Origin of the sequence: Dongia sp. (assembly GCF_041906375.1) — a bacterium.
Classification (GTDB): Bacteria; Pseudomonadota; Alphaproteobacteria; order Dongiales; family Dongiaceae; genus Dongia.
Genome location: NZ_JAYRJJ010000003.1, coordinates 284,898 through 398,830 on the forward strand (window position 1 = coordinate 284,898; position 113,933 = coordinate 398,830).

General features: G+C 62.9%; 105 protein-coding genes and 1 riboswitch (2 of these 106 cut by a window edge). Of the genes, 48 read left to right on the forward strand and 57 right to left on the reverse strand.

The window, feature by feature from the left end; all coding sequences use genetic code 11:
• On the forward strand, positions 1-367 hold the 3' end of the coding sequence (locus ACE3OA_RS12790; protein WP_374311207.1) for a cobalt-precorrin-6A reductase. It extends 380 nt beyond the left edge of the window; only the last 367 of its 747 coding nucleotides appear in the window; its start codon lies beyond the left edge, outside the window; the stop codon is at positions 365-367.
• Here the strand turns inward: ACE3OA_RS12790 and cobJ are convergent.
• Genes cobJ through cobG form a run of 4 tightly spaced genes read right to left on the reverse strand, consistent with a single transcriptional unit; the run spans position 364 to position 4,761 of the window.
• Positions 364-2,070, reverse strand: a complete 1,707-nt coding sequence (gene cobJ, locus ACE3OA_RS12795) for a precorrin-3B C(17)-methyltransferase (protein WP_374311209.1) — start codon at positions 2,068-2,070, stop codon at positions 364-366. The two genes, ACE3OA_RS12790 and cobJ, sit on opposite strands and share 4 nt — an antisense overlap.
• Positions 2,070-2,819 (reverse strand): precorrin-2 C(20)-methyltransferase, encoded by a 750-nt coding sequence (locus tag ACE3OA_RS12800; RefSeq protein WP_374311211.1) that lies wholly within the window; start codon positions 2,817-2,819, stop codon positions 2,070-2,072. Before ACE3OA_RS12800 ends, cobJ begins: the two co-directional genes overlap by 1 nt.
• A complete protein-coding gene (locus ACE3OA_RS12805) occupies positions 2,816-3,442 on the reverse strand; it encodes a precorrin-8X methylmutase (protein ID WP_374311213.1) in 627 nt (208 codons plus the stop codon). Before ACE3OA_RS12805 ends, ACE3OA_RS12800 begins: the two co-directional genes overlap by 4 nt.
• Positions 3,439-4,761, reverse strand: a complete 1,323-nt coding sequence (gene cobG, locus ACE3OA_RS12810) for a precorrin-3B synthase (RefSeq protein ID WP_374311215.1) — start codon at positions 4,759-4,761, stop codon at positions 3,439-3,441. The genes ACE3OA_RS12805 and cobG overlap by 4 nt, the downstream gene beginning before the upstream one ends.
• 89 nt (positions 4,762-4,850) lie before the next feature.
• Positions 4,851-5,055, reverse strand: a riboswitch (cobalamin riboswitch).
• 127 nt (positions 5,056-5,182) lie between these two features.
• On the opposite strand from cobG, the gene cbiE reads away from it, so the two are divergent.
• The 4 genes from cbiE to ACE3OA_RS12830 all read left to right on the forward strand — a co-directional run bounded on the left by cbiE (position 5,183) and on the right by ACE3OA_RS12830 (position 9,702).
• Positions 5,183-6,394: a precorrin-6y C5,15-methyltransferase (decarboxylating) subunit CbiE gene (gene cbiE / locus ACE3OA_RS12815; RefSeq protein ID WP_374311217.1), complete on the forward strand. Its 1,212-nt coding sequence runs from the start codon at positions 5,183-5,185 to the stop codon at positions 6,392-6,394.
• Between the two features lie 138 nt (positions 6,395-6,532).
• Positions 6,533-7,471 (forward strand): methylenetetrahydrofolate reductase [NAD(P)H], encoded by a 939-nt coding sequence (gene metF / locus ACE3OA_RS12820; protein WP_374311219.1) that lies wholly within the window; start codon positions 6,533-6,535, stop codon positions 7,469-7,471.
• A gap of 75 nt (positions 7,472-7,546) precedes the next feature.
• Positions 7,547-9,187, forward strand: a complete 1,641-nt coding sequence (locus ACE3OA_RS12825) for an amidohydrolase (RefSeq protein WP_374311221.1) — start codon at positions 7,547-7,549, stop codon at positions 9,185-9,187.
• 167 nt (positions 9,188-9,354) lie between these two features.
• The gene (locus ACE3OA_RS12830; protein ID WP_374311223.1) at positions 9,355-9,702 is read left to right on the forward strand and encodes a PilZ domain-containing protein; all 348 of its coding nucleotides are present in this window, start codon (positions 9,355-9,357) and stop codon (positions 9,700-9,702) included.
• 17 nt (positions 9,703-9,719) lie between these two features.
• On the opposite strand, the gene ACE3OA_RS12835 is transcribed toward ACE3OA_RS12830, so the two are convergent.
• The 3 genes from ACE3OA_RS12835 to ACE3OA_RS12845 all read right to left on the reverse strand — a co-directional run bounded on the left by ACE3OA_RS12835 (position 9,720) and on the right by ACE3OA_RS12845 (position 12,685).
• Positions 9,720-10,019, reverse strand: coding sequence for a PilZ domain-containing protein (locus ACE3OA_RS12835; RefSeq protein WP_374311225.1), 300 nt, complete (start codon positions 10,017-10,019; stop codon positions 9,720-9,722).
• A 231-nt stretch (positions 10,020-10,250) separates the two neighbouring features.
• Positions 10,251-11,381 (reverse strand): NAD(P)/FAD-dependent oxidoreductase, encoded by a 1,131-nt coding sequence (locus tag ACE3OA_RS12840; protein ID WP_374311227.1) that lies wholly within the window; start codon positions 11,379-11,381, stop codon positions 10,251-10,253.
• The gene (locus tag ACE3OA_RS12845) at positions 11,378-12,685 is read right to left on the reverse strand and encodes an MATE family efflux transporter (protein ID WP_374311229.1); all 1,308 of its coding nucleotides are present in this window, start codon (positions 12,683-12,685) and stop codon (positions 11,378-11,380) included. Before ACE3OA_RS12845 ends, ACE3OA_RS12840 begins: the two co-directional genes overlap by 4 nt.
• Before the next feature lie 321 nt (positions 12,686-13,006).
• Between ACE3OA_RS12845 and ACE3OA_RS12850 the strand changes: the two genes are divergently transcribed.
• The 4 genes from ACE3OA_RS12850 (at position 13,007) to ACE3OA_RS12865 (ending at position 16,258) form a co-directional block, all read left to right on the forward strand.
• Positions 13,007-13,822 (forward strand): class I SAM-dependent methyltransferase, encoded by an 816-nt coding sequence (locus ACE3OA_RS12850; protein ID WP_374311231.1) that lies wholly within the window; start codon positions 13,007-13,009, stop codon positions 13,820-13,822.
• 123 nt (positions 13,823-13,945) lie between these two features.
• Positions 13,946-14,071, forward strand: a complete 126-nt coding sequence (gene ykgO / locus ACE3OA_RS12855) for a type B 50S ribosomal protein L36 (protein ID WP_133612612.1) — start codon at positions 13,946-13,948, stop codon at positions 14,069-14,071.
• 188 nt (positions 14,072-14,259) lie between these two features.
• A complete protein-coding gene (locus tag ACE3OA_RS12860) occupies positions 14,260-15,789 on the forward strand; it encodes a hypothetical protein (protein WP_374311233.1) in 1,530 nt (509 codons plus the stop codon).
• A gap of 13 nt (positions 15,790-15,802) precedes the next feature.
• Positions 15,803-16,258, forward strand: a complete 456-nt coding sequence (locus ACE3OA_RS12865; protein WP_374311235.1) for a hypothetical protein — start codon at positions 15,803-15,805, stop codon at positions 16,256-16,258.
• A gap of 86 nt (positions 16,259-16,344) precedes the next feature.
• On the opposite strand, the gene ACE3OA_RS12870 is transcribed toward ACE3OA_RS12865, so the two are convergent.
• Positions 16,345-17,562, reverse strand: a complete 1,218-nt coding sequence (locus tag ACE3OA_RS12870; RefSeq protein ID WP_374311238.1) for a YcaO-like family protein — start codon at positions 17,560-17,562, stop codon at positions 16,345-16,347.
• Positions 17,563-17,685: 123 nt separating this feature from the next.
• On the opposite strand from ACE3OA_RS12870, the gene ACE3OA_RS12875 reads away from it, so the two are divergent.
• From ACE3OA_RS12875 to glcF, 4 genes are read left to right on the forward strand one after another with little or no spacing between them, the layout of a single operon-like run.
• Positions 17,686-20,145: an adenylate/guanylate cyclase domain-containing protein gene (locus ACE3OA_RS12875; protein WP_374311240.1), complete on the forward strand. Its 2,460-nt coding sequence runs from the start codon at positions 17,686-17,688 to the stop codon at positions 20,143-20,145.
• A gap of 60 nt (positions 20,146-20,205) precedes the next feature.
• Entirely contained in the window at positions 20,206-21,693 is a 1,488-nt protein-coding gene (locus tag ACE3OA_RS12880) for an FAD-linked oxidase C-terminal domain-containing protein (protein ID WP_374311242.1), read from the forward strand.
• Positions 21,693-22,847, forward strand: a complete 1,155-nt coding sequence (locus ACE3OA_RS12885) for an FAD-binding protein (protein WP_374311244.1) — start codon at positions 21,693-21,695, stop codon at positions 22,845-22,847. Before ACE3OA_RS12880 ends, ACE3OA_RS12885 begins: the two co-directional genes overlap by 1 nt.
• A 1-nt stretch (position 22,848) precedes the next feature.
• A complete protein-coding gene (gene glcF, locus ACE3OA_RS12890; RefSeq protein WP_374311246.1) occupies positions 22,849-24,150 on the forward strand; it encodes a glycolate oxidase subunit GlcF in 1,302 nt (433 codons plus the stop codon).
• 114 nt (positions 24,151-24,264) lie between these two features.
• Here the strand turns inward: glcF and ACE3OA_RS12895 are convergent, their stop codons facing one another.
• Positions 24,265-25,413: a helix-turn-helix transcriptional regulator gene (locus ACE3OA_RS12895; RefSeq protein ID WP_374311248.1), complete on the reverse strand. Its 1,149-nt coding sequence runs from the start codon at positions 25,411-25,413 to the stop codon at positions 24,265-24,267.
• 286 nt (positions 25,414-25,699) lie between these two features.
• On the opposite strand from ACE3OA_RS12895, the gene ACE3OA_RS12900 reads away from it, so the two are divergent.
• Positions 25,700-26,269 (forward strand): helix-turn-helix domain-containing protein, encoded by a 570-nt coding sequence (locus ACE3OA_RS12900; RefSeq protein ID WP_374311250.1) that lies wholly within the window; start codon positions 25,700-25,702, stop codon positions 26,267-26,269.
• Positions 26,270-26,279: 10 nt separating this feature from the next.
• Positions 26,280-26,810, forward strand: a complete 531-nt coding sequence (locus ACE3OA_RS12905) for a GNAT family N-acetyltransferase (RefSeq protein ID WP_374311252.1) — start codon at positions 26,280-26,282, stop codon at positions 26,808-26,810.
• 85 nt (positions 26,811-26,895) lie between these two features.
• On the opposite strand, the gene ACE3OA_RS12910 is transcribed toward ACE3OA_RS12905, so the two are convergent.
• Positions 26,896-27,978 (reverse strand): M14 family metallopeptidase, encoded by a 1,083-nt coding sequence (locus ACE3OA_RS12910; RefSeq protein WP_374311254.1) that lies wholly within the window; start codon positions 27,976-27,978, stop codon positions 26,896-26,898.
• Between the two features lie 95 nt (positions 27,979-28,073).
• Here ACE3OA_RS12910 and ACE3OA_RS12915 point away from each other — a divergent pair, with 95 nt between their 5' ends.
• The 4 genes from ACE3OA_RS12915 (at position 28,074) to ACE3OA_RS12930 (ending at position 32,669) form a co-directional block, all read left to right on the forward strand.
• Complete coding sequence (locus tag ACE3OA_RS12915; RefSeq protein ID WP_374311256.1) at positions 28,074-28,790, forward strand: hypothetical protein; 717 nt, start codon at positions 28,074-28,076, stop codon at positions 28,788-28,790.
• A 65-nt stretch (positions 28,791-28,855) separates the two neighbouring features.
• Positions 28,856-29,422: a tetratricopeptide repeat protein gene (locus ACE3OA_RS12920; protein ID WP_374311258.1), complete on the forward strand. Its 567-nt coding sequence runs from the start codon at positions 28,856-28,858 to the stop codon at positions 29,420-29,422.
• Positions 29,406-30,137 (forward strand): hypothetical protein, encoded by a 732-nt coding sequence (locus tag ACE3OA_RS12925; protein WP_374311260.1) that lies wholly within the window; start codon positions 29,406-29,408, stop codon positions 30,135-30,137. The genes ACE3OA_RS12920 and ACE3OA_RS12925 overlap by 17 nt, the downstream gene beginning before the upstream one ends.
• 171 nt (positions 30,138-30,308) lie before the next feature.
• Positions 30,309-32,669: a DUF1989 domain-containing protein gene (locus tag ACE3OA_RS12930; protein WP_374311261.1), complete on the forward strand. Its 2,361-nt coding sequence runs from the start codon at positions 30,309-30,311 to the stop codon at positions 32,667-32,669.
• Here ACE3OA_RS12930 and ACE3OA_RS12935 read toward each other — a convergent pair.
• From ACE3OA_RS12935 to ACE3OA_RS12950, 4 genes are all read right to left on the reverse strand, one after another.
• Complete coding sequence (locus ACE3OA_RS12935) at positions 32,666-33,430, reverse strand: methyl-accepting chemotaxis protein (protein ID WP_374311263.1); 765 nt, start codon at positions 33,428-33,430, stop codon at positions 32,666-32,668. The two genes, ACE3OA_RS12930 and ACE3OA_RS12935, sit on opposite strands and share 4 nt — an antisense overlap.
• Positions 33,431-33,576: 146 nt before the next feature.
• Positions 33,577-34,920 (reverse strand): NAD(P)-binding domain-containing protein, encoded by a 1,344-nt coding sequence (locus tag ACE3OA_RS12940; RefSeq protein WP_374311265.1) that lies wholly within the window; start codon positions 34,918-34,920, stop codon positions 33,577-33,579.
• Between the two features lie 191 nt (positions 34,921-35,111).
• Entirely contained in the window at positions 35,112-35,942 is an 831-nt protein-coding gene (locus ACE3OA_RS12945; RefSeq protein WP_374311267.1) for a phytanoyl-CoA dioxygenase family protein, read from the reverse strand.
• Between the two features lie 68 nt (positions 35,943-36,010).
• Entirely contained in the window at positions 36,011-37,702 is a 1,692-nt protein-coding gene (locus ACE3OA_RS12950) for an APC family permease (protein ID WP_374311269.1), read from the reverse strand.
• Between the two features lie 475 nt (positions 37,703-38,177).
• Here ACE3OA_RS12950 and ACE3OA_RS12955 point away from each other — a divergent pair, with 475 nt between their 5' ends.
• Positions 38,178-38,780: a hypothetical protein gene (locus ACE3OA_RS12955; RefSeq protein WP_374311271.1), complete on the forward strand. Its 603-nt coding sequence runs from the start codon at positions 38,178-38,180 to the stop codon at positions 38,778-38,780.
• 224 nt (positions 38,781-39,004) lie between these two features.
• On the opposite strand, the gene ACE3OA_RS12960 is transcribed toward ACE3OA_RS12955, so the two are convergent.
• The 5 genes from ACE3OA_RS12960 to ACE3OA_RS12980 are packed head-to-tail and all read right to left on the reverse strand — an operon-like array spanning position 39,005 to position 44,175.
• Entirely contained in the window at positions 39,005-39,409 is a 405-nt protein-coding gene (locus ACE3OA_RS12960; protein WP_374311272.1) for a hypothetical protein, read from the reverse strand.
• A gap of 11 nt (positions 39,410-39,420) precedes the next feature.
• Positions 39,421-40,803, reverse strand: a complete 1,383-nt coding sequence (locus tag ACE3OA_RS12965) for an FMN-binding glutamate synthase family protein (RefSeq protein ID WP_374311274.1) — start codon at positions 40,801-40,803, stop codon at positions 39,421-39,423.
• 50 nt (positions 40,804-40,853) lie between these two features.
• Complete coding sequence (locus tag ACE3OA_RS12970; protein ID WP_374311276.1) at positions 40,854-41,690, reverse strand: GXGXG motif-containing protein; 837 nt, start codon at positions 41,688-41,690, stop codon at positions 40,854-40,856.
• Positions 41,691-41,721: 31 nt separating this feature from the next.
• A complete protein-coding gene (locus ACE3OA_RS12975; protein ID WP_374311277.1) occupies positions 41,722-42,657 on the reverse strand; it encodes a glutamine amidotransferase in 936 nt (311 codons plus the stop codon).
• 51 nt (positions 42,658-42,708) lie between these two features.
• On the reverse strand, positions 42,709-44,175 hold the full coding sequence (locus tag ACE3OA_RS12980) for a glutamine synthetase family protein (protein ID WP_374311279.1): 1,467 nt from the start codon (positions 44,173-44,175) through the stop codon (positions 42,709-42,711).
• A gap of 324 nt (positions 44,176-44,499) precedes the next feature.
• On the opposite strand from ACE3OA_RS12980, the gene ACE3OA_RS12985 reads away from it, so the two are divergent.
• Entirely contained in the window at positions 44,500-45,258 is a 759-nt protein-coding gene (locus ACE3OA_RS12985; protein ID WP_374311281.1) for a FadR/GntR family transcriptional regulator, read from the forward strand.
• 116 nt (positions 45,259-45,374) lie between these two features.
• On the opposite strand, the gene ACE3OA_RS12990 is transcribed toward ACE3OA_RS12985, so the two are convergent.
• Positions 45,375-46,715 (reverse strand): NAD(P)/FAD-dependent oxidoreductase, encoded by a 1,341-nt coding sequence (locus tag ACE3OA_RS12990; protein ID WP_374311283.1) that lies wholly within the window; start codon positions 46,713-46,715, stop codon positions 45,375-45,377.
• A gap of 151 nt (positions 46,716-46,866) precedes the next feature.
• On the opposite strand from ACE3OA_RS12990, the gene ACE3OA_RS12995 reads away from it, so the two are divergent.
• Both ACE3OA_RS12995 and ACE3OA_RS13000 read left to right on the forward strand, forming a co-directional pair.
• The gene (locus ACE3OA_RS12995) at positions 46,867-47,451 is read left to right on the forward strand and encodes a DUF4405 domain-containing protein (protein ID WP_374311285.1); all 585 of its coding nucleotides are present in this window, start codon (positions 46,867-46,869) and stop codon (positions 47,449-47,451) included.
• A gap of 59 nt (positions 47,452-47,510) precedes the next feature.
• Positions 47,511-47,903 carry a hypothetical protein gene (locus tag ACE3OA_RS13000; RefSeq protein ID WP_374311286.1) on the forward strand — a complete coding sequence of 131 codons (393 nt, stop codon included), beginning with the start codon at positions 47,511-47,513 and terminating at the stop codon, positions 47,901-47,903.
• On the opposite strand, the gene ACE3OA_RS13005 is transcribed toward ACE3OA_RS13000, so the two are convergent.
• The 5 genes from ACE3OA_RS13005 to ACE3OA_RS13025 form a co-directional block, all read right to left on the reverse strand.
• Positions 47,847-49,439, reverse strand: coding sequence for an alkaline phosphatase (locus ACE3OA_RS13005; protein WP_374311288.1), 1,593 nt, complete (start codon positions 49,437-49,439; stop codon positions 47,847-47,849). The two genes, ACE3OA_RS13000 and ACE3OA_RS13005, sit on opposite strands and share 57 nt — an antisense overlap.
• A gap of 126 nt (positions 49,440-49,565) precedes the next feature.
• On the reverse strand, positions 49,566-52,838 hold the full coding sequence (locus tag ACE3OA_RS13010; RefSeq protein WP_374311290.1) for an EAL domain-containing protein: 3,273 nt from the start codon (positions 52,836-52,838) through the stop codon (positions 49,566-49,568).
• A 106-nt stretch (positions 52,839-52,944) separates the two neighbouring features.
• Entirely contained in the window at positions 52,945-53,910 is a 966-nt protein-coding gene (locus ACE3OA_RS13015; protein WP_374311292.1) for a GlxA family transcriptional regulator, read from the reverse strand.
• 10 nt (positions 53,911-53,920) lie between these two features.
• On the reverse strand, positions 53,921-54,448 hold the full coding sequence (locus ACE3OA_RS13020) for a glycine cleavage system protein R (RefSeq protein WP_374311293.1): 528 nt from the start codon (positions 54,446-54,448) through the stop codon (positions 53,921-53,923).
• Between the two features lie 17 nt (positions 54,449-54,465).
• Positions 54,466-55,641: an NAD(P)/FAD-dependent oxidoreductase gene (locus tag ACE3OA_RS13025; protein WP_374311295.1), complete on the reverse strand. Its 1,176-nt coding sequence runs from the start codon at positions 55,639-55,641 to the stop codon at positions 54,466-54,468.
• Positions 55,642-55,884: 243 nt separating this feature from the next.
• Here ACE3OA_RS13025 and ACE3OA_RS13030 point away from each other — a divergent pair, with 243 nt between their 5' ends.
• Positions 55,885-56,382 carry a GreA/GreB family elongation factor gene (locus ACE3OA_RS13030; protein ID WP_374311297.1) on the forward strand — a complete coding sequence of 166 codons (498 nt, stop codon included), beginning with the start codon at positions 55,885-55,887 and terminating at the stop codon, positions 56,380-56,382.
• A 136-nt stretch (positions 56,383-56,518) separates the two neighbouring features.
• The gene (locus ACE3OA_RS13035; protein ID WP_374311299.1) at positions 56,519-57,646 is read left to right on the forward strand and encodes an acyltransferase family protein; all 1,128 of its coding nucleotides are present in this window, start codon (positions 56,519-56,521) and stop codon (positions 57,644-57,646) included.
• Between the two features lie 147 nt (positions 57,647-57,793).
• On the opposite strand, the gene ACE3OA_RS13040 is transcribed toward ACE3OA_RS13035, so the two are convergent.
• On the reverse strand, positions 57,794-58,198 hold the full coding sequence (locus ACE3OA_RS13040; RefSeq protein ID WP_374311301.1) for a cold-shock protein: 405 nt from the start codon (positions 58,196-58,198) through the stop codon (positions 57,794-57,796).
• Between the two features lie 180 nt (positions 58,199-58,378).
• Entirely contained in the window at positions 58,379-59,332 is a 954-nt protein-coding gene (locus ACE3OA_RS13045) for a fatty acid desaturase (RefSeq protein WP_374311304.1), read from the reverse strand.
• Positions 59,333-59,413: 81 nt separating this feature from the next.
• Here ACE3OA_RS13045 and ACE3OA_RS13050 point away from each other — a divergent pair, with 81 nt between their 5' ends.
• From ACE3OA_RS13050 to ACE3OA_RS13060, 3 genes are all read left to right on the forward strand, one after another.
• Complete coding sequence (locus ACE3OA_RS13050) at positions 59,414-59,800, forward strand: hypothetical protein (RefSeq protein WP_374311306.1); 387 nt, start codon at positions 59,414-59,416, stop codon at positions 59,798-59,800.
• A 53-nt stretch (positions 59,801-59,853) separates the two neighbouring features.
• Positions 59,854-60,687: an alpha/beta hydrolase gene (locus ACE3OA_RS13055; RefSeq protein ID WP_374311308.1), complete on the forward strand. Its 834-nt coding sequence runs from the start codon at positions 59,854-59,856 to the stop codon at positions 60,685-60,687.
• Between the two features lie 204 nt (positions 60,688-60,891).
• Complete coding sequence (locus tag ACE3OA_RS13060) at positions 60,892-63,282, forward strand: adenosylcobalamin-dependent ribonucleoside-diphosphate reductase (RefSeq protein WP_374311310.1); 2,391 nt, start codon at positions 60,892-60,894, stop codon at positions 63,280-63,282.
• 242 nt (positions 63,283-63,524) lie between these two features.
• Here the strand turns inward: ACE3OA_RS13060 and ACE3OA_RS13065 are convergent, their stop codons facing one another.
• Both ACE3OA_RS13065 and ACE3OA_RS13070 read right to left on the reverse strand, forming a co-directional pair.
• The gene (locus ACE3OA_RS13065; protein WP_374311312.1) at positions 63,525-64,562 is read right to left on the reverse strand and encodes a serine hydrolase domain-containing protein; all 1,038 of its coding nucleotides are present in this window, start codon (positions 64,560-64,562) and stop codon (positions 63,525-63,527) included.
• 5 nt (positions 64,563-64,567) lie between these two features.
• Entirely contained in the window at positions 64,568-65,401 is an 834-nt protein-coding gene (locus tag ACE3OA_RS13070) for a GyrI-like domain-containing protein (protein WP_374311314.1), read from the reverse strand.
• A 154-nt stretch (positions 65,402-65,555) separates the two neighbouring features.
• Between ACE3OA_RS13070 and ACE3OA_RS13075 the strand changes: the two genes are divergently transcribed.
• Positions 65,556-66,032: a DUF1203 domain-containing protein gene (locus tag ACE3OA_RS13075; protein WP_374311316.1), complete on the forward strand. Its 477-nt coding sequence runs from the start codon at positions 65,556-65,558 to the stop codon at positions 66,030-66,032.
• Positions 66,033-66,157: 125 nt separating this feature from the next.
• On the opposite strand, the gene ACE3OA_RS13080 is transcribed toward ACE3OA_RS13075, so the two are convergent.
• Positions 66,158-67,036 carry a C13 family peptidase gene (locus tag ACE3OA_RS13080; RefSeq protein WP_374311318.1) on the reverse strand — a complete coding sequence of 293 codons (879 nt, stop codon included), beginning with the start codon at positions 67,034-67,036 and terminating at the stop codon, positions 66,158-66,160.
• Positions 67,037-67,064: 28 nt separating this feature from the next.
• Positions 67,065-68,561: a PLP-dependent aminotransferase family protein gene (locus ACE3OA_RS13085; RefSeq protein WP_374311320.1), complete on the reverse strand. Its 1,497-nt coding sequence runs from the start codon at positions 68,559-68,561 to the stop codon at positions 67,065-67,067.
• A 112-nt stretch (positions 68,562-68,673) separates the two neighbouring features.
• Between ACE3OA_RS13085 and ACE3OA_RS13090 the strand changes: the two genes are divergently transcribed.
• Positions 68,674-69,372 carry a pyridoxamine 5'-phosphate oxidase family protein gene (locus ACE3OA_RS13090; RefSeq protein ID WP_374311322.1) on the forward strand — a complete coding sequence of 233 codons (699 nt, stop codon included), beginning with the start codon at positions 68,674-68,676 and terminating at the stop codon, positions 69,370-69,372.
• Positions 69,373-69,474: 102 nt separating this feature from the next.
• Here ACE3OA_RS13090 and ACE3OA_RS13095 read toward each other — a convergent pair whose 3' ends face one another.
• The 3 genes from ACE3OA_RS13095 to xseA all read right to left on the reverse strand — a co-directional run bounded on the left by ACE3OA_RS13095 (position 69,475) and on the right by xseA (position 73,057).
• Complete coding sequence (locus tag ACE3OA_RS13095) at positions 69,475-70,674, reverse strand: hypothetical protein (RefSeq protein WP_374311324.1); 1,200 nt, start codon at positions 70,672-70,674, stop codon at positions 69,475-69,477.
• 74 nt (positions 70,675-70,748) lie between these two features.
• Positions 70,749-71,558: a M23 family metallopeptidase gene (locus ACE3OA_RS13100; RefSeq protein WP_374311326.1), complete on the reverse strand. Its 810-nt coding sequence runs from the start codon at positions 71,556-71,558 to the stop codon at positions 70,749-70,751.
• Entirely contained in the window at positions 71,555-73,057 is a 1,503-nt protein-coding gene (gene xseA / locus ACE3OA_RS13105; RefSeq protein ID WP_374311328.1) for an exodeoxyribonuclease VII large subunit, read from the reverse strand. The genes ACE3OA_RS13100 and xseA overlap by 4 nt, the downstream gene beginning before the upstream one ends.
• Positions 73,058-73,117: 60 nt before the next feature.
• On the opposite strand from xseA, the gene purD reads away from it, so the two are divergent.
• Together purD and ACE3OA_RS13115 are read left to right on the forward strand one after the other, a co-directional pair.
• Positions 73,118-74,395, forward strand: a complete 1,278-nt coding sequence (gene purD / locus ACE3OA_RS13110) for a phosphoribosylamine--glycine ligase (RefSeq protein WP_374311330.1) — start codon at positions 73,118-73,120, stop codon at positions 74,393-74,395.
• 9 nt (positions 74,396-74,404) lie between these two features.
• A complete protein-coding gene (locus ACE3OA_RS13115; RefSeq protein WP_374311332.1) occupies positions 74,405-75,013 on the forward strand; it encodes a glutathione S-transferase N-terminal domain-containing protein in 609 nt (202 codons plus the stop codon).
• Positions 75,014-75,172: 159 nt separating this feature from the next.
• On the opposite strand, the gene ACE3OA_RS13120 is transcribed toward ACE3OA_RS13115, so the two are convergent.
• The 11 genes from ACE3OA_RS13120 to ACE3OA_RS13170 form a co-directional block, all read right to left on the reverse strand.
• Positions 75,173-76,096, reverse strand: coding sequence for a DMT family transporter (locus ACE3OA_RS13120; RefSeq protein WP_374311334.1), 924 nt, complete (start codon positions 76,094-76,096; stop codon positions 75,173-75,175).
• Positions 76,097-76,251: 155 nt separating this feature from the next.
• Positions 76,252-76,743: a hypothetical protein gene (locus tag ACE3OA_RS13125; protein WP_374311336.1), complete on the reverse strand. Its 492-nt coding sequence runs from the start codon at positions 76,741-76,743 to the stop codon at positions 76,252-76,254.
• Between the two features lie 107 nt (positions 76,744-76,850).
• Positions 76,851-77,573, reverse strand: a complete 723-nt coding sequence (phbB, locus tag ACE3OA_RS13130) for an acetoacetyl-CoA reductase (protein ID WP_374311338.1) — start codon at positions 77,571-77,573, stop codon at positions 76,851-76,853.
• Positions 77,574-77,714: 141 nt separating this feature from the next.
• Positions 77,715-78,899: an acetyl-CoA C-acetyltransferase gene (locus ACE3OA_RS13135; RefSeq protein ID WP_374311340.1), complete on the reverse strand. Its 1,185-nt coding sequence runs from the start codon at positions 78,897-78,899 to the stop codon at positions 77,715-77,717.
• Positions 78,900-79,155: 256 nt separating this feature from the next.
• Positions 79,156-79,620, reverse strand: coding sequence for a hypothetical protein (locus ACE3OA_RS13140; RefSeq protein ID WP_374311342.1), 465 nt, complete (start codon positions 79,618-79,620; stop codon positions 79,156-79,158).
• A gap of 922 nt (positions 79,621-80,542) precedes the next feature.
• A complete protein-coding gene (locus ACE3OA_RS13145; RefSeq protein WP_374311344.1) occupies positions 80,543-81,400 on the reverse strand; it encodes a DNA adenine methylase in 858 nt (285 codons plus the stop codon).
• The gene (locus tag ACE3OA_RS13150) at positions 81,397-82,842 is read right to left on the reverse strand and encodes a ParB N-terminal domain-containing protein (protein WP_374311346.1); all 1,446 of its coding nucleotides are present in this window, start codon (positions 82,840-82,842) and stop codon (positions 81,397-81,399) included. Before ACE3OA_RS13150 ends, ACE3OA_RS13145 begins: the two co-directional genes overlap by 4 nt.
• 123 nt (positions 82,843-82,965) lie before the next feature.
• Entirely contained in the window at positions 82,966-83,994 is a 1,029-nt protein-coding gene (locus tag ACE3OA_RS13155) for an aldo/keto reductase (protein WP_374311348.1), read from the reverse strand.
• Positions 83,995-84,091: 97 nt separating this feature from the next.
• Complete coding sequence (locus tag ACE3OA_RS13160; RefSeq protein ID WP_374311350.1) at positions 84,092-85,351, reverse strand: pentapeptide repeat-containing protein; 1,260 nt, start codon at positions 85,349-85,351, stop codon at positions 84,092-84,094.
• 6 nt (positions 85,352-85,357) lie between these two features.
• On the reverse strand, positions 85,358-85,681 hold the full coding sequence (locus ACE3OA_RS13165) for a hypothetical protein (RefSeq protein WP_374311352.1): 324 nt from the start codon (positions 85,679-85,681) through the stop codon (positions 85,358-85,360).
• A 147-nt stretch (positions 85,682-85,828) separates the two neighbouring features.
• Positions 85,829-86,644 (reverse strand): undecaprenyl-diphosphate phosphatase, encoded by an 816-nt coding sequence (locus ACE3OA_RS13170; RefSeq protein ID WP_374311354.1) that lies wholly within the window; start codon positions 86,642-86,644, stop codon positions 85,829-85,831.
• 179 nt (positions 86,645-86,823) lie between these two features.
• On the opposite strand from ACE3OA_RS13170, the gene ACE3OA_RS13175 reads away from it, so the two are divergent.
• Positions 86,824-87,150 (forward strand): hypothetical protein, encoded by a 327-nt coding sequence (locus ACE3OA_RS13175; protein ID WP_374311356.1) that lies wholly within the window; start codon positions 86,824-86,826, stop codon positions 87,148-87,150.
• A 65-nt stretch (positions 87,151-87,215) separates the two neighbouring features.
• Here ACE3OA_RS13175 and ACE3OA_RS13180 read toward each other — a convergent pair whose 3' ends face one another.
• Both ACE3OA_RS13180 and ACE3OA_RS13185 read right to left on the reverse strand, forming a co-directional pair.
• Positions 87,216-88,292, reverse strand: coding sequence for an alpha/beta fold hydrolase (locus ACE3OA_RS13180; protein WP_374311358.1), 1,077 nt, complete (start codon positions 88,290-88,292; stop codon positions 87,216-87,218).
• Positions 88,246-88,866 (reverse strand): hypothetical protein, encoded by a 621-nt coding sequence (locus ACE3OA_RS13185; RefSeq protein ID WP_374311360.1) that lies wholly within the window; start codon positions 88,864-88,866, stop codon positions 88,246-88,248. Before ACE3OA_RS13185 ends, ACE3OA_RS13180 begins: the two co-directional genes overlap by 47 nt.
• Before the next feature lie 228 nt (positions 88,867-89,094).
• Between ACE3OA_RS13185 and phaR the strand changes: the two genes are divergently transcribed.
• The 5 genes from phaR (at position 89,095) to ACE3OA_RS13210 (ending at position 93,492) form a co-directional block, all read left to right on the forward strand.
• The gene (gene phaR, locus ACE3OA_RS13190) at positions 89,095-89,745 is read left to right on the forward strand and encodes a polyhydroxyalkanoate synthesis repressor PhaR (protein ID WP_374311362.1); all 651 of its coding nucleotides are present in this window, start codon (positions 89,095-89,097) and stop codon (positions 89,743-89,745) included.
• 135 nt (positions 89,746-89,880) lie between these two features.
• Positions 89,881-90,684, forward strand: a complete 804-nt coding sequence (locus tag ACE3OA_RS13195) for an alpha/beta fold hydrolase (protein WP_374311364.1) — start codon at positions 89,881-89,883, stop codon at positions 90,682-90,684.
• Positions 90,677-91,603: a DMT family transporter gene (locus ACE3OA_RS13200; protein WP_374311366.1), complete on the forward strand. Its 927-nt coding sequence runs from the start codon at positions 90,677-90,679 to the stop codon at positions 91,601-91,603. The genes ACE3OA_RS13195 and ACE3OA_RS13200 overlap by 8 nt, the downstream gene beginning before the upstream one ends.
• Positions 91,600-92,181, forward strand: a complete 582-nt coding sequence (locus ACE3OA_RS13205) for a gamma-glutamylcyclotransferase (RefSeq protein ID WP_374311368.1) — start codon at positions 91,600-91,602, stop codon at positions 92,179-92,181. The genes ACE3OA_RS13200 and ACE3OA_RS13205 overlap by 4 nt, the downstream gene beginning before the upstream one ends.
• A gap of 30 nt (positions 92,182-92,211) precedes the next feature.
• On the forward strand, positions 92,212-93,492 hold the full coding sequence (locus ACE3OA_RS13210) for an NAD(P)/FAD-dependent oxidoreductase (RefSeq protein WP_374311370.1): 1,281 nt from the start codon (positions 92,212-92,214) through the stop codon (positions 93,490-93,492).
• Here the strand turns inward: ACE3OA_RS13210 and ACE3OA_RS13215 are convergent.
• Positions 93,476-93,763, reverse strand: coding sequence for a TfoX/Sxy family DNA transformation protein (locus ACE3OA_RS13215; RefSeq protein WP_374311372.1), 288 nt, complete (start codon positions 93,761-93,763; stop codon positions 93,476-93,478). The two genes, ACE3OA_RS13210 and ACE3OA_RS13215, sit on opposite strands and share 17 nt — an antisense overlap.
• 120 nt (positions 93,764-93,883) lie before the next feature.
• Here ACE3OA_RS13215 and ACE3OA_RS13220 point away from each other — a divergent pair, with 120 nt between their 5' ends.
• The 7 genes from ACE3OA_RS13220 to ACE3OA_RS13250 all read left to right on the forward strand — a co-directional run bounded on the left by ACE3OA_RS13220 (position 93,884) and on the right by ACE3OA_RS13250 (position 100,501).
• Positions 93,884-95,212: a DUF2325 domain-containing protein gene (locus tag ACE3OA_RS13220; protein ID WP_374311374.1), complete on the forward strand. Its 1,329-nt coding sequence runs from the start codon at positions 93,884-93,886 to the stop codon at positions 95,210-95,212.
• Positions 95,213-95,258: 46 nt separating this feature from the next.
• Positions 95,259-96,689 (forward strand): aldehyde dehydrogenase family protein, encoded by a 1,431-nt coding sequence (locus tag ACE3OA_RS13225; protein WP_374311376.1) that lies wholly within the window; start codon positions 95,259-95,261, stop codon positions 96,687-96,689.
• 116 nt (positions 96,690-96,805) lie between these two features.
• A complete protein-coding gene (locus ACE3OA_RS13230) occupies positions 96,806-98,236 on the forward strand; it encodes an aldehyde dehydrogenase family protein (protein ID WP_374311378.1) in 1,431 nt (476 codons plus the stop codon).
• A gap of 3 nt (positions 98,237-98,239) precedes the next feature.
• Complete coding sequence (locus tag ACE3OA_RS13235; protein ID WP_374311380.1) at positions 98,240-98,872, forward strand: FMN-binding negative transcriptional regulator; 633 nt, start codon at positions 98,240-98,242, stop codon at positions 98,870-98,872.
• Positions 98,873-98,933: 61 nt separating this feature from the next.
• Positions 98,934-99,878 carry a 2-dehydropantoate 2-reductase gene (locus ACE3OA_RS13240; protein ID WP_374311382.1) on the forward strand — a complete coding sequence of 315 codons (945 nt, stop codon included), beginning with the start codon at positions 98,934-98,936 and terminating at the stop codon, positions 99,876-99,878.
• A gap of 74 nt (positions 99,879-99,952) precedes the next feature.
• Positions 99,953-100,159: a hypothetical protein gene (locus tag ACE3OA_RS13245; RefSeq protein WP_374311384.1), complete on the forward strand. Its 207-nt coding sequence runs from the start codon at positions 99,953-99,955 to the stop codon at positions 100,157-100,159.
• A gap of 51 nt (positions 100,160-100,210) precedes the next feature.
• Positions 100,211-100,501 (forward strand): hypothetical protein, encoded by a 291-nt coding sequence (locus tag ACE3OA_RS13250; RefSeq protein ID WP_374311386.1) that lies wholly within the window; start codon positions 100,211-100,213, stop codon positions 100,499-100,501.
• Positions 100,502-100,634: 133 nt separating this feature from the next.
• Here ACE3OA_RS13250 and ACE3OA_RS13255 read toward each other — a convergent pair whose 3' ends face one another.
• The 4 genes from ACE3OA_RS13255 to ACE3OA_RS13270 form a co-directional block, all read right to left on the reverse strand.
• On the reverse strand, positions 100,635-101,816 hold the full coding sequence (locus tag ACE3OA_RS13255) for an iron-containing alcohol dehydrogenase (protein ID WP_374311388.1): 1,182 nt from the start codon (positions 101,814-101,816) through the stop codon (positions 100,635-100,637).
• 142 nt (positions 101,817-101,958) lie between these two features.
• Positions 101,959-102,177, reverse strand: coding sequence for a DUF6434 domain-containing protein (locus ACE3OA_RS13260; RefSeq protein WP_374311390.1), 219 nt, complete (start codon positions 102,175-102,177; stop codon positions 101,959-101,961).
• Complete coding sequence (locus tag ACE3OA_RS13265) at positions 102,174-103,061, reverse strand: DMT family transporter (RefSeq protein ID WP_374311392.1); 888 nt, start codon at positions 103,059-103,061, stop codon at positions 102,174-102,176. The genes ACE3OA_RS13260 and ACE3OA_RS13265 overlap by 4 nt, the downstream gene beginning before the upstream one ends.
• A gap of 248 nt (positions 103,062-103,309) precedes the next feature.
• A complete protein-coding gene (locus ACE3OA_RS13270) occupies positions 103,310-104,302 on the reverse strand; it encodes a hypothetical protein (protein WP_374311394.1) in 993 nt (330 codons plus the stop codon).
• Positions 104,303-104,403: 101 nt separating this feature from the next.
• On the opposite strand from ACE3OA_RS13270, the gene ACE3OA_RS13275 reads away from it, so the two are divergent.
• Positions 104,404-104,784, forward strand: a complete 381-nt coding sequence (locus ACE3OA_RS13275) for a GFA family protein (RefSeq protein WP_374311396.1) — start codon at positions 104,404-104,406, stop codon at positions 104,782-104,784.
• Here the strand turns inward: ACE3OA_RS13275 and ACE3OA_RS13280 are convergent.
• Positions 104,698-105,669, reverse strand: a complete 972-nt coding sequence (locus ACE3OA_RS13280; protein ID WP_374311398.1) for a LysR family transcriptional regulator — start codon at positions 105,667-105,669, stop codon at positions 104,698-104,700. The two genes, ACE3OA_RS13275 and ACE3OA_RS13280, sit on opposite strands and share 87 nt — an antisense overlap.
• A 125-nt stretch (positions 105,670-105,794) precedes the next feature.
• Between ACE3OA_RS13280 and ACE3OA_RS13285 the strand changes: the two genes are divergently transcribed.
• The gene (locus tag ACE3OA_RS13285) at positions 105,795-106,436 is read left to right on the forward strand and encodes an FMN-dependent NADH-azoreductase (protein ID WP_374311400.1); all 642 of its coding nucleotides are present in this window, start codon (positions 105,795-105,797) and stop codon (positions 106,434-106,436) included.
• 82 nt (positions 106,437-106,518) lie between these two features.
• On the opposite strand, the gene ACE3OA_RS13290 is transcribed toward ACE3OA_RS13285, so the two are convergent.
• The 3 genes from ACE3OA_RS13290 to ccrA all read right to left on the reverse strand — a co-directional run bounded on the left by ACE3OA_RS13290 (position 106,519) and on the right by ccrA (position 111,653).
• The gene (locus tag ACE3OA_RS13290; RefSeq protein WP_374311402.1) at positions 106,519-108,561 is read right to left on the reverse strand and encodes an FAD-dependent oxidoreductase; all 2,043 of its coding nucleotides are present in this window, start codon (positions 108,559-108,561) and stop codon (positions 106,519-106,521) included.
• 98 nt (positions 108,562-108,659) lie between these two features.
• Positions 108,660-110,327 (reverse strand): acyl-CoA dehydrogenase family protein, encoded by a 1,668-nt coding sequence (locus tag ACE3OA_RS13295; RefSeq protein ID WP_374311404.1) that lies wholly within the window; start codon positions 110,325-110,327, stop codon positions 108,660-108,662.
• Positions 110,328-111,653 (reverse strand): crotonyl-CoA carboxylase/reductase, encoded by a 1,326-nt coding sequence (ccrA, locus tag ACE3OA_RS13300; protein WP_374311406.1) that lies wholly within the window; start codon positions 111,651-111,653, stop codon positions 110,328-110,330.
• 395 nt (positions 111,654-112,048) lie between these two features.
• Here ccrA and ACE3OA_RS13305 point away from each other — a divergent pair, with 395 nt between their 5' ends.
• The gene (locus tag ACE3OA_RS13305; RefSeq protein ID WP_374311408.1) at positions 112,049-113,530 is read left to right on the forward strand and encodes a trimethylamine methyltransferase family protein; all 1,482 of its coding nucleotides are present in this window, start codon (positions 112,049-112,051) and stop codon (positions 113,528-113,530) included.
• Positions 113,531-113,540: 10 nt separating this feature from the next.
• On the opposite strand, the gene ACE3OA_RS13310 is transcribed toward ACE3OA_RS13305, so the two are convergent.
• On the reverse strand, positions 113,541-113,933 hold the final stretch of the coding sequence (locus ACE3OA_RS13310; protein WP_374311410.1) for a M48 family metallopeptidase. The gene runs 687 nt beyond the window's last position; 393 of the gene's 1,080 nt are visible here — the last part of the coding sequence; its start codon lies beyond the right edge, outside the window — the gene reads right to left on this strand; it ends in the stop codon at positions 113,541-113,543.

Below are 113,933 nucleotides of genomic sequence, written 5' to 3' on the forward strand. Positions count from 1 at the left end.
GCGTCGCTCGGCCCGGCGCGTCTTCCTGGCGCTTGGCCGGCAGGAACTGGCACCCTTTGCGCAGCTCGCCGATATCGCCTTCGTCATCCGCTCGGTCGAGCCGCCGGATGCGGGCATGAAATTCGCCCAGGCCGAACTTGTGCTGGCGCGCGGTCCCTTCAAACTGGAGGAGGAACGCGACCTGCTGCAAGCGCATCGGATCGATCATCTCGTCTGTAAAAATAGCGGCGGCAGTGCGACCGATGCCAAGCTGCAGGCCGCGCGCGAGCTCAGCATCACGGTTGTCATGCAGCGTCGCCCGCCGCGTCCCGATACACTGCGAGTGGCGAATATCGCTGCCGCTCTCGATTGGGTGCGGGGGCTCTAATCGCCTTTCGGCGTCGGCTTCTCGCCATACCAGCGCGGCGTATAGACCCACGCGCTGCCATCCGGCCGCTTGATGGTGCGGGTCATCGACGAGCCGACAATCACCACGGTGCGCATGTCGACCATCTCCGGCGTCAATTCGCCGAGCGTCACATTGGTGACGCGTTCCGCTGGCCTGCCGACATCGCGTCCCAAAACCACCGGCGTCTCCGGCAAGCGGTAGCGGCGCAGCAGATCGAGCGCCTCGCCCAATTGCCAGGGGCGTGCTTTGGAAATCGGATTATAGAAAGCCATGGCAAAATCGCCCTCGGCGGCATGCGCGAGGCGGTCGAGAATGACCGGCCAAGGCTTCAGATTGTCGGACAGAGAGATGATGCAGAAATCATGACCCAGCGGCGCGCCGATACGCGATGCGGCGGCCATGGCAGCGGATACGCCCGGCAGCATCACCAGTTCGACCCCGTGCCATTCCGGCTTGTCGCTGTCATCGAGTGCTTCCAGCACGGCGGCCGCCATGGCAAAGACCCCGGGATCGCCGGATGAGACCACGACCACCGACCGGCCGCTGGCGGCCAGTTCGAAGGCGTGGCGCGCGCGCAGCAATTCCTCGCGATTGTCGGTCGCGTGCGCAATCTGTTCGGGCCGTAAGGGACCGGCCATTTTCACATAGGTTTCGTAGCCGAGGATGTCCTCGGCCTGGTCGATCTCGCGGCGCACGGCCGGCACCATCATCGCCGCCTCACCCGGCCCAAGTCCGACGACGGCGAGGCGCCCGCGCTTGCGCCCAACCTCGATCACATCCTCGGGCACCGCCGCCACGGCGATGGCCAGCTGCTCAATGGTGAGCGACAGGATCGGCTCCGGCACAGCGGCCAGCGCCAATTGCTCTGCCGTATCCATTGCTGCAAAGCGTAGCGGGACACCAAGCTCGGCCGCGGCGGCGGCGATACCCGCCTCGGCGAAGTCCCGTTCACGCGCCAGCAGCAGGGTCAGCGAATGCACCGAAAGCTGGGCTTGTGCCAGCGCCGCCCGGATCTTGTCGGCAAGGCCGGCCTCGGCGCGACCGATGCCGACGACGATCGAGCGGGGATGGAATAACAGCTCATCGGCGGCCGGTGCCACCTCCTGATGCGTCACGCGCGCGGTGAGCATGCCTGCGGGATCGATCGGCAGCTTTGCATCGGCAAACCACGGCGCCTCGCCCTCGACCCGCATCTTGGCGCCGGCCAGCAGATTGGAAATGAACGTCTTGCCGTCGCCCGGATTGCGCAGGATATAGCCCGCCGGTGGATTGATCAGGCAGGTGCCGAAGCGGATTTCGCCGGTGGTCGTGATGGCGGGGCTGGTCCCCAGCGCCGCGCCGATTTCGCGCGCCAGCACATTGACGCCGCTCAGGCCGCCGAGCAGCGGCACGACGGCGCTGCCATCCTCGGCCACCGCAAGAACCGGCGGCTCGGCGCGCTTGTTCTGCAGCAAGGGCGCCAGCGAGCGAATGACGATGCCGGCGGCGCACAAAGCCACGATCGGCCGGTCGGCCTCATAGAGGCCGCGCAAGGTCTCGCCGAATTCATCGAAGGCAATGTCGGCATCGCTCACCCGGCTCGCAAGGCCATAGACCTCCGCCTCCGGCAGAGCCGCCTGGATGCGACGCGCGGTCGGCAGCGAAGCAGCTCCCAGTATGACGATGGCGGCCTTGCCGGGCATCAGGACTGCCACTTCTTGCCGGGCACGATGACGATCGAGAAATAAGGCGCACTCTTCGGATCGACCTCCAGCAGTGGGACGATCTTCTGGTTCTGCATCGTGGCGCGCTCGACATAAAGCGCGCGGTCGGCAAGACCTAGTTCCGTAACCACCTTGCGCACCTTCTCGAAATTGGTGCCGAGCTTCATGATCGCCGCCGCGTCCATGTCGGCAAGCCGGCGCTTCAGCTCCTCTTCCGGCAGCACACCGGAGAGGATGCCGAGGCTCTGGTTGCGATAGACGAGCGGGGCGCCCAGCACCGAGGCAGCCGCTAGCACCGAGCAGACACCTGGCACCACTTCGGTCTCGAAGCGCGTGGCCAGCCGGTCATGGAGATACATGAACGAGCCATAGAAGAACGGATCGCCTTCACAAATCACCGCGACGTCGCGCCCGGCCGAGAGGTGTGCCGCCACTTCTTCAGCCGACTGGTCGTAGAAATCGCTGACCAATGTTTCATAGCTGAGATGCGCCGGCAGTTTCTCTGTCGTCACCGGATAGATCAGCGGCAGCATTGTCTGACCCGGCTTCACATAGGATTCGATGATGGTGAACGCGTTGCCCTTCTTTCCCTTCGCTGCCAGATAGGCGATGACGGGCGATTGGCTCAACAGGCGCACGGCCTTCACTGTCATCAGTTCAGGATCGCCCGGACCGACGCCAAGGCCGAACAGACGTCCCGCTCCATTTGCGTTGGTGTGGGACATCATTCTTTCTCCGTGGCAAGGGCATTGACGGCGGCAGCCGCCATGGCGCTGCCGCCGCGACGGCCGCGCACGATGACGAAAGGCACGCCGCGGCTGTCTTCGGCAAGCATGTCCTTCGATTCCGCGGCACCGACGAAGCCCACGGGGAAGCCCAGGATCAGTGCCGGTTTCGGCGCGCCCTCGTCGAGCATTTCGAGGAGACGGAACAACACCGTCGGCGCATTGCCGATGGCAACGACGCTGCCCGCCATCTTGTCGCGCCACAATTCGAGCGCCGCGGCCGAACGGGTGTTGCCGATATCCTGCGCCATCTGCGGCACGCGCGGATCGTAGAGTGTGCAGATGACCTCGTTCCGGGCCGGCAGGCGTGCCCGCGTCACGCCTTCGGCCACCATGCGGCAATCGGCAAGGATCGGAGCACCCGCGGTCAAGGCCTTGCGCCCGGCGTCACCGGCGCCGGCCGAGAAACGCAGATCCTGGATGACGTCGACCATGCCGGACGCATGCGCCACGCGCACGGCGAGCTTTTCAAGATCGGCCGGAATGCCGCGCAGATCCGCTTCGGCACGGATGATGGAAAAGGACTGGCGATAGATTTCCTGGCCATCGCGCTCGTAATTGATCATGCCGTGGGCTTTCTTTGCATCAGCAGCTGGGCTGCCTGTTCGATAGTGAGATCATGGCCGATCCGCTCGCCAAATCCCGCCATTCCCCCGTCGCCTCCCGTCGCCTTATCGGCCACGAAAAGGTCGTAATGGCCGGGATTGAGGCCCAGCAGGGTGAAGGGGGCCGGACGCGGGGCCGCACAGGATTTGGCGCAGCCGGTCAGATGGATGCCGAAGATGAGGGTACCCCAGCCGTCGATGGCATTTGCCAGCGCCAGCGCATCGGCCTTGGTGTCGGTATGGCCCGATTTGCAGCCAGCGCTGCCGGCGCAGGTGATTGTGGCGGCCAGGGTCCGGTCGGGCCGTGTGACGAAGCCCAATTCCTCCAGCCGCTCCTGTGCTTCGGGCAGCGCGCTTTCGTCGATGTTGGGCAGCAGCACGCTCTGCCACGGGGTCATGCGGATCTCGCCGCCGGCGACATGCGCGGCAAGATCGGCGAGGCCCCGCATCATCGCCGGTCCGATGCGCCCCAGCGGTGGCACACCGCCCAGGGCGAAACGTCCGCCAATCTGTCGCCTAGCGCCGAGATGGCCGAGCGCCATCGGCTCCTCGCGCCGCCAATCGCCGATGGCGTGGACCTTGCAGGGCAGGGCGGCCGCCATTTCCGCCGGCCGCCGGTCGACCAGCAGATGGCGCATGCGCGTGATCTTGTCGCCCTTGGCGTTGCGCGTGCCGATCATGGCGATGAACTGGTCGAGCAGGGCGAACAGCGCGGCCTCGACATCGGCCGCAGCGACGGCACCGGCCGGCGTCTCGCCGGGGACCCCGGAGAATCCGAAGGCAAAGCTGTTGCCATTGATGGCCGAGAACCAGATATCGTTGGGGTGCTGGATCATGGCGACACTCTCGCCGCCATCGATCTCGATCGAGAATTTGGGCGACAGGGTATGATAGCGGGGTTCCGCTTCGAGGCGCGCCAGCACGCGGTCGGCAAGATCGCTGACGTCGAAGAGCGCCTCCGGATCGAGACCGCAAAGCGGGCTCACCATCACGTTGCGCACGTCGTCGGCGCCGCTGCTCTTGGGGGCCAGGCCCGCTTCGACGAGGGCGGCGATCAGTGCCTCCTCCTCGCCGGCATGAACGCCGCGGATCTGCACATTGGCGCGGTTGGTGGCTTCGATTTCCGGATGGCCGTGGCGCGCCGCAAGACCCGCAAGGGCGCGCGCCTGACCCGCCGACAGCCGCCCGCGCGGCAGCTTGATGCGGCAGATGCCGCCATCGAGCGACGGCACGATGCGGAACAGGCCCGGACAGGCAAAGCGGCGATCGCTCGAATTCAAGATGGCACCGGCAATAACCGTTGCGACGAATGGGCAAGGAGATCCAACTCCCCGCCACGGCATCGATACGCCCCGACCGATGCATCCAGCCGCAACCCCATATCACCGGCAGGTCTCCTGGCTTCGCGGGTCCTCGCCCGTCGCCGCCTTCCCGGACCAAGGGTCCAGTGGCCGATTGCGAAAGGCTCGCCGCGCACAGTTGCGGGGGCAGCCATGGCTGGCAGGGGGCGGACCCGCTTGCCTCCATGTTCCCTCTTAGGCCCCCAAAGGGGCACCGGTGATGGGCCCCGTTCTATAGGAGCAGGAACGGGCGCGAAAGCGGATTCTCCGGCGCTTTGTGGTCGCACCCGCGCTTGCCGCCGGCCCCACCATGCCGTATTGGAAACGGCGAACCGGCCCTTATTCCAAAGAGATAGACAGCATGGCAGCCTGGCTCACCGTGGTCGGCATCGGCGAAAACGGCTTGGATGGACTGGGCGCCTCGGCGCGGGCGGCGCTCAGCGGGGCGCGCATCGTCTTCGGCGGCAAGCGGCACCTCGCCTTGCTGCCGGCGGATCACAAGGCCGAGCGGCGTGCCTGGCCGACGCCGTTTGCCGAAGCCTTCGACCAGGTTCTGGCGCTCCGGGGTCAGCCTGTCGTCATCCTCGCCAGCGGCGATCCGATGTTCTACGGCATGGGCGCCAGCCTCAGCCGACAGTTGGGGCCCGACGAGATGCGCGTGTTGCCGGCGCCTTCGTCGGTGTCGCTCGCGGCGGCCCGCATGGGCTGGGCGCTGCAGGAGGTGGAGGTCATCACCATCCATGGCCGCCCGCTGGCATTGCTCAATCGCGCGCTCCACGACAAGGCGCGCCTGCTCGTCCTCAGCGAGGATGGATTCTCCGCTGCCCATGTCGCCGGATTGCTGACCCAGCGCGGCTTCGGTCCTAGCCGTATCACCGTGTTCGAGCATCTGGGTGGTGCAAAAGAACGCCGCCGCGACGGCATTGCGTCGCGCTGGCAAGAGGGCGAGACGGCGGCGCTCAACCTGCTCGCCGTCGATTGCGTCGCCGGACCTGAGGCCAGGCCGCTGTCGATCCTCGCAGGCCTTCCCGATGATGCCTTCCAGAATGACGGCCAGCTCACCAAGCGTGACGTCCGCGCCGTGACCCTGGCGCGCCTGGCGCCTTGCCCCGGCGAATTGCTGTGGGATGTCGGCGCCGGCTGCGGCTCCATCGGCATCGAATGGATGCGCGCGCATCCCACCTGCCGTGCCATCGCGATCGAGGCGAATGCGGGCCGCCAGCAGCTCATCCGCGCCAATGCCGACGCGCTGGGTGTCCCCGGGCTTGACCTCGTGGCCGGTGCGGCGCCCGCGGCCCTCGGCAAGCTGCCGCAACCGGATGCGATCTTCATCGGCGGTGGTGTGACCGAACCCGGCCTGTTGGAGACCTGCTGGGCTGTCCTCAAGCCTGGCGGCCGCCTCGTCGCCAATGCGGTGACGGTGCAGAGCGAGGTTTTGCTCATCGCCTGGCAGGAGAAATTCGGCGGCGACCTCACGCGCATCGCCGTCTCGCAGGCCAAGCCGCTGGGCGATTTCGACGCCTGGCGCGCGGCCCTGCCCGTGACCATCTTCGCGGTCCATAAGCCTAACTGATTGTAATAAATGATTTAAGTTCGAAGAATGATACATTTGTTCAAGTAACATAAAGATATACTTATATCTCGTTTCTGTTATTCTCCTTGCCCAGTCACCCAACAGACCCGGTGGCCCACGCAAGAGGGAGGCGGCAGGATGAATATGATCGAGGGCCAGATGCCGGTTTATCCCAGCGGCCCTGTCGACCGTACCGATCGTCCGGGCCGCGCCCGCGATCTTGCCGTGAGCTTCGAATTCTTTCCCCCGCGCCAGGCCGATCTGCTGCCGGGTTTCTGGGGGGCTGCTGCGGATCTTGCGGCACTGGCGCCGCGCTTCATCTCGGTCACATATGGTGCCGGCGGCTCCACCCGCGACCAGACACGCGAACTCGTGGTCGAGATTCAGAATCGCTGCGGCGTGCCGGCCGCGGCCCATCTCACCTGCGTCGACGCGACCCGTGACGAGATCGACGCCATCGCGGATTCCTATTGGCAGGCCGGCATCCATCGCCTCGTCGCCCTGCGCGGCGATCCGAAGGCGGGGATCGCTGCCGGCTATCATCCGACCGAAGGCGGCTATCCTTACGCCGACGCGTTGGTGGCGGGGCTGGCGCGCCAGCATCCCTTCGATATCAGCGTTGCCGCCTACCCGGAGGTGCATCCGCAGGCACCGAGCGCCCAGGCTGACCTCGATCACCTGAAACGCAAGGTGGATGCCGGCGCTACCCGCGCCATCACGCAATTCTTCTTCGATGTCGATTGCTACAAGCGCTTCATCGACCGCGCCACGCGCGCTGGCATCAATGTGCCGATCGTGCCCGGCATTCTCCCCATCCGGAATCTCGCCAGGACCGCCACGATGGCGGCGGCTTGCGGCGCGCGGATTCCGGATGCAGTCAGGGCTCGCTTCGATGGAGTCGATCATGATCCGCAAGGACGGCAGCAGGCCGCACTCGAAATAGCCATCGCCCAGTGCCAGGCGTTGTTGCGCGCGGGCGTAAAGCACTTCCACTTCTACACGCTCAACCAGGCCGAACTGGTGCGCGACATCTGCGCCGAAATTGGCCTGGTATCGCCCTTGCTCGGTGCGCGCTGAAGCGGCATTGCCTTTGGGCGCCTAACCTGATTTCATCCCTGCTTCTTGTGCATATGTATAACAGGCAGGCTGGCAATGGCTTCCAACGCGCCCGATCTCATCCTCACCCATGGCGATATCCGCACGATGGACCCGCTGCAGCCGCGCGCCCAGGCCGTTGCCGTGCAGGCCGGCCGCGTCGTTGCCATCGGCAGCAATGACGCGATCACGGCACTCGCCAACGGACGCACGAAGAAGATTCACGCCGGCGGCAAACTCGTGCTGCCCGGCTTCCAGGACACGCATATCCACCTGCAGGACAGCGGCACGGGCTTTTCCAGCAGCGTCAATCTGGAAGGGGCGCGCAACATTGCGCAGTTGCAGCAGCTCATCCGCGACTATGCCAAGACGACCAATGATCTCTGGGTGCGTGGCGTCGGCTGGTATTCAGGCATCTTCGGCGCACACAATCTCGACCGCCATGTGCTCGATGCCGCCGTGCCTGACCGGCCCGTCTATATCTATGCGTCCGACGGCCACAATGCGGCGATGAATACCAAGGCGTGCGAACTCACGGGTCTCGATGCCAGCGTGGCCGATCCCCATGGCGGCTCCTTCGTGCGCGACGACAAGGGCGTGCCCACTGGCCTCATCTATGAAGACGCCATCGACTGGGTGCGCGCGCGCATGCCCAAGAAGGAACTCGACGCTTATACCAAGGGCGTCCGCTACGGCCAGAAGCTCTGCAACAAGCACGGCATCACCGGCGTGCTCGACGCCATGGTGGCCGAGCGGCATATGAAGGTCTATCGGGGCCTCGAAGAGGCGGGCGAGCTCAGCGTGCGGCTGCGTGCCACGGCCAAGGTCTATCCGGAAGAATCGGTGAAGGATGCGCTGGGCCGCCTGGAAGCGCTGCGCCGTGAATACCGATCGGAAAACATCGCCGTGCATTCGGCCAAGTTCTTCCTCGACGGCGTTCTCGAAAACCGCACGGCGGCGATGATCGAGGATTATTCCGACGCGACCGGCGGCAATGCGCCGATCATGTTCGACGAGGATCATTTGCGCGACCTGTTCATCGCCTTCGATGCCGCGCGCTTCCAGCTCCATATCCATGTCATCGGCGACCGCGCCACGCGCGTGGCGCTCGACCGCATCGAGGCGGCGCGCGAGATCAACGGGGCCTGGCCCAGCCTGCATCAGCTGGCCCATGTGCAGGTGATCCATCCCGACGACATTCCGCGCCTGCGGGCGCTCGGTGTCGTTACCAACATGCAGCCGCTCTGGGCGCGCTGCGAACCCTCGGTGACCGACATGGCGCTGCCCTTCATCGGGGCGGAACGCGGTCGCTGGATGTATCCTTGGCGCACGATCGTCGAAACCGGCGCGCCCTATGCGGTCAGCAGCGATTGGGGTGTATCGACCTTGAACCCGTTCCCGATCATGCAGACGGCGGTGACGCGCCAGCCGGCCCATGTGGCCAAGGATTTCCCTGTCTTCGAGGCACAGGAACGCCTGAACGTGGAGCAGGTCGTGCGCGGCTATACCACGCTTGCCGCCGCGGCCGCATGGCGCGGGGACGAGACCGGCTCGCTGACGCCGGGGAAATATGCCGACCTGATCGTCCTCGATCGCGACATCTTCGCCGTCGACCCATATGCGATCGGCGAGACGCAGGTCGATCTCACTTTGCTGGGCGGGCGCGAAGTGCATCGCGCGGAAGGCTTTGCCGGTTAACCCTGCGGTAATGATGCGGCGCGAAAAAAGGTAGAGCGTCCCATTCCAGGACGAAAGGCTTCCTTCCGTCGCAGCGGAGCGGGTCGATATCGTTTGCGGTCCGTCGGCGCGCTCCGTATCTTTTTTCTAGCGACGCTGCATCCTGCGGCGCGAGAAAGACGGGCATCATGGCGGACGACAGCAGCCAAGACCACCGACGCCATCCGCGATTCCAGTTCAATGGGACGGCGATGGTGGTGTTCGACGATGCTAATCGGCGCCGCACGCTCGCCATTACCAATTACAAGAATATCTCGCAGGGCGGCGCCTGCATCCTGACGCCGGATATCAAAGGCTTCGCCGCCGGCGACCGCATGTATCTGATGCCTGAGCGATATCGCCGCAAGCGCGAGGCCGTGGTCGTCAACCTCGGCACCGGCAGACTGCACCTTGAGATTCCGCATTCGCAGGCGCTGAGCGAATTCGAAGTGGCCGAAATCCTCGAAAAGCTCAATCAGCTCGAGCGCAAGGACTAGCCGCGCCCACGACGCTCTCAGCGAACGATGCTGGAAATAATTATCGCACCAGGAAATGCCATTGCGATATGCGATGGGCTGACGCGCACGACGGTGGCGATGGTGGGGCCGACCTTGGGTAGGTCGAGCGAGACTTTATCGCCCACGGCGACCGGACCGCTGGTCTCGATCAACGCACCGCCTTCGGAAATATCCACCAGCCGGCAGGTGACCCGCGCGCCCTTGATCAGGACGTCGGTCGGCAGATTGACGACAAAGCGTTGGGCGCGGCGGCGATCGCCATGCTCGTCAGTGTCTTTCTGCAAATCGCTCATCATCTTGTTCCAATCCCCTTCGCTCCGGCCCCGCCGATCATGCTGGGAGCTGGCCCCCAAAAGCAGGCCGGCCATCCCCCCGGACAGCCGGCTGCCGCGTCAATCGACGGCGCAATTTGCCATGATAACCCAATAGCGCCAAGTCTCTGAGGGGCATTGAAGCGCAAATATGGTGAAGATTTGGTGTATTTCTGCGTGGCCTGGCCAAGTTTCGCGAAACTGGGCCAAGTTTCCTCAAAGGCGGCAGCGTTCCGGGGCGAGGCTGCCCGGCGTGAGCCCGCGCGCGGCCAGATCCGCCGGCACCGCATCCCGCGCAATCAGGTCGCGGCTGAGCCGCCCCAGGGCCGCCGCCAGCATGATGCCGTAGCCGCCCTGGCCGGCCAGCCAGAAGAAGCCGTCACCGCCGCGGTCGAAGCCCACCACCGGGCAATGATCGGCGACGAAGCTCCTGAGACCTGCCCAGCTGTGCTCGATCCGCTTGACGGTGAGATGCGTGCGCTGTTCCAGCCAGTCGACGATCATGGCCATGTCGAGATCCTCGGGCTGGGCGTCGCAAGGCGGGCTCGGCGTCGCGTCGCCGAGTGAGGCCATCAGCCTGCCGGCGTCGAGCTTCACATAGGATTCGGTCGACCCGTCATCGACCGCCGGCATGGTGGCTGGCGCGAGGACGGGGTCGCTGGCGATGATGATCGCGGTGCGCCGCATCGGCTGCAGGCCGATCGCGCGCATGCCGGCCATCTGTCCGATCTCGTCGGCCCAGGCACCGCCGGCATTGACCACGATCGGCGCTTCGAACTGCGCGCCTGAGGTGGTGGTGGCGCGCCACAGCCCGTCTTTGCGCTCGAGGCCGGCGATGCGGTGATCGGTAAAGGTGGTGCCGCTGCGATGCTTCAGCAGCTTCAAAAAGCCCTGATGAATGGCGCCGGCATCCATATCCATCACATGCGGGTCGAGCACGGCGCGCGCCACGACCTCGCGGCGCAGGAGCGGCGCCAGCTTGCAGGCCTGGTCCGGCGAGATTTCCTGCAGCGGCGTTGCCGGCGTGGCGACGGCGATCGCTTCGTCGATCTTCGCCTCGAAGCCCTCGGGCACGAACGACATCGCCTGGCGCGGCGTCAGCAGCGGATGGTCGGCAAAGCCCGGCATGGGATCGCGATAGAACTCGGCGCTGGCGGCGATGATCGCGCGCACGGCCGGCGGCCCGTAATTGGGCGTATAAAGCGCGGCCGAGCGGCCGGAACTGTGATAGCCGGGACGTTCTTCCATCTCGACCAGCGTGACGCTGCCGAGGTCGGCCAGTTCCGCCGCCGCCGCCGCGCCGGAAATGCCGGCGCCGATGACGAGATAATCGCTGTGCGTGCTCATCGCCACAATCCTTCGGGCCGACGCCCCAGCCAATGGAAGCGCCAGCCGAGGCCCGTCGCGGCAACGACGAGGGCAGCGATCAACGACCAGATCAGGGCCGGCACACCGGCCCTCTGTTCAAATCCAAGAATGTAACCCATGGGCAGACCCACCACGACGAAACTGACGATATAGACGATGGTGGGGATCAAGGTGTCCGCCGCGCCGCGGAGGGCGCCCATCAGCACGCCTTGTAGGCCATCGACGATGAAGAGCAAAGCGGTAAGCGTAAGGGCCCCCGTGAGCAGCGGCAGGACCAGCGGATCCTGGCTGTAGGCACCAGCAATCCTTGGGGCCAGCAGGACGGTGATGCCCGCGACCAGCACCATCACGCAAAGCTCAAGGCCGACCGCGACCCACCCGGCCCGCCGCAGATCGCCCGCATTGCCGCGGCCGATCGCATTGCCGACCCGGACCGAGGCAGCCGTCGAGAGGCCCAGGGTCAGCATGTAGACGAAGCTGGTGAAATTGATGGTGGCATACATGGTGGCCAGTTCCGTGCGCCCGAGCCAGCCGGCCATGTAGATCATCATGTTGAAGCAGGCCGTTTCCGTGCCGATGGCAAAGGCCAGCGGCAGGCCCAGCGCCAGCATGCGGCGGAGGATGGCGAGGTCGAAGCCGAACCAGGGCCGGGCGCCGTATTTCGCCCGGTCGCGCATGCCCAGGATATAGAGCGCGATCGCTGCCAGCATGCACCAGCGGGTGATCGTGGTGGCAAGCGCCGATCCGGCCGCACCCATTTCCGGCGCCCCCAGATGGCCCAGCACGAAGACCCAGTTGAGCGCCAGGTTGATGACATTGCCGCCAAGAGCAATGACCATGCCGGGAACCGGCCGGTTGATGCCTTCCAGGAAGAACGAGCAGGCGCTGAACATCAGGATGCCCGGCAGCGAATAGCCGAGGATGCTGAGCGCCCGTCCGCCGCCGGCAAAGGTTTCCGGGGGCTGCTGGAACAGGCGCAGCAGGCTTTCGGCGGGCGTCAGCACCAGCATGAAAACGACGCCGATGCCGCAGGCGATGGTAAGGCCCCCGCGCAGCGCCTTGCCGCATTCCAGGAAATGGCCGGAACCCGCCGCCTGGGCCGTGAGGATGATGGTGCCGATCAAAAGGCCGACGCCCACCACCATCAAGGTGACTTGTGGGATGGCCGCGGCCCCCAGATCCGCCAGTGCCCCGGTGCCCTGCCAGCCGCAGAAAACGGCATTCACCGTGAACATGATGACCAGCCCCGCCCGGGCCGCCATCACGGGAATAGCCAGGGCCACCGTCCGTTTCAGATGGTAGGGGATGGGAAAAGATGGAGGGGGCGGCGTTTCGGCTGGTGCACCGATCGCTGGGCCGCGAAACGACGTCATGACGGCCGATCGACCTCAACTTGCGATTTGGTAATGCAGAAGGTACAGTTAAGTAATTGATTTGCCATGAATCGGCAATGGGGCTGTGGGGAAATGACATCCGGAGCCGATGAAAAGGTGCCGTGGCGCTTGCGCCTACGCGCATGGTGGGAGGGGGAAGAGGTTCCTTTGCCGCGGTCGGCCTCGTCCGACAGCGGGCGCGGGGCTGAGCCCACCCTGGCGCCGCCTGTGATGACCATTCCGCCGCTCTTGCCCTGGGAAACCGAGGCAATACGCATTCAGGAACAGGTCTGGGGCGCCGGTTACTACAAGCCGGGCGGCGAGGAACATGTGTTGGGTCTGGCTAAGCCGTTCGGCCTCAACCCCTCCCTGACCGTCATGGAATTCGGCGCTGGCCTCGGTGGTGGCACCCGCGCCCTGGTCAATGAGTTCGGCGTCTGGGTGAACGGCATTGAACCCACGGCGGACCTCGCCAAGGCCGGAAAAGAAATGTCCATCAAGGCGGGGATGGAGAAAAAGGCCGATATCGTCCGCTATTCGCCGGAAGGGTTCGAGCCCAAGCAGGGTTCGGTCGATTGCATCCTTTCCTCGGAATCGCTCTATCTGGTCGAAGACAAACCCAAATTGCTGAAAATCTTCGAGCGGGCACTGAAGCCCCGCGGCCAGGTCTCGATCACCGATTTCGTGCGCAATGACGCCTTGGCCATGAACGATCAGCGCCTGCAAGGGCTGGGCTTGGCGCCGTCCGACCAGACGTTCTTCGCCTCGGGCGAGGAATATGCGAAGTGGTTCCGCGAGCTCAATTTCGACCTGCGCGTCAATGAGGACATCACCGAACGCTATCGGAAGATGATCATGGACGGCTGGATCGGCTTCACCCAGGCAGGCGGCGAAAAGGCCGCCCACGCCAAGGCTTTGCCCGAACAGGTGGTCAAGGAAGTCGAATTGTGGAGCCGCCGGGTGGCGGCTTTTGACGCCGGCGACCTCAAGGTCATGCGCTATTATGCCATCAAACTGGGCGGCACCAAGCTCATGTCGAACTGGTAATTGCCTTTTAAGCTTTATATTTCAATCCCTTAAGGCGCTGTTTCACGCGGTTGACAGGAAATCCCCTGGTCACTATGTTGCGCCACCATTTCAAGACTCGTTGAATTCTCAAGGAACCGGACCATGAAGGTTGTTAACTCGCTGAAGTCGGCCAAGGCGCGGCACAAGGATTGCCGTATCGTCCGCCGCAAGGGCCGGGTCTATGTGATCAACAAGACCAATCCGCGCTTCAAGGCGCGCCAGGGTTGAGCGCTTTCAACCTGGGATTGGGCTGCGCAGGCTGAAGTTTTCGGTCCGGCGCGTTGATCGAGCTGGATCCGACTGACTGATTTAGAAACCGCGCCGGGATTTATTCCCGGCGCGGTTTCTTTTTGCCGATTTTGCATCGCCCACATTGTCGGGTAGATTTCCAGCCCTGCAAACAGCAGGTAGCTTCGATGGCGCATGCTTCCTCGTCCTACCATGTGAGCGGACAGGAGAAGAGCGGGCTCCGCCTGGCGTCAGGCGGCGGCAATCGAGCCGTGCCCGCGGCGGATGTCGCTGTCGACCCATCCCCCACGGCATTTGCCTATCGCTTCGCTTTCGGCGCCGCCGATCCGGCTTCTCTTCCTTCCGAAGCTGCCTTGCAGGCGCTGGGCGCCGCGATCATGTCCGAACCGGTTGCGGCCTTCGCGGAAAGCGACATTCCCGCCGGCTATACCTATCTCGGACAACTCATCTTCCACGACATCACGTTCATGTCGCCCGGTCGCAAGCTCAACTTCCGCTCGCCGGCCCTGGATCTCGACAGCATCTTCCCCAGCGCTGAATTGCTGGCGCGGACACCGCCCTTCGGGTTGGGGCCGCTGCCGGTCGGTCGCACGACATCCGAGGGCATCGTGCTGGCGGAGGACCTGCCGCGCGTGAGGGAAGGGATCAACAGCGGCCAACCGCTGATTCAGGACCCAAGGAATGATGATTTCCTGCCCTTGGCGCAATGCCATCTCACCATGCTGAAATTCTACAACGCCATCGCCCGCAATCCCCGCAACGGCGCTGCCGCCAATATCCGCGAAACCTGGGTCAAGCATTTCCAGCATTTGGTGTTGCACGACTTCGCGCCGCGCATCGTCGGCCATGCGACCCATGAAGCGGTGCTGAACGACGGCCGCCAGCTGGTCGCCCCGGGGCGCATCGGCCCGTCGACCGAATGGATGCCGCTGGAATTCGCCGTCGCCTGCGGGCGCTACGGCCACAGCATGATCAGGGACGACTATTCGCCCTGGAACCGGCTCGTCAGCACGCCGGTGGGGGTCAGGGAATTCATGGAACTCAGCTTTCGCAATTCAAGCGACGGCCTTGCCGACAATAATCGCGGCCTGCCGATAAAATGGGTGACGAACTGGTTCCGCCTGTTTGACTTTGCCGCGCACCCGCTGTGGCGTGATGCCGAAGAACCGATGAAGGCGGGGCGCATCGGCACCCGTTTCGCGCATGACCTTGCATCATTGCCCGAACGCATCCGCGCCCGCTCGCCCGATGTGGCGGTCGATGCCGCGGGCTTCAACCTCGCGACGGCAAGCCTGCTGCGCGGTCGCGAGGTCGGCATTGCCAGTGCCCAGCAGGCCTTCGAATTCTGCCGCGGCTGTGGGCTCGATTTGCGCCAGCTGTCGACCGACGAACTGATCGCCGTCGAAACCACTGCCGTGCAGGACGCGTTCCGGCGCCATGACGAACTCGGCCGGCACACGCCGCTCTGGTACTATGTCCTGCGCGAGGCGGCGCTGCTGGGGAACGGCAACCATCTCGGCCCCCTCGGTGGACGCGTGGTGATGGAAACGCTCCATGCCGCGGTCGAAGCCAGCGACATATCGATCCTCAAGGACGCCGTTTGGCGTCCCCATCTTCCCAGTGTGAAGGCCGATGATTTTACGATCGTTGATTTGATTGCGTTTGCTGGACACCCCAATCCATTGGAAACCGTGTGAAAGGAGGCTCGCTATGGCAAAGCTCAAGATCGTCAAGCCGGGCACGGCCGACGTGCCGGATGTCGATGGCTATGTGAATGTCGTCAACAATCTGATCCTGCGTCTCGACAAATATCTTGAATTCCTGGGAGCGGAGCCGGACGAGCGGCCGGACCTCCTGCAGACGGCCGCAAGCAACGGGACCGAAGGCGCTTTCATCGTTAAGCAGATTCTACCCAATGGAGATTTCGAAGCGATCGACAATACCAACTGCAAGATCTTTGCCGAGCGCGATGTGAGGAAGGTCAAAAAGAAATCCAAGGTGACGGTACCGATGCCCGACATGCCACCCTCGAACCTGAACTATCTCAGCGTCTACGCGACGGAGATTTTCAATCTCTATAGCGTCTCCGGTGCCGGCCAGGCGGCAGCCAGGGAAAAAGCGCACAAGTTCATGTTCGGCATGATGATGCTGACGCGCTGCCGCTGAACTGACGGGACTGTTTGCCTGCGTCTCCATCCGGCCCCGATCCGAAGAGGAAGGAAGCTCACGGAGCGAGTTGCCGAGGGAAGGCCCTATATGAGCAGCGGGACCAGCGCAACCGGTCGCTCCGCACCGCCCTCTATGTCTCTGGGGTCATGCGCGTAAAGGCGCAGGCGTGCAAATCGCGGCTTGTAGTGACAGAGGGCCGTCGACATCGCCCGGTAAACTGGCACGCCGGTACCGGGGCGGCTCATATCGGCAAAATGAAGGTCAATGCCGAGGTTCGCGCAGATATCGAGAATGTCGGCGAGCGAGGCATCTTCCCGATGCGATCTGATTCCCGGCGATGCCTGCTCTGGCATTTCCGTCGCATCGAGCGGCGGGAGCGATGTCGTCACCGCGCGGCGCCACTGCGCCCATGACGAATTTTGCCCCCCGCTTTCCTTGGCAATCGCCAGCGAAAACTCCATCTGCAGCATTTCGGTGAGAGCCGCTTCGATCGCCGCGAGCAAATCCGTCTTGGCGGAAAACCCCAGGGCCACGTCGCTGCCGTCGCGCTCGGCCGAAAGTGCCGCGACGACAGGAATGCCGATGTCCGACGTGATGTCGAACAGCCGGCTCAATCTTTCGCGCGCACCGATTGCATGCCACAAGGGCGTTGCCGCGCCGATCTCATCGGTATTCATCGGCGGCCGTCGACGGCAACCATACCACCACCGGGCCGTGGCATCCCGTTCGATCAGTTCCAGCAGGGCGCCGAGCTTTGCGCCTTCCGCCTCGGCATGGCTGGCACAGCCGTTGCTGTCGGCGATCGCCACGGCCATGTCGTCGCCGGCCTTCCGCCGGCCGAGATAGAGGAAATCCGCCGGCGCATAGCGTATGCCGCCCGTGAATGCATCCTGGACCGGCGCCCAGGCAATGGGATTGGCAGCGCTCGCCGGGCACGGCCGCCAGTCATATGCGCCATAGATCCGGTTCCAGCTGTCACGTTCGTTGATCTGCGCATCGGTAAACCCATTGAGGGCGCGCACGGATAGCGCCTGTGGTCCCAGCTCCGTCGCCGATGCCGTCAACAGTGACTCGTCGCCCCAGGCGCAGGTCGAAAGCATTTCGGCGGCTTCCCCCATGCAGCTGTGTCGACAGGCGCGCAAAGTCGTCCCGCGCCCGCTGGCGATGCGGCCCGCCTCCGGCAGGGCGGCCTTGGGCAGAGCGTTGTCGCTGCGATAGCGGTCGTTGGGCAGTGCAATGGCCAACTGCACCGGCGCCTGACCCTCGGTCAGAACGACGATATCGAATATATCCTCGATCACATGCTTGATCTCCTACACAGGCCGCGTGGGCGGCCGGGTCTAGTGTTTTTCTGCGCACAAGACTAAGGTTGCAGGATCTCCTGCACCAAGCAGCAGCCATGCTATCGGATCGCGAGCGCAGCCATGCAGTCGGATCACGAGCGCCCAGTTCTCAAGGCAATTCTGTTTGCTGATCTGCATCAGTCTAGTCGTCATGTCGCCCATAACGAAATAGGCACGCTTTCCTTCCTGCAGGAATGCTTTGGCATCTTCCGGGACCGGTGCCGGAAATTCGGCGGCGAATTCATCAAGACGACGGGTGATGGAGTCCTGATCCTGTTCGACAGCGCCGTCAGCGCCGTCGATTTCGCGGTTGAGAGCCAGACCGAACTGGAAGCGTCGCAGACCGATGGCGCCAATGCACGGCAGTTCCGCATCGGCCTGCATATGGGGGAAGTCTACCGGGGCAGCGGCGACGTCTTCGGGCATGCCATCAACGTCGCGGCACGCATCGAGGGTCTGGCCGAGCCCGGCAACATCTGCGTCTCTCAGGAGGTTTACCGCGCCGCCCATCAAGGGTCGGCATATGGCTTTGTGTCCGGTGGGCGGGTCACTTTGCGCAACATACCGGACCCGTTGTCGATCTATCATCTGCGCCCCAATGGCCGGCCGGCGAAGGGGCATGATGCCGGTGACTTTCATATTGCGACGATCGACGGCTTCTCTTTGACGGCCGACGATGCCGAGCCGCTGCCCCTGCGCTCGCAGAAGGCGCGCGCACTTATCGGCTTTCTCGCCCTCTCGAACAAATTCCGCGAAAACCAGGATCGCATCATCACGCTTCTGTGGCCCGATCGTAGCCGCCTGGAGGGTCGGCGGGCGCTCATGAGCTGCCTCGCCAATATCGAGAAGGCGCTGGCTCCGGTCGGGCCCGACCTAATCGTTCGGCAGGGTGATTTTATCGGCCTCAACGGCGCATGGGTCGATGTCGACTTGCCGATGATCCTGGAAAACCTGGCCTCCGGAAAGATCGACGCGTTGCTGCTCGAGAAACCGAACTGGCCGCAGACAATTCTGTTCGGGCTGGAGCAGGTGAGCCCGCTCTTCAATTCCTGGCTCAAGGTCACTCGCCGCAATTGGGGTGAGAGGGTCAGCGAGTTGCTTGAAGCCATGCTCGACCGGTTCGAAATCGGCGAGCCGCTGATGAAGCAGGCGGCAACCGCCTTGCTTGTTGCGGAGCCCTGCCATGAGCATGCCGCGCAATGTCTCATCCGTCATCATGCCAAGACCGGCAACCAGGCGGCGGCTCTGCGGGTCTACGATGCCCTGTGCAGGGAGATGGAGGCCAGATTCTCACTGCAACCCGGCACCGATATCGTGAACCTCATCCGCGGCCTGAACGGCATGCACAGTCCTTCCGTCAAAGAGGTTCCCTCCGACGGCGCGCGCGTCCGGCGGCCGACGATCGCTGTCGGCGACGTGACGGCGAGATGCGATTCTCTGCTGGATCCGGCCTTCGGCTTTCGGGCGGATCTGATCAGCAACCTCTCGCGCTTTCGCGAATGGACCATCATCGAAGGAAGATCCGATGCCCGTTCATCGGGCGCCGACTACTTCATCAGCGGCAGTTGTTCCGAGGTGCTGGGTGAAATCGAACTGCACCTGCTGCTGGTCAGGCCCGATTCAGGCCACGTGGTGTGGAGCGAGATGTTCCATTTCGCGGCCGGCAATTGGGCCGAGACGCAAAGGAAGATCATCAGCAGGATCGCCTCTTCGCTCGAAGTATATGTATCGCATGACCGGCTGTCGCGGATCTTGCCGGAACATGCCGGGCAGAATGTCTATGACCTCTGGATCAGGGGCGAACATCTCCTGACGCATTGGAAGCCGAAATCGGAAGCGGAGGCGATGGCGCTCTTCTCGGAGGTCATCGAGAAGGATCCGGAATTCGCGCCCGCCTATGCAAGCCTGGCCAGCGTCTACAGCTCCCGCCACTTCGTCTGGCCGGGCAGCGCGCCGGATCCCGCTCTGACGCGCCGCGCGCTCGATCTTGCCAACCGGTCGATCGATCTCGATCCTCTCAGTGCGCGGGGGCAATTGACGGTCGCCTGGGCCAGCGCGAAGGCCGATCAGTTCAGCCAGGCCGAGGTGCATTTCGAGCTTGCCGTCGAACTCAATCCAAACAGCCCCAAGACGCTGCTTTCCGCCGCCCTCGGCCTCGCTTTCATGGGGCGGACCGATGCCGGCAAATTGCTGCTCGATCGCGCCATGGTCCTGTCGCCGATCTTCCTCGATTATCAATGGTCGTATATCGCGGCCATCCGGTATCTGGTCGGCGATTTTGCGGGCGCGGTCGATGCCGCCAACCGCTCGAAGAACGTCATCGTCGACACGCCGGGCTGGGCCGCTGCCGCCCATCTGCAGCTTGGGCAGGCGGTGGAAGGGGCCGCGGCACTCCGCGAAATGCAGAAGATCGTCTCGGCGGAATGGTATGGCAGCCAGGAAGCGAGCATCGAGGCGGTGCTGGACTGGTATCTCGCCGGCTTTCCCATCCGGCGGGAGGAAGATCGCCGGCAACTTGCCCGTCTCCGCGAACTCATTTGACCGGTCCGGGTGCAAATGCATCTCCCCGTGCCGGGTGAATTTAGGCTATAGAATCGGGCCATGCAGATGCCGCCGCCCGATTCAGCAGCGTTTGAAGCTGCCCCGCGATTTGTTGCTGCCCTGCGCGAGGCGCTGGGGGCTGAGAATGTCATCGCCGAAACGCGGGCCATGCGGCCTTATGAGAGCGATGGCCTCACCGCCTACGCCCAAGTACCGCTCGCCGTGGCCCTGCCGCGTTCGACGGCGGAAGTCTCGGCAGCCCTCAAAATCGCGCATCGTTTTGGCATCAAGGTCGTGCCGCGCGGTGCCGGCACCTCGCTCTCCGGTGGGGCGCTGCCGCTGGCCGATGGGCTGCTGCTGGGGCTCGGCAAGCTCAACCGGATTCTCGACATCGATCTTCCCAATCGCTGCGCCGTGGTGCAGCCCGGTGTGCTCAACCTCGCCATCTCCCATGCGGTTGCCGGCGACGGCTTCTATTACGCGCCCGATCCCTCCAGCCAGATCGCCTGCTCGATCGGCGGCAATGTGGCCGAGAATTCCGGCGGCGTGCATTGCCTGAAATACGGCCTCACCACCAACAATCTGCTGGGGCTTGAGATCGTGCTGATGGATGGCGAGGTGATCCGCTTAGGGGGCAAGCATCTCGACAGCGGCCTCTATGATCTGATGGGCCTTTTCACCGGTTCCGAAGGTCTCCTCGGCGTCGTCACCGAGGTGACGGTGAAGCTGCTCAGGAAGCCCGAAAAAGCACGGGCGCTGCTGGCCGGCTTCGCCTCATCCGAATCCGCCGGTGCCGCGGTTGCCGCGATCATCGGTGCCGGCATCATCCCGGCCGGCATGGAAATGATGGACAGGCCCGCCATCCATGCCGCCGAGGATTTCGTTCATGCCGGTTACCCGCTCGACGTCGAAGCCCTGCTCATCGTCGAACTCGACGGGCCGGAGGTCGAGGTCGACGATCTCATCGCCCGCGTCAGCGCCATCGCCACATCCTTCGGCGGCACGGGCCTCCGCGTCAGTCAGAGCGAGGCCGAGCGTCTCCTTATCTGGGCCGGGCGCAAGGCAGCCTTTCCGGCGGTGGGGCGCATCTCGCCCGACTATTACTGCATGGACGGCACCATTCCGCGCAGTCGTTTGCCCCAGGTTCTTCAGCGCATGAATGAGCTTTCCGCCCAGCATGGCTTGCGGGTCGCCAACGTCTTCCACGCCGGCGACGGCAATCTGCATCCGCTCATCCTCTACGATGCCAATAAGCCCGGTGAACTCGAGGCGGCCGAGGCTTTCGGTGCCGATATCCTCAGGCTTTGCGTCGAAGTCGGCGGCGTCCTCACCGGCGAGCATGGGGTGGGTGTCGAAAAGCGCGACCTGATGCCGACCATGTTTACGGAAGTCGATCTCGATCAGCAGATGCGCGTCAAATGCGCCTTCGACAGCGGCAATCTGCTCAATCCCGGCAAGGTGTTCCCGAACCTCAAGCGTTGCGCTGAGATGGGGGCGATGCATGTGCGGGGTGGGAACCTGCCGCATCCAGAATTGCCGCGGTTCTGATGCTGCTCCCCGCCACCGAGTCGGAACTCATTGATATCGTTCGCTCTTCCGTGAGTGAGGTGGCGCCGCTCGCCCTCATCGGCCATGGCACCAAGGCAGGGTGGGGGCGGCCGGTCGGGGGTAAGGTCGTTTCGCTGCGCCGGTTCAGCGGCATCATCGACTATGCCCCCGCCGAACTGGTTATGACCGTTGGCGCTGGTACGCCGTTAATCGAGATAGAACAGGTACTTAAGGGAGAGAAGCAGCATCTGGCCTTCGAGCCGATGGATTTCGGCCCCCTTTATGGCGCGCCGGCCGATCAGGCGACAATCGGTGGGGTGATCGCCTGCAATCTTTCCGGTCCCCGCCGCCCGTTTGCCGGGGCAGCGCGCGATTTTTTCCTGGGATTCAAAGGCGTTAACGGTAGCGGAGCAGCGATCAAGGCGGGTGCCAAGGTGGTGAAGAACGTCACCGGATACGATCTCCCCAAGCTTATCGCCGGTTCCTTCGGCACGCTGGTGGCGCTGACCGAAGTGACCTTGAAAGTCGTGCCGGCACCCGAAACCTCCTGTTCCTTAGTTCTTGAAAATATTGATGTTTTCCGTGCCGAGCGGCTGATGACCGCGGTGCTGGGCAGCACGGCCGACCCATCCGGGGCGGCCTATCTGCCGGCGCCGTGCCAGTTGGTCTTCCGTCTGGAAGGGGCGGGACCGTCGGTTGCCTATCGGCTGGGCGTTCTGCAGGGTCTGGCAGGGGCCGGGCGTGTTCTGGATACGACAGAATCCGTCGCACAATGGCAAAAAATCAGGAATCTTGACCATTTTGAGGCTCCGGAATCGCCCGTTTTATGGGTGTTTTCGGTGCCACCGGCCACCTTTTCCCAGGGTTTGGCACAGCTTTTGGCGGCTTTGCCGGGGTCCAAATTCAGTGTCGACTGGGGTGGCGGACGCCTGTGGTTTGCGCATTCTCTCACAGATATGCCGGCCGCTGTGCGTGCAGTTCACAGCTATCTGGGCGGCCAGGGGCATGCCACCTTGCTGCGCGCGCCGGATGAGTGGCGGAAGGGCGACCGGGTTTTCAGCCCCGACGTGCCGGTGCCGCTCCTCCAGAAAGTCCGCGCCGCCTTCGATCCCAAGATGATCTTCAACCGCGGCCGCCTGCATCCGGATCTTTGACATGCAGACCCATTTCTCCCTCGCCCAGCTCGCCGATCCGGATCTCGCCGCCGCCGACAAGATCCTGCGCAACTGCGTCCATTGCGGCTTCTGCACGGCCACCTGTCCCACCTATGTCATCGCCGGTGATGAAAACGATTCCCCGCGCGGGCGCATCTATCTCATCAAGAACATGCTGGAGAGGGATGAGGCGGCCGAGACAATCGTCGCCAAGCATGTCGACCGTTGCCTGACCTGCCTTTCCTGCATGACGACTTGCCCATCCGGTGTCGACTACATGCATCTGGTCGACCAGGCGCGGGTGCGGATCGAGGCACAATATCGCCGGCCGTTCTTCGACCGGCTGCTGCGCAATGTGCTGGCACAAGTGCTGCCGAACCCGACCTTGTTCCGCCTGGCGCTGGCGCTGGGAAAGCTTGGCCGCTTGTCGGGCCTGCCGCATCTGCTGCGTGGCCGGATGAAGGCGATGTTCAGCATGCTGCCGCAGGAGATCGCGGCACCGGCGGTGACCGATCAGCCCGGCGTCTTTCCGGCCGAAGGCCAGCGCCGGGGCCGAGTTGCGATCCTCGCCGGCTGCGCGCAGCCGGTGCTGAAGCCGGGTATCAATGCGGCGGCGATCCGGCTGCTCAATCGGCTGGGCATCGAAGTCGTGGTGGCTGAAGGTGCTGGTTGCTGCGGCGCGCTGACCCAGCATATGGGCCGCGAACACGAGGCGAAGGAGACGGCGCGCCCAACCTTGCATGCCTGGGCGCGCGAGATGAACGGTGCGGGACTTGATGCCATCGTCATCACCACCTCGGGCTGCGGCACCTCGATCAAGGATTGGGGGCATCTGTTCCGCGGCGATGCGGACGCGCAACTGGCGCGCGCGGTTGCAGCCAAGGCGCTGGATATCAGCGAATATCTGGTGAAGATCGGCGGCGTCGCACCAACTGCACCCATGCCAGTCAAGAGGATCGCCTATCACGCCGCCTGTTCCTTGCAGCACGGTCAGCGCGTCCTGCCGGCGCCCAAGGATCTGTTGCGTGGCGCCGGGTTCGACGTCGTGGATATCGCGGAATCGCATCTCTGCTGCGGGTCGGCCGGCACCTATAATCTGCTTCAGCCGGAATTCGCGCGGGAGCTGCGTGCCCGCAAGCTCGGCAATATCGCCAAGACCGGCGCCGACATCGTGTCGGCCGGCAATATCGGCTGCCTGCAGCAATTGGAAGGCGGGCTTAACCAGCCCATCGTGCACACGGTCGAACTGCTCGATTGGGCGAGCGGTGGACCGAAGCCGGCCGCGATGGACACGCGCCCCTAGCGATTGCCAGGCGCGCGGCTCTGTTCAGGCGAACTTGCGTCCCGCGCTAAGCTGCCTTGCCGGCGGTATGGATTTCGGCAACGCGGCCGGTGGCTGCGCCATCGACGATGGCGCTCAGGAACAGGCGGCTCTCCCGGCAACTCTCATGGTGTCGGCACAGCGTGCAATCGGCAGCTGCGTGGGGCGCGGGTTCTGAGCGCGATGCCCCATCGGCGTGCTGTGGACAGCGACGAGCCGCACCAGATCGGCCTGGCGCGTGGCGCCGGTCTTGGCAAAGACGCGGCGCAGATGGGTCTTGACCGTGCCTTCGCCGATGCCGAGCGATTCCGCCGTCTCTGGGACACCGCCGATTTCGACGATGGCGAGCAGCACGCGCAGTTCGGTCGGCGTCAGCGCATAGGCCTTGGCGATCGCCGTCGGCGCCGTATCCACTTTGAGCGCGGCGCGTTGCAGGTAGACGACGGCGATGGCGGAACTGGCGTTGCGCGCGCGGCCATTGCGGAAGGCCAATGGCAGGATTTGGGCGACAAAAGGTTCACCATCTTCCCGCTCGAGCGTCAGGAGCAGATCGTCGGGCAGGGACGTGCTGGTGGCCCCGGCGAATTCACCCAGCGCCGCATTGAATTTGTTGTTGGCAGCGCGATCGAGGAAGGTGAGGCGACCGGACGTTACCCGGCAAAGGTCACGCCGGTCGAGGGCGCGATAGGCGACAGCATTGGCGTGAACGATATGCGCATCGCGATCGACCAGGAACAGGCTGCTGCTGAAGCCGTCCAATGTTTCGGCCAACGTCGCCGCCTCGTTCGCCTTGATGTCGAAGGCGCGGCCGATAAAGATGGCGCGGCGTATATGCGGTGCCAGCAGACCTATGCGGCGCACGATCAAATCGTCGGCCGGGCCCTGGCTGACATGCCGGAAGACGCCGAACAATGCCGCCGACACGGCGGACCGTTCGAGCGTCACGGTAACCATGTCGATGAGGCCCTGTGGCTCGGCCCACTCGCGATAAAACCTGGTATCGGCAAGTTCGCCGTGCGGAATGAGGCTGGACACGCTCACCGGTTTCTCGATCTCGCCGAAATACTGCAGCGTGTTCGAGGGGTCGAACTTGATGTACTGGGTGAAATAGGTGTGACGGAAGTCTTCGTGGATGCGGCCATCGTGATAATAGATGCCGCCTTCGTTGAAGGAGGAGCTTTCGAGAAGATGGCGGCGCTGTAGCCGTTCACGAAGGTGGCGATGCGGCCCAGAACCTCCGGCCACAAGGCAGGCGCCAATGCCGCTTCGTAGATGCGTTCGATGGTGGCGGAGAGCTCCGTCGCTTCTTCGAGGTGCTGCAGTTCCACGGTCCGGCTCCACATCAGCTGCGTCATCGGGTCGGCCCGGAATTGGCCCGGGGTTTGTATTGGCAAACCTAAATACGCTCATTGTGTGTAGGTGCCAACTTCCGATTCTGTATTAATGACCGATGTCACAACTTATACGCTCGGCCAGGAATCTGACTTGAAGCGCCTTGCCGTCCGCCTAGTAGTGAGATAATTTCTCATAAATGAGAAAAAGTCTCGAAATAGATCCGATCGACCGGCGCATTGCCGAGCGCCTGAAGAGCCTGCGGGCGGACAGGCATTGGTCGCTGGAGGAGTTGGCGAGGCGCAGCGAGGTCAGTCGGGCCACCCTGTCGCGGCTGGAGAACGCCGAGGTGAGCGCCACCGCTAGTGTGCTGGGCAAGCTGTGCGCCGCCTATGGCCTTACGGTCTCGCGGCTGATGCATATGGCGGAAGACGGTTTCGTGCCCCTGCTGACGCGGGCGGTCCAGCCCGTCTGGCAGGATCCGGAAACCGGCTTCCACCGACGCTCCGTCTCGCCGCCGGCGCAGGCGCTGGCGGGCGAAGTCGTCGAAGGGACCCTGCCGCCGGGGACCACGATCAGCTATGACGCGCCGCCGCGACCCGGTCTCGAACATCATCTGCTGATGCTGGAGGGAAAACTGCGTGTGCGCGTCGGCGGGCGCGATCATGACCTCGCGCCCGGTGATTGCCTGCGCTATCAGCTGTTCGGACCGAGTGCATTCGAGACGATGGCGGAGAGTGGTGCCCGCTATCTCATTTTCCTGGTGTGACGCGCACGACATGACTCCCGAAATAACGATATCCGCCCTCTCTCCCGACGGGATCGCCCGCCACAGCCAGGACCTCGCGATTCTGCTCCATGCCTGCGTGCATGCCGGGGCCAGCGTCGGCTTCGTGCTGCCGCATGACATCGGGGAAAGCGAGGCGTATTGGCAGGATAAGGTTCTGCCGGCAGCGCGCGGCGGCAAGCTGGTGATGCTGGTGGCGTGGTGCGCCGGCCGGATCGCCGGCACCGTGCAGCTCGATCACGACACGATGCCAAACCAGCCGCATCGCGCTGAGGTGCGCAAGCTCCTGGTGCATCCGGACTTCCGCCGCCGCGGCATTGCGCGGAGGCTGATGATGGAAATAGAAGCGGTGGCGCGGCAGAAGCAGCGGCACCTCCTCACCCTCGATACGCGCAGTGGCGACAGCGCCGAGCCGCTCTATGCGGCACTGGGCTTCGAGACGGCGGGCATCATTCCGGCCTATTGCCTCGATCCGCTTTCGCCCCGGCTGGATGCGACGACGGTGATGTATAAGAGGCTGTGAGCGGGCTGAGACTGAAGGCCACCCCCATCCCGGCCCTCTCCCTTCAGGGGGAGGGTTGGGTGGGGGTGCTGCATCGCGCAGTCTTTCAGGACTGCGTGAGGCCCTTCATCGTGCGGCCGAGGACGTCGACGGCGCGCTCGATGATCATTTCCTTCCACTTCCTTTCGTCGGGATAGAAGGTGTAGCGGATCTGGCTCTTGATCTTGCGGCCGAGATCGCTGTCGAGCTTGCCATGCACATGCAGCCAATTGTCGGCACGGACCGCGTCGATCATCGGTTCGACCGGCACGGTGCCGTATTCCAGGGTGATGCCGGTGATCGTCGTGGCCGGCAGGGCCGCGACGACGCCGATATTGGTATCGCCGGTAACGGCGGTCGAGGTCGATGAGCCGTCGTCGAGCATGGTCGCTTCCGGCCCGAACCAGTCGCGCACGCGCGCGGCACCCGGCGTGCCGCCAAAATCGTTCGACATGATTTCGCCGACGCCATAAGGGCCGAGGCCCGTATGAAGATCGATGAACGCGGCATGCCTGGCGGTCGCGGCATAGGGAGACAAAGCGGCGGCCAAGGTGCGGCGCGACCAGGTTGGGCCGGTGCCGCCATAGAAGACGCCGTCCTTGTCCCAATACTGGCCGTTCATGATGGCGGCCTGCAATTCGATGCGGCTGTGGCGGTCGATAAATTTCTGGAAGACCTGCTTCACCGCGGCCTCGGATTCGTCCGACCATTCCTTGGGGCAGATATGGTCGCGCAATTCCCGGTAGCCGGGATTTTCCGGTGCCTTGGCATGGTCGAGGAAGTTGCGGTTGAGGTCGACATTGTCCTCGTTGACGCGCCGCACCCAGGCAAAGCCATAGGGATTGATGGCGTGGATGAGGAGGATGGCCGTATCGGCCGGCAGCTTCTTGAAAGCGCCGTCGCCGAGCCAGGAATTCTGGATTCCGGAGCCGCAGAAGCCTTCGGCGCCATGGGTCGAGGACATGGCGATGAGCAGGCGCGAAGCCTGCTGCGGGCCGAGGCGGGCGACATCGGTCGCCAATTCGCCGCCGTCGGGGCCGCGCTGCGGGTTGAGGTAGGATTGGATGTCGGCGCCGGCGGCTGTGGCCGCCGCGCGGAAACGGGCGCGCGCTTCGGCATAGGTGGCGGAGAAATGGGCTTCGGCTGTCATGATTTCCGGTATATTTCTGATGGTTGTTGTGCGGTCGCACATGCAGCCGCATGGCGCGTATCAAATGTTGAACAGTTATATTATAGGGATGCCACTTGTCGACGGAACCCCCTATCGGTAGCTGCCTTTCCGGCCTGCTGCTTCTCGTGGCTGGTCTGCTATTCCCGGATTTCGCCTGGGCGAAGAGCTGCACCCCGCCCGAAAACACAGCAGCCATCAAGGTGAATCTGGTCGAGGGGAACCTCGCCTACAACACGGCAGAGCCCCTCAAGATGCTGACCCGCAGGATGCGGCGCAATGAGGATGCCGGCGTCAAATCCATCTACAGTTTCGGGCTGACCAGCGTCGAGTGGCGCAGCAAGGCGGATATGCAATTGGCCGGTATGCCGGTCGGCGCGGCGTCCTATTGCTGGTACGTGACCGAAATCAGCATGACCATCGAAACGCACTCGACCATTTTCCTCGCCAAGGAGATCGCGCGCGACAGCTGCATCTGGCGCGAGGTAATGAACCATGAGCAGAAGCATGTGAAGCTCAACAGGATACTATTCGGCCGCCTCAAGGACGATCTCAAACCCAAGATTGCCGCGGTGGCCGAAGGAGGTATCGAAACGTCTGATGGTGATGCTGCCATGGCGGTATTCCGTCCGAAGATCGAGAAGACGATCGACACGGTACTGGAAAAGTTCTCCGCCGCGCGTGAGAAGCGGCATCGAGCCGAGATCGATACGGAGGCCGAATACGACCGGGTCGATGCTGCCTGTACGGAAACGGAATGGGATGCCATCTATCGCCGAGCCGGACTCAAATAATCGAACCGGTGCGGCGTTGCGGTGATATAATAATACTGTTCCTCTCGGTCCGCGCGAGGTGTCCATTGAGGTGCTTCGATCTCGTTCGCCAAGTTCTCCTCGCCGGCAGTTTTGCTCTGGCGCTGGCCCCTTCGGCGTCGGCGGATCAGAACGACCCGCGGCTGCCCGCACTTTTCAAGCGCCTCCACGATACCGACAATCTCAACATCGCCCGCCTCACCGAATTCATGATCTGGAATATCTGGGGCGAGACCGGCAAGCCCGAACTCGACCGGCTGATGAAAGAGGGCGAGGCAGCGATGGAAGATGAGGATTTCAAGACGGCGGTCGCAAAATTCGATGCCGTCATCGCGGCAAGGCCCGATTTTGCCGAAGGCTGGAACCGGCGAGCCACGGCCTATTACCTCAGCGGCGATTACGATGCGTCGCTGTCCGATATCGAGCATGTGCTGGAATTGGAGCCGCGGCATTTCGGCGCGATCTCCGGGCTCGGCGTCGTCAATCTGGCGCGTGAACATGACGCGGCGGCTCGTGACGCGTTCGAGCGCGTGCTCTCGCTCTATCCGCTCAACGTGCCGGCGCGGGCAAACCTGAAACTGGTCAAGAAGCGGATGGATGATGGGGCGATCTGAGCGTGCCGGCAGATTGGCTGCCTTGTGCGTCCTCCTGCTTTTGACCTTGCTTCCTTGGGCGCTCCTCACCGCGCCGGCGCGCGCCCAGGATTGCGGTGCGGCCATCGCGCCGCCGGTCGTTTCCGTGCGCACCCAGGCGCGGCCGCCGGTCCAGGATCTCAGCCGCGGCATCGCCAACTTGACCGGCGATCCAAGGCTCGCGGTGCCGCATGGCCTGCAGGATTTCAGGTTTGCCGTCGGAGTCACCGCCGCCGATGCAACAGGAACCTCGAAATGGCAGATGCAGGGCCTTCGCCTGGGCGACGGCCGGCAGTGCTGGTCGATCACGCAATTGCAAATCCTCATCACCGTCTTCACCAAGGTCTATATCGCCAAGGAAGTGCCGCGCGGCAGCTGCCTGTGGAACGAGGTCGCCAAGCATGAAGCCAAGCATGTGCGGCTGGACCAGAAGCTGTTCCCGCACATGTCCGGGATGATCCGGCCGAAAGTGCTGCGCGCCATTTCCCACTCGGTGCCGGCGCGGAGCGGGGAGGAGGCCAAGGCGCTGCTCAACCAATTGGTCAATCAGGCGGTCGGCGAAGCGGTCCGGGATTTCCAGGTGACGCGCAATGCCGAGCAGTTGAAGATCGACACACGGGCCGAATACAGTCACCCCAACCGCGTCTGCGGCGAGGCGGAAGTGGCGGCCGCCATCCGGCGGGCGGGCCTGCGCTGAAGCGGCACCCGCGGATATTGGCACGGTATTGGTTCCGCCTTTCGGTTGCAGCAGGTCGATTGCGCGCTTGAGATGGCTTGTTTCAGCGGTCTAAGATTGGCGCAGGATTGGCCTGATCTGAATCCGCTGCAGCCGAGGTCGCATATGGGCATCATGGCAGGCGATGGGGTGATGCGGCCGCGGGTCATCGAGCCGGGCCTGCCGCGCTGGGACCCGGGGACGGAACGCTACCGGCTGGCGGGACTGGGGGCGCTCATCCTACGGCTCGAGGCCGGCGACCATCTCGACATCATTGACCGCGAGGGCAGGCAGGCTTGTGAACTGGCCTGCTTCAATGCCGCCACGATGGCGCCCGAACTCGGCGCGTTGGGTTTGCGCGGGGGGACCTCATCCCCTGGCATCAACGCGGTGCTGGCCGGGCAGCCGGCTGGGTATGGCCATGGCGCTGACGAGATCCGGCAACTGCGGCAGCAATTGGCGCATTGGCGCGTGCCCAAGGGCGTCGAAGCCGCGGCGCGCGTGCTGGATGGTGTCACCTATCCCGGCGAACGGATAACGCTCACCGCCGACCGAGCCGTCATCGTGGTGCTGCATGCGCTGCGCGCGGGTGCGGGCGAGATGTCGCCGGAAGAGCAGAATCCGGCGACCGACCTTTCCGTCATCGTCCGGCGTGCGCAGGTGACGCCGCTCACGGCGCCGCCGCTGCCGGCACCCTTGGGCGAATTGGTCGCCGAGTACCGGGTCGATAGATGCACGGCGCTTTCCTATGAGGTGAAGGCAGGGCAGTTCATCCAGATCATCGACGTTGCCGGCCGACAATGTTCCGACTTCGTCGCCTTCGATGCGCGCCAGTTGGCGCTGGGCCGCGAGCGCGGCATCGACATGACGACGACGCGCACCATGCTCGGGGCGATCTATCCGGGGCCGGGACTTGCCTCCAAATTCTTCGACGTCGACATGCAGGCGCTCGCGGAAGTGGTGCGCGACACCTGCGGGCGGCACGATACGTTCGGCCTTGCCTGCACGCTGCGCTTCTATGAGGACGCCGGCTATCCCGGGCATCCCAGCTGCTCGGAAAATCTCAGCTTCGCCCTCGAGCGTTTCGGCCTCGAGAAGCGGCCCGGCTGGCAGGCGGTCAACCTCTTTTATAATACCGGCGTCAATGCGGCCAACGCGATCTTCCTCGACGATCCGTGGTCGCGGCCCGGTGACTATGTGCTGATGAAGGCGCTCCAGGATCTGGTATGCGGATCCACCGCATGCCCTGACGATATCGACGCCACCAATGCCTGGAACCCCACGGACATCCATGTTCGCATCTATGATGCGAAGAACGATTTCTCTCGAGCCATGGCCTATCGCATGACAGCAGATTCCGAGCCGAGACTGACCCGGGAAACCGGTTTCCATCCGCGCACATCAGCGCTGACCCGCAACTTCACCGAATATCGCGGCTTCTGGCTGCCCAACCGCTTCAACAATGCGGGGCCGACGGCGGAATATTGGGCGGCCCGCGAAGCCGCCGCGGTGATGGATCTCTCGCCCTTGCGCAAGTTCGAGGTGCTGGGGGCGGATGCCGAGGATCTGCTGCAGATCGCCTGCACGCGCAACATCAGGAAGCTCGCGGACGGGCAGGTGGTCTATACCGCGATGTGCTATGAACATGGCGGCATGGTCGATGACGGCACCGTGTTCCGCATGGGACCCGACCGCTATCGCTGGATCGGCGGTGACGAGTTCGGCGGCAAGTGGTTGCGGGATCTCGCCGAGAAGCGCGGCCTCAAGCAGGTCTGGGTGAAGTCGGCCACCGACCAGCTCCACAACATCGCCCTGCAGGGCCCCGAAAGCCGCGAGATCTTGAAGGAGATCATCTGGACGCCGCCGGCGCGGCCGCGGGTCGATGAGATCGGCTGGTTTCATTTCACGATCGGGCGCATCGGCGACTATAACGGCGTCGCCGTGGTGGTCTCGCGCACCGGCTATTCCGGCGAACTGGGTTATGAAATCTTCTGCCATCCCAAGGACGCGCCGGCGGTGTGGGACGCGGTGTGGCAGGCAGGTGCACCCAGGGGCATGCTGCCGCTGGGGCTCGAAGCGCTCGACATCCTGCGCATCGAAGCCGGCCTCGTCTTTGCGAATTACGAGTTCAACGACCAGACCGATCCCTTTGAAGCCGGCATCGGCTTCACCGTGGCGCTGAAAGGGAATGAGGAATTTGTTGGCCGCGACGCCATCATCCGGCGCAAGGAGCATCCCCAGCGCGTGCTGGTGGGATTGGAAATCGCCGCCAAGCAGGCGGTCAGCCATGGCGATTGTGTGCATTTGGGCCGCGCCCAGGTGGGTGTCGTCACCTCCGGCTGCATCTCGCCGATCCTGGGCAAGAACATCGCGCTCTGCCGGATGGATGTGACCTATGCCGCGATCGGCACCGAGGTCGAGGTGGGCAAGATCGACGGCCAGCAGAAACGCCTGCCGGCGCGCGTGGTGCATTTCCCGTTCTACGATCCGGAGAAGCTGAAGCCGCGGAGTTAGTGGCCCGATTGGGGCGGGACAGCGAGGACTTCCTGCAGTTCGCTCATCAGCTTGGTGATGCGTTCGGCCGAGGCGCCCGAGGTGGTGGCCAATGTTTTGATCTCCTGCGCCACGACGGCAAAGCCCAGTCCCTGCTCGCCGGCGCGGGCGGCCTCGATGCGCGCGTTAAGGGCCAGCATCTTGAGGGCGCGCAAGACCTCGAGGATGTTGCTGGTATCCTTGACGATGTGTTCGGAAATGGCGGCGATGCGGGTGATGAGATCCGCATTGGCCTGTTCCAGCCGCTTCCTTTCGGTGATGTCGATGATGAAGCCTTCGAGGAATTCGAGTTGGCCACTCGCATCGAAGACGCCGCCGCCAATCTCATGCACCCAGACCGGCTCGCCCTGGCGCGGCATGATGCGGTAATCGATGTTCCAGTTGGTTTGCGATTCCAATGCCTTGCCGACAGCCGCATCGACAGCGGCGATGTCGTCGGGGTGGGTGATCGAACTGTAGCCGCGCACCTTGTTGCCGATAAAATCGCTGGCCGGATAGCCGCTTACCGTGAGGATGCCCTCGCTGATGTAGAGCATCGTATAATTGGCGTCGTTGCGGCAGCGATACAGGAAGCCGTCCATGCGCCCGGTGATGCTGAGAAGGGCCGCCAATCTGTCGTCGCCGGCGCGCGCATCCGCTGATGCGTCGAAACTGCTGCTGTCCGTCAGGCCTTCGTCGATCATGGCGCTTCCTGAATCGTTGCCGATATCCTTGAGGGTCATGGTCCACCGCACCGTTTGGGAAAATTGACCGTGACGGGAAAATTAGCCTCACCCAGTAAACAAATGGTAATCCCGCAGCGCAACGTCAAAGCTGCGCCGCGGTTTCCTGCGAGGCCGCGGCGCGGAAATTAAGGTCTCGTTCATCTTCACTTGGCTTTGAGATAGCTCTCGAGCGAATCGTCCATGGCGGTGAGCCAGGGCGTGTGGTGCTTGGGCGACATGTTGCCGGTCATGACCGAGCGATAGGAGTTGTTGCGGAAGCCCATGATGTCTTCCACCTTGTGATGCTCCCATTCCATGAAGGTCTTGTTGACCGTCTCGATATCGAAGCTCGGATAGTCGGTGAGGCCGATCAGTTCCTTCACGTAATCCCCCTGGAACCAGATCATCTGTTCGGCATCTTCGAGCTTTTCCTCGCGCGCCCGCCAGTCGGCGCTGTTCTTGCGCATGTCGGCCAGTGCCGGCAGTTTCTGGCGGCCAAGGATCACATCGCGCGAATACCAGGCCTGGGCGTCGAACATGTTGAAAGTATAGAACTGGTCCTGCATGCCGATGTAATGGAGCTGCGGATTGTCCTCCCACACCACGCCACGATAAAGGCCCAGCGGCCACAGCCGGTTCTCGGTACGCAGGCGCAAGCTGTCCTCGATGAAGGGGAAGTGGTGCTGATAGCCGGTGCACAGGATGATCGCATCCACCTCCTTCGAGGTGCCATCCTTGAAATAGGCGGTCTTGTTCTCGACCCGCTGCAGCAGCGGCTTCTCCTCCCAATTGCCGGGCCATTTGAAGCCCATGGGGCGGCTGCGATAGGTGTTGGTGATCGATCTGGCGCCGTATTTGTAGCATTGCGAGCCGATATCCTCGGCCGAATAGGAGCGGCCGACGATGAGGATGTCCTTGCCCTTGAACTCGACCGCGTCGCGGAAGTCGTGGGCGTGGAGGACGCGGCCGTTGAAATTACGGAAGCCTGGAAATTCGGGGACGTTCGGCGTCGAGAAGTGCCCCGAGCAGACGATGACGTGGTCGAAGGCTTCGGTGCTCTTGTGGTCTTTCACAAGGTCATGGGCGGTGACGTTGAACTTGCCGCTGCCCTTGTCGAAATGAATGTCGCGCACCGGCGTGCGGAACCGTACCCAGCCACGCACACCGGCCTTCTCGACACGGCCCTTGATGTAGTCCCAGAGGACGGCGCGCGGTGGGTAGGAGGCGATGGGGCGGCCAAAATGCTCCTCGAAGGTATAGTCGGCGAACTCCAGGCATTCCTTGGGTCCGTTGGACCAAAGATAGCGGTACATGCTGCAGTGAACCGGTTCGCCGAATTCATCGAGGCCGGTGCGCCAAGTGTAGTTCCAGAGACCGCCCCAATCATCCTGCTTCTCGAAGCAGACGATTTCGGGGATATCGGCGCCTTTGGCGGCGGCGGATTGGAAGGCCCGGAGAAGGGCGGTTCCGGATGGACCTGCACCGATGACGGCAACTCGCTTTTTCATATCGGCTCCCTGCACCTGATTTTTTGGATGAATGAGCGCGTGTTCTGGACCTCATCTGGCGGGGGCTGTGGTTCCCCGTATCGATCAATGCTGGTGCTGCAAACAATAACCTGACGATCACAGGGCTTTCAATAACGGCGTTACCAAAAGCAGACATCTTTGGACCAATAGCGGCCCAATCCACGCTGTCTTCAAAGGGAGGCAAGCCAGGGCGTGCGGTAGCCATCGGCGCGCCAGAGGATCGGGAAGAAGCTCTCATCCATGTCGAGGTCGCCACGGCGGCGGTAACGGCTGTAGACGTAGCTCACTTCGGTCGGATGGAAGCGGCAATCGGCCGAGATGCAATGGGAGACGAGCGCGCGGCGCGGGACGGCGGCGCTGTTGGGGCCGGAGCCGTGCCAGACCCGGCCGTGATGGATGACGGCATCGCCGGCCGCCACTTCGATCGGCACGATGTCGATGGTGCCGCCGGCCTCGGCCGCGGCTTCGCGCAAGGTGGCGTGATAATCTTCGGGCGCATGAAACTTGCCCTTAGGGAGAGAGAGCGGCCACAGATGTGACCCGCGCGCGTATTCGATGGTGCCGCCGGCGGCGGTGGTCGCATCGAGCGGCATCCAGCAGGTGATGTAGCCGGCCGGGACAACCCAATGGCAGTAGCTGTCGTCCTGGTGAAAGCCCAGGGATTTGGCGCCGGGCGGTTTCCACAGCACATTGTCCTGGCCGATCCGGGCGCCTTCCCAGCCACCCATCTGTGCGCAAAGTTCGCCGACGCAGGCGGACAGCACGATGCGGGCGATGGTACGGTCGGATTTCCAGCCATTGCAGATCTGGCGCGTGCGGTCCGGCGGATCGCGGCCCTCCTGCCAATTCCATTCGTCTGGATAGATGCCGGTCTCGAAACGGCCCTGAAACAGCGGCTCGAAGCGGTTGCGGGCGACTTCGACCTGCGCACCGCTCAGCAGGTTGCGGATGATGACGAAACCGTCGCGGCGGAAGGTGTCGATTCTGGTCTGATCAAGCACGGCCAAACTCTTCACTCAAAGAAAATGGGCGGAGCCCGAAAGCCCCGCCCATCGACAAACAACCAGGTTCAGCCGGTGAAGATCCAGTTGGAGATCAACACCACCGCGACGCCGCCGGCGAGCGTCACATAGGGCAACATGCCGGCCTTCTTCTCGCCCAGATGGCCCGCATCCTTGATGCCGAGATCATCCAGCATGCGATCCGGGAACTTGCCCTTGTCCTGCACATAGTGGCGGAACCAGAACACCGGAATGATCAAGGCCGCGGCGATGAAGCCGGCCAGCAAGGCATTGGCGTTCCAGACCTTGGCGCCGGCGCCCATGAACATGGCGTTGACGAAGGCCAGGACCGTGCCGATGGCCAGGATGATCGTCGGCGCCTTGAAGGGCCGTTTCACATGGCCGCTGTCGATCCTATGGATCCAGCCGGCATTGAGGTTGAGGAAGTTGAAGATGATGTAGCCGCAGTTCGACACCGCCAGGATGAAGTAATAGGCGGTGGCATCGGTCGAGGCGATGGAGAGCAGGATCAGGTTGAACACCAGATCGGTCCACATCGCCCCCGTGGGCGCGCCATTGTGGTTCACATGGCTGAGATATTTCGGCAGCCAACCATCGACCGAGCCCTGATAGAGCGTGCGCGAAGATCCAGCCATCGCCGTGATGATGATCAGGATCAGCGAGGCGATCATCAGGAAGACGAAGATGACGTTGATGGCGTGACCGCCACCCACCATCCGTGCCATGACGTCGGCCACACCCGTGCCGGCGACGACACCGCCATCGAGCATGCCGGTCAATCCCAGATAACCCTGGAAGGTGATCGGCACCAGGATGAAGAGGACGAGACAGAGCAGGCCGGAATAGAAGATCGCCTTGAACGTATCCGTTTCCGGATTCTTGAACTCGCTGGTGTAGCAGATCGCCGTCTCAAAGCCGTAGGTCGACCAGGCGGCGATGAACATGCCCCCTAAGATCAGCGTCCAGCCGGCAATGTTCCAGGCACCTGGTTCCGGCGCGTAGGGCACCGCCAGCGGCACGAAGGGTGAGAAGTTCGTGCTGTCGAAATTGCCGTTGAAGAACGGTACGACACCGACGATGAACAAAGTCAGCACGATGATGAGACCGACGACGGTCTGCACCTTGGCCGTTCCCAGAATGCCGCGATGCTGGATGGCGAAGGCCAACAGCATCAGGATGGTGCCGATGACGAATGTCCAGTTGAAGGACATGACGACGACGCCAAGGTCGATCGTGAAGAGCGACCAGTTGTGCAGCGGCATCAGGTTGACGATCGCCGCGGCGTCGTCGATGACCGTGCCGGCTGCCGCCGAGCGGGCGATTTCGGCGGCAATGGCCTCGGCCGCAGGAGCCGGTTCCATGATGCCGAGGATATAGCCCGCGGCGATGGCGGAACCGAGCGAGAGCACGGGCGTCCAGGCGATCCAGTTGCACCAGACCGAAAGTGGCGCGATGAACTTGCCGTATTTCAGCCAGGCAGCGGCACCGTAGACCGAGGCGCCGCCGGATTTGTTCGGGAAGAGACCGGCGATTTCGGCATAGGTGAAGGACTGAATGAAGCCCATCACCATCGAGACCGCCCAGATGGCGAAGGCCGGAATGCCGACCGTTCCGGCAATACCACCAATCGAGAAGAGGACGAGGGCGGGCACGCCGCTCGCAACCCAGAAGGCACCGCGCCAATCAATGGAGCGTACCAGTTCGCCCTTTGCAGGGCTCGACATCGTTTCCGCAGACATCTCCAGTTCCCCTCACTATTGAATTTTGAGTTTCTGATGCGGGGTGTCTTCTCCTTGCTTCTCTCGAATGAGCGACCGTGCAGCCCCCGTTGCCGCCGGCCGTCTGCAAATGACCCAATGCACGCGTAAGCAAACGCAGTCTGGCCGCGGAGCCTCGGCTCAGCGACTTTGGTCTGAATTGGTCTTTTTTCTGGCGTCAGCAATCCGGGCGGCGGCGCGCGCAGATGCGGCTGCCGCAGATGCCGTGGCCGCTGACGGGGCCATCGGTCGTTCAGTGAATTCGGTCGTCAAACGCTGCAATCCCAAGCGAATTTCCCCCTCGCCGGTCACGCGTCGCTGCTGAATCAACTCCTAACATCATGCGACAAACTGTCCACCCAATCCAGCACATTCTAAGGGATGTTGGTCCAGGATTGGTTGAAGCGGGCGCGGCGCCGCGCTATCGTGGACGCGTCGGAATGTGAGGGAGCGCGGCATGACGGGTGGCTCGGACAAGGTGGTCCTGATCGGCGAAGCGGCGGCGCTCCTGCGCGAGGATTTCCTGCATTGGCAATGTCGCCTGCGGCAGATGGCAATGCGTGAAGGTGGCGGCAGACCGAGTGCCGGCATGCGCCCCGTCATCTTCTCGCGCGACGATGCGCAAGTGGCCGGGTCCACGGTGGTGGTGTTGCACAAGGCTGAGCCGGACGACGCAACGGCTTTTTTCCGGCACCAGGTGCTGAAGACGCAGGACCCGGTCGAGCGTTGGGAGAAGGCCACCGAACACATGGCCGCCGGCTATTTCCAGCGCTATCGCGACTTCGACGACACGCTGACCGCTCTCTTTGGCCCGGCCTCGTCCCTGGTCGACCAGATGCTCGGCCATGGCAAGGTCTATCTTGATTTCGCCGAACTCAGCCAGCGCTTCCGCCTGTTGTGCAAGGTGACGGAACTCACCGAACACCATCCGCTCTATCAGGCCACCTATTGGCACAACCGCATGTTCAACCCGAACATTCCCGCTGGGGTGCGCGTCGTATCGTTCAGCCCGGATTGGGGCCGCAGCGAAGGCGAAAGTGGGTTTGAGGATCGCGAATAGCGCGCGACAGCCGTCACTTGGCGCCCCCACCCTAACCCTCCCCCTGAAGGGAGAGGGGATGAGAGCGAGGTTTGGGGCGAATTTGAGCCGAAAGGCCCTCTCCCTTCAGGGGGAGGGTTGGGTGGGGGCGGAGCCGCTGCGCTGCTGCCCATGATGCACAGAACAAAAAATGCCCCGCTGCACGGCGATGCAGCGGGGCAGGACCTTGAGCTCTCGATGGAAAATCAGAACTTCCGATAGGCCTTGTTGAGGTCGACCATCGGGTGCTTTTTCGACATCTGGAACTTGATCAGCAATTCGCGCGCGATCATATCGCGGTCCTGCTGATTGTCCGGCAGCTTGAGGTCGGACGGCACCGTGACCCAGCCGTTGATGTTGCGGTCGAACACTGCGGCGCGGCCTTCCTCATAGCCCATATGCACGTCCTCGAGCCAATTGAGGTCGTCCCAGCCCATCGTCTCCATGTATTTCTTCAGGAAAGGCGTGACGCGCGTATAGTCCGGCACCAGATTGACGTCGTAGCGATAACCGATGTGCTGGCCGATTTCCTTCTCGCGGGATGAATCGAGCCCATCGCCTTTCAGATACTTGTCGACGTCTTCTTTGCCAGCTGGCTTTTTCTCTGCCATCTCATGCCTCCTTAGTAACGGGCCATGTCGGGGCGGCCGACCGTGTGTTGCGATCCGGCGAGCGGCACCTGGGCCAGGGCCGAGGCTTCCATGGTGAGGGCCGCCAGATCTTCGGGCTCCAGCGAATGAACATTGGTCTTGCCGCAGGCCCGCGCCATCATCTGCGCTTCGATGGTGAGGCAGTGCAGGAAGTTGTAGACGCGTTCCGCTGCTTCATCCGGATCGAGGCGCTTCCTCAGAACGGGATCCTGTGTCGCCACGCCGACCGGGCAGCGGCCGGTATGGCAGTGATAGCAATAGCCCGCCTCGCAGCCGATCTCCTTGGGGAAGTCGGCTTCGGGAATGTCCTTGTTGCAATTGAGGGCCATCATCGCCGAATGGCCGATGGCGACGGCATCGGCACCCAGTGCCAGGGCCTTCGCGACGTCGCCGCCATTGCGGATGCCACCGGCATAGACCAGGCTGATCTCGCCGGTCTTGCCCACATCATCCAGAGCCTTGCGGGCCTGGCGGATGGCGGCGATGCCGGGAACGCCGGTTTCTTCGGTGGCGATATGCGGACCGGCGCCGGTGCCGCCTTCCATGCCGTCGATATAGATGCTGTCGGGGCCGGTCTTCGCCGCCATGCGCACGTCGTCATAGACGCGCGCGGCACCCAGCTTCAGCTGGATGGGAATTTCCCAATTGGTGGCTTCGCGGATCTCCTGGATCTTCAAGGCGAGATCGTCCGGCCCCAGCCAGTCCGGATGACGTGCCGGTGAGCGCTGGTCGATGCCGGCCGGCAGCGAGCGCATTTCGGCGACCTGATCGGTCACCTTCTGGCCCATGAGATGGCCACCGAGGCCCACTTTGCAGCCCTGGCCGATGAAAAATTCGCAGCAATCGGCCAATTGCAGATGATGCGGGTTGAAGCCGTAGCGCGACTGGATGCACTGATAGAGCCATTTCGAGCTGAAGCGGCGCTCGTCTGGGATCATGCCGCCTTCGCCCGAGCAGGTCGCGGTGCCGGCCATGGTGGCGCCGCGCGCCAGGGCGCATTTGGCTTCATAGGAGAGCGCGCCGAAGCTCATGCCGGTGATATAGACCGGAATGTCGAGCACCAGCGGGCGCTTGGCCTTGGGACCGATGATGGTTTTGGTCTCGCACTTCTCGCGGTAACCCTCAATGACGAAGCGGGTGAGGGTGCCGGGCAGGAAAGTGAGGTCGTCCCAGCTCGGGATCTTCTTGAACAGCGAGAAGCCGCGCATGCGGTAGCGGCCAAGCTCGGATTTGATGTGGATATCGTCGATGACGCTGGGCGGGAACATGAAGCTGTTGCCGAGACGCGAGGTGTCGCGCGACAGCGGCTTTTTGGTCTTGGGTTCGGTGGCCGGAGCCTTCTTCTCTTTTGCCATGTGGCTATTCCTTGTCTGGTCGGAGGAGACGCTGAAATCGGGACCTGCTGTTACAGGATCAGCTTCTTTTCCGAAGGCTCGAGATTGTCGTAATTCCACAGCTGCTTGCCGGCGACGATCTTGGTCATGTTGCGGACCCCGTTCGGCGCCTTCATGCCGTATTGATTGAGCTTGCGTTCCAGCCATTGGCAATCGAGGTCGGTCATCTCGCCCGGCACCGCGTCGACGCCGAGGCCGGCGATCTTGCCGCCGACATAGATGGTGCCGTCATACATGGAATCACCGAGGTTCTTGCCGGCATCGCCCAGCACGACCATGCGGCCGCGTTGCATCATGAAGCCGCAGAAGGCACCGCAGCGGCCGCCCACCAGGATAGTGCCGCCCTTCTGGTCGATGCCCATGCGGGCGCCGACATCGCCCTTGCAGACCAGGTCACCGCCGCGGATGGCGGCACCGAAGGTGGAGCCGGCATTCTTTTCGATGACCACCGTGCCCGCCAGCATGTTCTCGGCGCAGGACCAGCCCACGCGGCCCTTGATGTGAATGTTGGGGCCGTCGATCAGGCCGCAGCCGAAATAGCCGAGGCTGCCTTCGATCTGCAAATTGAGCTTGTTGAGGATGCCGACGGCGATCGCGTGCTTGGCACCGGGATTGCGCATGACGATGGTGCCGTAGCCCTGGCTCATCAGCTCGCGCAGCTTGAGATTGATCTCGGTGGTCGAGAGCTTCTCGGCGTCGAACTCGGCACGCTTGTTGAAATCGACGTCATGGGCGCCGGGATAGGTGAGGTTCTCCTCCTCGCTCGCCGAGAAGAAGCGTTGCTGGGTGCGGCCCGAAAGTTTCTCGGTATGCATGCCCATTTCATGTGACTGGGTGCGAAGCGCCATGTTCGGCTCCTTGCCTCTCTGATGATCCTGATTACCGCTTCCAGACCCGCACTTCGCCCTCATAGGGGTCGAAGGTGTCGATCTCGTGCGGGAACACGCTGCGAATGGCGACCTCTTCCGAGGCGAGGCCGATGAAGGTGTCGCTTTCGTAGAGCACCATGGGCTTGGCGGCCATGACGTCCTTGGCCATGCCCAGGCTGTCGGCGGTCGCCACCAGATAGGTGAAGACGCCATCGAGCTCTTCGATCGAATCCGTCATCGCGTCCTTCAGCTCGGCGCCCTGCTGCATCTTGTCGGCCAGGTAGACGGCGATGAGTTCGCTGTCACAGTTCGACATGAAGCGGTGGCCGCGCCGTTCGAGATTGCGCCGGCCGGTCCAGTAATTGGTGAGCTGGCCGTTATGCACGACGGAGACGTCGGCGAAGGGATAGGCCCAATAGGGATGCGCCGAGCGGATATCGACATCGGATTCCGTCGCCATGCGGGTATGACCCAGCGCATGGCTGCCCTTGAAGCCTTTGAGATGATATTGGTCGGACACCATCTTGGAATCGCCCAGATCCTTGATCAGTTCCAGGCCATAGCCCAGCGATAGGATCTCGGCGCCGTCGATATCCTCGATATAGTTGGCGAGCTTTCTCTTGTCGCCGCCGAAATCGAGCGTGTAGCGGAAGGCATATTCGGTCGCATTTTCGGCCTGGACGATGGTGGCGCCCAGTTCCTTCAGGCGCTTGTCGACCTCGGCCCGGCGTTCCTTCACCTGGTCATGGATCTTGAAGCCATGTTTCATGTCGTCCTGCTCGGCGACCTTGAAGCGCATGACCAGCGTATTGCCCTTCGGGCTGCCATAGAGGGCGAAGCCCGTCGAATCCGGACCGCGATGCTTCAGGCTCTGCAGCATTGCGGTCATCTCGGTGCCGATATCGCCGGTCGTGCCGCGGTGGATCAATCCTGCGATTCCACACATTTCTATTCTCCTTCGTTTCTCTGGCTGGAGAACTGCAGATCTCCTGCCGCTCTAGGGCAGGATGTCCCAATACTGTTCCAGATCCCAATTGGTGACGGTGGCCATGAACTTTTCATGTTCGTCACGTTTGTAGTGCATGAAGACACGCATCATGTCGCCGGGCATGGCGCTGTTGATGACCTTGTCGTTTTCCAGATGGTCGAGCGCCTCACCCAGGCTCATCGGCAGCTTCTTCACTTTCTTGCCGGCGGCGATGGCGTCGTACATGTTGCGCTCTTCCGGCTCGCCCGGATCGATCTTGTTGCTGATGCCGTCGTCGAAGGCCTTGAGCAAGGCCGCCGCCATCAGATAGGGGTTCACCGCGGCGTCGACCGAGCGGTATTCGAAGCGGCCCGGCGCCGAGATGCGCAGGGCGCAGGTGCGGTTCTGATAGCCCCAATCGGCAAAGACCGGCGCCCAGAAGCCGGTGTCCCAGAGGCGGCGATAGGAGTTCACCGTCGAGGAGCCGATCGCGGTCAGGGCGTTGAGATGCTTGATCACGCCGCCGATGCAGTTGAGCCCGATCGGGCCCGGCTTCTTCTGCCCTTTGAGCGGCGCAAAGGTGTTGACGCCGCCCTTCCTGTAGGAGAACACGTCCTTCTGTCCGGGCAGCTTGTCATGGTGCAGGTTGTTCACCACGTCATCGCCGCCGGTCCACAGCGACAGATTGTGATGGCAGCCCGAGGCGGAGACGCCCATGAAGGGTTTGGGCATGAAGCAGGCGATGAGGTTGTGCTCGCGCGCGACCTGGGCGCAGACTTGGCGATAGGTGGTCAGGCGGTCGGCGGTGCGCAGGCAATCGTCATACATCCAGTTGAGTTCGAGCTGGCCGGGCGCATCCTCATGATCGCCCTGGATCATGTCGAGGCCCATGGCCTGCGCATATTCGATCACCTTCATGAAGACCGGGCGCAGGCTTTCGAACTGGTCGATGTGATAGCAGTTGGGCTTGGAGAAGCCGCCATCGGGCAGGCCGTTGTCGCCCTTCTTCAGCCACATCATCTCCGGCTCGCAGCCGTGCCTGAGATGCAGGCCCTTATGCTTCTTCTTGAACTCATCGTGAATGATGCGCAGGTTGCCGCGGCAATCCGCGGTCAGGTGCCCGCCGGGATTCTCGCGTTCCTCGCGATTGCGGAAGCAGGTGCAGAAGACGCGTGCGACGCGCTTGTCCCAGGGCAACTGGACGAAGGTTTCAGGGTCCGGAATGCCGACAAGTTCCGAGGCTTCCGGGCCATAGCCGATATAGTTCTTGCGCCGGTCGACAAAGAGGTTGGCGGTCGAGCCATAGACCAGTTGGAAGCCTTTTTCGGCAACCGTTTCCCAATGATCGGCGGGAACGCCCTTGCCGACAATGCGGCCGGTGACGGAAACGAATTGGTAGTAGATATACTTGATACCGAGTGCGTTGATCTGGGCGCGTACTTGCTTGACGAGTTCTTTGCGCCCTTTTTGTGCGACGTGTGCCTCAAGGTCAGTCATATCACCCTCCCCAAAGCAGCGACTCGTTGGCCGCTGTTGAGCGATGCCGGGACGGTCCCGGCATTCCGCGTCAGTTGCTCACAACAACTCTTCTTAGTTCGCCGGCCGATCTTTTCTGTCGGCTCGGCGATCCTTCGCGGGCGGTGGGAGTTTGGGCCTTTCAGGTCTTACGCAGTTACCTCCGGAGACGGCAGTCGCGCTCGCTGATGTTGCGCGTGGGCGGGCGTGACTGTCGGCGATTGACCGCTTGGCTACCCCACTCGCATAATCCACTCTTGCATGGTGGTCCCGGGGCTGCCAACCAATTTTTTCAAAGGATCAGAATTGGGCCGAAATGGTACACCAACGCGTGAGGCAGCCGGATCAGCCGGCACCCGCAGCGCAGCAGAATCCGGCGCCTTGCCGGTCGACGGCAATCGGGGCTCGGTTTGGATTGCCGGCCAATTGCGCCAGGCGATTATCGCCGGCACCTATAAGCATGGCGAGAAGTTGCCCGCCGAACGCCATCTCGCAGACGCATTCGACGCCAGCCGGACGACCGTGCGCCTGGCGCTCGATCAATTGGAACAGGAAAGGTTGGTGACGCGGCGGGTCGGCAGCGGGACCTTCGTCAACCACCGCCCCGTTTCCGACCTCGACAACATCGCCGATTCGACCTCGCCCTTGGAGCTGATCGAGGCGCGGCTGGGGATCGAGCCGCATATGACGCGCCTTGCCGTCCTCAACGCCACCAACCGGGATATTGAGAAGATGACCGAGGCGATCGAGAAGGCGGAAGCCGCCGGCGACGATCCGGAACTCTGGACCGAATGGGACACGCAGTTCCATCTGCTGCTGGCGGAAGCCGCGCATAACCGCCTGGTGCTGTGGCTCTACCAGCACATTAACGAAATCCGCTCCCATGACCAATGGGCCTCGATGCGCGACAAGGTCCTCACCCCCGCCCGCATCGCCGAATACAACCGCCAGCACCGCGCGCTCTTGGGCGCCATCGCCAGCCGCGACGTCGAAGGTGCAGCCGCCATGGTGACGAGCCATCTGCACTTCGCCAGGCGCCAGCTGATGGGGATCGAGGGGGCGTAGATCTCTACATATCGCGCCCCAAAAAGCGTCATGCCCGGGCTTGACCCGGGCATCCACTCTCTCAACTGCAATAGTGGATCCCCGGGTCTTCGCCCGGGGATGACGAATGGAAGCGATCAGCTCCAGGGGAAGGGCGAGTTCGAGGTCGGGTGGAGCTTCCCTTCGGCAAAGCGCGAGAAGCGGAACGGGCGCAGCAATTCGTCGCCCATGCCGCAGATGTCGTCCGCCACCAGCTTGCCGACGCCGATCATCTTATAACCGTGGTTGCTGTCCGCGATGATGTAGACGTTCTCGGCGAATTTGTCGAAGACCGGGAAGCTGTCGGCGGTGAAGCAGCCGATGCCGCCCGACGGTTCCTTCTTGTATTTCGGCATCGTGCCCATGAAGCGCTTCTGGCAGAAGGCCAGCGCCGAGACCCACATATGCGCGAAATCGTCGCCGACGATGAATTCCGGGCTTTCCGGGCCATAGGGGTCGACGCGCACCTTGTTGAGTTCGGTCTGCACCTTGAACGGCATGGCGCCGCCCTGCACGCCGCCGAAATGGAAGTCGGGCTTATAATAGATGCCCCACAGCTTGTCGGTGATGAGCGAGCCGTCCTCATCCGAATAAAGCGGCGCGTCGGTGTCGACATGGATCACCGGCGGCATCTTGCCGTCATTGGTCTTCTGCAGATCCGGGTCGACGCCGAGCGTCCCTTCCTGCAGCGACCAATAGACCCACATCGGCACATTCTCGTGCATCTTGCCGTCCTTGCCCTTGATCGAGATCGCATCGGGCAGGTCCAGCATCTTCCAGACCGAGCGCACCCAGGGCCCCATGCCGGCGATGACGTAATCGCACTTGATGTCGCCCTGGTTGGTTTCTACCGCCGTGACGGCCCCCTTGCCGTCGCGCTTCAGGCCCTTCACCTCGATGCCGGTGACGATGCGGACACCCTCGGCCTCCGCCTTCTTCGCAAGGCCATACATCGCCGCCGTGTTGTTGGCATAGCCGCCCTTCTTCTCATGGAGCACCGAGGTGATGCCCTTGGCCTGCCAATCGTCGAAGATGCCCTTCATATAGGTCATGCAATCCTTCTCACCCTCGATGAAGGTCGAGGTGTAGCCGATCTCCCTCTGCTGCGCGTAGATCGAGGCCACATCCTTGTGCATCACCTCGGGGCTGATCTGCATATAGCCGACCGGATGGTAGGAGAAGGCCGCCGGATCGCTCTCCCAGACGCTTACCGAATGCGCCATCAGGCGGCGCATGGCGGGCTGGAAATAATTGTTGCGCACAACCCCGCAGGCGATGCCCGAAGCCCCGGCTGCAATCGCCGTCTTGTCGATGATGAGCACATCGGCGCCCGATCCCTTGCCGGTCTTCCGCAGATTCTCCGCGAGATGCCAGGCCGAAGAGAGGCCGTGGATGCCGGCACCGATAACGACATATTTGACGTGGGCAGGAAGGGCCATGTGCCTGAACTCCATCGGCTGAAGAAGAAAAATCTCCAATATTTTCTGTCAGCCCAGGCGCTGTGGATATCGTGAAATCGACATCTGGTGCGAAGAAATCGTCGGGTATGCCTGCGACATTCGGTATCCGCAGGGAGGTTGCGGCGGCTGCGTGAAAAGATCAGCGGGATTTGCCGCCGATTTCGAGGACGCCATCATGACCATGCGCGATTTCATCTTTAAATATGCCACCGGTGCTGCGACCGGCCTGTTCCTGGTTTCAGGTATTTCCGGATTGGCGCTATTTTTTCATTTCCAGCCGGCCCTCTTCAAGGATCTGCATGAGTGGCTGGGTCTCGGCCTGCTGCTGGTCGTCGGCCTCCATCTCTATCGCAACTGGCCGGCCTTTCTCGGCTATATCCGGCGCCGGACGCTGTTTGCGCCGCTTGCCATCTCGCTCGCCTTGGGGGCCTTGTTCGTCGTTCCGACCCTCTCATCCGGCGCGGCATCGGGCGGCGGCGGTATGGCGCGTATCATGGCGGGGCTGGAACATGCGAGCGTCGACGACATGTCGGCATTGCTGGAGACCAGCCCGGAAGCACTGGCAAAGCATCTGGTCGGCATGGGCTACGTCGTGACCGGACCCAGCGATACCGTGGCCGCAATCGCGGAGAAAGCCGGCCAGCCGGCGCGGGAAATCATCATGGCGGCGACCGGTGTGCCCGCGGCTGGCGCTCCCCTGGCTCCGGCCAACTGATATCGGGTATCCTGCGCCGGCAGAGACATGACTGGGGACATGACCGGGGCAGCGGTGGAATGAACCAGGAAGAACAGGCCTCGGTGCCGAAGCCAGGAATCGTCGGCCGCATCGGGCGACGCAATATCGGCTATGTTGCCTTTGTCGCGTCGCTCATTCCGCTGGCGCTGCTGCTGGAGGAGAACGGCCCCAGCGGGCCCGATGCCGGCGGCGGCATCATGTTCGGGCTCATTGTCTGGGCCCTGGTCTCAGTCGCTTTCTTCGTAATCAATCTGATCCTCTTGATTCGCGATCTGGCACGGCAGCGGCCGGTGGCCAAAGCCTTGATCGCCTGCGCGTTGCCGATCCTTGCGATTGTCGGCACGCTGGTGGTCGAGGACATTGCGATGCGCTGGTCACACGGCGACAGCGCCGCGCCGGCCGTCCTCGATGAGGAAAGTCCGGAGGGTTGAGCAGGTCGCCGCGCGGTCGGTCACGTCGCTGATGGCACGGAAATGGGTGGTGAGGGCGCCGCCAGCGATTTCGACCAGGGAATAGCCGCGATGCCTGCTTTCGGCATAGTGAAGGTGGGCGTGGCTGTCCAGTTTGCCCTGCAAATGATCCTGCGGTGGACCGTCCGAGGTGATCGACGAGGTGACGAACTCGCTGGCCACAACCGGCCCACCTTGCAACGCCAGGTCGTTGCTCCAGAAGGAATGGATGTCGCCGCTGAAGACGACCGGGTTTCGCGCTTCGGCCAATTGCCGCAGAAGTCTTTCGCGGGCCGCCGGATAGCCGTCCCAGGCATCGGTCCAGGCAACGACTTTGCCGCCGCCATCTGAGCCGAGCCCGGCCATGATGACGTTCTGCATCACCAGATTCCAGCGTGCCGGCGATGTGGCGAGATTGCCTTGCAGCCATTTCTCCTGTGCAGGCCCGAGCATCGAGCGCGCCGGGTCGAGGAGTTCCGGACAGGTGATGCTGTCGACGAGGTGGCCGCCGCCCGCGTCCGGTGCCCGGTAGCAGGCGCCGCGTGATCGGTATTGTCGACCATCGAGCAGCGAGATGCGGGCGAGATCGCCAAAAGTGATGCTGTCGTGAATGCGCAGCCCACCGGCGGTCGGGCGTTGGCGCAGCGGCATGTGTTCATAGAAGGCGCGGTAGGCCGCCTGGCGCCGCTCCGCAAAGGCATTGGGGGTAGTGAAAGTCTCCGACCAATCGCCGGCATAATCGTTTTCGACCTCATGGTCGTCCCAGGTCACGAGGGTCGGCGCCGTGGCATGCAGGCGCTGCAGATCCGCGTCCAACCGGTATTGTGCATAGCGTCGGCGATAGGCGTCGAGGCCGGTTGGCACGGCATCGTCGCTGTGCCGCCGCAAGACCGGCCGGTTGCGCTCGACCTGCTCATAAATATAATCGCCGAGCATCAGCACGATATCCGGCTGCTCGTCGGCCAAATGCCGGTAGGCGGAGAAGAAGCCCCGCTCATAATTTGCGCAGGAGGTGACGCCAAGGCGCAATTTGGCCGCCGGTCGCCCTGGCGCCGGCAAGGTGACGGCGCGACCGACCGGGCTGCTGTGCGCACCCAGAGAAAAGCGATACCAATAGGGCCGGTCGGGCATCAGCCCCGTCACGTCGAGATGTACCGAGAAGGCGTGCGCCGCTTCGGCCCGCGTCGTGCCGTGGATCAGAATCCGGCGCATATCGGGATCGAGTGCGATCTCATAGTCGAGGAGGATGCCGGCACGGTGATCCTGCAGCGGTATGCCACCCGGTGTGGCAGCATTCGTGTTAAGCGGCTCCGGCGCCAGGCGCGTCCACAGAATGAAGCCATCGGCGCTCGGGCTGCCGGAAGCGACGCCGAGCGTGAAGGGGGAGGTGTCGCCCGCAAGCGGGTTGCGGCTGCGGCGATGCACGTAAGAGGGCGCAAAATTGGCAAGGCCGCTGCTGGAAACGGCGATCCCAGCAGCGATGACGCTGGAAGCGAGCAGGAATCGGCGTCGATCCATCGGCAATCTGCGCACGCCATTCACTCATGTTGCCACTCTCGAGAATCAAGATAGGCAGCAGTGATGACCGGCCGATGCCAATGCCGAGTCTGAAATGAGACGGATGAAAGGCAGATTTATGACGGGTCAGCTGGCCAAAGACAGCACGCCGCGCTGCAGGAGCAGTTCGATCTCGGCCGCCGGCAGCGGCTTGCTGAAGAGATAGCCTTGCGCGAACTGGCAGCCCTGTTCCTGCAGGAAGGCAAATTGGGCCTCGGTCTCGACGCCTTCGGCGATCGATTCCAGATGCAGGTTGCGCGTCAGGCCGATGATCGCCGAGGTTATTTCCATGTCGGCTGAATCGTTTGGAATATCATGGACGAAGCTCTGATCGATTTTGAGCTTGTTGATTGGAAAGCGCTTCAGATAGGCAAGAGACGAGTAGCCGGTGCCGAAATCGTCGATGGCGATGCGCGTGCCGAGCTTGCGCAAGGCAGCAAGGCGCGTTTCCGCGCCGATGCCCTGGTCGATCAAGGCGCTTTCCGTCAGTTCGAGTTCCAGATGGTGCGGTGCCAGCCCTACTTCGGAAAGGATGTCGCCGACGATCTGATCGATGTCGGGAAGATGGAACTGGCGCGGCGAAAGATTGACGGCCATCGTCTTCAGATCATGGCCGGCTTCCAGCCAGTCTTTCATCTGCTGGCATGCCATGCGCAACACCCGCTCGCCGAGCGGCAGGATGATGCCGGTTTCTTCGGCCAGCGGGATGAAATGACCGGGCGATATCAGGCCCTGGCCGGGCTCCTGCCAGCGCACCAGGGCCTCCATGCCGACGATACGACGATCCGAAACACGGATCAGCGGCTGGTAATGCAGCAGGAATTCATCGCGTTCGATGGCACGGCGCAGGCGCCGCTCCATGCTCAACCGTTCGTTGGCCTTGTCAGTCAGCGCCGAGGTGTAGAAGCGGTAGGTACCGCGGCCTTCTTCCTTGGCGCGGTAAAGGGCGGCGTCGGCATTCTTGACGATCTCGTCCGCCGCATCGCCATCGTCCGGGAACAGGCTGATGCCGATACTGGTACCGATATAGACTTCATGGCCACCGCTCAAGGCATAGGGGGCATCGAACTGGTCAAGCAGGGCCTGAGCAAGATTGGCGACGCTGTTGGAATCCTTGACGTCCTCGATGAGCACGAGGAATTCGTCACCACCCAGCCGGGCCAATGTATCGCTCTCGCGCAGGCGCGAGCCGAGCCGCTTGGTCACGGCCAGCAGCAACTCGTCGCCAGCCGGATGGCCGAGACTGTCATTCACGTTCTTGAAGCGATCGAGATCGAGGAAGAGCACGGCGCCGGTCGTATGTTTGCGCCGAGCGATCTGCATGGCATAGGTCAGGCGTGACATGACCAGCAGCCGATTGGGCAGGCCAGTCAGCGCATCGTGATGCGCCAGATGCACCAGGCGGGATTCGGTTTCCTTGATGCCGGTAATGTCGACGAAGGTGCCAACATAGCTTTCCGGTTGCCCCGCCTCATTCTTCACCACCGAAATGGTCAGGAATTCGGGGAACGGCTCACCGTTCTTGCGGCGGTTCCAGATTTCGCCCTGCCATGATCCGTCGCGGGCGATCGTGAGCCACATGTCGCGATAGAATTCGCGGTCGTGCTGGCCCGATTGCAGGATGCGAATGTTCTTGCCGATGAGCTCCGCTTCCTCGTATCCCGTTATGTTGGTGAAGGCCGGATTGACGGCGACGATGTCGCCCCCGGTGTCGGTGACGACAATGCCTTCCTGGGTGTTGCGGAAAACCGTGTCCGCCTGTTGCAGCGATTTTTCCGCATGCTTGCGGTCGGTGATATCGGTGATGACGTCGATCACGTAGTCCGGATTGCCTTTGGCATCCCTGACGAGCGAGGCCGTGATACTGACCCAGACTTCGCTGCCGTCCTCGCGATAGCCGCGGCGCTCGTCGCGAAAGCTGGAGGTGATGCCGCGGCGGGCCTCGTCGAGGACTTTGAGCGTGGCTGGACGATCTTCCGGCAGCGTCAGTTCGACGACGCCGATCTCTTTCAGGGTCTCGAGCGTCTGGCCACGAATTCGGCAATATTCGCTGTTGGCCTTCAGGATACGTCCGTTGAAGTCCAGATGGGCAATGCCGACCGGTGCCTCTTCAAAGGTTGCGCGGAAGCGCGCATCGGCTATTTCATTGGCCTGTCTTTCAGACAGGATCAGCAAGGCGGCGCGCAGGCGCCGACGTTGCCACAGATAGGAGAGAAGGGCGATCAGGGCAATCAACCCCGCCAAAGTCGCCACGCTGACGATGATCGTGCGGCCATGCACCCCTGCCAAGGCCAGATCGCGATCCATCTTTGCGACGATGATCCAGTCGGTCCGCGGCACGGAAAGTACCGCCGCCAGAACCGGTTTGCCGAGATAGTCGATTCCATCGATCAACTGGTCGCCCTCGGTCAGATACCGTACGGAAGGCGCATCCTTCTGCGTCAGCGGGATTGAAATATTGAGCGCGCTGTCGGGCTGGCCCGGCAGTGAATTCAGGATGACGGCGCGATCCTGTTCGCGGCGCCCCAGAAGCAGTTGTCCAGGTTGTCCCGGAAGCGGCCAGGTGGACATGAATGGGTCGATAAAGTCGGTTGCCCGCAAATCAAAGAGCAGGACGTCGCGTCCGCGCGTATCGGCGCCGTCGATGGTCCGTAAGGGGACCACGAAAGCCAGGTGAACCATGCCATCGCGGATTTCCCGATAGAGATTCACGAAGATCGATCGTCGTTCGGCATTGGCGCGCTGCGCAACTTCCTTAAGATCGAGTGTTTCGCGGAGATCCGGATTAGTGGTCATCAGCACATCACCCCGAGCCGTCATGAGGGTGATGCGTGCAAATCCCTGGGCGCTCCGAATTTCGCGCATGGCGCGGAGAACTTTGTCGCGAGAGTCGGCCGTGTCCGTCCGGCGCCATTGCAGAATCGACTCCTGCAGGAGGCCATTGTGCCCCGTCGCCTCGGAATCGGCGCGGCGTTCGTTCAGCCATTGCGACAGGCCGCTTACCTTGAGGCGGGCGACCGCCTGCAGGCTTGCAAGCGCGTCACGCTTGGCCACGTCAATCTGAATGCGGTAGGTGATGAAGGCCACCAAGCTGACGGCGACCGCGAGGGCCGTGAGGGCAATGAGATCCGGCAGGATCGAGCGGTGTGGTGGGGCCGGCATATCGTTGGCGGTCACACCGGGAATGAAGCGGAGTATGAGGATGAGCAGCGCGGTGGTGATCGCCACAAACGCCATGCCTTTGAGCGTACCGAAGGCGATGCCCGTCTTGAGGTCGGCAAAGTCGGCCAGCAGGCTGTCCGAGGCGAGAATCCATAGCGACGCGCCGCCGGCATAGACGGCAGCGATCAGGAGGATCAAGCGGAGTCGTTTCCTAGGCGTCATGGGGCACTTAGGTCATCCATTCCACACCAACTTACAAGGCGGACGTAAATATGCTCTTAACCTCGCGCAAAGGTTTAAAAGCCTAGGCGCGGTCCTCGTTCGGCAACCGGCCGAAACGCTGCCGGTAGAGCTGGGCGAAATGTGATGGCGAGCCGAAGCCGCAGGTAAGGGCGACGATTGTCACGGACAAGGTCGATTGCGTCAGCATCCGCCGGGCCTGATCAAGGCGCAAATCCCGATGATACGCCACCGGCGTTCGGCCGAATTGGGCGCGGAACTGGCGTTCCAGCTGGCGTTGCGAGACGCCCAGATCACGCGCGATGATGGCCGGTGACAAGGGACGGTTGAGCGATTCTTCCATGCGCCTCACCGCTTCGATGAGAATCGGCTTCGCCGTGCCGAGGCGATGAACGAGGTCGCTGCGCTGATGTTCGCCGGCGCCGCGTGCGCCGCTGTGGACGAATTGCTCGCCCACGGCCTTGGAGAAGCCGGCCCCCTGCTGGTCGGCGATGAGACGCAGCATCAGGTCGAGCGCCGCAATGGAACCTGCCGAGGTGACGACGCGCTGGTCGATAACGTAGAGCTCGTCGACCAGATCGAGATCGGGGTAAAGCTCGGCCAGCGCGCTGCGGAAATCCCAATGTACCGTGCAGCGACGGCCGGCCAGGAGACCGGCCCGCGCCAGCACGAAGGTGCCGGTTGAGACGGCGCCCACGTTGCGACCGAGGCGGCTATGTCGCCGCAGCCAGTTCAGTACACTCGCAGCGCGGTAGCGTTCGGCATGAAAGCCGGCGCAGACCAAAGCGAGGTCGAAGGTCCGGTCGCGCGTGGTGGCGATGGCCTGTGTCTGCAGTTCGATCCCGGCGCTTGAGGCAATGGTTCCGCCGCTGTCAGACAGCAAGGTCCATTCATAGAGCTGCCGGCCGGCCAGCCGATTGGCAATCCGGAGCGGCTCGATGATCATGGAGAAAGAGGCGAGGGCAAAGTCCGGCACCAACACAATGCCGACCAGAACGACGCCGGTTTGGCGCGCCTGCCCCTCGCTCATGAAGAAGCGGTCAGCCGATCTGCTGCCAATGGCATTTCAGATTGAGCTGCGAGGCGGTGTTGGCGATGGTCGCCATGCAGGTGGCGGCCTTGGCGCTGGGTACCGACAGGGCCATGCGCAGCAGGAAACGCGCACCGGATTCCGAGGGCACCGATTCCGAATTCAGGCGCACGATATTGGCACCGAATTTTGGCAGCGCCTCGGAAAGGCGGGCGACAAGACCCGGGCTGTCGTCGCCCGTGATCTCGACGCGGTGGGTGATATGCGCCTGCTCGTCATGGCTTTCGCGATATTGAAAGGTGGTGACGGTCAGCTTGGCGTCCTTGAGCAGCTTCAGGCTGCGCAATTCCTTTTCCACGTCGGACAGGCCAATGCCCTGCGGCAGCTTGGCGACCAGGGTGAATTCCGCACCACCGCCGAGGACGGCAAAGGTGGTGTCCCCCAGGTTGATGCCCAGATCGAACAGTCGCCCCGTCACCTCGGCGATGAGGCCGGAATGGTCTTCGCAGATAATGGAGATCAGGGCGGTGCTGTTCATGTGGTCACGCTCCTTGGCTAGACGACGTTCTGTTCGCGCAGGGCCGCCCCGGTCAGCAGGCGATCATAGCCGAAGCGCCGGAGGTCGAGACTGCGATATTGGCCGAAAGTGACAAGCTCGCTCAAGGCCCGGCCGATGGCCGGCGATTGCTGCAGGCCGTGGCCGGAGAAGCCGTTGGCCAGCAGGAAATTGTCAAAGCCGGGCGCCAGGCCGACGATGACGTTCTGGTCATAGACATTGTAGTCGTAATGCCCGGCCCAGGCACGCACCAGCTTGATCGCCTCGAAGGAGGGGACGCGGTGGGCGAGGGTTGGCCAGATCAGCTCCTCGAACAGGCGGTAGTCGAGCTCGAAATCGAAGCAATCCGGATCGTCATGCTCCTCGGGCGAGACGCCGCAGATGAATTGGGCGCCTTCCGGGCGGAACCAGACGCCGCTGGGATCGATGGTGAGCGGCACCTTTTCCAGTTCGTCGCGGCAATCGAATACATAGATGAAGCGCTTCCTGGAATGCACCGGCAGGTCGATCCCCGCCATGGCGGCGATCGTGCGGCCCTGGCAGCCGGCGCTGTTTATGACACAGCCGCAGGAGATCGTCTCGCCGCTGGCCAAGGTCACCGCGGTGATGCGGTTCTTGTCGCGGGTGAGGCCGGTTACCGAATTGTTGAGATAGGTGACGCCCTGCGCGCGCGCCTTGCGCTTGAAAGCCTGCAGCAGGCTGTAGGGATCGGTCCAGCCTTCGTTGACCGGGCCGAAGCTGCCGCCGGCCAGATCGGCGACGTTGAGCCAGGGGAAAGTGTCCTGCAACTCGCGCGGATTGAGCAGTTCGGTGGCGGCGCCCAGTTCATGCTGCAGGCGCTGATTGTTAAGCAGCGTCTTCAAACCGGCACCGGTTGCCAGGAACAGATAGCCGTTTTCGCGGAACTCGACGCCAGCGCCTTCATTGCCGACCTTGAGATGCTCGTCGGCCGATTTGATGAAGCTGGCGCCGAAAGCGCCCATCAGCACGTTCTCGGCGGTCGAGAACTGCAGGCGCACGCCCCCGGCCGAGCGCGGCGTCGCCGCTTCGGCATAGGTCGGGTCCTTTTCGATGACGGCGATGGTGCCGTTGAAATCGGGTTGCGAGCTGAGGAAATAGGCGGCCGAGGAACCGACCACCCCACCACCGATGATGACGACGTCGAAGTTCTGCATTTTATGAGCAATCACATGTTGCTGTGGCGAAGGTCGCGCCCGTTATAAGCGGCTGTTTGGCTGCGGTCCACACCCCTCGGCAACCGCGCTCCAGGCCGGGTGTTTCCTACTGCGGCACTGGGTCAATCTGGGGGCAATCCGGCAGGTAGCTTACACCCGAATGGTCGGCATACGCCTTTGACCTTGACGGCGCGGGCTATCGGCCTAGCTTTAAAGAAATGAACATTTACCAATGAGAGTTCGATGAGCCGGGCGTTCGTGAAAGAAAATGATGATCAGGCGACGGAATTGCCGGAGCGGCCGCAAAGCCCGCACCCCAATCTCGTGACGCCCCATGGCCTCGATCTGCTGAAACAGCAGGAGGAGGCGCTGGAGGACCAGCGCAGCCGTTTGCTGGCCGACGCGCAGCTCCTCGACAAGGAGCAGTTGCTGGTCGTCGAACGCGATCTGCGTTACGTGCAGGAGCGTATCCTCCGCGCGGTCGTCGTCGACGTGCAGGCCCAGCCGCAGGACAGCGTTGACTTCGGCGCCACCGTCGACACGGTCGACGAGAATGATGTGAAGCGTCATTTTCAGATCGTCGGTGAAGACGAAGCCGACCCCAATGCCGGCAAGCTCTCCTGGGTGTCGCCGATCGCCCTGGCGCTCAAGGATGCCAAGGTCGGCGATACCGTCATCTGGAAACGTCCCGCCGGCAATCTCGAACTGGAAGTGACGCGGATTTCCTACCCGAGGGAATAGGCGCCCCGACGCGACGATCGGCCGGGTCACACGAAGATTACAGAAATGGCCGAGCTTCCGCCGTGCGGCCAGCACCTTGTTGCTTGACCGTCCGCTGGCCCAAGGGCGAGCCTTTGTCGACTGACAAAGGAAGCAGATGGCCAAGCACGTCCCACATTTCGAAGTCCTGCGCGGCGTGGCAGCGCTTTGGGTTTTCGGCGGCCACGCCTTGCGCATTGCCGACCTCAAAATCTCCTATCTGTCGCGAAGCGACCAGGCGGTTGAGGTTTTCATCATCCTGTCCGGCTTCGTCATCGCGCTCATGCGCTACAACGACGAAGAGAGCTACGGGCGCTATCTCTTTCGGCGCTTCATGCGGCTCTATCCATTGTTCCTGATCGCCTTGGTGCTGGGTGCCTTGACGATGCATCTCTATGCGCCTGTCTTCGGCGCCTCGCCATGGCTCACGGAGCAGAAGCTGGCTTTCCTCAGTCGCGAGCAGAATGCCGCCAATGGTCTCTGGGCCCATATCCTCCTGCATCTGACCATGCTGCACGGGACGGTGCCGGATACGGTGCTGCCGCAGGCTGCCTTGATGTTCTCGGGTCCGCTCTGGAGCATCTCGCTCGAATGGCAGTTCTACCTGATCGCCCCCTTTCTCATCCCATTCCTCTCGTTGCGATCACTGCGGGGCCTGGCGATTGCGGCCATCGTCCTTTCGGTCGCCATCGTCCTCCAAAAAGTGACGGCGCAATATTGGATCGGGAGTGTTCCCGCGTTCCTGCCCTTGCGGCTGCCGCTGTTCATCGTCGGCATCCTCTCGGCCGCGCTGTGGGAGCGGGCCCGGCATATGCCGCCCTTGCGCCTGCTGGGGATCCTCGTGGTGGCGACGATGATCGGATGGCTGTTCGCGCCCAACAAGCTGCCGATCCTCATCTGGTTTGCCACCTATTTTCTCGCGGCAACCCATGACCGGCTCGGTGTTTCGCGGCTGGCCGACAGCCTGGTTCGCCTGCCGCCAGCGCGGTTTCTCGGGCGCATATCCTACGGCATCTATGTCCTGCACGTACCGTTGATGATGGCCGTGACCTACTATCTCGTCATCCCCCTGGCCGGCGGGGAAAGTGCCGCTATCGCCGCCGCCCTGATCGCGGGCGCGACGCTGCCCATCGTCCTCTTGTCGGCCTATCTCAGTTTCACCGTGATCGAGAAACCGGCGATCACCTGGGCCAGGCGCTGGCCGGCGTCGGTCGCTGCCGCTGCGCAATCAGCGGCAAAGGGGTGACGCATTGCGGGACTGCCAAGGCACAAAAAAAGCCTGCAATACCCGCTGCAGGCTGGGGCCCCTAGCTGGCTGGCGTTGGGGCGAGCTGCTAACGGCGACCTCGGCCGAGGTCGCCGCTCTCAAGCGCAAGAACCGGAAGCCGGTTCCTTAGTCGTCGTGATGGCGCGGACCACGGCCATAACCGCCGCCGCGGTCGCCGCCCCGATCACCACCATAGCCACCGCCGCCACCGAAGTCGCGACGGCCACCGCCGCCACCACCGCCGCCGAACGGACGACGCGGTGCCGCTGGTCGCGAGGGAGCTGCTGTCGAAGTATCCAGATTGATCACGCGGAGGACCTGGATCCCTTTGCGTCCCTGGCCCACCTCACAGGTGATGGTTGAGCCTTCGGGCGCATCCTGCAGGCCGGCATCCTTGAGGGCCGAGATATGCAGGAACACATCAGAAGAGCCGTCAGCCGGCGTAACGAAGCCGAAGCCCTTCTCCGGATTGAACCACTTAATCTTCCCCCTGAGCTCGCTACCGCCGGAGGACTGGTATTGGTCAGTCATGAGTGCGCTCTTGAAAATCAGGACTAGAGATAGGCACTCCACCATGACCGCCAATCGAGGATGAGCGGGTCATGCCGAAAAGCCGCATTCAGAATGGGCTGGGCAAAATCGAAATGCAAGACTGGTAATACGCTTTCCGCCATTTCTTGTTGCGTCGGGTTAAGAGAATGGCGACGTCATTCAGGCCTGTGGCGGAGGCGCCACGGCGGCCGGTCCGGTGAACTGTCGCAGTGCAGCGTGCAGCAGCGGCGCGTCGAATTGCTCATGCTCCTGCGTGAATTGCTGCGGCAGCTGCCACCACGGGAGATGCATCCTCCGGTGGTGGACCCTATGCATGTTCATGTTGAGGAAGAGGCGCTGCAAGGGACCGGGCAGGGAAAGGTTATAGGCGTAATCGACCTGATCGAGCGGCGTCCTGAAGTGATAGACATTGTCGAGGAACGAGACCAGCAATCCGCGCCCGAGGAGGAAGCCCGCAAAGGCCGGCCAATAGGGGCCCCAGGCGATGAGTGCCGCGCCGATGAGCGCCGCCGCGATGAGGGCATCCTGCCGGATTTCGGCGATGCCCTTCGGGCCGGCAAGCGCCTGCTCGGCCAGCGGGCGCAGGCGCGGCATGGGCGCCTCGTCGCCGGAATAGAGGCTGCGCACCAGGGCCGCCACCCGCCGCTGCGGCATCAGATAGAGGAGGGGGGTGAGCACCTCGATGACATAGAGCCCGCCCAGGGCCTCGGCGAAAAAGCGCAGCCGGGCCACCAAGGCGCTCGTGGTGGCGGGGTCGTAGCTGTCCGGTCGGTCAAGTTTATGCCGGTTGAAGCGATGGTGCATCAGATGGCCGAAGCGGAGCAGGCGGAACGACGACCCCCACAGGATCGCCAGGGCCCGGCCGGCCCGCCGGTTCTTTTCGGCCCCGACCAGGAGCTGGCCATGGATCGCCTCATGGAGAGTCGCCCAATAGCCATTGGCGATGAGGGTCAGGGGCAAAAGAAGCCACAGCCATTGCGCCGACCCGAAACGGACCAGGATGGGCAGGACGAAGAAGGCCAGAAGGCTGGTTCCGGCGTAGAAGGTGAGGAGGGAGCGGTTGAGGCGCTGAAAGCGCGCCGCTTCCTGGGCGGTGGTCGGCAGATCGGTCATGACCTTTTGATGACGCAAAGCGCCGAAACTGGCAACGTTCAATCTTGTGCAGTTGGGCTGCCGCAAACCGGGAGAGACGGCATGGCCGGCATCAGGTTCCTGCTCCTCACGCTGATCGCATGCCTGGCGCCGGTACGCGCCTGGGCCGATCCCAGCCTGCCGCCCAGCCCCCATCCGGAGTTGCTGCGGACCTATTATGATTACGGGGTCGCCGAATATTGCGGCCTGGTGGACATGCCGGCGCATAATGGCTTCGCCCTGTTGCGCCTCGACCAGCTGGCGCGCGGCAATATCCCGCCCTCTGCCGACCGGCGCGCCCGGATCGATGCCGCCAAGGCGGTCGAATACGAATATCAGGATCACGGGCTATCCGGGAACAAGACCTGGTGCCGGACCGAAGGCGCCGATGCGGTGCGGCGCTTTACGGTCTATTTCAGGACTCGCCACTTGCCGGCGGCGTCGCCGTAACTTTTCTTGAATTCCAGTCGATTGCCGCGTAACGCTGCGAAAGGAAGTCCGAAGTGTCGGGCTGGCTGCCGGGGGTCCTGAGGATGCTGTGGGGTGTGCTGATCGCGGTCGCGGTCTTCTATCTGGGCGCGATGCTCTTCCTGTTCACGCAGCAGCGGAAGATCGTCTTCCATCCCGACCAGACCCTGGCGACGATCGCTGACTATCCGAACCCGGCGGGGCTGAAGGCGGTGACCAATCGGACCGCCGACGGGCTTGAGATCGTTTCCTGGTACCTGCCGCCCCAGCGGACAGATGGGCAGACCATCGTCTATTTCCATGGCAATGCCGGGCACCATGGCGGCCGGGTCGAGCGGATCATCCCCTATGCCGCCAAAGGCTACGGAATCCTTCTCGTCGGCTATCGCGGCTATGGCGGCAATCCTGGAATGCCCACGGAGGCGGGGCTCTATGAAGACGCCCGGGCGGCACTCGGTTTTCTGCAGGATCAGGGTGTTAGGCCGGAACAGCTGATCCTCTTTGGCGAATCCCTCGGCGCGGCGGTCGCAACCCAGATGGCGATCGAGCGGCCGGCCCGGGCGCTCATTCTCGAAGCGCCCTTCGCCTCGATCCTGCATTCGGCCCGGCAGCGCTACCGCTATCTGGCCTTCGACTTCCTGGTGCGGGACAAGTTCGATACGCTCGCCAAGATCGGTCGTATCGGCAAGCCCCTGCTCCTCATCCATGGTGATCTCGACCGCACCACCCCGGCCCGGTTCGGCCACCTGGTCTTCGACGCCGCTAGCGAGCCCAAGCAGGGCTTCTTTCCGCCGCTGGCCGGTCACAACGACCTCATGCAGCACGGCATGCCGGCGCGCGTGCTGGCCTTTCTCGACGGCCTTTCCTGAGGGTGTTTGGGGATAGGGTGGATAACTTTATCCACAGCGCCTGCGGTATGTGAATTGTGCAATAATATAATTTAAAATCAATATACTGACTGCTTTTGCTTGTGGAGTTTATCGGGAGAATAAATCCGGAACACAGATTGACGTTCCGGGGCCAAAAGTGGTTAACTGGCGAGCTCAATTTTTGCCGCAAGGAATGGACTGAAGATGGCGCAGGTTGCCGCGATTTCCCAACAGATCTGGGACATGAAATACCGGCTGAAATCGCTGGACGGCGTGGCGCTCGACAAGACCATCGAGGACAGCTGGCAGCGCGTGGCGCTTGCCTTGGCCGAGGCTGAGGCGCCTGCCGTGCGGGAGAAATGGACCGAGGCTTTTGCCGAGGCGCTGGCCGATTTCAAATTCCTGCCCGCCGGTCGGATCCTGGCTGGGGCGGGTGCCAAGCGCACCGTGACCCTCTTCAACTGCTTCGTCATGGGGACGATTCCGGACGATATGGGCGGCATCTTCGCCCATCTCCGCGAAGCGGCGCTCACCATGCAGCAGGGCGGCGGCATCGGTTACGACTTCTCGACCCTGCGGCCCAAGGGGGCGCCGGTGAAGGGGGTGGGGGCGGATGCCTCCGGCCCGCTCACCTTCATGGATGTCTGGGACGCGATGTGCCGGACCATCATGTCGGCCGGCCACCGCCGCGGTGCCATGATGGCGACCTTGCGCTGCGATCATCCTGATATTGAAGCATTTATCGACGCCAAGCAGACGGCCGGGCGGCTGCGCATGTTCAACCTCTCGGTCCTCGTCACCGACGCCTTCATGGCGGCGGTCAAGGATGATGCGCCGTGGGAGCTGAAATTCGGCGGCACCACCTACCGGGTCGTGCAGGCGCGTGAGCTGTGGGACCGCATCATGCGGGCGACCTATGCCTATGCCGAACCCGGCGTCATCTTCATCGACCGGATCAATCAGAAGAACAATCTTCGCTACTGTGAATCGATCAGCGCCACCAACCCCTGCGGCGAGCAGCCCTTGCCGCCCTATGGCGCCTGCCTGCTGGGATCGATCAACCTCACCACGCTGATCCAGGATCCGTTCACGGCGGAAGCGCATCTGGACCTCGCCGCACTTGACCGTCTGGTCAGGATTTCCGTGCGGATGATGGATAACACCATCGACGTCTCCAACTTCCCGCTTGAGGCGCAAGCGGTGGAGGCCAAGAACAAGCGCCGCATCGGCCTCGGCGTCACCGGCCTCGCCGACGCCCTCATCATGTGCGAGGCGCGCTATGGCGGACCCAAGGCGATCAAGCTGACCGATGAATGGCTCAGGGCCATTTCCCGCGCGGCCTATCTCGCCTCGACTGAACTCGCGGCTGAGAAGGGGGCCTTCCCGCTCTTCGACCGGGAGAAGTTTCTGGCCTCCGAGACGGTGCAGACCCTGGACAAGGACGTCCGGGAAGCGATCGCCAAGCACGGCATCCGCAACGCGCTCCTCACCTCCATCGCCCCCACGGGCACGATCTCGCTCTTTGCCGACAACGTCTCCTCGGGGCTGGAGCCGGTCTTCAGCTTCAAATACACCCGCCATGTCCTGATGCCGGACGGCACCCGCCAGGCGGAAGAGGTCACGGATTATGCGTATCGGCTGTTCCACCGCCTGAAGGGCGAGGACACCCCGCTGCCGGATTATTTCGTCGACGCCCAATCCTTGAGCCCCCACGACCATGTCGTGATGCAGGCGACGGTGCAGAAGCATATCGACAGCTCGATCTCCAAGACCATCAACTGCCCGGTCGACCTGTCCTTCGAGGAATTCAAGAGCGTCTACACGGAAGCCTATGAGCTTGGCTGCAAGGGCTGCACCACCTACCGGCCGAACGATGTCACCGGCTCGGTCCTCGAGGTGAAGCCCAAGGATTCGGCGCCCAAGCCGCAGAGCCAGCCGGAACTGCCGCTGGTGGTCCAGCGTGGCAGCCAGCAATCCGAGCCGACGCGCCTCGATGCGCCAAGGCCCCAGGATGTCTATGAGGCGGGCGGGGTCGTCTACATGACCCAGCCGCTCGACCGGCCCGAAGCCTTGCCAGGTGCGACTTACAAGGTGCGCTGGCCGGAGAGCGACCATGCCATCTACATCACCATCAACGACGTGATCCAGGACGGTCGGCGCCGGCCGTTCGAGGTGTTCATCAACTCCAAGAACATGGAGCATTACGCCTGGACCGTGGGGCTCACCCGCATGATCTCGGCGGTCTTCCGCCGCGGCGGCGACATCTCCTTCGTGGTCGAGGAATTGAAGGCCGTGTTCGACCCGCGCGGTGGCTCATGGGTGGGTGGGCGCTACGTGCCCTCGCTTTTGGCCGCCATCGGCGAAGTGATCGAACGGCACCTCATCGCCATCGGCTTCATGCCCGACCCGCGTGAAGACCGCGCCGAGCTCGAACGCATGGTCGCGCGCAAAGTGGCCAACCTCGCCGACGGGCAGGGGAATGGCGATGCCGGCGGCCGCAAGCTGCCCCACTGCCCCAAATGCAACTCCCCCTCCCTCATCCGCCAGGAAGGCTGCGACCTCTGCACCTCCTGCGGCTACAGCAAGTGCGGGTGAGGGCCTAATCCCATCGTCATCCTCCGCGAAGGCGGAGGACCCACGAGTTTCTTTCTTTGTGCAGGGTGGAAACGCGTGGGTGGTCCGCCTGCGCGGACCATGACGATTTAAGAGTTCCGTCATCCCCGGGCTTGACCCGGGGATCCATGCCTTCATGCGGCACCAATGGATGGCCGGGTCAAGCCCGGCCATGACGCGTATAAGAAGCGACAGCAGCGCCCTTGTCCAAAGATACAGCGAGCTTAGCCGGCCAGCCCCGGCAGCACATGCTCCAGCATGATCGCGGCGGGCGTCTTCCATTGGTCGGGGTGGTTGTATTGCCCGCAGAGGATGGCGATGACCAGCTTGCGTTCCGGGATCAGAATCAGGCGCTGGCCGCCATTGCCCATGGCGAAGCGGCGCGGGCCGTTTCCATCGGTCGAGGCCCGCAGATACCATTGATAGCCGTAGCCGATATCGTCGAAGCAGGTGACGCGCGGGGTGAAGGCTTCGGCGAGCCAATCGGGTGGGATGATCTGCTCGCCGTCCCAGCTTCCGCCCTGCAGCACGCAGTAACCGATCTTGGCGAGATCGCGCGGTCGCAGGCGCAGGCCTGAGGCGGCGGAGTAGGTACCATCGGCGCCGGAGATCCATTGCACTGTATCGATGCCGAGGGGCGCAAAGAGATGCTGGCGGGCAAAATCGAGAAGTGAGAGGCCGCTGCCTTTCTCGATGAGCCGTCCGAGCAAGGCTGATGCACCGCCGGTATAGGTCCAGCCGGTGCCGGGCTCGGCGATGACGGGTCGTTCCAGGATGAAACGATAGCGATCAGCCGCCATCTCCATCGCGATCTCGCTGTTGGCGGGATCGGTGTAGGGGAGGTCTTCGTTCCATTCCTGGCCCAAGGTCATGGTGAGGACATGCGCGACCTTGCGTTTGCCGAGTTGGGGATCGCGCGCAAGGTCGGGATATTCCGGAAACTGCACCACGAGTGATGCGTCGGGCGCCGGAACCGCCCCCAGCTTCAAGGCGATGCCGTAAAGCAGGCCAACGATGGATTTACTGACCGAGCGCAGATCGTGCAGCGTCCCGGTGTCGAAATCGACGCGACCGAGAGGCCGGCCCCAGCTTTCGTCCTCGCCCGCCACATAACGCTCAAGCACCAGCTTGCCGTCAGCGAGAATGACGAGGCCGTGCAGGCTCGGCAGGGTACCGCCGGCAATGGCTTGGTCGAGCTTGCCGACGAAGCCGCTATTGAAACCATGCGCCGCGGGGTCGGCCGCAATGTCGTCGAACGCCATGTGTATCACTCCTGAACCGGCAGCCAGATTTCGAAGCCGCCCATTCCGCTCTGCGGGTCGAAGCGGGCGTGGTAGCGCTCCTGCATCGGCGTGTCGGCGGCTTTTAGCCCCGATGTCGGCAGCCATTCGTTCCAGATCGTGTGGCAGACGCTGCGAATGTCTGAGACGTGCCCATCATGCGCAAAGACGGCATAACGCTGTGCCGGGATGCGCAGGCGATGGAGTTCGGGCGGCAGTTCGTCGAAATCGCTCACCTCGACACCGGCCAGATAGTCGAAATTCCCGGCATCGTCATGGGTGTGGCAGATGCCGTAGCCGGCGCCGGGCACGCTATGCGGGATGGCGCCCCAATAGGCGTTGAAGCGCTGCCACAGGGCCGGGATGCCGGCGACATTGCCCGTGCTGAACTTGCCGTTGAGGCCGGCGAAGAGGCGCGGCGGCGTATCGGCGAAGCGGGGCTCGCTGAGCTTGATGGTCTTGATCGTGTCCATGCGGATGGGCTCCACGCATTTGAGGTCTTCGAGGGAGCGGCGCGCCCGCACCTCTTCGGGGGTCAGCCCGAAATGGTCGCGAAACGCCCGCGTGAAGGCTTCGTGAGAGCCGTACCCGGCCTCGATCGCCAAAGCGAGGATGTCGGGCGCCCCATCGGCCAGCGCCTTCGCCGCCTCGGTGAGGCGGCGGCCGCGCAGGTAACCGATCACGGAATGATCGGTTGCTGCCGAAAAGGCGCGGGACAGGTGAAACCGGGAAACGCCGCCGTTCCGCGCGACATCGTCGAGCGATATCGCATCGTGGAAATGGCTTTCGATGAACCACAGGGCCTTGTCGACCGGCTTCATATTGTACTCTCTCGTTGCCGGTTGCCCTTATGCCAAGCCGGAACAGCGTCCATTTGACCGATCTTGCGCTTCAGTTTGAGGAGCGCAAGAGCCGGATAGCGGCGCGGGGTTCCTCCCTGCCATGTTCCGCCGACGAGCTGCGAGGAGAGAATCGATGACGCCCGAGATCAAATTCGTGTCCATGCCGACGGAGATTGCCCGCGCCTATCAGGCCGGCGCCCCGGATGCCAACGGGCAGGTGCCGGAACGGCACATTTCCGATGGCGACGGCGTTCCCTGCCGGCATTGCCAGCAGGACGTCGCGGCGGGCGAGGCCTATCTCATCCTCAACCATCGGCCGTTCCCGACCCCGCAGCCTTATGCCGAGACCGGGCCGATCTTCCTCCATGCGGACGCTTGTCCGCGCTGTCCGGAGACGGCCGATTTGCCGCCGGTCTTCGCCGTGCGGAAGCTGTTTCTGCTGAAGGGCTATAACGCGCAGGACCGCATCGTCTACGGCACCGGCCAGCTGGTGCCGCCGGCGGAGATCAACGACGCCGCCGCCGGTATTCTCGCCCGCGACGACGTTGCCTATGTCCACGCGCGCTCGGCCTACAACAATTGTTTCCAGTGCCGCATCGAACGGGCGTGAGTTCCTGCTGTCTTTCCCGCGAAGGCGGGAATCCATGCAGCCGCTCGCATGATCGATGGATCCCCGCTTGCGCGGGGATGACAAGATCGGGTTGGGGTTGACGAGTTGAAGTACCGGCCCGTCGCTCAGGGCATTTCCAGATTGGCGACCGCGTCGCCGAAGAAGGCCTGCGGTTCGGAAGGCTTCGCGCCGAGCGCCACTTCGCGCTCGGCGACGCAGGCCTTGGTGCGGTCGTAAAGCTCGGTCCAGGTATAGGCCCAGGTCCAGGAATCGAGCAGGCACTTGTCATAATAGGTATAGGTCTCGCCCGCACCGCAGCCGAAGGACGGCCGGTCGTCACGCGCGGCGGTGAGGATGATGCGATTGGGCTGCTCCATCCCGTCCTTCAGAAAGATCCCGCTATAGCAGGCCGAGACGATGACGACGGTCGGGCGCACGCCGCAGTGATTGTCGAGCCATTGATCGAGCACGCGCGGCGGCAACAGGCCGCCGGTGCCGTTCGCCTGGCTGAGATAGAAGCCGTCGCGGGTGCCGTGCGAGGTCATGAAGACCAGGCATTTCTCATTCTGGCCCTTGGTGATGAAGCCGAGCGAGGCATCGATGGTGCCGACATCGGCGATCTCTTCTTCCGAAGGCGCGATGCTGGGGTCTGAGGTCAGTCGGCGCAGATTGACGTCGGGCTTGCGTTCGATGATGGCATAGAAGCGGCGCGTCGCATTGTCGAAGGCCTTGATGGAATTGTCGCCGGCGACGAACAGCGCGCCCCAATCGGCGACGGGCTTCGTCGATGCCGGCGCCGCGGCGGTGGCGGTCTGATCGGCGGGGCCAGGTGCGGGGGAGGGGGCCGGCGCCGGTTCCGGCACCACGGCTGCTGCTGCCGGGGCCGCCGCTTCAACTGGCGCCGCCGCTGCGACCGGCTGAGCGACCGTCTGCTGGCCGCCGCCCAGGCAACCTGCCAGCGGCAGCATCAGCAGGACGCAGAGGCCCCATTTTCCTAAACGCATGTTCCGCGCCATCCTCTAAAAAACTTCGTCACAGACCGAGCGCCGCGGCAATCGCCCGGGCACCCGGCTGGAATTTCCCATCCGGTACAGCCGCATAGCCGAACATCAACCCATCGCGCTTGCCGGCCTCGCCCACATCATAGGCGGAGAGGGGTGACACCGTCACGCCCGCCGCCGCGATTTTTTCGGCGACTTTCGCATCGCCCTGGCGGCGCAGCGCGGGGTCCGCCAGCCGACCCACCAGATGCAGGCCAGCAGCGTCGGGCGAGAGCACGATCTTGCCGCCGAAATGCCGCTCGGCCGCCTGCAGCAGCAATTGCTGGCGCCGGGCGTAAGTCTGGCGCATGCGCCGCACATGGGCGGCGAGATGCCCGCTGGTGAAGAACTCGGCAAGCGCCGGCTGCGTCGCCATGGCCGGCTGGTCGTCGACCACCGCCCGTGCGCTGCGGAAGGCGGCGGCCAGTGCCCGGGGCGCCACCAGATAGCCGATGCGCAAGGACGGGAAGAGCAGCTTCGAGAGGGTCCCCACATAGATGACCCTGCCGTCTCCATCCAGGCTGCGCAGGGCGGCAAGCGGCCGGCCGGCATAGCGGAATTCGCTGTCGTAGTCGTCCTCCAGCACCCAGGCCTTGGCCGCGCGCGCCCAGGCGAGCAGGCTGAGGCGCCGCTGCAGCGACATGACGACACCCAGCGGATATTGATGGGAGGGAGCAACACAAGCGAGGCGCGCCTTGGGTGCGCGGCGCAAGCCTTCGGCGACGTCGAGTCCCTCCTCGTCGACCGAGACATGCACCAGGCTGCCGCCCGATGCCGCGATGGCGGCACCGATGCCGGGAAAGCCCGGCCGCTCGACCCAGACCTTGTCGCCGCTATCGAGCAACAGCCGGCAGGTGAGGTCGACCGCCTGGCGGATGCCGCTGACGATCAGCACGTCGTCGGGCGCGCAATCGATCCCGCGCGCCTGGCGCAGATAATCGGCGATGGCTTGCCGCAGGGGCGGATAGCCGCCCGGATCGCCACCATCGACGATGGCGCGCGACGGCTGTCGCCAGCTCTTGGCCAGCAGCCGCGACCAGAGGGGATAGGGGAAATCGCTGCTGTCGATGAAGCCCGGTGCAAAGCAGGGGGCCAAGGTCGATCGCGCCGGCGGCACCCGCGTCCTCTGGCCCGCCAGCAAAATGGCGCTGCGCCGCGCCAGTTCCGGCGGTGGTGCCACCGCGCTTTCCGCGCGCGCCTGTTCCGGCCGGAGGTCGGGCAGATCGCCGGCCACATAGGTGCCGGAACCGCCGCGCATCACCAGATAGCCCTCGCTCAGCAATTGCTCGAAGGCGCCGAGCACGGTGTTGCGCGAAATGCCCAATTCCTGGGCCAGGGTCCGGCTGGCCGGCAGCTTCTCGCCCCGTCGCAGCCGCCCGCTCAGAATGGCCTGGCGCAGCTGGGCGTAAAGCTGATGAAACAAGGGCGCCCCGACGCGCTCGTCGATGGCGATGTCGAGCAGCGAACCGATCCCGGCCGGACGTGCCATGGGCCTCTCCAAAGTGGTACTGAAGATTATTGCATTTTGGCACTTTTCTTGGAACCGCTTATTTGACGATAGTTCGTCCACAAGCCACTCCCTTTGCAGAGAGCCGAACGCCATGCCCGATTCAAGCTTTACGCCGACCGACCGCAGCCGCGTCAAACGCCTGCATGAGCGCGGCAAATATGACGAGGCGACCGTCTTCGCCATCCTCGATGCGGCGTTCATCGCTCATATCGGTTACGTCATCGACGGCCAGCCCTTCGTGACGCCCACGGCCTTCTGGCGCCAGGGCCGCACGCTCTATTGGCATGGGTCGGCGGCCAGCCGCATGTTGCGCTTCCAGGAGGCGGGCGTGCCTGCCTGCGTCACCGTCACCCATCTCGACGGGCTGGTGCTGGCGCGTTCGGGCTTCCACCATTCGATCAACTATCGCTCGGCGATGGCCTTCGGCACGGCCAAGCTGGTGAGCGATCCGCGCGAGGAAGAAGCACAGCTCGACCTCTTCGTCGACCGGCTCTATCCCCAGCGCCGCGCCACATTGCGGCCGAACGAGACACAGGAATTGAAAGGCACCACGGTCATCGCCATGGAGATCGAGGAGGCGTCCGCCAAGAGCCGTTCAGGTCCGCCCAAGGATGACGAACCCGACTATGCGCTGGATTGCTGGGCCGGCGTCATCCCGATCCATCAGGTCGTGGGAGCGCCCATTGCCGATCCGCTGCTGAAGGCCGGTGTCGCCTTCCCCAAGGGCCTCGCCGGCTACAGGGATGGCGCGCGCTTCGACGAATTGCTGACGGCGAATATGGTGGGCTAGCCGGAAAGAGTGGATCTCCGGGTCAAGCCCGGGGATGACGAAAGAATTTAACCAGGAAATCGTCATGCCCGGGCTTGACCCGGGCATCCACTGCAGCAGGAATTACCGCCCGACGCCGCGATATTCCGACATCGGCACGGGGGCCGGCGTGCTGAGCAGCTTGTCGATGTGATAGCCCTGGAACATGCCGAAGCCGAGGTCACGGCCTGTCAGATAGCCATCCTCGTCATCGACCCGGGCAAGCGCCAGCACGACGCCGGATTGACGCAGTTTATCGAAATAGGCGCGCCTGCGCAGCAGTTCCGGACCGATGCCGGGCTGCCAGAACACCTTCACCATGTTCGGGTTGAGCTGGGCGAGGTCGATCACGTTGATCAGCGACGGCAGCAGCCCGTCGATGGCGACCGTGCCGCCGCGCCCTTGGATGAGGTCGCGGGCGGCCAGGAATTCATTGAAGTTCTGCATGATGTCGCCGATGCGGAACTCGAAATTGAAACGGCGCAGAGAATTCAGCGACCGCTTCTCGAAGGTCTCGAAATCGCTCGAGAAGACACTTTCGATATTGATGTTGAGCGAAGCGCGCTGTTCCGGCCGCTTGATGCCTTCAATGGCCTTGAGGATGATGCGGTCCAAGGTCACCGTCATCTGGTTGAAGACGTTCTTGTTGTGGCGCATGTCGACGCCCACCAGCAGATGCTGCCGGAGTGCCGCCATGCTGGCGAAGAACTCGCTCATCACCGGATGCAGCGGCTTGCCTTCCTCATAGATGGCGATCTGCTGGCTGCGCAAGAACAGGTCGGCAAAGCGCGCATCGCCCAGCTGGCGATAGGCACTTTCGATCTTGGTGATGTGCTCCAGCAGCAGCATGTCCATCATGTGCGACACTTGGTCGACATTGGCGGCTTGCGCCGCGAGACGGCGCACCAGATCGAGCGCCCGCTGGCGGTCACGACGCAGGTCGATGATCTGGGTGATGCGGTTGACGTCGACGGCGCCGAAATAGTCCGGCAATTGCCGGCCGATCATGCGCAGGAGTTGCAGCTTGGTGTCGGAAAGGACGCCGGAAACCAGCACCTCCTGATCCGCCACCGTCATCACCAGGCTGGCAAGGCTCAGGCGATAGAGCCGGCAGCCGCGGCCTGAGAAATATTCCTCCAGCCGGTCGGCGAAGGCCTTCAGGAACTCCATCCCCTCCTTGGAGCGGGTGAATTCCTCGAGATTGAGCACCAGGACATAGGGCACCATGCCGCGATTGATCGGCGGATTGCTGATCCAGTCCACCAGTTCATCGATCTCGTTCATGGCAAAAATACCTAGGTTAGGAAGGCGGCCAGTATGCGGCCCGTTATCGAGTCGTCAAGCAGGCGTCGTGTCACTTATTGCATGGGGGGCACGAGAAGGGCGGGATCGAGGCGGGTTTCGTTCCAGTTGAGGCCCCAATGGAGGTGCGGCCCTGTCGCCCGCCCGGTCTTGCCGACAGCGCCGATGAGATCGCCCTGCCGCACATCTTCGCCCGGTACCACGTCTACCCGGCTTAGATGCAGATAGCTCGAATATATCCCGAAACCGTGGTCGATGATGATGGTGCCGCCGGTGAGATAGAAACCTGTCTCCGCCAACCGCACCGTGCCGTCAGCCGGGGCCACGACCGGGGCTCCCTCGGGGGCTGCGATGTCGGTGCCGAAATGCGGCGCCTTGGGTGTGCCGTTGAGGATGCGCTGGCTGCCATAGACACCGCTGATCGGTCCCTTGGCAGGCCAGATGAAAGTCTCCAGGAAATCGCGGCGCAGCGATGGATTGGCGCGCGCCTCCTTTACTTTCGCCTGGTCGGCCTTGATACGCGCTTCAGTGGCCGGGTCCGGCGTCACCATGTTCTGATCGAGCTTGTCGATGCGCTGGATCTCGTAGGTGCGGGGTTCCACCGACAGAATCTGTTGCTCGGCTTTGCCATCGGCATGGATGACGGTGAGTTGCGCCTCCGGTCCCTGATCGCGGCCGAAGCCGATGACAAAGGTGCCGTCCGCACCCACCAGCACCGGATCGTCGCCCAGCATCACCGTGGCGCCGGGTTCAGCTTTGCCCATAGCAAAACCGCCGGGCGTGACATCGCCTTTCAGCTCTATCGCGGTTGCAGGCGCTGCAATCGACAGAAGCATCGCAATGACCGGCAAGAAGCGCGCCTTCACAGCAGCGATCCTTGCGGTGCGGCGGGTGGCGGCGCTTTCCCGCGCTTCGGCTTTTCAGTCCCTTTGCCGGCCACGGCTTCGACCGTACCATCCCGGAACTGCAAAGTGAGGGCGTCGCCCCCGCTCACCGATGCTGCGCTGAGGACCGGGCTGCCGCCGGCATCGCGCACCAGGGCGAAGCCGCGCTCCAACACCTTTTCGTAGGAATAGCTGTCGAGCAGCTGGCCGATATGGTCGAGCGAGGTGCGTTTGGCTTTGACCAGTTCCGTCAGCAGGCGCGCATTTAGGCCATTGCCGACGCGCTCCAACCCGCGATGTTGTCTCTCCAGCGCCAGATTGAAGGCACCGCCCAATCGGTTCGCGGCAAGGTCAATGGCATTGCGCGCTTCGGCCAATTGCTGGTGCGGCGTCTTCAATTCGGCGCGCAATTGTGCCACACGGTCTTCGCGGCGCCGGAAATAGGGCAGGCGCGCATTGGCCCAGCGCTCCAGCCAGCCATCGAGCGATTGTGCCTTCTCCTGGATGAGGCGCATCGGTTCGGGGATGCCGCGCGCCAGACCTTCGACGGCGAGGCGCGCTTCGCCGAGGCGCCGGTTCATCGTGCTGGTGAGGCGATGCCCGATTTCTCCCAGCATGGTGATGAGCTCGGCCCGCACCGGCACGGCCATTTCGGCAGCGGCCGTCGGCGTCGGTGCGCGGCGGTCGGAGGCGAAGTCGATGAGCGTCGTATCGGTCTCATGGCCCACGGCGGAGATGAGCGGGATGGCGCTCTCTGCCGCCGCGCGCACGACGATTTCCTCGTTGAACGCCATCAGGTCTTCGATGCTGCCGCCACCGCGGGCGACGATGAGAAGATCGGGGCGCGGCACGGCGCCGCCGGCCTCCAGCGCATTGAAGCCGCGGATGGCGGCGGCGACCTGTGCGGCGGCGCCTTCGCCCTGGACCAGCACGGGCCAGACCAGCACATGGCGCGGGAAACGGTCGGCGAGGCGATGCAGGATATCGCGGATGACGGCGCCGGTGGGCGAGGTGACGATGCCGATGACATTGGGGAGTATCGGCAGCGGGCGCTTGCGCTCCGGATCGAAGAGCCCTTCGGCCGCGAGCTTCTTTTTCCGCTCCTCGATCATCTTGAGGAGGGCGCCGACACCGGCCAGTTCCAGCCGTTCGATCACCAGCTGGTATTCCGACCGGTCGCCATAGGTGGTGATGCGCCCGGTGGCGATAACCTCCATGCCGTCTTCCGGTATGATGCCGAGGCGCGCGGCATTGCCCTTCCAGCAGACCGATTTCAGGGCCGCGTTCTCGTCTTTGAGCATCAGATAGAGATGGCCCGAGGCGGCGCGCTTGAAGCCCGAGATCTCGCCCTTTACCCGCACGCGGTCGAACCGACCTTCCAGCGTGCGCTTGATCGCCTGGGAAAGCTCGGAAACGGTCAGTTCGCCGGCATTGTGGCCGGGCTGCGGGGGGCTGGGCGGCATCGAATCGAAATCTGTCATGGCGCGTCATTCTATGGTATCGCAGGCGCCTCTGGGTAAGGCAATTTGGACCGAAAATCGATGCGCATTCTGGTGGTCGGATCGGGCGGGCGCGAGCACGCCTTGTGTTGGAAAATCGCGGCCTCGCCGCTCTGCGACAAGATCTATTGTGCGCCGGGGAATGCCGGGATCGCGGGTGTTGCCGAATGTGTCCCCATCGGGGCCGAGGATATTCCGGCCCTGGTTGCCTTTGCCAAGGAACAATCCGTCGACTTTGTCGTGGTCGGACCCGAGGCGCCCCTGGTGGCGGGCCTTGCCGACGCGCTGGAAGCGGCCGGCATCGCCACCTTCGGTCCCAGTGCCAAGGCCGCCGAACTCGAAGGCTCCAAGGGCTTCATGAAGGACATCGCGGCGAAGTACCACGTGCCCACCGCGGCCTATCAGCGCTTCCGCGAACCCGAAGCCGCCAAGGCTTTCGCGCGTTCGCTGCCGATTCCCGTGGTGGTGAAGGCCGACGGCCTTGCCGCGGGAAAGGGCGTCGTCATCGCCGAAAGCCATGCCGAAGCCGACGCGGCCATCGATGCCATGATGCGCGACCGGCAGTTCGGCGAGGCGGGTGCCGAGCTGGTCGTCGAGGAATTTCTGGACGGCGAGGAACTGTCCTTCTTCGCGCTCTGCGACGGCGCGCATGCTTTGCCGCTGGCCTCGGCGCAGGATCACAAGCGCGTCGGCGATGGAGATACCGGGCTCAATACCGGCGGCATGGGCGCCTATTCGCCCGCACCCGTGGCGACGCCCGAGATCGAGCGGCGCATCATGGATGAGATCGTCCGTCCCACCGTGGCCGGCATGGCGGCGGAAGGGCGTCCGTTCAAGGGCGTGCTCTTTGCCGGCATCATGGTGACGAAGAGTGGGCCGAAGCTGATCGAATTCAACGTGCGTTTCGGCGATCCGGAATGCGAAGTGCTGATGCTGCGTCTCAAATCCGATCTGCTGCCGGCCTTGATGGCGGCGCGCGATGGCGGCCTCAACAGTTTCGACCTGCGCTGGCACGACAGCGCTGCGGTGACCGTGGTGATGGCTGCCAAAGGCTATCCGGGAAAGCCCGAGACCGGGACGGTCATCAAGGGCCTCGGACAGGCGGCGACGATTTCGGGCGCCGTGGTTTTCCATGCCGGCACCAAGCTCAATGCGGCCGGCGACATCGTTGCGGCCGGCGGCCGTGTGCTCGCCGTCTCGGCCGTGGCGCCGGATGTGAAGGCAGCGCAGAAGCTCGCCTACCAGGCCGTCGACGCGATCGACTGGTCGGGTGGTTTCTGCCGCCGCGACATCGCCCATCGCGCCATCGCCCGTTCCTGACAGGAGAAGATGATGTTCAAGCTGCGTTACTCATCGACCAGTCCCTTCGTGCGCAAGGTGCGCGTCGTTGCCTTGGAGACGGGGCAGGACAAGGAAATCGAACTCATCAAGACCATGACCGCCGATCCCACCTGCGACATCGGCAAGGACAATCCCTTGAACAAGGTCCCGGCCTTGGTGCTGGAAGACGGATCGTCGCTTTATGACTCCCATGTCATCTGCGAGTTTCTCGACGCACGGCATTCCGGCGCGAAGATCTTCCCGGCAGCGGGCGCCGCGCGTTGGACGGCCCTGCGCCAGGAAGCGCTTGGCAACGGCATGGCCGATGCCGGTGTCCTGCGCATGATGGAGACGCGTCGGCCGGCAGGTGAACAATCGCCGGCCTGGATCGCACGGCAGAAGCTGAAGATGGACCAGGGCCTCGATGCGCTGGAACGCGAAGCCCCGGATTTCGCCAAGGGCTTCGACATCGGCCTCATGACCATCGCCATCGTGCTCGACTATTTCGATTTTCGCTTCAAGGCGGAGGAATGGCGAAAGGGTCGGCCGAATTTGACCAAGTGGCACGCGGACATCTCGCAGCGTCCATCGCTCAAGAGTACGCTGCCCTTCGAGTGAGCGAAAGCCAACTCAACCCAACCCAACCCAACCCAACGCTGGCATCGTCGCGTAGACCTACCGTCCACGCACTTACCTTGCTGTCATGCCCGCGAAAGCGGGCATCCATGGCAATGGTGGCACGATGGATCCCCGCTTTCGCGGGGATGACAGAAGAGCCTACCTCTTCATATAAAGATCGCGCGCGGCGAGGACGGCGCCGCCGACGATAGCGAGGCATCCCAGCAGCACGGCCAGGGTGGCGCTGGCCTTCCCCGTTGCGATGAGGAGCAGGGTGGAGATGAGCGGCGAGGCGTAGGAGATGGCCCCCAGCGCCTTGATGTCGCCTTTCTTGACGCCGTAATCCCAGACGAAGAAAGCGGCGCCGACGGGTCCCAGGCCAAGGGCCAGGATGGCGAGCCATTGCCAGCTGTCTTCCGGCCAGACGGTCGTTTCCACCAGGAAATGGCTGATGAGGCCGAGGAGCGCGGTAACACCGCAGAAGGCACCGACGAGATCGGTGGGTGCCGAGCCGAAGCGGCGTGAGAGCACCGAATAGATCGACCAGGTGAAGGCACAGGCGAAGGCCGCGCCGTAGCCGATGAGATCGCCGGCCGGCTGGTCAGCGGCAGGTGCACTGCGTGCGCTGAGCAGAATGATGGCCCCGCCCATGCCGATGACGGCGCCCGCCACATGCTGCCAATAAAGCTTCTCGCCCGGCAGCAGCGCCGAGAACAGCACGATGAGCAGCGGCCACAGATAGGCGATGAGGCTGGCTTCGACTGCCGGGGCATGATCGAGCGCCACGAAATAGAAGAGGTGATAGAGGAACAGCCCGCCGATGCCGATCGCCCAGACCGGCCAGGGCTGCTTGAGGAAGGCGAAGGCGCCACGCCCCAGGACAAGAGCATCGCGCAGCCATTTGAGGGCAGCGAACAGGAAGGCGATGGCAAAGGTCATCGCCATCAACTGAAAGGGCGGCACCGATCCGGTCGAGGAAGTGAACAGCGCCAATGTCGCCCAGAGCAGGACGGCGATGGCCCCGATCAGGGTGGCGCGTCGGGTGGCGGATTGGCGGTCGGTGCTGAGAGCTGTGTCAGTCATGGCCCGCCTGCTATGGCAAGCCGCGCGGGAATCGTCAAGGTGAAGCACCCCTCACCCCAACCCTCTCCCCGCAAGCGGGGCGAGGGGGTTCCCTGCGAGCTCGTTCAAAAGCCCCTCGCCCCTTCGGGGAGAGGGGTTGGGGTGAGGGGGGCGCTTTAGGTCCTTGGCGCCAGGAACACGATCAGCAGCCAGTTCCCGAGCACGATCGACGCCATCATGAAGAAGAGCAGGACATAGCGGTGGAAGTTGCGCTCCCGCTCGGTGACGACACCGCGGATGTGCCGGGTGAGGTTCGAGAAGCGCTCGGCGATCAGGTTCATCTTCTCGCGCTCGGCATTCTGCCAGAACTGATAGATGACCAGCGAATAGATGGCGCCCACGGACAGGACCAGGCTGATGATCATGCACAGCTTGAAGAGGAAGCCGGTCTTCGAGGCATAGTCGCCGGTAAGCCCCAGCAGGACAAAGACCCCGAGCGTGCCGCCCAGCGTGCCCCATTGCTGGTGCTTGGCGAAGCGGATCGTATCGACAGAAGTGCGATAGAGCTCCAGCAGCTCGGCATGCGTGCGCTCGTCGAGCTCGCTGGGCTCGACGACCAGCAATTCCTCGCCGCTTTCCTCGACTTCTTGCTTCGGTGCTTTCGCCATGATCCGCTGCTTTCCATTACCGGCCTGCAGTCTAGGCCGGTAATGGTTAAGAAGCGGTAGCGGCTGATTTAGTTGTTCTAAGTCAATGTATTAACGGCATTCCGCCATCAATACATATGCTGGCCGCCATTGATGGAGAGGGTCGAGCCGGTGATGAAGCCGGCATCGTCGCCGACCAGGAAGAGAACGCCGCGGGCGATCTCCTCGGCCTTGCCCAAGCGGCCGACCGGGATCTTGGCGACGATCTTTTCCAGCACCTGCGGCGGCACGGCGCGGACCATGTCGGTGTCGATATAGCCGGGTGCGATCGCGTTGACGGTGATGTTCTTGGCGGCCCCTTCCTGGGCCAGCGCCTTGGTGAAGCCGTGAATGCCGGATTTGGCGGCCGCATAGTTCACCTGGCCATATTGCCCGGCCTGGCCGTTGATCGAGCCGATATTGACGATGCGGCCGAAATTGCGTTCCCGCATGCTGTCGATGACGCAGCGGCACATGTTGAAGCAGGAGGAGAGGTTGGTGTGAATGACCGCCTCCCATTGCTCCGCCGTCATCTTGTGCAGCGTGCCGTCGCGGGTGATGCCGGCATTGTTGACCACGACATCGACCGGGCCGAGTTCGGCCGTGATCTTGGCGATGCCGTCCTTCACCTGGTTGAAATCGGACACGTCGATCTTGTAGGCGGGAATCCCGGTTTCATGGGTGAAGGCCTTGGCCTTCGCCTCGTCGCCGCCATAGACCGCCGCCACTTTGTAGCCGGCCTTTTTTAGCGCCAGGCTGATTGCCTCGCCAATGCCGCGCGTCCCGCCCGTCACCACCGCAACTCGTTGCATGTCATTCCTCCCTGGGTCGTTTTTTGATTCTAAGCACCTCCCACCTTTAGGGGGGAGGTTGGGAGGGGGGCGCCATAGATTCGGTCTGGGCCAGCCCCCACCCTGACCCTCCCCCTGAAGGGGGAGGGGAGTGTCTGCGCGTCAGCGCTCCACACACATGGCAATGCCCATGCCGCCGCCGATGCACAAGGTGGCGAGGCCCTTCTTGGCGCCCCGCTTCTGCATTTCGTGGAGCAGCGTCACGAGGACGCGCGCACCCGAGGCGCCGATGGGATGGCCGAGCGCGATGGCGCCGCCATTGACGTTGACCTTGGACGTATCCCAGCCCAGCTCCTTGTTGACCGCGCAGGCCTGCGCCGCAAAGGCTTCGTTGGCTTCGATGAGGTCGAGGTCGGAGGCCTTCCAGCCGGCCTTGGCAAGCGCTGCCTTGCTGGCCGGAATGGGGCCGGAACCCATGATGGCCGGATCGACGCCGACGGTCGCCCAGCTGACGATGCGCGCAAGCGGGGTCAGCCCACGCTTGGCGGCCTCGGCGGCCGACATCAGCACGGTGGCGGCGGCACCGTCATTGATGCCCGAGGCATTGCCCGCGGTCACCGTGCCATTGTCGCGCACGAAGGCCGGGCGCAGCTTGGCAAGGCTTTCCGCCGTCGTGCCGTGCTTGGGATATTCGTCTTCACTCACCACCACGTCACCCTTGCGGCCGGCGATGGTGACGGGCGCGATCTCGTCCTTGAACTTGCCGGCCTTCATCGCGGCCTCGGCCTTCTGCTGGCTGGCCGCGGCGAAGGCATCCTGCTGGTCGCGGGTGATCTGCCATTTCTGCGCCACGTTCTCGGCCGTGTTGCCCATGTGATAGCCGTTGAAGGCATCCCACAGGCCGTCCTTGATCATGGTGTCGATCATCTCGGCATTGCCCATCTTGGTGCCGTTCCGAAGATGCATGGTGTGCGGCGCCTGGCTCATGCTCTCCTGGCCGCCGGCGATGACGATGCTGCTGTCGCCGTTGCGGATCGCCTGATAGCCCAGGGCCACCGCGCGCAGGCCCGACCCGCACAGCTGGTTGAGGACATAGGCCGTCTTCTCATTGGGAATGCCGGCACCGATGGCGGCCTGGCGCGCGGGGTTCTGCCCGGCCGCGGCGGTCAGCACCTGGCCCAGGATCACTTCATCGACTTCGGCGGCCGAAAGCTTGGCGCGGCCCAGCAAATCCTTGATCACCGTCTGGCCCAGCACATGCGCCGGCACGCCGGAAAGCGCCCCGTTAAAGGCCCCGATCGCGGTGCGGGAAGCGGCGGCAATGACGACATCAGTTGAATCGGCCATGGGTTTCATCCTCCGGTAGCGGAATTTTTAAAGTTTGTTGCAATGCAGCGAGAACCCTAGGGGAAATCCCCGGTGCGCTGCAAGCCTACTTTCGTCCAGTAAACGCCTGCGACCATCGGAAGCGCTCTCACCAGCGCGGTCAAGCGACATGTTGAGGGCAGGGCGACAAGTTCGGGGCAGGGCGAAATGTTGAGGGTGGGGCGCATGTTGAGGGTGGGGTGCCGGCGGCAATAGCGGCGCCCGCTTCAACCTTGGCCTACTTCATCAGGCCGGCAAATTGCGGGCAGATGGCCTTGGCGCGCATGGTGACTTGGTCGTGTCTGGCGGGGTTCTCGGTGTTGTCGAGCTGGAACCATTTGGCGAGCTTGGGGTCGGTGGGCGCGCGGCCTTCCATCATCTCGATGAGGCGCGCGACCTCCGCTTCCGGGATGTCGGCCAGCACCGACTTCATGCCGCATTCGAAGACGGCCTGGCGATTGCCGGCGGCCACGCGCGAGGTGTTGAACATCGCGTCGGGGTCCTTGTTGAACTTCTCCTGCGCCATCGCCATGAATTGCGCCTTGGCCGGGTTCTTGGCCGGATCGATGACCGAAAAATCCTGCGCCAGCGCCGCGCCGGCCCCGATGCAACCAACGGCTAATCCCAGGCCAAGGACGAGAGCGATCGCCGCGCGTGTTGTCCTGCCCGTCATGTTCCTGCCCGTCAGATTCTTGGCCGTCATAGACTGTTCCGATTCCATTGCCTGCGTTTTCCCATACGCCTTATAGGCGCATAAGAATTATCGGGGCACAAGAATGGCATTCGGGTGGTGCCGGGCCACGGAAGCAATCTGTCTTAATCGCCTCTTTCTCTCTCCAATTCGACGCCCACCCGTTAGACGCCCACCAGGAATTGCTCGGGCAGATGTGCCGGCCGTCCGTATCGGCCGTGACGGGTGCGGCGTGCCTCGCTGCACCGAAGGGGAACCCGGTCACCGCATCGGGTCCAGCGGGGGCCGACATATCCATCTGCGGCCCGAGGGGAGCGTCCTGTGACCCGGGACTCGCGGGGGACCGCTCATCCATCCGGTCCGGGAGGTTGGACTTCAAGGCCGCCAACCCAGCCTGCTCCATATGAAGGAGCGATATGTCGGCCTGCGCCCGCGAACGGGCTTGTGCCGAAAACAACCGAGCAATTCCAGCTGAGCGCCGGGAGCGAGGGTAACGGGGTGATCGTACCGAGGTGATGTGCGCGCAATTCACTTAGTACCAAATTCCCATGCGCTTGTCAAGAACAAAATGAGAACTCATGGGGGGTGTCGAACCTTGCCGGCCCCGAGCGCGACCCACCCACCGATGGCGCGACGCCAGCCTCAGCCACCCTTTGCGAGACTATCTGACGGGCGAGACGCTGCGGGAGAGGTTGGGGCGGATGGACAGATAGTCAGGCGATAAATACGCCTATTCCTCGTCTCTCAGCGTCGTGGTCCGCGAAGGCGGACCATCAAGGAGTCAATATTGAAGGGCGTGCACGGTGAGGGCAAATAGACCGCACAGATCTAGATTGAGAAACTGAACTGAATTGGTAGCGGTGAACAGGAGGAAGAGGCGGCCAGAAATAGATTGCGCAGTTCTGCAACTAGGCAATTTCTGTGTGTCACATTCTCACCACCCAATCGCCGCCGAATTCTGAGTCAGTGGAAGTCGCATCCACTTGGGGTGGATCATCACTTCCTTTCCAGAGCGCTTCTCCGAAGCAGCATAGCGAAGCGAGAAAGGTCTGATGGCTGCCCAACTTCGATAGAGTTTTCTTACATCTTCGCAATCGTCATATGTCAGGACCCACGGAACCTCCGTCAATTCGCGCAGATTCTCAGCAAGGGTCCTGTGATATGTTGGGTCAAGTCCATTGAGGTAAAGTGTTTTTCCCTTTTCATAGTAGGGCGGATCAATAAGAAAAAAGGTGCGTGCTCTATCTACACGTCCGAGAAAGTCAATTCCATCCTCTCCCGATACGGTGATCCTGGCGGAGTACTCTGCGATCTTCTTGCATCGCCTAACTAGTTCTTCCTTGTTGAACCGAGCATCTATTTTCCATTTCCCGGCCTGCTCGACGCCGCCTATTGGACCACCATTCATAATGATACCAGATCGATTACAGCGGTTCAGATAGAACGTCGCGAAACCGCGCTTCAAACGACTCATCTGGCTGCGATCACGATAGACGGCGCGCTGGCGGCGCCATTCAGGAATGCTGATGCGTGTCTTTTGAATTAGCTCTAAAAGCTGTTCAGACCGATTTATGGTTGACCACCAAAAATCTCGAATCGAACGGTCTGCATCATTTATAAGTATGCGTGGCGTCGCTTCGGAAAACAGAAGCCCAAGCGAGGCTCCCGCCCCACCGGCGAATGGCTCGGCAATATCTCTGTCTCCAAGCGCATTCAGTTTTCGGATTTGAGCAATTAACCCTGCAAGCGTGGACTTTCCACCGGGGTATCTGAGAGGGCTATAGTTTTTCATAGGGGGCTAGTTTCAATGTCTTCTTCAAGCATCAGCTTAAATAGCGGCTCAGTTCTAGCCCAAAACTGCTGGATATCACGTGGACTCGGCAGCTCATGTAGCTGGTGAACAAACGAATGAAGATCGCTAATCGTGAATGGGGCTGCACCATCATACTTAATAGCTTTTTCTACTCTATTAGCATCCGATGGCGAGAGTTTCTTTTTTGCGACCTTAACTAGGTGAGGAACCATTTGCCTCATAGTTGGCTTGCCGTTTATGAGGTTCTTTCCGCCTGCTTGATCAACGATCTCTTTCATTATTCCTTTGCGTTCAAGATAGTTCGACGCAGCCAATTCAAAGAACACACGAAGCAATACCGCTCCAGAGTTTGGGAAATCTTCCCGTTTTAACTTCACCAATTCCTGACGAATTTCGCGTAGCCGGTCGTTGTTGATTCGCACATGAAAGCTCTTCGGAATAACACTGTTGCTGCTCGGCTGAGATTTCTTTTGTGGCGCCGGCTTAGAAGCAACGAGCTCGGGGGATGCAATAGAATCTCCTACTATTATTTCTGACGGAACAAAACTTCCTCGTTTTTCTGTCGGCAGTAACTTCTTATCCCAAGACTTGAAGTAATTCTTAATGTCTTCGTTATTGTTGAGGGTGCGAGAGGATGTTTTGCCAAGCGCTACATCTGCAACAAGCTTTGTGTAGCCTTTGACAAACTCTTTGCTCGTCGTCTTGCCGCGAAGTCCGTGATCCGGGTCAGGTTCGACTTTCAAAAACTCCCTTCCTACAGAGGAGTCGAATACACGCTCAAGAGTAGAGAATATTTTGGCTCTCGGGTTGTCGAGCTTTGCCTTTATCTCTTCGGGCAAATCCAGAGAGCGGGCCATATCGGCAATCGCTCTAATCTGTCTAGCTTTCTGAATGTCGCTTAAGGTGAACCCAAGCTGGTCGCGCAGTTGATCGTTGGTATACCCCTCCTCGAGTTTCTCAAGGATGAAGCTGGCTCTGTTTTCTGCCTCCCACGCTAGTACCGGGGTGCCAACATGCCTGCCTGCAACCAACTTGTCTGTGGCTCGACGAGTTGGAGCCAAAGTCACAGGCACTGTAGCAATTGACTGTGGGTCGCTAATTCGCCGAGACAGCTTTTCGATACTTCGCTGGCTGGCTCCTTCCAAGAGATTTGGCTCGCGGAGAGCTTTTAGCGCGGCAAGCCTGCGATTGCCCTCGATTACTACGAGTTGGTCATTCTCTTTAATTGCAAGCAAAGGCTCATTGGCGAAAAAGCCGCGAGTAGCGATGCTCTCCGCCAACTCCATAGCCTTGTCGTGCTGGAATAGGTGCTGAACTATATCGCGCGGAGCTCGCGCAAGAACCTCTCGTCCTAAGCGTGGGTTCTTTGGGTCGAGATGCAGGCTTGCAACCTGCACGTTCTTTGTCTTCCAAGCCTCCATTTGTCCCCCCATGACAAAGTGAAGTTGGGTAATGCGCCCTTGCCCAACTGAACAGACAAGACAAGCCTACTTATAGCTAGAGCTCATATGCGTCGCAACACTAATTAGTAGCAACATGTCTGCCTACCCCACCACCCGCGGCATCAGCGCCGGGAAATCCCGTTGGTGCCAATAGGGATAGACCGGCACCTTTTCGCTCACGGCGTCCAGGCGCTTGATCTGGTCGGGTGAGAGTTTCCAGCCCGTGGCGCCGAGATTCTGTTTCAGCTGCTCTTCGGTGCGCGCACCCAGCACCAGGTTGCAGACGGTCGGGCGTTGCAGGAGCCAGTTGAGAGCTACTTGTGTGACGGTCTTTTCCGTTTCCTTGGCGATCGCATCCAGCACATCGACCACTGCGTAGAGGAACTCGTCGGCGACGGGCGGGCCGCCTTCGGCGCCGCCGGATCTGATACGGCCTGATTGGTCGGGGGCGCCGCGGCGGATCTTGCCGGTTAGGCGGCCCCAGCCCAGGGGGCTCCACACCATGGTGCCGAGACCCTGATCGAGGCAGAGGGGCATGATCTCCTCCTCATAGTCGCGGCCGATCAGCGAGTAATAGCCCTGATAGACGACATAGCGGGCAAGGCCGTATTTCTCGGACGTGGCCAAGGCCTTCATCGCGTGCCAGCCGCTGAAATTCGAGCAGCCGATATAACGCACCTTGCCGGAGGTGACGAGATTGTCGAGCGCGGACAATGTTTCTTCAACCGGCGTCAGCGCATCGAAGCCATGCATGAAATAGATGTCGATATAATCGGTCTGCAGGCGCTTGAGGCTCGCCTCCGCCGCGCGGATGAGGTGATAGCGCGAGGAGCCTTGCTCGTTGGGCCCGTCGCCCATGGCGAAGGTGGCCTTGGTCGAGATGAGGGCCTGCGCGCGCTTGCCCTTGAGGGCCGCGCCCAGAATCGTTTCGGCAAGACCGTCGGAATAGACATCGGCCGTGTCGAAGAAATTGACGCCGTGATCGAGGCAGAGATCGACCTGGGTGTTGCCGGCCTGCTGGTTGACGCCGCCCCATTTGTCGAAGAAGTCGTTGCCGCCGCCGAAGGTGGCGGTGCCGAAGCTCAACACGGGAACCTTGAGGCCGGAACGGCCGAGTGGGCGATATTCCATGACGTCTTTTCCCTGATATGGAGTCTGAAACCGGGCTGGAGACTAACCCGCCGGCCGTTCGGCTTCTACCATGAGCGCAACAGGGAATTGGAGGGCGCTATTTGCCCTTCTTCGGCTCGGCGCTTCGGACAGTCGCTTCGCCGATCCGTTCGCGGAAGCCGGCATCGGCGACGACGTCGCTGAGCTTGAAATTCTCGACCATGATCCCTTCGGCATTGGCCTCGGTGAAATCCGCCTTGGCGAGGCGGCAATCGATGATGACGGTCGGATAGACCGTATCTTTGTGGCCCTTGATCTTGATGATCTCCGGGCTGAGATCGGCGTTGCGGAAGATGGCGCCGTCGAGAATGCTGTTGATGAATTTGGCGCCGCACAGTTCAGCCGAGGTGAGGTCGGCGCGGGTGAGGTCCGTGCTGGTGAAATTAGCGAGGTTGCTCTTGGCGCCCCTGAGATTGGTGCCGCGCAGCTTGGCATTGGTGAAGGTGGCGCCGGTCAGCTTGCTGCCCGCGAGATCGAGGCCGGACAGGTCGGCGCCGGAGAAATCGGCGCGCTGGCCTTTCTCGCCGCCGCTCGCCACCCATTCGCCATGCGAGTCGATAAGAGCTTTCAGCCGCACGATGGCGTCCGGTGAATCGTCGACCTGCAGGCTGTGCGACGTGTCGACATAGCCTTCCATCGCGCTGGAGAGGTCGACGCCGAACAGGTTGGTGTCCTTCAAGGTGACATGGTCGAGCTTGGCGCCCGCCACCTTGGCATGGTCGAGCCTGGCGCCGGTGAGGTCGCTGTTGGAGAGGTTGGCGCCGCTGAGATCGGCCCCTCGGAGCTGCGTTCCGCTGAGGTCGGCGCCGATCAGTTCCGCCCCGCGCAGGTTGGCGCCGGAGAGATTGGCATTGCGGATGACGGCGCCGTTGATCTTGGCGCGTTCCAGGTTGGCGCCGCTCAAGGTCAGCTGGTTCATCTCGGATTTGTCGCGCAAGGCGGTGGCGCCGCCATCGACCAGCAGGTTGCCGCTCCTGAGGTCGGCGCCGGAAAGATGCGCCTTGGTGAAATTGGCGCCCTTCAATTGCGCGCCGCGCAGATTGGCATCCTGGCAATTGGCGCCGGTGAGGTCGCTGCCCGAGAGGTCGGCGCCATAGAGATCGGCGCCCTCGAGCTGGGCGCCGGTAAGGTCGCAATTGACCAGGCGCGCCCCCACCATCTTGGCCTTGGCAAGGTTGATGCCGCGTAGGGATGCGCCTTCGAGGTTGAATTTGCCCAGATCGACCCGGCGGCCGCCCTTTTCATTGGCGAGCCACAGCCGGTGGGCGGCCAGCGCCCCCCACAGTTCGTCAACCTCCATGCCGCCCTCGGTCGCCATGCCGGGCTAATCGATGGACAGGACAAGCGCCAGCTTGTCCTCGTGGCGGATGATGGATTTCTTGGCGCGCTTGGCGACCGGGATCTTCGAGCGGATGCAATGGGTGAGCAGCAGGGCGCCGAGGATCTCGCTCTTCAGCTCGAGCATGCGGCCTTCCGGCTTCTCGCCGCCCTTGATGACGATGCTGACCTGCAGATCATCCTCGCCATTGATGGCGATGCGGCCCAGGCTTTCCTTTTCCCCGATCTTGCTGGTCGACAGCAGGTAATGCAGGATCGCCGTCGCCAGTTCGTCCATGGTGAAGACCAGGCGGCGCCATTCGGAAATCATCGTTACCGCGTCCCCCGCAAGCGATTATGACCGTTTTTCCCCCTTGGCGGACTTATTTGCCGCCAATTTGTGCACGGTAGCCTGTGTCAGCGGTAAAGTGAAGTCTCTCCGATTTTATCAATTGGCAATACTTCGGCTTTTTCTGTCTTACGACAATAAAAGCGCCAGCATGATGACGCCCAGGATGATGCGATAGACCGCGAAGGGCGCAAAGCCATGGCGGCCGACAAAGCCGATCGCCGTGCGCACCACGATGAGCGCTGTCACAAAGGCGCATAAGAAGCCCGTGGCGATGAGCGCCACGCCGTCGGCGTTGAGATCGGCCCAGTTTTTGTAGAGATCGTAGGTCGTGGCGGCGACCATGGTGGGGATCGCGAGGAAGAAGGAGAATTCCGTCGCCGTCCGCCGGTCGATGCCCATGATCATGCCGCCCATGATGGTGGCGGCGGCGCGGCTGACGCCGGGGATCATGGCGAGGCATTGGAACAGGCCCACGGCGAGGGCCCGCTTCAGGCTGATCTCCTCCGCCGCGTGAAAGCGCGGGGCAGGGCGCAGGCGCTCAATCAGCAGCATGGCGATACCGCCCACAATCAGCATGACCGAGACCACAAGCGGCGAGAACAGCACGTTCTTGATGATCTTATAGGCGAGGACCCCGATCACCATCGACGGCAGGAAGGCGGCGAGGATCACCGCCGTGAAATGGCGGGCGGTGCGGCCTTCCTTCGACTGCAGGTCATGGAGGTGCAGCGCGGTCGCAAGGAGCTTCGCCCGATAAACCCAGCAGACGGCAAGGATGGCACCCAGCTGGATGACGATCTCGAACAGCTTGCCGCTGGGGCCGGCAAAGTGCAGCAGATCGATGAGGAGAATGAGGTGGCCGGTCGAGGAGACGGGCAGGAATTCGGTAAGGCCTTCGACCAGCCCGAGGAGGGCTGCCTGGCCAAAGCTGACGAGATCCATGAACTGGGTGCTTTGCTGCGATTGCGAGAGAGTTCCCACCCTTAGCCCATGGGCGCCGTCCTTGTCACGGCTTCCGACCGCATTATCGGAGAAACATTTCCGTGGCCGTTCTGTTGGTTAGGGGCAGCAGACCTTCATCGCTGCCAGCTTACGGAAGTCAGCAAGGAAAGGATGACGTCATGGCGAACCAGCAGAACCCCGAAAATCCGCGCGCCGCGCAACAGAACCAGCAGAATCCGAACGAAAAGGCCCCTGGTGAGCAGAACAGGCAGAACCAGCAGCAGCAGGGCAATTCCGGCCAGCGCCAGCCGAACCCCAACCAGGCCGGACAGAACCAGGCAGGCCAGGTTCCTGACACCGAACGCCAGCGGCAGCAGTCGCAAGGTGGCGGCCGCGACCGTGACATGGTCGGCAAGGATACGGATGGCGACGGCAAGACCGTCCAGCCGGGTCAGAAGCCGGGCCAGAGCCACGGCACCGGGATCAAACCGGACCAGAAGCGCTAACGCGTTCCGGCCCTGAGCGAGATAGCCCGCGCCTCATCTGAGGCGTGGGCTTTTTCTTCAGGAGTTCAGCGCCGCATCCACGCCGCCGCCGGTTCCCAGACCTCGCGCGCTGCGGAGCGGCCGACCATCATGCCGATATGCCCGGCATTGGGCACCATCTCCTCGACCTTCCGGAAACGCCGCGAGAGGGCCCGCGAACTGCCGGGCGGCACGATGCGATCGGCGCTCGGGATGACATTGAGCACGGGTCGGTCAAGGGATGCCGGGTCGACGATCTTGTCATCGACCATCCATTTCAGGTTCTGCGGGCTGTTCTCGCCATACCAGCCGCCGAGGCATTCGCGCGCCACGGGAGCGGCAAGGCTGATGCCGTCATTGAGCCAATCCTCCAGCGCCACGAAACGCCGCGCGCTGTCGCTGGCTTGGTCGAGATGGCCGAAATACTGAAACTTCTTCAGCACCTGGAAGGGATCGAGACCGGAAAAGAAGGCCTGCAGCATGTCCACGGGCAACTCGCCCAGAATCTGCAGCACCGGTTCCAATTGGCGGCCGATCTGCCCCATCATGATGGCGTGCGGGGCATTCTCGGCGTGAAAGTCCCAGGGTGTTGCGAGGCAGACCAGTCCGGCGATATCTGCCTGTCGCCGCAAGGCGAGACCAAGGGCCAGATTGCCGCCCATGCAATAGCCGACCAGGTGAATGGGCCCCCCGGGCTCGCGCATGACCGCATCCAACGCGCCTTCGAGCCGTCCGGCGATATAGTCGGTGAGGGAGAAGCTGCGCTCGAGATAGCCGGGACCATCCCAATCCACGACGAAGGGGTCGAATCCATGCGCATCGAGCCAGCGCAGGAACGACGCCTGCTCGTCGAGGTCCAGCACATAGAAGCGGTTGACCAGTGACGGGATCACCAGCACGCGCGGCCGGCGCGGGTCCCCGGCGGATTGCGCCCCGGATGGTCCTTGGCTGCGATAGTCGCGCAGCTTCGTCGTACCCTCGTCCCACAGGACCGGGGCCGGCTCAAGTCTGCGCGTGAAAGGATGCTTGCGGTAGGCCTCGATCCCGGTCAGCAGCTGGCCGAAGCGGCGACGCCCTTCAGCCTGCAGCGCCGCCATCAGCGCCGCCGGATCCGCCTGGGCCATCCTTGGCGCCAGTTCGGCGAGGCTTTGCTGCAGATGCTTTAGGCTTGGTGGTGGGCTTTCGTTTTGGCTGTTGCTCCGCCAGCTGTGCAAGGCGTTGTTCAATGCCGGCAAGGCGATGGCTGAGTTCGTCCAGGTCGCCGCCGCGAGGCTGAGATGCTGCGGCAGCGGCCTTGGCCCCAGCCGGTGATGATCCGTGCCCGGATGGCTCTTTTGGGGTGGCTCCTGCTGCACCGGCTCTTGTTGCACTGGCACCGGCTTCTCCCTTCCACCAATCCTGGGCCATCCAATCCTGGGTCATCTTGGTCCAGGCCTTGGTCAGATCGTCGCCAGACAGGCCGCCCATCTGGCCGCCCATCTGCCCGGTCCCCATTTGCCCCAGCTGGTTCAGCCACATGCCGGGCAGGGGCATAGCTGCCATCAGCCGGGCGGCCTGGGCGGCGAGGTCGGGGTTGGCGGCGACCGCCGTCAACTGATCCTGCCACAGATCGAGGAGGCGCCGCGCCAGCTCATCAAGCTCCGGCGCCTTCTCCGAATCCGCCGGTCCGCTTCCCGGCTTTCCCGTTCCATCAGTCATTTAGGAACTATAGCGGGTCGGGCGAAGCCTGGAAACCCGCCCCATGCTGCTTCTGCTAAGGCACGCCTTTTTCGCGCGTTTCGCGTTGCAGCGACCGCATTGCCATATGCCCCCGGACTAGTGCTATGCTGCACCGAGGCGGCGGGAATTGTTTCCGTTACCCTTTGTTGCAATGCGCAAATCGAGCGCCAAGAAACCCAGTGCCAGAAGTTTTACCGCAGGGAGTAGATGATGGCTTTGCCAGGTGACCAGAACAAGGGCGACCAAGCGAAAGGCGGCGACAAGCAGGCGCCGGTTCGCATCAAGAAATACGCCAACCGCCGTCTCTACAACACGGCCACCAGTTCCTATGTGACGCTCGACTATCTCGCGCAGATGGTGCGCGAGGGCCTGGACTTCACCGTCGAAGACGCGAAGTCGGGCGAGGATATCACCCGCTCGGTGCTGACGCAGATCATCGTCGAAGAGGAATCGAAGGGGCAGAACATGCTGCCCATCAACTTCCTGCGCCAGCTCATCAGCCTTTATGGCGACAATCTTCAGTTCCTCGTTCCGGGCTATCTCGAAAAGAGCATGGAAAGCTTCGGCGCCAACCAGGAACAGATCCGCCAGTACATGAAGGATAACTTCGCCAACGTGCTGCCGCTCGACCGGCTCGAGGAGATGTCGAAGCAGAACATGGCCTTCTTCCAGCAGGCGATGAGCATGTGGAACCCCTTCAAGGCCGGTTCGACCGGTCCCGCGGCGCCAGGCGCTGAAGCGAAGGCGGAAAGCCCGGCAGCGCGCGGCGGCGAAGAACTCTCCGACCTCAAGGCCCAGATGCAGGCCTTGCAGCGCCAGCTGGAACAGCTGACGAAATCGGGACAGAAGGCGGACTGAACTGGGCTCCCACTTTCATCGTCATCCCCGGGCTTGACCCGGGGATCCAGTGCCGCAGCTGCTGGAGTGGATGCCCGGGTCTTCGCCCGGGCATGACGAGAAAAGAGGGTATGTGAATAGAAGCAGATAGAAATCATGCGCGCGAAGATCAACGGGACAGAGCTCTTCATCACGGTCAGCGGTCCTGAAAACAAGCCGGCCCTCATCCTCAATCACTCGCTAGCGACCAGCCACGAGATGTGGGGGCTGCAGGTGCCGGTCTTCGCGCGCCATTTCCGCATCGTTGCGTTCGACATGCGTGGCCACGGCGCCAGTGCTGCACCCAAGACGGCCTACACGCTCGACCAATTGGCCGACGATGTTGTCGGGGTCGCCGATCATCTGGGGTTGAAGCGCTTCAGCTTTGCCGGTCTTTCCATTGGCGGCATGATCGGCCAGACGCTTGGCTTCCGTCACGGCGCACGGCTGGAAAAGCTCATTCTCTCCAGCACGCTCATGGGGACGGTCGGTGCCGATGGCGCCAAAGCCTGGGACGAGCGCAATGTGCTGGTGAAGGAAAAGGGTGTGGCGACCCAGATCGAGGGCACGATAGCGCGTTGGCTCTCGGCCGATTTCCAGAAGCATGCGCCACTGACGTCGCAATGGATCCGCGACCTCATCGCAGCGACCCCGGCCGACGGCTATGCCGGCTGCGGCGAGGCGATCAAGGCCATGCAACTCACGGCCGACAGGCTGGGTGCCATCAAGACGCCGACCCTCGTCATCGCGGGCGAAAAGGACCCGGGGGCGACACCCGCCATGGGGGCCCAGATCGCAGCGGCGATTCCTGGCGCCAAGTCCTTCGTCATTCCCGGCGGCTACCATCTGTGCAATGTCGAATTCCCGCATCTCTTCAACGAACATGCGCTGAGCTTCCTGCTCGGAAAAGGCAATGGCTGACGGGGCCGAGAGCCCCGTGACCTCCCGACCAGCAGCATCGCCCGACAGCAATCTGCTGCGCGGCGTGCCTGTGCTTTTCGTGATGCTTTGGGCGACCGGCTTCATGGTGGCGAAATACGCCATCCCCTATGCGGCGCCCTTTACCATCCTCACCATGCGCTTTGCCCTGGCCAGCGCCATGATGACGGCGATCGGCCTCATCTTCGGGGCGCGCTGGCCGCGCAGCGTGCGCGAGATCGGCCATATCGCCGTCACCGGCATATTGCTGCAGGCGGTCTATCTCGGCGGCTGCTACGGCGCGATCTATGCGGGCCTCCCATCCGGCATGGTGGCGCTCATCGCAGGACTGCAGCCGATCGTGACGGCCGCACTCGCCGGTCCCTTGCTCGGCGAAAGGCTGCGCCCCCAGCAATGGCTGGGTGCAGCGCTGGGTTTCGTCGGGCTCACCATGGTCATCTGGCACAAGCTCGCCTTCGACAGCGACCACCTCTGGGCGCTGTTCTTTGCGTTCGTGCAATTGGCCGGGATCACCGCGGCGACGCTCTATCAGAAGCGCTTCAGTCCCAATGCCGATTTGAAGGCGGGTGCCGCCATCCAATATGCGGCCGCCACCATCGTGCTGCTGCCGGTCATGCTGTTCATCGGTGTGGGCGAGATCAATTGGCAGCTGCAATTCATCATCGCCATGGGCTGGATCGTCATCGTCCTCTCCGGCATTTCGATTGCACTCCTCACCTGGATGATCCAGCGGGGCGCGGCCTCGAAGGTCGCCAGCCTGTTCTATCTGACGCCGCCGGTTGCCGCCCTTGGCGGCTATTTCATGTTCGATGAGCGGCTGGATGCGCTGGCCTTCTGCGGCATGGGTGTCGTGGCGCTGGGAGTCTTCCTGGTCAATCGTAGTGGTCGCGGACGCAAATGACCGAAAGCGAGATGATCGAGCGCCGCCGTTATCGCCCGGAACCGGGGCAGGAGCTTCGTGTCTTCGCCTATGGCTCGTTGATGTGGCGGCCGGATTTTCCCTTCATCGATATCCAGCCCGCAACGCTCTATGGCTATCATCGCGCCTTCTGCATCACTTCGACGCATTATCGCGGCTCGGACCAGCATCCCGGCCTGGTGCTGGGGCTGGATCGCGGCGGACAATGCCTGGGCCGTGTCTACCGAGTGGCGCCGGAGGATACGGAGGCGACCGCCGACTATCTGCATAAGCGCGAGATGGTGACGGGCGTCTATATCCCCCGCCTTCTCAAAGTGCGCCTGCCCGATGGCAAGGACGTGACAGCGCTGTCTTACGTTGCGGATCGCAATCATCCGCAATATGCCGGCAAATTATCGGCGGAAGAGGTGGTGGCGAAAATTCGTGATGCCGTCGGTATTGCCGGGCCAAATATCGACTACTTGCGCAATACCGTGCAGCACCTTGATGAGATGGGCATCGGTGATTGTGCGCTGCACCGCATTTTACGCATGATCGACGCGCCCAAAGCGGCTACATAGAGCCTCATTCCGCTATCTTTCGGGGACATCATGGGGCCGTTCGAACATCCGGATAAATCCTATTACGCGGCGACCGCCAATCCGTTCATGCGCCTGCCGGCGCTCACCGGCAAGGTCACGGCGGATGTTTGCGTCATCGGCGGCGGCTTTACCGGATTGTCGGCGGCGCTGCATCTGGCCGAACGTGGGTACAAGGTTGTGCTGCTGGAACAGGCGCGCATCGGCTGGGGCGCATCGGGCCGCAATGGCGGGCAGATCAATCTGGGCCTGCGCAAGGGGCCGGAAGAACTGATCGCGGCTTTTGGCGAGACGCGCGCCAAGCAGCTCTTCAACATGAGCGAGGAGGCGCGGCAGATCATAATCGACCGCGTGGCCCGGCACGACATCGCCTGCGACCTCAAGCCCGGGACCCTTCATGTCGCCAGCAAGCCTGGCGACCAAAAATGGATGGAAGACGAAGTCGCCTGCCTTGAGAAGGTCTATGGCTACAAGGGTGCTTGTTTCCTCGATAAGCAGCAGACCCGCGCCGAGCTGGGGTCCGAGATCTTCCATGCCGGTGTCCGCGATACGGGCGGCGGCCATCTCCATCCGCTGAATTATGCGCAAGGGTTGGCGCAAGCGGCGATCGCGGCCGGCGCCATCCTGCATGAACAAAGCCATGTCGTCCGCGTCGACAAGGGTGCCATCAATCGCATCGTCACCGCGGAGGGCGAGGTGAATGCCACCTACGTCGTGCTCGGATGCAATGCGTATCTCGGCGATCTCGAACCGCGCATCGCCGGTAAGATCATGCCGATCGCCAATTTCATCGTCGGCACGGAGCCGCTTTCCGAAAGCGAAGCGCGCGATGCCATCACCCACGATGTCTGTGTCTGCGATACGAAATTCGTGGTGAGCTATTGGCGCCTCTCCGCCGACCGGCGCATTCTCTTTGGCGGTGGCGAGCGTTACAATACCCATCCGCCGGCCGATATCGGCGCCTTCGTACAGCCCTATCTCGCCCGCGTCTATCCGCAATATGCGCATAAGCGCATCGACTATGGCTGGGGCGGCATGCTGGCCATCACAGCCTCGCGCCTGCCGCAGCTGGGGCGCATGGACAATGTGTTCTTCGCCCATGGCTATTCGGGGCAGGGCGTCGCCACCACGGGTCTTGCCGGCAAGCTCATCGCCGAGGCCGTGGCCGGGACCGCTGAACGCTTCGATGTTTTCAGCGCCATCCGCCACCAGACCTTCCCCGGGGGCACGCTTTTGCGCCACCCGCTGCTGGTGGCCGCCATGCTGTGGTACGCGCTCAGGGACCGGCTTTAGGGCGACCTTTGCCGTCGGCTTCTGCTTCCGCCTTGAGCTGCGCTTTGAGGTCGGGTGAAAGGTCGCGCCAATCGATTCCGGCAAGTGTTGCGGCCAGCGCATAGAGCAGGTTGAGCGACACATGCCGCGGAAAGGCATGCTTGGCGCGGCGATAGGCGGCAACGGCCCCCAAGGCGCGCAGTTCTGCCTCGGTTTCGATACCCACCTCGGCGAGGCGACGGGCCGAAACGGGGCCGATATTTTTCAATGCGCCAAAACCGATCCTGCTCATAGGCTTTAATTAATCACGTCAATACAGCAGGTTGCAAGAGACTGGGCACTTCCGGGCCACGTCTTGCTATCGCCTTCCTGGTCACGTTATATTCAATGAAACATAACGAATCACGCCGGGATGATGACGCTGCAGATTTTGCGCGATCCGCGACAGGGCCAATTCACGGGCGCGCCTTCAAGCCGCCGCGAGAATTTGTCGCTGGGGTCCTTGTTCGATCGCAATACCTTGCCCGGGCCGATTATCCCGGCAGCCAAGCCACGCCCCCGCGAAACCGCGCAAGAACTGGTCGAAGTCCTGCGCCGTCGCGCAAAGATCTGGGAACTTAACGCCAGTCTGCATTGCTCGATCATCGGCACCTGTCTGTCGACGGCCGATCTCCGTCATGTGCTTACCAAATCGAACGTCGTCGGCGTCGAAGCGATGACGGAGCATGATCTCCATAAGCAGGGTGTTGCCCTGGCCGGTCAGCGCGACGGCGCGGCGAAATTGTTGCACAAGGCGCTCGACCGAAAGCATCAGCGCGCCCTCAATCACTTCGACGCGGCAAAGGCCGAGGCAGATCTGGAGGCATTGTGGAAAGCGGCGGTTGTGGCCGGCGATATCCCCAGTGCTTATTGGGCATTGCTCAGCCATGCCTATGTCACTGAAAAGCTGGTCAAGCTCGCTTTCGGCGAAGTCCACATGCTGTCGCATCTGGTCGGCGCCGCCAACCGGGCCGACATCCGCCGCCTGGCTTCACTTGAGGCGAAGAATGCCGGGCTTCTTACCAAGGTTGCGCGGCAGCAGGAACAGATCCACGAGATCGCTTCGGCGCGTAACGCCAAGATCCAGGATCTGACGCGGCTGCTCTCGCGCCGACTGGCCGACGGTATCCCGGCACACGCTTCCGCCCCGGATGAGGCGGGGCAGCTTGTTACGGCCCTGGAGCGGCGCCTTGCCTCCGAGACCGGGCATCGACAACATGTCGAGGCGAAACTGCAGGCTGCCGAAGCCAAGCTCGCGGCCGAGCGCGACCGTCACGCCAAAACCCAGCGGGAGGTGGAATGCCTGCGCCGGGAACTGGCGCTCGTCGAAACAAGCCTGTCGCCCGAGGTGGCGGCCGGTGAATCCGAACCCGATTCCTTGTCCGGGCAGACCATACTCTATGTCGGCGGCATGTCCGGGCATGTCGCCGACCTGCGCGGGATTGCCGCGCGCTTTGGTGCCACATTGCTGCATCACGATGGCGGCCTGGAAAATAGCGGTGCGCAGTTGGCCGGGTTCATCAGTCAGGCAAATTTCATCTTCTTTCCCGTCGATTGCATCAGCCACGACGCGATGCATTTGCTCAAACGGCTGTGCCGCCAGACCGGCAAGGCCTATCTGCCGCTGCGCAGCGCCGGCCTGACCACGCTTCTCGCTGCCCTGCGCAGCGTGCCTCGGAAACAGGTCGACGCCGCCTTCTGACGGACGTCCACGTTTTCCTTTCACTCACCAACACGAAAGATCAATCATGTCGAACGTGCTCAAATTCTACATCAATGGCGCCTGGGTCGATCCGGTAAAGCCGGCGACGCTCGATGTCATCAATCCGGCAACCGAGGAAGCCTATGTCAAAATCTCGGTTGGCACCGGCGCTGATGTTGACAAGGCCGTGGCGGCCGCCAAGACCGCTTTCCCGAAATTCGCCAAAACCAGCAAGGCGGAACGCCTTGGCCTGCTGAAACGGATCCTCGAGATCTATAACGAGCGTTCGGAAGATATCGCCCAGGCCGTCTCCGACGAGATGGGCGCGCCGCTTTCCTGGGCGCGCGATGCGCAGACCTGGGCCGGCCGCGTTCATCTCGAAGCCACCATCAAATCGCTCGAGGATTTCGAGTTCGAGCATCAGCGCGGCTCCACGCGCATCGTCAAGGAGCCGATCGGCGTCGCTGCCCTCATCACGCCGTGGAACTGGCCGCTTAATCAAATCGTCTGCAAAGTGGCGCCTGCCATTGCCGCCGGCTGCACCATGGTGCTGAAACCCAGCGAAATAGCGCCCATCAGCGGCATCGTCTTTTCCGAGATCATGCACGCGGCCGGCACCCCCGCCGGCGTCTACAACATGGTCAATGGCGACGGGCCGTCGGTCGGCCAGGTCATGGCGGGGCACCGGGATGTCGACATGGTTTCCTTCACCGGCTCGACGCGCGCCGGCATCATCGTAGCGAAGACGGCAGCCGACACGGTAAAGCGCGTGGCGCAGGAACTGGGCGGCAAATCGCCCAACATCATCCTGCCCGACGCCGATTTCGAACATGCGGTGAAGAAAGGCGTCGAAGGCTGCTTCGGCAATACCGGCCAGTCCTGTGACGCGCCCACGCGCATGCTGGTCCCGCGCGCCCGCCATGACGAAGCGCTGGCCATCGCCAGGATTGCGGCCGAGGCGCACAAGGTCGGCGATCCGAAAGCCGCCGACACGGTGCTCGGGCCTGTCGTCAGCGAATTGCAGTTCAGCAAGGTGCAGCGTCTCATCGAAACCGGCATCAAGGAGGGGGCGACCCTTGTCACGGGCGGCACCGGCCGCCCGGAGGGGCTCAACCGAGGCTATTATGTGCGCCCGACCGTCTTCGGCCATGTGACGCCCGACATGACCATCGCGCGCGAGGAGATATTCGGCCCGGTCCTTGCCATCCTGTCCTATGACAGCGAGGCGCAGGCGATCGAAATCGCCAACGATACGGTTTACGGCCTTGCCGCCTATGTGCAATCCAAGGACATCGCCCATGCCCGAGCCGTGGCGCGGCAATTGCGCGCAGGTCAGGTCAATATCAACTATCCGGATTGGGACACGTTCGCCCCCTTCGGCGGATACAAGCAGTCCGGCAACGGGCGCGAATATGCCGATTGGGCCATCCACGATTTCCTGGAAGTGAAGGGTATCGTCGGCTACGGCGCAGCCTAAGACGCCGTCACATAACGGTCATGACAATTCGGGACTTTGGCGGGGGCGTGGAATCCTGTATTCCACTGCCATCCGCCAAAGTGGCCCGATGAAAAAAAGCTATGGAAAGCGCTGTCATGTCCAACAATCTCAAGTTCTACATCAACGGTACCTGGGTCGATCCCGTGAAGCCGGCGACCGTCGAGGTCATCAATCCGGCGACCGAGGAGGCTTTCACCAAAATCTCCATGGGCAGCGCCGCCGATGTCGACAAGGCCGTGGCCGCCGCCAAGGCCGCTTTCCCGAAATTCTCCCAGACCACGAAGGCCGAGCGGGTGGCGCTGCTGAAGCGCATCCTCGCTGAATACAACAACCGCTATGAAGATATCGCCCAGGCCGTTTCCGCCGAAATGGGCGCACCCCTCGCCATGGCGCGGGATTCGCAGGCGGCCACGGGCAAGATCCATCTCGAGACCACCATCAAGTCGCTGGAGGATTTCGAGTTCGAGGAACAGCGTGGGGATACCCGCGTGGTGCGCGAAGGGATCGGCGTCGTTGGCCTGATCACGCCGTGGAACTGGCCCCTGAACCAGATCGTCTGCAAGGTGGCGCCGGCCATCGCCGCCGGCTGCACCATGGTGCTGAAGCCCAGCGAAGTGGCGCCCATCAACGCCATCATCTTTGCCGAGGTGTTGCATGCAGCCGGCGTCCCCGCCGGCGTCTTCAACCTGGTCAACGGCGACGGCCCGTCTGTGGGTCAGGTGATCGCGGCGCATAAAGACGTCGACATGGTCTCTTTCACGGGCTCGACCCGCGCCGGCATCATCGTGGCGAAGACCGCGGCCGATACCGTGAAGCGCGTCAGCCAGGAGCTGGGCGGCAAGTCGCCCAACATCATCCTGCCCGATGCCGATTTCGAGACCGCGGTCTACAAAGGCATCCAGGGCTGCTTCGGCAATAGCGGCCAGTCCTGCAATGCGCCGACGCGCATGCTGGTCCCGGCCGCCCGGCACGATGAGGCGCTGGCTGTCGCCAAGAAGGCCGCCGAGGCGCACAAGGTCGGCGACCCCAAATCCGCCGACACGGTGCTGGGACCGGTGGTGAGCGAGGCGCAGTTCAACAAAATCCAGGGCCTCATCGAAACCGGCATCAAGGAAGGCGCCAAGCTGGTCGCCGGCGGCACCGGCCGGCCGGAAGGCCTCAACCGTGGCTACTATGTGCGCCCGACCGTGTTCGGCCATGTGACGCCGGACATGACCATCGCCCGCGAGGAGATCTTTGGGCCGGTCATCGCCATCATGTCCTACGACAATGAGGCGCAGGCGATCGAGATCGCCAACGACACGGTCTATGGCCTTGCCGCCTATGTCCAGTCGCAGGACCTCAATCATGCGCGGCAGGTGGCGCGACAGCTGCGCGCCGGCCAGGTCAAGATCAACTACCCGGCCTGGGACACATTCGCGCCCTTCGGCGGCTATAAGCAGTCCGGCAATGGCCGCGAATATGCCGATTTCGGCATCCACGACTTCCTCGAAATCAAGGGCATCTGCGGCTACGGTGCCGCGTAAGCCATGTATGCGCCAGCGCATTTCCGCGAAGAGCGCTTGTCCGTCCTTCATGAGGCGATCGGCCAGGCGCGACTTTGCTCCCTGGTGACGCTGGGGAGCGATGGTCTGGATGCGAGCCATATCCCGGTGCTGCTGGCGGCGGCGGAGGGGCCGAACGGCACCCTCTATGGCCACCTCGCCCGCGGCAACGCGCAATGGAAGCAGGTCGAAAAATCGGTGCAAACCCTTGCCATCTTCATGGGGCCGGACGCTTATGTCTCGCCCTCCTGGTATGCCGAGAAGGCCAAGAACGGCAAGGTCGTGCCGACCTGGAACTACGTCACCGTTCATGCCCATGGCACGATCGAGTTCTTCGACGACCAGGAACGATTGCTCGACCTGGTGACCAGGCTCACCGACCGGCATGAAGGCAAGCGCGCCGAACCCTGGGCGGTTTCCGATGCGCCGGCCGACTACATCCAGGCGCATCTCAAGGGCATCGTCGGTTTCAGGCTCCCCATCGCCCGGCTGGAAGGCAAATGGAAGATGAGTCAGAACCGCAACGCCGAGGACCGCCAGGGCGTCGTCGGCGGGCTCGCCGGGGAGGGCGGCCCCGCGGAAGCCGCGGTTGCCAGCCTCATGGCCCGGGACCTCTAAGGAAAAGTTGGCCGAAAGTCCGCGCCCGGGTAAGCTCGGGCGGCAAGCGGAAGGATTCGGCATGAAGACTCTGATTCTGGGTGCCGGCGGCGTCGGCGGCTATTTCGGCGGACGGCTGATCGAGGCGGGCGGCGACGTTACCTTCCAGGTGCGCCCGGCCCGGGCGCGCAATCTGGCCGCCACCGGCCTCGTCATCAAAAGCCCCCTCGGCGACGCCAAGCTCGCCGTGAAGACGATCGAGGATGCAGCCGGCAGCGGCGCCTTCGACCTCGTCATCGTCAGCTGCAAGGCCTATGACCTGGCGCCCGCGATCGATGCCATCGCCCCTCATGTGGTGGCGGGCGCCATCGTTCTGCCGCTGCTCAACGGCATGCGCCATCACGACGATCTGCGCGCGCGCTTCGGCACCGAGCAGATGATCGCCGGCATCGCCCAGATCGAAGCCACGCTGTCGCCCGCGGGCGAGATCCTGCACAAGAGCGAGTTCGCGCGGATGGTCTTCGGCCCGTTCGAGGAATATCCGCCGACACCGCGTGCACAATCCGTCCTCAGCGATTTCGCGACCCTCTGCGGCAGCGCCAATTTCTCCTCCAAGCTGCTCGATCCGGTCGACCAGGCGCTGTGGGACAAATGGGTCATGATTGGCACCCTGGGCGGCATCACCTGCCTGATGCGCGGCGCCACCGGCGATGTGATGGCGGCCAAGGAAGGGCGCGAGCTCATCGAGGAATTGCTGCAGGAGGCGATCTCGGTCGCCACCGAAAACGGCTATCCGCCCAGCGCCGACTATCTCGTCAATGCCAGGAAGCTTCTGATGGCGCCGGGCTCCACCTTCATGGCCTCGATGCTGCGCGACATCGAGAAGGGCGGCGCCATCGAAGCCGACCATATCATCGGCGACATGTATCGCCGTGCCCACGAATTCGGCCATGATGCCAACGTCTTGCGCATGGTCTATTGCCACCTGCAAACCTATCAGGCACGCCGGGCCCGGGGCGGATTGTGATGCAGGCTGCTTGTCGCATGGCCACAGGCCAACCATATCCCATCCCAAGGGAATGACCGCCGGCAGGGATACCGATGTTCGGATCAGCCAGTGACCGCAAAGTCGTAGCCGCCCAGGCGGCGCTGCTGGCGCTGGTGGCGGGCGATCTACTCACTCTCACGCCAGCGAAAATCACTGCGGCAACCCTGGATTTTTCTCCGCGTCAGCGCCGGGCGCTGCTGAGGCGATTGCTGGCCGCCGCCATCGACGCAGATTGCGACCGCCTGATCCGGGCCCTGTAGGCCGTCGGTCGCGAGAATGTGCCGCCGGCCCGGCTTGTCGGAGACTGGGCGGTGTCCCTTGGCGCAGACTCTGCCAGCATTGCCGAGGTTTCGAGAAGTGCCGACGGGCCGGTGGATCTTGCGCGGCAGTATCTGCGCGTCGGCCGCATCGATCTTGCCGAGGCGACCGCGCTCGCCGATGTCGCCGCCGCCTATGGTGCCGAGCGCGATCTGGCTCTTGTCTGGATCGGCCAGGCGGTCGAGCGCGAGATCGACCACTACGCCGATCTTGCCCGCCATCGGAAGACCCGCAGCTGGTTCCGGCAGATCGTCCGGCGCGCCTTCCCGGTGAACGCCCCATAGAGGGCTGAGTTGTCGCCGCCGCGCAGGCGGTTTCGCAGGCCAATTACCCGAGCGCCGCGATGACGGCGCACGTCAGCGAAACAAAAAAGGCCGGACATTTCTGCCCGGCCTTTTTCTTTGCAACAGTAAATCTTTACGCCGCCAAGGTGCCGTTCAATCCCTTGACGAAGATGGCGCCGAGTTCACTGGCGCCGACCTTGATCGGGTTGCCGCCGGCTGACGGATCTTCCGCCGCCATCTTGGCCACTTCGTCGACGCGCTTGTCGTCGACGCCGATGTCCTTCAGCGTGTGCGGAATGCCGATATCCTTGCGCAAGGCGAGGACCCATTTCTGCACGGCGTCGAAGCCCGGATTGGCGAGGTTGAGGAAGCGCGCGAGGCGCGTCATGCGCTCGTCGATGGCCTTGCGGTTGAACTCCAGCACATAGGGCATCACCACGGCGTTGGTCAGGCCGTGATGCGTGTTGTAGAGCGCCCCCAGCGGATGGCTGATGGCGTGCATGCCGCCTAGGCCCTTCTGGAAGGCGGTGGCGCCCATGGTGGCGGCAATCATCATGTTGGCGCGGGCGGTGAGGTTCTTGCCGTCCTTCACGGCCGTCGGCAGGTTTTCCTGCACAAGGCGCATGCCTTCCAAGGCGATGCCGTCGGCCATCGGGTGATAGCCCGGCGCGCAATAGGCTTCGAGGCAATGGGAGAGCGCATCCATGCCGGTGGCGGCGGTCACATGCGGCGGCAGGCCCACGGTCAGTTCCGGATCGTCGATGACGATGGTCGGCATCATCTTGGGGTGGAAGATGATCTTCTTGGTGTGCGTGCTCTCATCGGTGATGACGCCGGCGCGGCCCACTTCCGAGCCGGTGCCCGAGGTGGTGGGCACAGCGATGATCGGCGCGATGCCGTCCGGGTTGGCGCGGGTCCACCAATCGCCGATATCCTCGAAGTCCCACATCGGACGGGTCTGGCCGGTCATGAAGGCGATGACCTTGGCCGCGTCGAGGGCCGAACCGCCGCCAAACGCGATGACGCCGTCATGTTTGCCGTCGCGATAGACCTTGAGCCCGTCCTCGACGTTCTTGGCGATCGGGTTGCCCTGGATTTCCGAGAAGAGGCCGGTCGGGATGCCGGCAGCCTCGTTGCGGGCGATGGCTTCCTTGATCATCGGCAGGTTGGCCAGGCCCGGATCGGTCACCAGCAGCGGGCGCTTGAGGCCCACGGCCTTGCAATGGTCAGGCAATTCCTTGATGCGGCCGCAGCCGAATTTGACCGAGGTGGGATAGTTCCAATTGCCCTTCAGGGCGGCGGCGTCCTGGCTCATGGCCTCTATGATCCTTGGCTGGTGTGACGTTGAATCGGGCGGCATTCTAGCCTTGTTTCCCTGCAGGAAAAGGGGGAATAGCAGCTGCAAATGGGGGAACGGCTATGCTTCCCGGAGATGGCTTCGCAGACGCAAAAAGAGCCTATTTCCGCGCGCCTTGCCGCCGTTTCCATTCATCCGCGGCGGCCCCCATGGTTTTGGGCGTGCCGTCCTTCATCCAGGCCATGAAGGGGCGGTCGAACTTGAATTCCGGCCCGCATTCCGCCAGGAAGAAGCGGCGCACATTCTGCGTATTGCGATAGCTGGCCGTGACCGGCGTCGCGCGGGTGATCTTGGCGCCATGCCAGTCGAAGCTGCTCATCCGGCCTTGGCCTTTCTGTCGCCCATCATGACGATGACGCTCGACGCCACGATCAGCACCGCGCCGATGATGCCGGTATGGCTCGGCAAATCGTGCCAGATCAGATAGCCGAGGATCACCGCCCAGACCAGGGCGGTGTATTCCGTGGGTGCAATCACCGAGGCCGGTGCGTGGCGAAAGCTCTCATAGAGCAGATACTGCCCAAGGCCGCTCGCCAGCCCCAGGCCGATCATCAGCGACGCGTCGAAGAGGCTGGGCGTCTGCCACAGCCAGGGCAGGGTGGCGGCCGAGATCATCGCGAAGAGGCCGTTGGTGAACAGCATCTGGTTGATGGTCGGCTCCACATGCATGATCTTCCGCACCAGGATGGTGGCAAAGGCCCAGAAGCTCGCCGCCACCAGCACCAGCAGCGCCGGCCAGATCTCCGGCCGCCCGGTCGGGTTGGCGGCGATGGCGACGCCGACGAAGCCGACGATGACGGCAATCCAGCTCGTCCAGGTGACCTTTTCCCGCAGCAGCAGGATCGACATCACGGTGACGAAAATGGGTGCCGCGTAATAGAGCGTCACCAGATCGGCCAAGGCGAGATGTTTGGCGGCATTGTAATAGCAGAGCCAGGCACTCAGCAGCAAAGCCGCCCGCAACAGCAGCCCCACCTTGTTGGTGCTGCGCGCCACCCCCATGATGCCGCGCTTGCCGCCCACGACCAAGCTGATGATGGTGACGGTCAGGCTGCGCACGAACAGGATCTGGAAGATCTGGTAATCATGCATCACCAGCCATTTCACGATCGCGTCCTGGCACGAAAAAATGCCATAGCCCAGAATGGCGAGAATGACCCCCCATTGCGCATTGTCGGTGAGCTTGCTGGTGGTGGGGGTCAAGATAAAGGCCTGGGATGCTGAAGGTATGGGGTGCTGAACCTATTGTGCTGCCATGATCGGCGAAAATGGCTCATGACGTCGGGGTGCATCCAGCCCATGCCGCGCACAATTTCCCATGATCACGCCTCGTCCCCACAACCTTAGCGAGGCAATGAGAATGGCCTACCCAGCTATCCCTTGTCGAGTGCCAGTTGCATGTTCGTCCCACATGGGGCTAGGTGCCATGGCGGCGTGGGAAGCAAAGTGAATCAATAGAGACCAAGAATGACCCGCAAACACAGGTAGATCACCATCAAAAACAGCCAGACCAAAACCAGCACCAGACCGGAAGCGGCAATCGGGACCGCAAGCACTGTGGGCAGGGTAATGGCTGGCGAGGCAATGGTCGCGGCGAGGGGGCCGGCGACGATAAGGGTTACAAGGCTTTTCTTGCGTAGCCCGATCTCGTCATAGACCAGTCCAATGCCCCACCAGAACAAAGCGACAGCGCAAAGCAACCCGATCAGCACACCGATCCGGCGCTTCAGCATGTTTTCTCTGGAGACCGCCGCGTCGCCGAGCTTGCCGGGTGTGAGAATGGTGATGCTCGACTGCCAGCGTCCCAACTGGACCGGCGCGAGTTGCCTAGCCTGATCCACCGCAGCGACGATGGAATAGGGCTCGTCGGACTGCCATACTCGGTAGGAGAGGCGATATTCTTCGTCGTGGGCCGTATAATAAATGTGCGGCCCGTCAACTTTGATGTCGCTGGCGTTACTTTGGCGTGACGGCGTGAATTCCACCATTGGAATGCCTGCCCTTGCGCCCGATCGGGCGCCTGCCAAGGCGGCCGAGGTCAATGTCCACCGACCCATCTGCGCATGTGGCGCAGTCCAGGAAAATGACCCAACTTCCTTCCAACTCGTGCGGCGCTTGCTCCCTCTCCATTCCTTGGTTTTCCGTTCCAGTACCCGTTGGACTTTGAACACGTTGCCAAACCCCGGCTCGTTTTCAGACGGTGTCGGCTTGAAGTCGGAATGGACGATGCCGCTCACAATGACGACATCGCCCGGCGCCACGTCGGCCGGCGAGCGTGGTGCCACATGGTCGATCATCGCGGCAGCGGCGCTGTAGCGTTCGGTCTCCTGCGCCATCACGAAAATGACGCCACCAGCGACGACCGCGATCACCATGGGCAAGGCGAGCAGCCGGTCGACGATATACTGCCAGAATGGGTTGTTAGACGATCGGCGGCGTCTCATTAGAAGGGCTGATGCCTGAACGCTGTGAAGGGTTGCTCGTTTGACGCGCAGGATGCAGTCTGTTCCTCGTCTTGTCGAGGTGGCATTTGGGGGAGATTTCCATGCATGAAGGCGGCTGCGAGTGCGGGGCCTTGCGCTACCGTGTGACGGGGGAGGCCTACGGGACCGGCTATTGTCATTGCCGCATCTGCCAGCGCACCAGCGGGGCGCCGGCGCAGGCATTCGCCCGCGTCCATGCCGACCAGTTCGCTTACACCAAGGGCGAGCCGGCCGTCTTTATTTCCAGCGAGCACGGCCAGCGCGAATTCTGCGCCATCTGCGGCAGCCAGCTGCTCTATCGCGGGCGGCAGGCGCCGTTCGATGTCGCCTTCAACACGCCGACGCTCGACGATCCGTCAGCCTTTCCGCCGCGCGAGCATGTCTGGCGCCGCAGCCGATTGCCCTGGTTCGAGACCGCCGACACCTTGCCGCGCAAGGACTAGGATCTCAGCGTCGAGAAAATCGAGAAACGCCCGCACCGCCGGCAGCTGGCCGCGGCGCGAGGAAAAGACAGCATGAAAGTCGCCAATCGGCGGCGCGTGATCTGGCAGGATCACTTCCAGCAAGCCGGCCTCGATTTCCTTGCGGCAGAAATATTCCGGGATCAGCGCCACGCCGATGCCGGCGATGGCGGCAATTTTCAGCGCGCCAAAATCGTCCATCATCAGTCGCGGCTGCAGCGCGATCTCCTCGCTGCTGCCGTCCGGCGCTTGCGTGGTCCAGATCTGTCGTGCCTCTTCCAGCGCATGTGACAGGGTCTCGAATCTGGCGAGGTCGGCCATCGTCTGCGGCCGGCCAATCCGGTCGAGGAGTGCTGGCGATGCCACCAGCAGCGCGCTCTTGGCGCCAAAGCGATGCACGATGAGGTTGGAATCCTCGAGCGGCGGCCGGCGCACGCGCAAGGCGATGTCCATCCCCTCGCTGATCACGTCGACGCGCCGGTTGGTGGCCAGCACCGACAGGCGCACTTTGGGGTAGGCCTCAAGGAATTTCGGCAGCAGCGGCGCCAGAACCGCCTGCACCATCGCATTGGGACAGCTCAATCGCACCAGCCCCTGCGGTTCGGCATGGGCGCGCTCGATCGCCTCCTGCGCCGCCTGCGCCTCGGCGATCATCGCCTGGCAATGGCGCAAGTAGACCTCGCCCATCTGCGTCAGCGCCAGCTTGCGGGTAGAACGCTGCAGCAATTGCGTCTCCAGCGACTTCTCCAAAGCGGCGATGCGGCGGCTCAGCTTCGATTTCGGCATGCCGAGCGCGCGGCCGGCCGCGGCAAAGCCGCCGCGTTCCACGATTTGGACGAAGTAATAGAGGTCGTTGAGGTTCTGCATCGCCCGCATTGTCCTGTTTTTAGAACAGAGAAGTCCATAATCGCTCTCTAATCGGATAGTCGTTCCCATTTTATATGCAATGGCGATGGATCGCTACGGCGATCGGTATTCCTCGGAGAAACGCCATGAACGTCCTGCAGATCGATTCCAGCCCCTTGGGCGCCGCCTCCGCCTCGCGCCAGCTGACCGCCGCCATTGTTGACGGCCTGCGCCGCACCTCCCCGGAACTGACGCTGGTTCACCGCGACCTCGACCTCACCGCGCCCAGCCATCTCTCCGGCCCATTGCTTGCCGCCCTGCGCGGCGGCAGCAGCACCACGCCGGATGCCGAGTTGCAGAACGAGATCGCTTTCAGCGACGAACTGCTTGAGGAATTCCTCGCGGCCGACATCATCGTCATCGGCGCGCCGATGTATAATTTCTCCATCCCGACCCGGCTCAAGGCCTGGATCGACCGCATCGCCCGCGCCGGCCGCACCTTCCGCTATACCGAACAGGGACCGGTCGGCCTCGCCACCAAGGGCCGCGCCATCATCGCCTCGACGCGCGGCAGCATCCTCGCCGGCGACGCACCCCATGCCGACGATTGGCGGCACGCGCTGGATTTCCAGGAAGACTATCTGCGCCGCGTGCTGAACTTCCTCGGCATGACGCAGGTCGACATCATCCGCGCCGAAGGCCTAGGCCTCTCCCCGGCGTCGCGCGACCAATCCCTCGCCGCCGCACAAGCCCGCATCGCAGAGACCTTCGCGCCGGCAATGGGCTGATCGAATAGCGCGGGAGAACTCGGATCGGCCGCAAAGGGCTGAAATAATAGCTTGCAGCCTGAGTTTTCAAGCGCTCGGCTGCTCACATCACACTTGTCAGCAACAGCCCTGCACCGCGATCGCGCAGCGTCGCTGCGGCGCGCGGGTCGCGGCCCAGATTGCGGGCGAAGCGGTGGCCCGCATAGACCGCATGGGCGATGATGCCCGGCGCCTCTGCATCGCCGATGCGGGCGATGCTTTGCATGGTTCTCCCATCTGCCTGCAAGGCCTCGAACAGGGCGGTGTTCGGTTGCCGAGACGTGACCGGTACGAGGTTTGCGATGTCGATCACGGTGGCGCTGCCGCCATAGACGCAGCCGAGTTCCAGCCTGCCCGGCGCGAAGCCGGTCGGGCTCTTGTTGAAGTGGCAGGTGATGCCTTGCGCCAGCAGATGGGCATGGGTCGCGGCCTGGTCGCCGGTATAGCTCATCCAGGGCGCCACGACGCCGGCGCTGGTAACGAAATGCACCTCGCATCCGCTTGCGCGCAGCCGGTCGGCGAGGCCTGCGGCCAAATAGTAGCCGTCATCGTCATAGATGGCGACCGGCCCCTTCGGCACATGGCCGCGCATGATGTCTTCCGGTGCAATGATCGCGGGATCGGCCGGGTCCAGCATCGAAATCAGTGCCGATCGTCCGATCCCATCCTTGCGCCAGGCGCTGCCCGTGGCGCAGACGATATGCGCGGCATCGAAGGCGCGCACGTCGGCGGCGCCCATCTCGCTTTCAAGGAACAGTTCGACATTGGGCATCTTAGCGATCTGCCCCAGCCGCCAATCGCGCACGCGCGCCCATTCGGCAAGGCCCGGCAGTTTCGATTCCAATGTGACACGGCCACCGGGCTCGCGCGACTTTTCCGCCAATGCCACATCGTAGCCGCGGGCGCCCAGCAAGCGTGCCGCTTCCAGCCCCGCTGGCCCCGCGCCGATGATCAGCACGCGTTCTGTCGTTGCATCGCGCGTGACGATCTCGGGGTGCCAGTTATTCCGCCATTCCTCGCCCATGGTCGGGTTCTGCGTGCAGCGAATGGGGACGCCGCGGGAGTTATGCGCATAGCAAATATTGCAGCCGATGCATTCGCGGATATCGTCGAAGCGGCCTTGCCGGATCTTGTTGGGCAGGAACGGGTCAGCAATCGACGGCCGCGCCGCGCCGATGAAATCGGCGGTGCCGGATTTGATGAGGCGCAGCATCGATTCCGGCGAGGTGTAGCGGCCGACCGTCACGATCGGCCCCGTCACCAATTGCCGGATGCTCTGCACCTGTGCCTCGAGCGCGCCTTCCTTGATGAAGCGCGATGGTCCCATCTCGATGCTGTAATCGTTCACCGTCAGGTCCCAGATGTCTGGCAGGCCGTCGAGGCTCTTGGTCATCTCCAGCCAATCGTCCTGGTCTTCGGCGCGTTCGCTGTTCGACGACCAACGCAAGGCGGTTGCGCATTTGTGGCCGACTGCATCCTTCACCGCCGCCAGCAGCTCGCGCACGATGCGCACGCGATTGAGGACCGAGCCGCCATATTCATCCGCTCGCCGATTTTCTTTATTGAGAAAGCTGTGCAGCAGGTAATGATGGCACGCATAGACATAGACGATGTCGAACCCCGCCGTGACGGCGCGCTTGGCTGCTTCCACATGCCAGCGGCGGATATCGGCGATATCCTGCCGGTCGAGGGCACGGGTCTGCAGCGGATCGCCGGTCAGCACCGGCAGGCTCTCCAATCCCATCGGCGGCAGGCGCGATGCCATGTTCGCCATGCGCTGACCGCCGAGGAACAGTTCGACACCGGCGAGCGATCCATGGGCATGCACCGCTTCCGTCATCAATGCGTGTTGGCGGATGTCGTCATCGTCCCACAGAGTCTGGATGGGGTAGGGCGCATCGTCGGAGCTCGGGTGGATGGTGCAATACTCAGTATTGACCACGCCCCAGCCGCCCTCCGCCTTGGTCTTGCGCATGGCAGCGAGGATGTGCGGCCGCTCATGCCCCATGCCCGAGCAATGCGGCACCTGGTAGAAGCGGTTGGGGGCGGTGACCGGCCCGATCTTGAAGGGGGTGAACAGGAGGTCGAAACGGGGATCGCCAGCCATGGGAAAACGCCTTTGGAACTGAACAAGCATTCAAGAATTGAATGATCGTTCAGTTCCGTGGCGCCTGTCAATCGACTGAGCGCGTCAATCGCCCCGGCTCAGTTGCGTCCGCTCAAGAGTCCCCTGGCCACGACCTGGGCCTGGATCTCGGCGGCACCTTCGAAGATGTTCAGGATGCGCGCGTCACACAGCACGCGGCTGATTTTGTATTCCTGCGCATAGCCATTGCCGCCATGGATCTGCAGCGCGTTGTCGGCATTCGACCAGGCCACGCGGGCGCCCAGAAGCTTTGCCATGCCGGCCGGAATATCGCAGCGGCGATCGCTGTCCTTTTCGCGGGCAGCGAAATAGGTGAGCTGGCGGGCCATCATGGTTTCGACCGCCATCCAGGCGAGCTTGCCGTGAATGCGGGGGAAGCTGTAGATGGGTGCGCCGAACTGCTCGCGCTCGCGCGCATATTTGAGGCCGAGTTCCATGGCGCATTGCGCGACGCCGACGGCACGCGCCGCTGTTTGAATGCGGGCGCTTTCGAATGTCGCCATCAACTGCTTGAAGCCCTCGCCCTCCTTGCCGCCCAGCAGGTTCGAAGCCTTGACTTCGAAACCGTCGAAGCCCAGTTCATATTCCTTCATGCCGCGATAGCCGAGGACGCCGATCTCGCCACCGCTCATGCCTTTGGCGGGGAAGGGGTCGTCAGCGGTGCCACGCGGCTTTTCGGCGAGGAACATGGAAAGGCCACGATAGTCGCTGGAGTTCGGATCGGTGCGCGCCAGCAGCGTCATCACGTCGGTGCGGCTGGCATGGGTGATCCAGGTCTTGTTGCCGGTGACACGGTAGACGTCGCCATCCTTCACCGCGCGCGTCCGCAACGAGCCGAGGTCCGAGCCGGTATTGGGTTCGGTGAAGACGGCGGTCGGCAGAATCTCGCCGCTGGCAATCTTCGGGAGCCAATGCTGCTTCTGTTCCTCGGTGCCGCCAAGGCGGATGAGTTCGGCGGCGATTTCCGAGCGCGTGCCCAGTGAACCTAAGCCGATATAGCCGCGCGAGAGCTCCTCGGTCACCACGCACATGGCAAGCTTGCCCATGCCGGAACCGCCGAATTCCTCCGGCACCGTCAACCCGAACACGCCCATTTCAGCAAGCTGTTCGATGACCTCGAGCGGAATGAGCTCGTCCTTTAAATGCCATTGATGCGCCGCTTCGACATGATCGGCGGCAAAGGCGTGAAACTGGTCGCGGACGATGGCGAGGGATTCATCGTCGAGTGCTGCTTCGCCGAATTCGCTGTCGATGATCAGGTCGGCAAGGTGCGCGCGGGCAGCAGCACTGTTGCCGCCGCTCATCAGCACATCGTCAAATTTCGCGGAACCGGCATCGAGGCCATAATCGGCGAGACGCACGATCTCGCCTTGGCTCATCGGCCAGCCGCCTTTGATCTGCGAGAGGTATTCGCCATAGGCGATCTGCAGGATGAGCTGTTCGCGCTCACCCAAACGTGCGCTGGCGTCGAGGCGCTCGGCCCAGGCCAGCATCTGTTCCAGCGCGGTCACATAGGTGGCGAGCCAGGAATAGCCATGGGCAATGAACTGCTGGGTATCGAGCGCCTTGGCATCGACTTTGCCGCCGGCGGTGACGCGGCCGATCAGGCGGCCGCGCACTTCCTCGAGAATGATTTGAGCGCCGGTGAGGCTCTTCCGGCAGCGGACAAGCAGGTCTGAGAGGAGCGGCGACACCGCCGCTCCTTCTTCACGCAACACGGCGGACACTTACTCCTCCATGCAGTCTTCGAGGGTGCGCCGGCCCGGCCGCTTGGCCTGCACCAGCACCGCCATATTGCCGGGCTTGTGCTGGTTCTTCCACATCTTGGTATGGGCGGCAGGGATGTCGTCCCAGCCGAACACTTCCGACATGCAGGGATCGATGCGGCGTTCCACGACCAGGTGATTGGCCTGAGAGGCCTGCAGGAGGTTCGCAAAATGGCTGCCTTGGATGCGCTTCTGACGCATCCAGACGAAGCGCGCGTCGAAGGTGAGGTTGTAGCCGGTGGTGCCGGCGCAGAAGACGACCATGCCGCCGCGCTTCACGACGAAGCAGGAGACGGGGAAGGTCTGCTCGCCCGGATGTTCGAAGACGAAATCGACGTCGACGCCCTTGCCGGTGATGTCCCAGATCGCCTTGCCGAAGGCGCGGCACTTCTTCATGTAGTCGGCATAACCGGCGCTGTCGTCGACGTCGGGGAGCTGGCCCCAGCAATCGAAATCATTGCGGTTGATGACGCCCTTGGCACCCAGCGACATGACGAATTCGCGCTTCGATTCATCGGAAATGATGCCGATCGGATTGGCGCCGGCCGTGGCGCAGAGCTGCACGGCCATGGAGCCGAGGCCGCCCGAGGCGCCCCAGATCAGCACATTGTGGCCCGGCCGCAGGATATGCGGGCGATGGCCGAACAGCATGCGATAGGCGGTGGCAAGTGTCAGCGTGTAGCAGGCACTTTCTTCCCAGGTGAGATGCTTGGGGCGTTCCATCAGCTGGCGGCCCTGCACCTTGCAGAACTGGGCGAAGGATCCGTCCGGCGTCTCATAGCCCCAGATGCGCTGGCTGGGCGAGAACATCGGGTCGCCGCCATTGCATTCCTCGTCATCGCCATCGTCCTGATTGCAATGCACGACGACTTCATCGCCGACCTTCCAGCGCTTCACCTTGGAGCCGACGGCCCAGACGATGCCGGCGGCGTCCGACCCGGCGATGTGATATTCGGCCTTGTGCACGTCGAACGGCGAGATCGGCTTGCCGAGGCCCGCCCAGACGCCGTTGTAATTGACGCCCGCCGCCATCACCATGACGATGACTTCATCCTGATCCGGGTGCGGGGTCTCGACGGCCTCGACCAGCATAGCCTGCTCGGGCGGACCATGGCGTTCGCGGCGGATGGCCCAGGCGTACATCTGCGGCGGCAGATAGCCCAAGGGCGGGATCTCGCCGATTTCGTAGATGTTCTTGCCGGTCAGCGGCGCGGCCTTCGGGGCTGCTGCCGTCTTGCCGTCTCCGGATTTGGTTTCGATCGCTACGACCTTGGCCGTCTCACTCATGATTTGTCTTCCCATCCTTGGCTGGCGCTGCGGGCGGTGCCTCTTCAGCGGGCAACTTAGCCATTGCAGCATCAGCGCCAGTCTGCCTTCGCGGTTGCAGCACAGTCAAGTAGGGTGTGTTACAAAAATTCGTTAAGCATGTTCTAAGTGCAAATAAATGCCCGGATCACCGAAAGATCATGAAATTATATTACAAATTATGCCGGTGCGGCGCAAAACGAAAGGAAAAGGAAATCGCGCCGTTTCGGCTCGGTTTCGAATTTGGGACCGGAAGCGGCACCTCGTCTCGCGGCCCATCCTGCTTCCTGCGCCGAATAGCCGCCACCCAGACTTTTGTCTTCCCTTGCAACTGAACTTGATTGAACATTCATTCAATATCGAGTCAGGAGGACAGCATGCGCAGGAGCTTATCGCGTAAATCCGACCTTCGGGATGACCCTGCCACGGGGGGTGCCGGCCTGCATTCAGCCGCCAGCGAGCCCTACAATCCGCTCTCGCCCACGGATGTCGGACGAATTCTGGATGCCGCCATGCGCCTGCTCGCGGAAAGCGGTGCGTGTTTCGAGGCGGGGACGGAGGCTGACGCTCTCCTGCGCCAGGCTGGGTGCGATGTGAGCGATGACGGGATCGTGCGGATTCCGATCGCGGTCACGCGTCAGGCCCTGGAAAGCGCGGCGCGCGCGGTGAAGCTGTGGAACCGGAGCGGCAGCGCGGCGCTCGACATCGATTGCGCGCATACCTGGTTCATTCCCGGCATGACATGCATCAAGGTGTTCGATCCGGTGACGGGAGAGCCGCGCGAGAGCACACGCGAGGATCTGGCCATGATCGCGCGGGTGGCCGATGCGCTGCCCTATATCGATGGGGTTTGCGTCGCCTGCAAGAATGTCGCGCGCTCGGATGCGGCGGGCGAGGTTGACGAGTTCCTCTGCCTTGCCGAAAACACGGAGAAGCCGCTGTTTTACCTCTGCGAGAATGCTGCCTCGCTGGCGAAGGCAATCGAGATGGCGACCGTCATCCGCGGCAATGCTGAAGCCCTGCGCGCGAAACCCTATTTCCTGCAGATCGTGACGCCATTGCCGCTGAGCTATGCCGCCAGCCATATCGAGCAGATCGTCCTGGCGGCCCGTGCCGGCGTGCCTGTCTCGACCGGCACGGTCGCCATCGGCGGCGCTTCGTCGCCGATCACGCTCGCCGGCTGCCTGGCGCACTGCCTGGCGACCGATTTTGCGGGCATGGTATTGGCACAGGCCGTGCAGCCGGGTGCGTTCTGCATCGGCAGTTCCGATGTCAATTTCATGGAGCCCGCGACGGGTGCCATCGGCAGTTTCGCGCAGGCGTCGCTTGGCGAACTGGCGATCGCCCAAATCCGCCGCCATCTGGGCCTGCCATCGCTCACCAGCATCGCCGGGTCGTCGGTGGCGCGACGCTTCAATCAGGATGCCGTGTGGGAAATCTCCTCCAGCCTGATGCAGGCCTTTTTCAGCCGCCCGGCCACCTGCCATTATCTGGGCTCGCTCGACCAGGGCCTGACCTATTCGCTGCAGGCGCTTCTGCTTTCCAACGATCTCGCCATGCTGCTCAGGAAATTGTGGCAGGGGATCGCTGTCGACGACGAACAATTGGCGCTCGACATCGCGCGAGAGGTAGGCCCGCGCGGCAACTTCCTGGGCCAGATCCACACCGCCCGGCATTGCCGGTCGCAGGTGTGGAATTCGCGCTATTTCGGGCCGAACATTCCCTTGAGCAACAGCGACCGGGCGGATGAGGAACTGTTCGAGCGGATCGATGCGGATCTCAAGCGGATCGTCGACGAACATCGCGTGCCTCCGCTATCTGATGCGCTTGGCGCCAATCTGCGCGCGATTTGCGCTTGAACGGGCTGCGTCACTTCGCCTTGCAGATATCCTTCACACTTTGCCAGTCGGCGTCGGTCATTGCGGTGTGACCGGTGGTGTCGGCCTTGGTGTATTCGGCGCGTTCGGCGAGGCCGGGATGGCTGGCGAGCCAGTCGGGGATGATGCTGTCGCCATCCTTTTCGAACTTGTCCTTCATCACCTTGAAGAAGGTCGCCATGCCGTCGGCGCGCAGGCCCGCGGCTTTGAGGAGTTCGAGGCCGCGATAGTCGGCCTCCTGCTCCATTTTCCTGGAATAGGACATGACGGTGAGGAGCGTTGCCACATCGCCGACGCCGGAACCGCCTAAGATGATGCTGATTGTGGCGCTGATGCCGAGATTGCTGATGGCGCTCTGCGTTGGATGACGCAGGTCGAGATGGCC

Coding starts and splice junctions, on each gene's coding strand:
- ACE3OA_RS13030 (WP_374311297.1), top strand. CDS start 55,885: ATGAGCCGGGCGTTCGTGAAAGAAAATGATGATCAGGCGACGGAATTG.
- ACE3OA_RS13065 (WP_374311312.1), bottom strand. CDS start 64,562: ATGGCGTTCGACGACATTGCGGCCGACCCCGCGGCGCATGGTTTCAAT.
- ACE3OA_RS13235 (WP_374311380.1), top strand. CDS start 98,240: ATGTATGCGCCAGCGCATTTCCGCGAAGAGCGCTTGTCCGTCCTTCAT.
- ACE3OA_RS12905 (WP_374311252.1), top strand. CDS start 26,280: ATGACTCCCGAAATAACGATATCCGCCCTCTCTCCCGACGGGATCGCC.
- ACE3OA_RS12840 (WP_374311227.1), bottom strand. CDS start 11,381: ATGAGCACGCACAGCGATTATCTCGTCATCGGCGCCGGCATTTCCGGC.
- ACE3OA_RS13095 (WP_374311324.1), bottom strand. CDS start 70,674: ATGAACGAGATCGATGAACTGGTGGACTGGATCAGCAATCCGCCGATC.
- ACE3OA_RS12875 (WP_374311240.1), top strand. CDS start 17,686: ATGCAGTCGGATCACGAGCGCCCAGTTCTCAAGGCAATTCTGTTTGCT.
- ACE3OA_RS13150 (WP_374311346.1), bottom strand. CDS start 82,842: ATGGAGGCTTGGAAGACAAAGAACGTGCAGGTTGCAAGCCTGCATCTC.
- ACE3OA_RS13215 (WP_374311372.1), bottom strand. CDS start 93,763: ATGAGCAGGATCGGTTTTGGCGCATTGAAAAATATCGGCCCCGTTTCG.
- ACE3OA_RS13270 (WP_374311394.1), bottom strand. CDS start 104,302: ATGAGACGCCGCCGATCGTCTAACAACCCATTCTGGCAGTATATCGTC.
- ACE3OA_RS13220 (WP_374311374.1), top strand. CDS start 93,884: ATGATGACGCTGCAGATTTTGCGCGATCCGCGACAGGGCCAATTCACG.
- ACE3OA_RS12850 (WP_374311231.1), top strand. CDS start 13,007: ATGACCATTCCGCCGCTCTTGCCCTGGGAAACCGAGGCAATACGCATT.
- ACE3OA_RS13305 (WP_374311408.1), top strand. CDS start 112,049: ATGCGCAGGAGCTTATCGCGTAAATCCGACCTTCGGGATGACCCTGCC.
- ACE3OA_RS12805 (WP_374311213.1), bottom strand. CDS start 3,442: ATGATCAATTACGAGCGCGATGGCCAGGAAATCTATCGCCAGTCCTTT.
- ACE3OA_RS12830 (WP_374311223.1), top strand. CDS start 9,355: ATGGCGGACGACAGCAGCCAAGACCACCGACGCCATCCGCGATTCCAG.
- ACE3OA_RS13155 (WP_374311348.1), bottom strand. CDS start 83,994: ATGGAATATCGCCCACTCGGCCGTTCCGGCCTCAAGGTTCCCGTGTTG.
- ACE3OA_RS13240 (WP_374311382.1), top strand. CDS start 98,934: ATGAAGACTCTGATTCTGGGTGCCGGCGGCGTCGGCGGCTATTTCGGC.
- ACE3OA_RS13195 (WP_374311364.1), top strand. CDS start 89,881: ATGCGCGCGAAGATCAACGGGACAGAGCTCTTCATCACGGTCAGCGGT.
- ACE3OA_RS12930 (WP_374311261.1), top strand. CDS start 30,309: ATGCGGCCGCGGGTCATCGAGCCGGGCCTGCCGCGCTGGGACCCGGGG.
- ACE3OA_RS13040 (WP_374311301.1), bottom strand. CDS start 58,198: ATGACTGACCAATACCAGTCCTCCGGCGGTAGCGAGCTCAGGGGGAAG.
- ACE3OA_RS12900 (WP_374311250.1), top strand. CDS start 25,700: ATGAGAAAAAGTCTCGAAATAGATCCGATCGACCGGCGCATTGCCGAG.
- ccrA (WP_374311406.1), bottom strand. CDS start 111,653: ATGAGTGAGACGGCCAAGGTCGTAGCGATCGAAACCAAATCCGGAGAC.
- ACE3OA_RS12910 (WP_374311254.1), bottom strand. CDS start 27,978: ATGACAGCCGAAGCCCATTTCTCCGCCACCTATGCCGAAGCGCGCGCC.
- ACE3OA_RS13275 (WP_374311396.1), top strand. CDS start 104,404: ATGCATGAAGGCGGCTGCGAGTGCGGGGCCTTGCGCTACCGTGTGACG.
- ACE3OA_RS12885 (WP_374311244.1), top strand. CDS start 21,693: ATGCTGCTCCCCGCCACCGAGTCGGAACTCATTGATATCGTTCGCTCT.
- ACE3OA_RS13200 (WP_374311366.1), top strand. CDS start 90,677: ATGGCTGACGGGGCCGAGAGCCCCGTGACCTCCCGACCAGCAGCATCG.
- ACE3OA_RS12955 (WP_374311271.1), top strand. CDS start 38,178: ATGACGGGTGGCTCGGACAAGGTGGTCCTGATCGGCGAAGCGGCGGCG.
- ACE3OA_RS13120 (WP_374311334.1), bottom strand. CDS start 76,096: ATGACTGACACAGCTCTCAGCACCGACCGCCAATCCGCCACCCGACGC.
- ACE3OA_RS12935 (WP_374311263.1), bottom strand. CDS start 33,430: ATGACCCTCAAGGATATCGGCAACGATTCAGGAAGCGCCATGATCGAC.
- ACE3OA_RS13255 (WP_374311388.1), bottom strand. CDS start 101,816: ATGAGCCAGGACGCCGCCGCCCTGAAGGGCAATTGGAACTATCCCACC.
- ACE3OA_RS13135 (WP_374311340.1), bottom strand. CDS start 78,899: ATGGCCGATTCAACTGATGTCGTCATTGCCGCCGCTTCCCGCACCGCG.
- metF (WP_374311219.1), top strand. CDS start 6,533: ATGAATATGATCGAGGGCCAGATGCCGGTTTATCCCAGCGGCCCTGTC.
- ACE3OA_RS12800 (WP_374311211.1), bottom strand. CDS start 2,819: ATGATGTCCCACACCAACGCAAATGGAGCGGGACGTCTGTTCGGCCTT.
- ACE3OA_RS12975 (WP_374311277.1), bottom strand. CDS start 42,657: ATGTGTGGAATCGCAGGATTGATCCACCGCGGCACGACCGGCGATATC.
- ACE3OA_RS12965 (WP_374311274.1), bottom strand. CDS start 40,803: ATGGCAAAAGAGAAGAAGGCTCCGGCCACCGAACCCAAGACCAAAAAG.
- ACE3OA_RS12835 (WP_374311225.1), bottom strand. CDS start 10,019: ATGATGAGCGATTTGCAGAAAGACACTGACGAGCATGGCGATCGCCGC.
- ACE3OA_RS13070 (WP_374311314.1), bottom strand. CDS start 65,401: ATGAAGCCGGTCGACAAGGCCCTGTGGTTCATCGAAAGCCATTTCCAC.
- ACE3OA_RS13260 (WP_374311390.1), bottom strand. CDS start 102,177: ATGAGCAGCTTCGACTGGCATGGCGCCAAGATCACCCGCGCGACGCCG.
- ACE3OA_RS12950 (WP_374311269.1), bottom strand. CDS start 37,702: ATGTCTGCGGAAACGATGTCGAGCCCTGCAAAGGGCGAACTGGTACGC.
- ACE3OA_RS12960 (WP_374311272.1), bottom strand. CDS start 39,409: ATGGCAGAGAAAAAGCCAGCTGGCAAAGAAGACGTCGACAAGTATCTG.
- ACE3OA_RS12865 (WP_374311235.1), top strand. CDS start 15,803: ATGGCAAAGCTCAAGATCGTCAAGCCGGGCACGGCCGACGTGCCGGAT.
- glcF (WP_374311246.1), top strand. CDS start 22,849: ATGCAGACCCATTTCTCCCTCGCCCAGCTCGCCGATCCGGATCTCGCC.
- ACE3OA_RS13125 (WP_374311336.1), bottom strand. CDS start 76,743: ATGGCGAAAGCACCGAAGCAAGAAGTCGAGGAAAGCGGCGAGGAATTG.
- ACE3OA_RS13180 (WP_374311358.1), bottom strand. CDS start 88,292: ATGGCCCAGGCGGATCCGGCGGCGCTGATGGCGGCGCTGCAGGCTGAA.
- ACE3OA_RS13225 (WP_374311376.1), top strand. CDS start 95,259: ATGTCGAACGTGCTCAAATTCTACATCAATGGCGCCTGGGTCGATCCG.
- ACE3OA_RS13045 (WP_374311304.1), bottom strand. CDS start 59,332: ATGACCGATCTGCCGACCACCGCCCAGGAAGCGGCGCGCTTTCAGCGC.
- ACE3OA_RS13020 (WP_374311293.1), bottom strand. CDS start 54,448: ATGAACAGCACCGCCCTGATCTCCATTATCTGCGAAGACCATTCCGGC.
- ACE3OA_RS13175 (WP_374311356.1), top strand. CDS start 86,824: ATGGCGAACCAGCAGAACCCCGAAAATCCGCGCGCCGCGCAACAGAAC.
- ACE3OA_RS13075 (WP_374311316.1), top strand. CDS start 65,556: ATGACGCCCGAGATCAAATTCGTGTCCATGCCGACGGAGATTGCCCGC.
- ACE3OA_RS13245 (WP_374311384.1), top strand. CDS start 99,953: ATGTTCGGATCAGCCAGTGACCGCAAAGTCGTAGCCGCCCAGGCGGCG.
- ACE3OA_RS13280 (WP_374311398.1), bottom strand. CDS start 105,669: ATGCAGAACCTCAACGACCTCTATTACTTCGTCCAAATCGTGGAACGC.
- ACE3OA_RS12825 (WP_374311221.1), top strand. CDS start 7,547: ATGGCTTCCAACGCGCCCGATCTCATCCTCACCCATGGCGATATCCGC.
- ACE3OA_RS13080 (WP_374311318.1), bottom strand. CDS start 67,036: ATGCGTTTAGGAAAATGGGGCCTCTGCGTCCTGCTGATGCTGCCGCTG.
- xseA (WP_374311328.1), bottom strand. CDS start 73,057: ATGACAGATTTCGATTCGATGCCGCCCAGCCCCCCGCAGCCCGGCCAC.
- ACE3OA_RS12940 (WP_374311265.1), bottom strand. CDS start 34,920: ATGAAAAAGCGAGTTGCCGTCATCGGTGCAGGTCCATCCGGAACCGCC.
- ACE3OA_RS13230 (WP_374311378.1), top strand. CDS start 96,806: ATGTCCAACAATCTCAAGTTCTACATCAACGGTACCTGGGTCGATCCC.
- ACE3OA_RS13170 (WP_374311354.1), bottom strand. CDS start 86,644: ATGGATCTCGTCAGCTTTGGCCAGGCAGCCCTCCTCGGGCTGGTCGAA.
- ACE3OA_RS13285 (WP_374311400.1), top strand. CDS start 105,795: ATGAACGTCCTGCAGATCGATTCCAGCCCCTTGGGCGCCGCCTCCGCC.
- phaR (WP_374311362.1), top strand. CDS start 89,095: ATGATGGCTTTGCCAGGTGACCAGAACAAGGGCGACCAAGCGAAAGGC.
- ACE3OA_RS13140 (WP_374311342.1), bottom strand. CDS start 79,620: ATGACGGCCAAGAATCTGACGGGCAGGAACATGACGGGCAGGACAACA.
- ACE3OA_RS13060 (WP_374311310.1), top strand. CDS start 60,892: ATGGCGCAGGTTGCCGCGATTTCCCAACAGATCTGGGACATGAAATAC.
- ykgO (WP_133612612.1), top strand. CDS start 13,946: ATGAAGGTTGTTAACTCGCTGAAGTCGGCCAAGGCGCGGCACAAGGAT.
- ACE3OA_RS13005 (WP_374311288.1), bottom strand. CDS start 49,439: ATGGATCGACGCCGATTCCTGCTCGCTTCCAGCGTCATCGCTGCTGGG.
- cbiE (WP_374311217.1), top strand. CDS start 5,183: ATGGCAGCCTGGCTCACCGTGGTCGGCATCGGCGAAAACGGCTTGGAT.
- ACE3OA_RS12860 (WP_374311233.1), top strand. CDS start 14,260: ATGGCGCATGCTTCCTCGTCCTACCATGTGAGCGGACAGGAGAAGAGC.
- ACE3OA_RS13160 (WP_374311350.1), bottom strand. CDS start 85,351: ATGGCGACCGAGGGCGGCATGGAGGTTGACGAACTGTGGGGGGCGCTG.
- ACE3OA_RS12980 (WP_374311279.1), bottom strand. CDS start 44,175: ATGACTGACCTTGAGGCACACGTCGCACAAAAAGGGCGCAAAGAACTC.
- ACE3OA_RS12880 (WP_374311242.1), top strand. CDS start 20,206: ATGCAGATGCCGCCGCCCGATTCAGCAGCGTTTGAAGCTGCCCCGCGA.
- ACE3OA_RS12970 (WP_374311276.1), bottom strand. CDS start 41,690: ATGGCGCTTCGCACCCAGTCACATGAAATGGGCATGCATACCGAGAAA.
- ACE3OA_RS13000 (WP_374311286.1), top strand. CDS start 47,511: ATGAACCAGGAAGAACAGGCCTCGGTGCCGAAGCCAGGAATCGTCGGC.
- ACE3OA_RS13085 (WP_374311320.1), bottom strand. CDS start 68,561: ATGGCACGTCCGGCCGGGATCGGTTCGCTGCTCGACATCGCCATCGAC.
- ACE3OA_RS13205 (WP_374311368.1), top strand. CDS start 91,600: ATGACCGAAAGCGAGATGATCGAGCGCCGCCGTTATCGCCCGGAACCG.
- ACE3OA_RS13050 (WP_374311306.1), top strand. CDS start 59,414: ATGGCCGGCATCAGGTTCCTGCTCCTCACGCTGATCGCATGCCTGGCG.
- ACE3OA_RS13015 (WP_374311292.1), bottom strand. CDS start 53,910: ATGAGCGAGGGGCAGGCGCGCCAAACCGGCGTCGTTCTGGTCGGCATT.
- ACE3OA_RS13185 (WP_374311360.1), bottom strand. CDS start 88,866: ATGACTGATGGAACGGGAAAGCCGGGAAGCGGACCGGCGGATTCGGAG.
- ACE3OA_RS13115 (WP_374311332.1), top strand. CDS start 74,405: ATGATGTTCAAGCTGCGTTACTCATCGACCAGTCCCTTCGTGCGCAAG.
- ACE3OA_RS12990 (WP_374311283.1), bottom strand. CDS start 46,715: ATGGCCCTTCCTGCCCACGTCAAATATGTCGTTATCGGTGCCGGCATC.
- ACE3OA_RS13035 (WP_374311299.1), top strand. CDS start 56,519: ATGGCCAAGCACGTCCCACATTTCGAAGTCCTGCGCGGCGTGGCAGCG.
- ACE3OA_RS12925 (WP_374311260.1), top strand. CDS start 29,406: ATGATGGGGCGATCTGAGCGTGCCGGCAGATTGGCTGCCTTGTGCGTC.
- ACE3OA_RS13090 (WP_374311322.1), top strand. CDS start 68,674: ATGCCCGATTCAAGCTTTACGCCGACCGACCGCAGCCGCGTCAAACGC.
- cobJ (WP_374311209.1), bottom strand. CDS start 2,070: ATGCCCGGCAAGGCCGCCATCGTCATACTGGGAGCTGCTTCGCTGCCG.
- ACE3OA_RS13165 (WP_374311352.1), bottom strand. CDS start 85,681: ATGATTTCCGAATGGCGCCGCCTGGTCTTCACCATGGACGAACTGGCG.
- ACE3OA_RS13145 (WP_374311344.1), bottom strand. CDS start 81,400: ATGAAAAACTATAGCCCTCTCAGATACCCCGGTGGAAAGTCCACGCTT.
- ACE3OA_RS13210 (WP_374311370.1), top strand. CDS start 92,212: ATGGGGCCGTTCGAACATCCGGATAAATCCTATTACGCGGCGACCGCC.
- ACE3OA_RS13025 (WP_374311295.1), bottom strand. CDS start 55,641: ATGCAGAACTTCGACGTCGTCATCATCGGTGGTGGGGTGGTCGGTTCC.
- phbB (WP_374311338.1), bottom strand. CDS start 77,573: ATGCAACGAGTTGCGGTGGTGACGGGCGGGACGCGCGGCATTGGCGAG.
- purD (WP_374311330.1), top strand. CDS start 73,118: ATGCGCATTCTGGTGGTCGGATCGGGCGGGCGCGAGCACGCCTTGTGT.
- ACE3OA_RS13290 (WP_374311402.1), bottom strand. CDS start 108,561: ATGGCTGGCGATCCCCGTTTCGACCTCCTGTTCACCCCCTTCAAGATC.